Genomic DNA, 81,828 nt, shown 5'->3' on the forward strand with positions numbered 1-81,828 from the left:
TTCGGCGCCCCCAAGAGCTGCGATCCTCCGTCTTCGGTCAGGGCCTTTGCGAAATCGGCGACCGAAACGCCTTCGGCCTGCAAGTCTGCCAGATCGCTGACCTCCGGTGCAAAATTCCCATTGGCGATCACGATCCGGTACCGGTCGAGTTCGCCGTAGCTGTCTTGCACGTTCAAGGCCTGCCGCACGGCTGCGGCTTCGGCCGGAGCGGCCAAAGGTGCAGCCGACTTCATGAAGGCGCGCAGATCGGAATACTTGTATTCCTCCACCCGGCGGTGCGGAAGGCCCTTGTCCTGGATCTGCGCCAAAGATGCCGCACGCAGTGCGCCAACTGACACGGATCCGGCCAAGCTCTCGCGCGCTGTCTCAAACCGCGCGATCAGGTCCGTTTCGCCCTGGGTGTGCTTGATTGGGGTATTGGCATTCATATCGCTCTCCCCTTGGCTCAGGCGGCCGCGTCGATGAAATCGGCGTACCCGTTCTTCTCCAGCTCCAGCGCCAGATCCTTGTCGCCGGTCTTGACGATCTTGCCCTTGGACAGGACGTGAACGACATCCGGGACAATGTGGTCGAGCAGACGCTGGTAGTGCGTGATCACAATCATGGCCCGGTTCGGCGAACGCAGCTTGTTAACGCCATCGGAGACAACCCGGAGCGCATCGATGTCGAGGCCGGAGTCTGTTTCATCCAGAACGCAGAGTTTCGGCTCCAGCAGCGACATTTGCAGGATCTCGGCCCGCTTTTTCTCACCGCCGGAAAAGCCCACGTTCAGCGGCCGCTTGAGCATGTCCATGGACACGTTCAGGTGCGCGGCAGCTTCCTTCACGCGCTTCATGAAGTCCGGAATGGACAGCGCGTCTTCGCCGCGCGCCTTGCGCTGCGCGTTCATGGCCGTCTTCAGGAATTCCATGGTGGCGACACCCGGAATTTCGATCGGGTACTGGAATGCCAGGAAGAGGCCGGCGGCCGCGCGCTCGTCAGGCTCCATGTCGAGCATGTTCTCGCCGTTGAACAGGATCTCGCCTTCGGTGACCTCATAGTCTTCCTTACCCGCGAGAATATAGGAGAGCGTGGACTTTCCGGAGCCGTTCGGGCCCATGATGGCGTGCACTTCACCCGGCTTCACGGTCAGGTCGATGCCGCGCAGGATTTCGGTTTCGTCTTCCGCAATGCGGGCGTGGAGGTTTTTGATCTCAAGCATCAGAGTGTTTCCTGAATTTTATGCGGCGCGTCTTGGCGCCAGAACTGTAAAGAACGGGTGGCAGCCGCTTATCCGACCGAGCCTTCCAGACTGATCGAAATCAGCTTTTGCGATTCAACCGCGAACTCCATTGGCAGTTGCTGGATCACGTCCTTGACGAAACCGTTGACGATGAGGGCCACAGCCTCCTCTTCGTTCATGCCGCGCTGCAGGCAGTAGAACATCTGATCGTCGGAGATCTTCGAGGTGGTCGCCTCGTGTTCGAACTGCGCCGTCGAGTTCTTCGATTCAATGTAGGGCACCGTGTGCGCGCCGCAGTCCTGACCGATCAGCAGCGAGTCGCACTGGGTGAAATTCCGGGCGTTGGTCGCCTTGCGGTGCGCCGACACCAGCCCTCGATAGGTGTTGGACGATTTGCCGGCGGAAATGCCCTTCGAAATGATCCGGCTGGACGTGTTCTTACCCAGGTGAATCATCTTGGTCCCGCTGTCGACCTGCTGATAGCCATTGGATACGGCGATCGAATAGAACTCGCCGCGCGAGTTGTCGCCGCGCAGGATGCAAGACGGGTATTTCCATGTGATCGCCGAGCCGGTCTCGACCTGCGTCCAGGAAATCTTGGAATTCTTGCCCCGGCAATCGCCGCGCTTGGTGACGAAGTTATAGATGCCGCCCTTGCCGTTCTTGTCGCCCGGGAACCAGTTCTGGACCGTGGAATACTTGATCTCGGCATCATCCAGGGCCACCAGCTCGACGACAGCGGCATGCAGCTGGTTTTCATCGCGCTGCGGCGCGGTGCACCCTTCCAGATAGGAGACGTATGCGCCTTTGTCCGCGATGATCAGCGTGCGCTCAAACTGTCCCGTGTTCTGCTCGTTGATGCGGAAATAGGTGGACAGTTCCATCGGGCAGCGCACCCCCTCAGGCACGTAAACGAACGATCCGTCGGAGAACACGGCCGAGTTCAAGGTCGCGTAGTAGTTGTCGGTGACCGGCACGACCGACCCGAGATACTTTTTGACCAGGTCCGGATGCTCTCTCAAGGCCTCGGAGATGGAGCAAAAGATGACACCGGCCTTCCTCAGTTCGTCCTTGAAAGTCGTGACCACGGACACGGAATCGAACACGGCATCGACGGCGACCCGGTTCTTCGGCTCGACACCGGCGAGAATTTCCTGCTCGCGCAGCGGAATGCCAAGCTTTTCATAGGTTGCCAGCAGTTCCGGATCCACCTCGTCCAGGCTCTTCGGCCCCTCCACAGACTTTGGCGCTGCCCAGTAGTAGAGGTCGTCCAGGTCAATCTTCGGGTAGGACACCCGCGCCCAGTTCGGCTCGTCCATTTGCTGAAACCGGCGCAGGGCGTCCAGCCGCCACTCGGTCATCCACTCCGGCTCGTTCTTTTTGGCCGACAAAAAGCGGACGGTCTCCTCGGACAGCCCTTTCGCGCCCTTTTCGGACTCGATGTCGGTCACAAATCCATATTTATACTGGTCAACATCGATCGCTTTGACCTGATCGATTGTCTCCTGCACAGCCGGCATGGTTTCATCTCCATAAGTTCGGGGTTCAAAGCCCCGACCGTGGGTTTAAATGTTCCCAGGCATCGCCAAAAACGAGGCAGTGCCAGGGGCAGTTGGTTCGCCCAAACCGCTCCGCCCTCAGGCGGCCCGGGTTCGGGCCTCGGGTTTCAAGCGGTCGACGATCGCGGGCCAAACCTCGAGAAACCTCTCGACCTCCGCCTCGCCCGAATCCCAGCCGAGGCTGATCCGCAGCGCGCAGCGCGCCAAGGCTTCGTCGACGCCCATCGCGGTAAGGACATGAGACACCGACACCTTGCCCGACGAGCACGCGGATCCGGACGAAACAGATACGCGTTCGAGATCGAAGGCGATCAGTGCGGTTTCGGCCGCAAGGCCCTCAACCGCGAAGCAGAGCGTATTGGGAAGTCTGTGCGCATTGCCGCTGAACACGACCGCATCCGGGCAGATGGCAGTCACGCCCGCCTCCAGCCTGTCCCGCAGCGCGCTCAGACGGTGGGTTGTTTCGAGCTCTGCGAGGGCCGCCTCGGCGGCAGCGCCGAACCCGGCTGCGGCTGCGACATTCTCGGTGCCGGCACGCCGCCAGTTCTCCTGCCCGCCGCCGGTCAGCAAAGGGGCCGGGACCCTCGCGGTCGATCGGACGACCAGCGCGCCGATCCCTTGGGGACCGCCGATCTTGTGGGCGGACAAGGAGACGGCATCGGCCTGCCATTCATCCAGATCAATCGCCATCCGGCCCGCGGCCTGGACGGCATCGACATGGAACACGCCGCCATGACCTTGAACCAGTTTTCCGATCTCGGCGAGCGGTTGAACGACACCGGTTTCATTATTGGCAGCCATGATGGACACAAGCGCCGGACCGCCCTGCCCCAGCAAATGAGCGAGCGCGTCAAGGTCAATCCTGCCTTGCGAATCGACGGCCGCAACAGTCTGATCCTTGACGGCAAAGCGCCCGCCGGACGCGACCGAAGGGTGCTCGGTGGCACCGCGGATGAGCCGGTCGAGATAGAGCGGCGCTCCGTCCGCCTGCCAAACCGGCGTGAGCGCGGTCATGTTGGCTTCCGTGGCCCCGGACACGAACGTCACGGCCCGCGCACGCCGGTTGCACAGCTGCGCGACAGTCTCGCGGGCAAGCTCAAGCCGCGCCCTGGCTGCCCGGCCATGTGTATGGACCGACGAGGCATTCCCGGTTTCGGCCAATGCCGCGATCATCGCCTCGCGCGCGGCGGCACGCAACGGTGCTCCGGCGTTGTGGTCGAGATAGATCGGTGCGGCCTTTGGCATTGTGAGATCAACGTCCCTTTTCAATCCCGGAAACAATCAGGCTTTCGAAGATCGGGCCTCTTCGCCCAAAAATTCCGCCTGTTGCACGGAAAGCTTGAAATTTTCCGCACTGGTGACGATAACGAGGCCCGACCGAGTGATCCGAATGTCGTTGCCCGCCGCCCTGTCACCAGGCCGGGCTTTCGAATTTCGAATAATTCTAAACAAGGTTCTAGAAACTCGGAGCTTCAGAGTCAAGTTTGAAGTCCGGGGTTTCACGTATAAAGGACCGGCCCGCGCCGGGAGCGCCGCTCCAGGCAGGGCGACAAAAGAGGACGTAACCCTTCATGCCCGAGGTGATCTTTAACGGTCCCGCCGGCCGGCTGGAAGGCCGGTTCCACCCCGCCAGAAAGCGCAATGCGCCAATCGCGCTGGTTCTTCATCTGCACCCGCAGTTCGGCGGGACGATGAACAACCAGATCGTTTATCAGATGTACTACATGTTCGCCCGACGCGGCTTCGCCGTGCTGCGGTTCAACTTCCGGGGGGTCGGGCGGTCACAGGGCGCTTTCGATCACGGCCAGGGCGAATTGTCCGATGCCGCCGCCGCGCTCGATTGGGTGCAGACGGTCCACCCCGACGCCCGGGCGTGCTGGATCGCGGGCTTCTCCTTCGGGGCCTGGATCGGCATGCAGCTGTTGATGCGCCGGCCGGAAGTGGAGGGCTTTATTTCCGTGGCGCCGCCGGCCAACCTGCACGACTTCTCGTTCCTGGCGCCCTGCCCGTCTTCCGGCCTGATCATCCACGGCGACAATGACAAGGTCGTGCCGCAAAAGGACGTTCAGACCCTTGTCGACAAGCTGAAGACACAAAAGGGCATCGTCATCGACCATGAGACGATTCCGGGCGCCAACCACTTCTTCGAAAACGACATGGAAGATCTGCTCGAGCGTTGCGGCACCTATGTCGACCGCCGCCTCGGCCTGACGCCGGACGATTACATCCCAATCGACTAGCGCATCGGGCGTTTTGCTTGAAACGCCCAAAGATGCGCGGCCACTCAAGATACGATCAGCTTGGGGCGCGAAACCGGTTCCGGTTAAACGCCCGCTGATCCAGAATTTCGGCCTTGTCCCGTGAAAACCCGCCATGCCGGCGGGTTATTCAGGCGGGTTTATATGGCGGCCAGACCTCACCGCAGCCAGTCCTTGAGCCGCCTGACCGCCTCATGCATGTCTTCATGCGATCCGGCGAACGAGAATCTCGTGAACTCCGCCCCATGCACGGGATCGAAATCGGCGCCCGGCGTCGCGGCGACCCCGGCCTCTTCCAGCATGGCCCGGGTAAAGGTGAGGGAGTCCTGCGAAAAACCGGAGGTGTCGGCGTAGATATAGAACGCCCCATCAACGGGCAGCAAACGGTCAAAACCGATCCCCGGCAGCGCCTCAAGAAGAAAATCCCTGTTCCGGGCATATCCCTGGCGGACGGTTTCCAGTTCCTGCGTGGCGTCCAGGGCCGCCGTGGCGGCAATCTGTGACAGTTCCGGCGGCGAGATGTAAAGGCTTTGCGCGATCCGTTCGGCCGGCCGTACCAGGATTTCGGGAAGGACCATCCATCCGATCCGCCATCCCGTCATGCAATAGTATTTGGAGAAGCTGTTGATCACGATCGCGTTCTGCGAGCTCGAAAGCGCACAGGCCTGTTCCGCGCCATACACCAGCCCATGATAGATCTCGTCGGAAATGAACCAGATCCCTTGATCGTCGCAATAGCCGATCAGATCGGCCAGCGCTTCCGGGGTCATCATCGTGCCGGTGGGATTTGCCGGGCTTGCCACCAGCACGCCCTTGACCGGACCGTCCTTCGCCGCCGTCTCGAGCAGATCCGGGGTCAGGCACCACCGGGTGTCCGCGCCAACCTCGATCTCAACGGGCACGAGCCCGAGAGCCTTGATAATGTTGCGGTAGGCCGGATAACCAGGCGCGGTCAGCGCGATCCGGTCTCCCGGATCAAACGCGGAGAGGAAAGCCAGATTGAACCCGGCGGACGAACCCGTGGTCGCGACGATCCGGCTTTCGGGAACGTCCAGGCCGTAGGCCGCCCGGTAATGGGAGACCAGACGGTGGCGCAAGGCCGCCAGACCGCGCGCTTCCGTATAGCCCAGCCGGCCGTGTTCCAGAGCCGAGCGGGCTGCTTCCAGCGCCGGTTTCGGGGCCGGCGCCGACGGCTGGCCGACTTCCATGTGAATGATGCTCCGGCCGTTCGCCTCCAGCCGGGCAGCGGCGCTTAGAACGTCCATGGCCAGAAACGGCGCGACATTGCTGCGGTTCGAGGGTTTGAAAGATGGAAAGGACACGGACATGGCAAGACCCGGACGGTTGGAATAGGACCCGGGCCTTCTAGCACCCTTGCGCGGAAAATGTCAGCGGGATCAACCATCCACAGGCGGCCCGGGACCGTAACCTTGCCGAAGAAGCGGATCATGCGCCAGCTTGACCGGCCGGCCAGCCAGCCATACGGTCGCCGCAATCATCCAGGCTTTTTGCGCCTGGACCAGAATTGAGAAGGCAGCATCTGTCGTGACAGATCATTTCGGCGTGCGCGCGGCGCGTTTCCTTGGCACCAGGTTGCAGACCGGCTTTCGAAAGGGATTGGCGGTGTCCTGCGCGGCCGCCGTGGCGCTGCCGCTGATTTCAAGTTCGGCCTTGGGCCCCGCCCCGGCCTTCGCCCAGGCTGGACGGAAGGGCCTTTCTCTTGTCCGGGACGCCGAGATCGAGGGCCTTTTGCGCGACTACGCGACGCCGATCTTCCGGGTCGCGAATGTGATGCATTCGGAACCGGAAATCATTCTGGTGAACGACAAGTCATTCAACGCATTCGTCCCTGACAGCCGGCGGATCTTCATCAACATCGGCGTGATCATGCAGGCCGAAACCCCGGGCGAAGTGATCGGCGTTCTGGCCCATGAAACCGGTCACATCGAAGGCCGGCATCTCGTACGCCTGCGGTCGGCGGCCACCAACGCCCAGATCATGAGCGTGATTGGCATGATTCTCGGCGCCGGAGCGGTGGCGGCCGGGGCCGCAAGCGGATCAGGCACAGCCGCGTCCGGCGGGGCAGCCGCTGCGGTCGGGGCGGGCTCGGTCGGCCAACGGACCTTCCTGGCCTATCGCCGGGGCGAAGAGGTCGCCGCCGACAGGGCGGCCCTGAGGTATCTGGAAGCCACCAAGCAAAGCGCGCGCGGCATGCTGGCGACTTTCGATCGCATGGCGGGCCAGGAAATGTTCTCGGCGCGCCTGGTCGACCCCTATGCCGTCTCGCACCCGATGGCGCGCGACCGGTTCCGCGCCTTGGAGACGGAAGCCCGCAAGAGCCCCTATTTCGACAAGCCGGACGATTACATCCTGCAATACCGGCACGACATGGCCAAAGCGAAGCTGCTGGCATTCACCAGCCACCCCAGCGCGGTCACGCGCCGCTATCCCAACTCCGACAAGAGCCTTCCCGCCCAGTATGCCCGGGCCATCGCCGCGCTTCAAAGCCGTTCGCGATCCGCGGTCGGGATGATCGATGCTTTGATCCGGCAACATCCGAACAATCCCTATTTCCATGAAATCAAGGGCCAGGCCCTCATCGAAAGCGGCAATCCGGCCGCCGCCGTGGCGCCTTTCCGCAGAGCGCTCGAGCTGCGGCCGCACGAATCCCAGTTCAAGATCTGGCTCGGGTACGCCCTGGTCGCGTCCAACAATGACGCCGTTCTGCCCGAGGCCGAACGCCTGCTGAGGCAGGCGCTTCAATCGGATCCCAACTCAAGCATCGGCTACAGCCAACTGGCAATTGCCCATTCCCGCCAGGGGGAAGTGGCCGAGGCGGATCTGGCCACCGCCCGCAGCCTGATGGTGCGCGGCGATTTCGAGGCCGCCAAACGATATGCCGCGCGCGCTCAACAGAAATTGAACCGCGGAAGTCCGGCATGGCTTCAAGCCGATGATATTGTGTCCTACACACCGCCCCAGATGGAGCGGCGCTGATAGGCCCGACCGCTGATCGACCGCGGCGCGGTCGGAACCCAATGAGGAGTTGTCCATGATCTCGATCCAGTCCCTGTGTACACCGCTGAAGACGGCGCTCAGCGGTTTCCTTCTGGCCGTCGCAATGCTGCTGCCGGCCCAGGCCACGGCGGACGAATTGACCAAAAGCGATGTGGAAACCATCGTGCGCGAATACCTGATCGCGAACCCGGACATCATTGCCGATGCTCTGACCGAGCTGGATCGCCGCCAGAGGGAGGCCGAGGAAGCCGCCCGGGTACAAGCATTGACCGAGTCGGCGGACATTCTGTTCAATTCGAGCCGTCAGGCGGTATTGGGCAACCCCAACGGCGACATCACCCTTGTCGAGTTTTTCGATTACAATTGCGGCTACTGCAAACGCGCGCATGGCGACATGGTCCGCCTGATCGAGGACATGCCCAATCTACGCGTGGTTCTGAAGGAATTTCCCGTTCTCGGTCAAGGCTCCGTGGAAGCCGCGCAAATCGGCATTGCCGTGAACGCGATTGCCCCGGACCGGTATGGCGAGTTTCATGAAAACCTGATGCTCCAACGGGGTCAGGCCAACCGGGCCAGCGCCATGAAGGTGGCAACGGACATGGGCCTGAGCGAAGCCAGCCTGGCGGAAGCTTTGGCAACCGACGAGGCCGGCCGGACGCTCGAGGAGGTTTATACGCTGGCCAATCGTCTCGGGTTGACCGGGACACCCTCTTACGTCGTCGGCGATGAAGTGATCATGGGCGCGGTTGGCTATGAACAGCTGCAGGCGAAACTGAAGTCGATGGACAGCTGCGGTGAGACATCCTGCTGATACAATCTAACGTTAACGTCATGTGCGGTGAGGTCTTTTCCTCGGCCATCTGACTGCTTATAAGGGCGGGGTCTGGGGTGCCGTTTGGCAATCGCGGACCCCGTTCCTACATCCCGTGTGTTGGCCGTTAGATCCGCCAAGCCGGCACATGGCGCTGTGAAATCGCCCGCGCTGTTTCAAGGCGTGCGGATGGCAAACGCCCGGTGCCCTGCCGCAAGCACCAAGATCAACACGGCATGGTCCAACCGGCCCTGAATGAGCCCGAATACGAAAGCCCAACGAATGTCCAAGGATAATAAGAAATTCGACACGGACCTGATCCGCGACCTTGCCGTTCTTCTTGACGAAACCAACATCTCCGAGATTGAACTGGAGCGGGGCGACGTGCGCATCCGGGTGGCCCGGCAGCTGAACATCGAAGCGCCGGTGTCCATGGCGGCCCAGCCGGCCTATGCCGCGCCGATGGCCGCGCAGCCGCAGGCGGCCGCGCCCGCAGCCCAACCGGCCGACACGGGACCGCATCCGGGCACAGTCGCCTCCCCGATGGTCGGCACGGCCTATCTGGCACCCGAACCGGGCGCCCGGAACTTCATCGAGGTCGGCGACAAGGTGTCGGAAGGCCAGACGATCATGATCGTCGAGGCCATGAAGACCATGAACCACATTCCGGCCCCCAGGGCAGGCACCGTGAAACAAGTGCTTGTCGACGATGCTCAGCCGGTCGAATTCGGCGAGCCGCTCGCGATCATCGAGTGAGGCGGCCCATGTTCTCCAAGATCCTGATTGCCAACCGGGGCGAGATCGCCCTGCGCATCTTGCGGGCGTGCAAGGAACTCGGCATATCGACCGTCGCCGTGCATTCCACGGCGGACGCCGATGCCATGCACGTGCGTCTGGCCGACGAAAGCGTGTGTATCGGCCCTCCGGCCGCGCGCGACAGCTATCTGAACATTCCCAATCTTCTGGCAGCTTGCGAAATCACCGGCGCCGACGCGGTCCATCCAGGATACGGTTTCTTGTCGGAAAATGCCCGCTTCGCCGAGATTCTCGATGCCCACAACATCGAGTTCATTGGCCCCACCGCCGACCACATCCGGATCATGGGCGACAAGATCCAGGCAAAGAAGACGGCAAAGGACCTCGGCATCCCGGTTGTCCCCGGATCCGACGGCGCGGTCCGGCCCGAGGACGACGCGCACGCGATCGCCCGGGACATCGGCTATCCGGTGCTGGTCAAGGCCGCGGCCGGCGGCGGCGGGCGCGGCATGAAAGTCGCCAAGACCGAAGCCGATCTCAGCAGCGCCTTGTCGACCGCGCGCTCGGAGGCCATGGCGGCCTTTGGCGACGACGCCCTCTATATTGAAAAATATCTCGGCAAGCCGCGCCACATCGAAATCCAGGTGCTGGGCGACGGGAAAGGTAATGCGATCCACCTTGGGGAACGTGACTGCTCCTTGCAACGCCGCCACCAGAAAATTCTGGAAGAGGCCCCGTCCCCGGCACTCAACACGGAACAGCGCAACAAGATTGGCGAAGTCGTGGCCTCGGCGATGCGCAAGCTGAAATACCGCGGCGTCGGGACGGTCGAGTTTCTGTATGAGAACGGCGAGTTCTATTTCATCGAGATGAACACGCGGCTTCAGGTGGAGCATCCGGTGACCGAGATGATCACCGGGATCGACCTGGTCAACGAGCAGATCCGGATCGCGGCGGGCGGCTCGCTGGAGATCGAACAGTCCGATATCCGCTTCGAAGGCCATGCGATCGAGTGCCGCATCAACGCGGAGGATCCGCGCACATTCATGCCCTCGCCGGGCACGATCACCTACTATCACACCCCAGGCGGTCTCGGTGTGCGGGTGGATTCGGCGGTCTATCAGGGCTACAAGATCCCGCCGTATTACGACAGCATGATCGGCAAACTCATCGTACACGGGCGAAATCGTGTTGAATGCATGATGCGCTTGCGCCGTTGTCTTGATGAGTTCGTGGTTGACGAAATCAAGTCAACCCTTCCCCTTTTCCGCGATTTGGTAGACAATCAGGACATCGCCAACGGGCAGTATGATATCCACTGGCTGGAAAAGTACCTGTCCGACGCGAAAGACTGAAAGTGTCTTCAGGATCTGGAGAAGCCGGCTAAACATGGCGGGTTACCAGGACGACATCGTGATGGAAATCACGCCGCAGGTGCTGCTTAAAGCCTACGCCTGCGGCTTGTTCCCCATGGCGGAATCGGCGGACGATCCGGGACTGTTCTGGCTGGAGCCGGAACGCAGGGGCATTCTGCCGCTGGACGGATTTCATTTGCCGCGCCGCCTTCGCCGGACCATCCGCAACGATGTTTTCGAAATTCGGGTCAGCACCGATTTCTCCGCCATCATCGAAGGATGCGCTGCCCCCCTTCCGGGCCGGCAGAAAACGTGGATCAATTCGGAAATCAGACGGCTTTACGGCGAACTCTTCGAGATGGGCTACTGCCATACTGTCGAGGCCTGGCAGGATGGCACGCTGGTCGGGGGCCTATATGGCGTAAGCCTGAACGGCGCGTTTTTCGGTGAAAGCATGTTCACAACGGCCACCGACGCCTCGAAAGTGTGCCTTGCCCATCTGGTCGCCCGCATGATTTCCGGCGGCTATTCCCTGCTCGATACGCAATTCGTGACAGAGCATCTCAGCCGCTTCGGAACGGTCGAGATCAATCAAGCGGCCTATAATGACCTGCTGTCGGCCGCGCTGCTGCGCGAGGCCGATTTCTTCGCGTTTCCGACCAACGCCACAGGCGCCGACGTTCTGACCGTGCTCGACAACTGGTCGGATGGCCAGCGGCGGTAGAGAAAAACGGCCCGAACAGGGCCGCCGGCCGATACCGCTTTCACTCTCTCCGTCGCTTATCCGTCTCCGGTCACGGCCGGAAAGGTTTCGGCCGGGGCTGACCGATCACATCTATTCCGTCATCCGGACCGGCAAGCGGATCTCCGCCGGCGGCTTCGACTTCGGCGATCGGCGGGCCTGTATAGTTCTCCGGTGGCGGCACATCGGAGGACATCTTGCAATCCGTCAGCCACACGTCATAGACCGCATGCTCAACGGCATGAAGGCCCGGACTTGCCGCATACATCCAGCCGGAAAAGATCCGCCGAACCTCGTTGTTCAAGGTGATCTCGTCGACCTGCACAAAGCCGGTGGTCAACGGCGTTTCCGTCCGTGGGCGGGTGTGGCAGACGCGCGGCGTGACCTGAAGCGCGCCGAACTGAACAGTTTCGCCGATATAGACATCGAAAGAGATGATGCGGCCCGTGATTTTGTCCAGCCCGGAAAAGACAGCCACGGCGTTCTCGATTTTCTCCGGCTCAACCTGAGCGGCGGCGGACGTGGATCCGCCCACCGCGGCCGCCATGGCCGCACCCGCACAGATAACCCACTTCCCAAATCCTCTGTCTCTCACCAACGCGTCCCTCGGATAGTTTCGCCGTGCCCGGTTAGAACGGCCCCTGGGAAAAATGATTCCCGTCCTCCAATGATACAGGCTCAAAGCCCCTCATTGGTAACCCTAGAGGCAAACCATGGCCCGGACGCGGCTCATCCGGGCCATTTCGGTGGCCATTCGGCTCACGCCATCTCCGAAAGGCGGCTCTGGGCCAGTTTGACCTTGTCCAGCCGCTGCGAGAACTCGGCAACTTTCTCGCGTTCCCCGTCCACGACTTCTTCAGGCGCCTTTTCAACGAACTTCGGATTGCCGAGTTTTTTCTCGATCCGCGAGATTTCGCCCTCCAGCTTGACGATTTCCTTCGCCAAGCGGGCTTTTTCGGCCCCGAGATCAATCACGTCCGCAAGGGGAAGGCACACGGTGGCATCGCCGATCACGATCTGCGCGCAGCCGGATGGGGCCGCATCCTGGAACGCGACGCTTTCGGCCCGGGCAAGCCGCTCGATGGCGGCCCGGTGGCGCTCCGCCCGTTGTTGCGTGGCCGGGCCCGCCCCCACGAGGAGAACCGGCACCTTCGCGCCCGCTGGAACATTCATTTCCGCCCGCACCGACCGGATCTCGCTGATGAGGGACACGAGCCAGTTGATTTCGTCCGCCGCGTCTTCGTCGTGGAATTGGGAAACAGGCCATTCGGTGAGGATCAGGAGCCGGTCGGGCTTGGCCCCCTCGTCGCCAAGGCGCGCCCAGAGTTCCTCGGTCAGGAACGGCATGAACGGATGCAGCATTTTCAGGATTTCGTCGAGTGCCCAGGCCGCCATGGCCCGCGTTTCCGCCTTGGCGGCTTCGTCATCGCCATTGAAGATCGGCTTGGCGAGTTCGAGATACCAATCGCAGAACGTGTTCCAGATGAAGCGGTAGGCGCCGTTGGAGGCATCGTTGAAGCGGTACTCGTCCAGCGCTTTGGTGACTTCGGCAATCGCTTTGGCCGTCTCGGTGGCGATCCAGCGGTTAAGCGTGTGCCGGGTCGAAGACGGCTCGAAGCCTTCCACCCGCCGGCAGCCGTTCATTTCCGCAAACCGGGCCGCGTTCCACAGCTTGGTGGCAAAGCGCTGGCCGCTTTCCGCCGCCTGGTCGGACATGCGCAGCGTGCGGCGGCCCTGAACCTCCTGGCTGGCGAGCGCAAAACGCGTGGCATCGGCCCCGTAGCGATCGATCAGGTCGAGAGGGTCCAGAACGTTGCCCAGAGACTTGGACATTTTCTTCCCGTTTTTATCGACCACGATCGAGTTGATGTAGACCGTGTGGAATGGCACTTCCTTCATGAAGTGAATGCCCTGCATCATCATCCGCGCGACCCAGAAGAAGATGATGTCGAAGCCGGTGATCAGAACGTCGGTCTTGTAGTAGCGTGCAAGTTCGGGCGTCTGATGCGGCCAGCCGAGCGTGGAGAACGGCCACAAGGCCGACGAGAACCAGGTGTCGAGAACGTCTTCGTCGCGGGTCAAGGACTTGCCGCCCGCCATTTGGACGGCTTGTTCCTCGGTTTCAGCGCAATACTCGTTGCCCTCTTGGTCATACCAGACCGGGATCTGATGGCCCCACCAGAGCTGGCGCGAGATGCACCAGGGCTGAATGTCGTTCAGCCAGTTGTAGTAGGTCTTGTCCCAGTTGCCCGGAACGAACCGGGTCTCGCCGTCGTGAACGGCCTTGAGCGCCGGCTGCGCCAGCGTCTTGGCATCGACGAACCACTGATCGGTCAGCATTGGCTCGATCACGACCTTGGAGCGGTCGCCGAACGGTTGCATGATCTTCTTGGCTTCGACCATGGGCAACGCCGCTGGCCCCACTTCATCCTCGCCGGGCTTGCGGATCTTGGCCCTGCCCTGCTCGTCCCACTCCGGTGCCAGCCCCTGCATCCAGGCAACATCCGGATGGTCGCTAGGGACCATGACCGCCAGGCCTTCCGCGGTGATCTGATCGATGACCCGCTTGCGCGCCGCGTAGCGATCGAGCCCCCGCAACTCATCGGGAACGATGTTGATCGCGTCGATCTCGTTGATCGTCATCTGCGCGCCATCGAGGATCGACTGGGCCTTTTTCGCCTCTTGCGAATAGGGCTCCCCGTCGGCCCGCATGGCGCCTTTGGTGTCCATCAAACGGTACATTGGAATCTTGCCGCGCAGCGCGACCTGATAGTCGTTGAAATCATGCGCGCCGGTGATCTTGACGGCGCCGGAACCGAAATCCGGATCCGGGTACTCGTCGGTTATGATCGGGATCAGGCGGCGGTGCTCTTTCGGCCCGACCGGGATCTCGCAGAGCTTGCCGACAATCGGCTTGTAGCGCTCGTCATCGGGGTGAACCGCGACCGCCCCGTCGCCAAGCATGGTTTCCGGCCGGGTCGTGGCGATGGATATGTAATCCCGCGTCTCGCGCAAGGTGACGTTGCCATCCTCGTCCTTCTCGACATACTCATAGGTCTCGCCGCCCGCGAGCGGATACTTGAAGTGCCACATGTGGCCGTCGGTCTCGATGTTTTCGACTTCAAGATCAGAGATCGCCGTCTCGAACTTCGGATCCCAGTTGACGAGACGCTTCGAGCGATAGATCAAACCTTCATTGTAAAGGTCGACAAACACCTTCAAAACGGCCGCAGACAGATTCTCCGACATGGTGAATTCTGTCCGGCTCCAATCACAGGACGCTCCAAGGCGCTTGAGCTGGCCAAGAATCGTGCCTTCCGATTTTTCCTTCTGCTCCCAGACCCGCGCAATGAAGGCTTCCCGGCCCATATCGCGGCGGCCCGGCTGGTTCGCGGCGGCCAGTTCGCGCTCAACCACCATCTGGGTGGCGATACCCGCATGATCGGTGCCCGGCTGCCAAAGCACATCATACCCCTGCATCCGTTTCCAGCGGATCAGAATGTCCTGCAGGGTGTTGTTGAGTGCATGGCCCATATGAAGCGAGCCGGTAACGTTCGGCGGCGGAATTACGATGGTAAAGGCATCGGCACCTTGTTTGGCGCCGGCTCCGGCCTTGAAGGCCCCCGCCTTTTCCCAGGTTTCGTAGATCCGCGGCTCAACGGCTGCCGCATCGTAGGTCTTGTCTAGCATCAGGTGCACTCAAAGTGAGGGATTTTTCGACTTTTTTGGGAATTCACGTGTAAATCGGAAGCCAACGCCCAAGTCAACCGCTGACCCTGGCGAACAGGGAACAAACATCGCGTCCTTCCAAGATCCAGCGCAGCGCATCGGACGTCTTGCCAGAAGCGGCCACAGATGCCCGGCAACTCGAGAAGCGATCAGCCTGAGGTGTTCACGCGGTTCCGCTGCAACACACGCTGATCTGGAATAGGGGCCCCTGATGCCGATACGCCTTCGCGCTCACCACCTGCTGTGCATCCTCACCTTCAAGGGAGAAGGCTATTCACACGGTTTTGTCGCGAACTACCAGAAGATCGTAGACCGGCTGAATGGCGGCGAACCCGTCATCCTCGTGGAGGGGCCGGACGATATTTGTGCGCCGCTGGCGTGCGAGAAGGACGCGCATTGTTTCAACGCCAGTGTCCGGGAGCGGGATATCGCAGCCTTGCGGTGGGTCGAAGACCGGGTCGCAATCCCGCACCAGCCTGGGGCGGCATTCCATCTTGCCCCCGGGACGATCGCAAAACTCCGCCATTCATTCGCAAACGAAACCCACAGGGCCCCTTGCCTCGGGTGCGACTGGTATGACCTATGCAGCCATGTGGCAGCGGATGACTATGAACAGGCGCTGCTGAAGCCTCGAAGCGCGCAAATGAAGCGGACATAAGCGGCCGTCAACGCCGGCGCATCATGCGCTTGATTTCCTTCTGCACCATTTGTTCGACCATGCCGGGAAGATTCTCGTCGAGCCAGGCTTTGAGCATCGGACGCAGCATGTCCTGAATGAGTTCTTCCATGGTCTGGGCGTTGCCGCCGATCAGCATGCCGGACAGGCTGTCCAGAGCCGCGTGCACCTTGTCGCCGGTATGCGCCGAAATGAGCGGTTCGTCTTCGGCGAGACGCTGATACGGCCGGTCCGGCACCGGACGGGTCATCGCAGCCGGAGCGAAGTCCGGTTCATCCTCGGGTTCCGGCGGTTCGACCGCAAGGATTTCCTCAGGTTCTTCTTCCTTGAACCCGATCTCCATGTCCTCATCGGACAGATCCTGCGGCAAACCACCGATCAGATCCATTTCATCGCCGGCGATATCGTCTTCGCTCAGGGCAAGGTCTTCGGTCAGTTCAAGAACGTCATCGTCGCCGCCCACGTCGTCCAGGGCGTCTTCCGCCATGGCGGCCGCCATCTCGTCGGCGTCGTCCTCCAGATCCTCATCCGGCCCGTCCATATCGAAGAGCTTGTCGAGGTCGTCCTGTGACATTTCTTCGGAAGCGCCCATATCGTCCTCGGCTTCAGATTTGGCTATGTCGGGCGATGACACATTCGCGGACCCGGCCGGCTTATCATCGCCATTCGAATCCTTTTGGGCATCCTCGTCGGAGATAATTCGGCGGATCGATGCGAGGATTTCCTCCATCGAAGGCTCTTCAGCCTGTTTCGCCTCAGCCATGACAACCCCCAGACAACTGGCTACGAATCGAATCACTCAGCGAACTCTGAACGATTCGTTAAGGCCGAGTATGGAGATCAATCGCGCAAGGGAAAAGCGAACGGGCTGCCGCTAAAGGCTTTTTCCCCTTTTTAGGTGACCGGGTAAGATTTTACATCGTTTCCCGCATACGGCGAAACCCAAACGGTTGCCGTCGTCACCAGAGACTTAACGCGGAACGCAAGGCAAACGGCATGTGACTGAACGAATAGCCTTTTACCGGCCATCCGGTGTGCGCAGGCCGAACCACTGATCGCGGACCGCCTGATAGTGTTCCACCGGCTTGTAGTGAGCCACATTGAGCTCCAGCGAGCTGACATCCAGCCGCCCGATCGCGGATACGAGCTGATAGGCTCCCACAATCCGGTTTCTCTGGGCGGTGACAAGGTTGACCCGCTGATTGACCAGTTCCCGCTGGGCGTCCAGGACATCCAGCGTGGTGCGCTGCCCGACCCGCTGCTCCTCGATGACGCCTTCGAGCGCGAGCTGCGATGCCTCGACGGCGGCCCGCGCGGCTTCAATCGACCCACCGGCTGCCTGGAAATTGCCCCAAGCGGAAATCACGTTCGCCCGCACCTGATCTCGAATGACGTCCAGCTGCAACTGCGCCCGGCCCAGTTCCTCTTTCGCTTGACGCACCCGGGAAGAAACGCGCCCGGCCTGATAGATCGGAATATTCACACGGCCGAACACTTGGGCGGTCTCGCTGTCATCGACCGTCGATGACGGATTCCATGACCGGGACAGCGAGCCGTCAACCGTCACGGTCGGGAGCAGCTCGCCTTCAATCGCCTTGACATTGAAGATCGCTGAATCGACCTGGTGCTGAGACTGCCGGATCAACGGCTGCGCCGTTTCACTGATCTTCAGGGCCGTTTCCATCGATTGCGGCACGAGCCGGTCGATTGTGGCATCGGCCGACAGATTTCGCGCCTCCATTCCCACGATCTGGCGGTACACAGCGCGGCTGGCGTTGAGATTGGCCAGACTGGTATTTAGGTTGGCGCGCGCCTCGGCCACACGGGCTTCGGCCTGCGAGACATCGGTGCGGGTCCCCTCGCCGACCTCGAAGCGGTCGCGGGCCGCACGCACCTGCTCATTCAGAAAGTCGAGGTCGCTGCGGGCCAGCGACACGAGCGCGGTATCGCGGATCACGTCGACATAGGCCTGCGCGGCCGCAAGCAAAACATCCTGTTCGGTCGCGTTCAGGCTTTCCCGCTGCGCGCGCACCAGGGCCTCGGCCTGACGGGTCGAATTGACAGTCCGAAACCCGCGAAACAAGGTCTGACTGACGGACAGGGAGATGGACGAGTTGGTTCTGTAGCTCTCGAACCCGTCGAAATCGGAGCGGATCCGGCCGATCTCGGCCGCCGCACTGACCGTCGGGCGCCAGCCCGCCAGCGCCTGCGGCACATTCTCATCGACCGCCCGCAATTGCGCGCGCGCCGAATTCAACGTCGGATTGTTGGCATAGGTCAGCGCAAGGGCTTCCATGATGGTTTCGGCCGACGCGGACGATCCCGGACCACCCAGAGCAGACAACATTGTCGCGGTTCCGGCCATAAGGACGGACGCCAACGCTGTTCTTAATCTTCTACGCATAACCAGAATATGCTCCTCAGGTGGGCGCTCCAACTGAGATGTGAGTAAACGCAGCTGTGCTCCAGCGCAACCGGCACGAACCCAACGAATCGAGTTTTCGGAAAAACTGCGACCTTGGCGCAACAGCCTTAAGATTCAATTAACCCTAATTTCAACGTAAAATCATGCCGTTGCTTACTGTAGATCCCGGTTGGAGATCTGGCGCCCACCGGGAGTCCGGCAGGGCCCTGACTTCAGAATTCGAATTGCGGCTTCTTTGCGAAACCGGGCAACATGGGCGCCGACGCGTTGAAGCCGAAACGGGAGCTGAACTTGCCGTCCGAATTCTGATAAAGCCGCGCGGCGCCGGCCCCGCCCTGCCCCTCGATGACGACAAGACGGCCGTCATTCTTCAACTGGGCCAAAACCGCGTCCGGCAGGACATCGACGGCCCCATTGACGATAATCACGTCATAGGGCCCCTCGCTGGCATAGCCACCTGTCAGCGGCCCGTCGACAATCACGGCGTTTTCGATTTCAAGATCGAGCAGCGCCGCGGTTGCGGCCTCGCCCAGTTCGGGATTTTCTTCAAGGGCGACCACGGATGCCGCGAGTTTGCCGAGAACCGCAGCACTGTAGCCGGTCCCCGCCCCCACAACCAAAACAATGTCCTGCGAATCGACGCGCGCCAGCTGCAGCATCTTTCCAAACACATGCGGCTTGAGCATGTACCGGCCCGATCCCGTGCCCCCGATGGGCAGATCCTCATCGATATAGGCAACGGCGCGTTTGGACGCGGGCAGAAACTTTTCCCTGGGGATGGTTTCCATCGCATCGAGAATGCGCAGATCCGTGACGTCATTCGTCCGCAGCTGATTGTCTACCATGCGTGTGCGGGCTTGGGCATAGTCGGTCATATCGGCCTCGTGTTGATCGCCGGTCAGTCTTGGCAGCGTTCCTTACCGGCCCGCGTGCGCCCTGACAAGCAATTGATCGCGCACACCGCCCCAGAACCTGATTGATGCTCTTTTCCCGCATTTTGTCTCCGCCGAACCGGAAACTGTCCACAACCCTTCCCTCGCCGAGTTCAGACCAAGGCCAGTGTTTTGCCCCTCCGGACCAGAAATTGGCGGCATCGATGTATTTCAGTCTTGATTATGCCGTATAACTGTTTGATAAGGCGCGGCACACCACCTTGGGGCCCTGTGGCGGAGTGGTGACGCAGCGGATTGCAAATCCGTGTACACCGGTTCGATTCCGGTCGGGGCCTCCAGAGTTTTTCGCGCCTGATTTTGTTGGTTATCGGTCCAACCAGTCTCCCGGTATCAGTTCCAGCCGCATAATCTCAGTGCCAGCGAACGAGCGGCACAGAAGCCAACGGCAGTAGGAAATGGGTGCGCGCGCAAAGCCTCCGCTGCTCCCAAGACCGGCCCAGAGCCTGACGTCTGACCTACCTCTGCCAAATGGTCCAGAACTGCCTTTAGGTCAAAATCAAGCGGGCGCCTGCGGCCGGGGAATTAACCAAAGGGTACTCGCACGTAACAGTGCATTGGGTCGAATTTCGCTCTGCCCCGAATTCCGCAACACCCCAGTCAAGCCGATATGAACCACCAAGGTCAGCCCCTCTCCGGTTTTCAGATCATTTTCTGTTCATAGGAATCCAAATCAAAAATCCACTCTCTTGAGAAATCAACCAAACGGAAAGGCGAAACTTGTCCAGATTGATTTGGCGTAAAATCGGATCTTGGAGCAATCCTATGAAAAACCTTACGGCACTTTTTCTTGTATTTGGACTATGCACTTTCCCAGCGGCAGCATTGGAATTTCGCGTCGGTGTAGAGCGTGGTGAAGACACGATCTTCAGATACGAAATCGGGGTCATCAAGCTTGCCCTTGAAAAAGCCGGGGGCGAGCACACCCTTGTGGTGACGGATGCGGGTGACGCCAACCAGACCCGGATGGTTGAACAATTGGCCGCCGGCACCGCCGACTTCGATGTCATGTTCACCGGCATCAATCAGGAGCGCTTCGACAAGCTGCTCACCGTTCCGATTCCAATGCAACGTGGGCTGCTTGGCCACCGGATCATGATCGTCAGCGACGAAAGTGCCGGGAAGATGGCTAGCATCAAGACCATCGAGGACCTGAAAGGGATCAAGATCGGGTCCGGAACGGGCTGGCCCGACACCGACATTCTCCGTCAGGCTGGTTTGACCGTTGAAGACTCCAAATACGACAACCTTTTCAAAATGGTTGCGGCTGGACGCATCGACGGTTTCGCGCGCGGCGCTGCAGAACCATTCCTCGAAGTAGGAAGCCGGAAAGAGGAGTTTCCCAATCTCGCGGTCGATAGCGAAGTCCTGATCGTCTATCCGTTCGACATGTTTCTCTTTTTGAACAAGAACGACACTGAACGCCACGACATCTTGTTGAGCGGACTTCAAAAGGCCTACGAAGACGGCAGCTTCATGGCCTATTTTGAGAACCATCCCCAAATCAAAGAGGTTTTCGAGCAAGCGGGCCTGGACGACAGGGTCCGCTTTGAGATCGATAATCCCCTTCTCCCAGCCGAGATCGCGGCAATTCCGGATCAATACTGGCACGGCCGGTGAAACGGTCTCTTGATCATCCTGCGTCCCCCCGGGAAGAAGCGAACCGGGGGGCACCTCTTAAACCCGCTTTTGTGATAGTCTTTCGGAACTGCACCTGGATTTCCGGAATTGAGTTCGATGCGCGAGTTTCTGCACAGAATTCTGATGATGATCACAGCGCTGTGGCTCGGAGCAACTCCAACGTCAGCCCTCGACTTTCTGATCGGATCTGAGCGGGGCGGAATCGATGGAGAAAACTTCGGTGCCTACAGCCTCGGCCTCCTCAAACTCGCCCTTGAAAAGGCGGACGGGGATCACACCATTGCCTTTGTCGATACGGCCTATGCCAATCAGGAGCGGCTGCTCAACTTGTTGGCCTCCGGCAATGCTGATTTTCACCTTATGATCTCCGGGATCGACCAACATCGTCACGACATGCTCGCAACCGTGCCAGTCCCTCTGCAGCGCGGGTTGCTCGGACATCGCATCCTGATCGTGAGCGAGGACAGCAAGGCGAAGGTTGCCAACGTGACGTCGATGGAAGATCTCAAAAGGCTGTCGATCGGGTCCGGAACCTCATGGCCGGATACCAAGATCATGGCCGCAGCAGGCCTGAATGTGCAGGACGCCCCCTACGAAAGCCTGTTTAAGATGGTGGCTCTTGGAAGACTGGACGGCTTTGCCCGCGGCGCCGCAGAAGCGTTTCCCGAGGTCGCGGCACGCGAAGACACCATGCCCAACCTTTCCGTCGATCCGAATGTCATGATCGTCTATCCGTTCGATGACTTTATTTTTTTGAACAAGGACGACATCGAACGCTATGACATTATTCTGCAAGGCCTGAAACGGGCCTACGAGGATGGGAGCTTCATGGCCTACTTTAACAGCCATCCCCAAATCAGAGAGGTTTTCGAGCAAGCGGGCCTGGACGAGAGGATCCGGTTTGAAATCGACAACCCGCTTCTTCCGCCCGAGATTGCGGCCATCCCGGATCAATACTGGCACGGCCGGTAGACAAAACGCGGAGGACGCCGTGCGAAAGACTGTGGTCTCATTCAATAACCCGAAGTGCGCCCCGCGTCATGACATTCTCAGGCCTGACGGGCCTTCCGGTTTGCATAGCGCCGGTCCCGTTCGGCTTTCCGTGCCGCTTCGTCCTGCAAGACGCGTTCGATACGGTTCTTGTTGGCCAACTCACGCGCTTCGGTTTCAGCTCTGGCCGCTGCGGCAATGGCGGCATCTCGCGCTGCGGCTTCAGCGGCAACGCGATTTCGCTCTTCAAGCTTTACCTGCTCGCGCTCGGCGCGGCGCTTCTCACGAGCTTCTGCAATCGACCGCCGTTCCGTCTGACGGGCTTCCCAGGTCGGGTCGGAAGCATCCTTGGCGGCGCGAAATGCCAAAACAAGCGCTGCCTTGGCGTCCTCTGCGGAACGGCGGCGGTCTGAATGCTCATTGTTTTTAATATTCTTCAAATCTCAATTCCACTTGATGAGTTACGCTGAGCGCTTTGTGGGCTTTTTCGAACGTTTCACAGCCGGCTTTTCTGCTGTGGCCATGCTGTCTTGCAGCTCTTTGGCAAGCCGCGCCTCCCGCAACCTCTGGGTCTTTTCGTTCCGGGCGATGACAATCGAGTTGAGGTCTTCAATCGCACGTTGACGTTCAAAGAGTTGCGACTGGGTTTTACCAAAGGCGACTTCTGCCTGTTGGCGGTGTTTACTGTGATTTTCGGTCATGGCTTTCCTCGCGAAGGCCGCTCACCTGTGAGCTGTAACGAAAAAGGCCAGGCAACTTGCCTGGCCCTGCTTGGTCACTTGCTTTCGACAATGCCAGTACATCCGTGGTCAAGGGAAAGCAGATCCCGGATTATCAGGCAGCCTGGAGATTGCAGGCCGACATTTTGCCCGACTTGGCGTCGCGCTCCATGTCGTAGCCGATTTTCTGGCCTTCAACAATTTCGCGCATGCCAGCGCGCTCGACAGCGGAAATGTGGACGAACGCGTCCGGGCCGCCGTTGTCAGGCTGGATAAAGCCGAAGCCTTTGGTGGAATTAAACCATTTTACTGTGCCAGTGGTCATGATGAACCCTTTCATAGCGTACAGAGAGAAACCGACAAGCCAAGAGCTCGCGGTCGGTGATAACGATGCTTTAAAGGGAGGGTTCGTTCAGGACGCTGTGCCAATCGCGTCGCAACCAAATCTCGGCAAGAAAATATCGATAATTGTGTATATGAGTTTGGAGCGAGAAAGTCAACTTATAGTTTTGATGTTGAGTTGGGGACGTCCACATTGTTTGCTGCCTTTATCGCGCAACACGTCCGCAAACGGCTTCAGCGTCGCTTTTTACGGCCAGCCAACATCAACTCGTCCAATCTTCTTTATTCGCCTGGATTCATCTCGATAAGAATATCGAATTCTGAAGTTTTACCGGAATCGCAAGTCTGATCTGCGACTTGAATCACTCAATAAACCTCACAGGACGCCTTCACCGCTCCATAGATTTTCCCTGAGACCCGATTCCCTTCTGCCGTCCCTTCCCCCGCCCGAGATTGCGGCAATGCCGGACCGATACTGGCACGGTCGTTGACTACAATGCGGAAGACGCCGAAAGCGGTCGCATCCTCCGGCAGCACCGGTTTTCCCTGTCCCTTGTCGCAAACAGGGCAGAGAGCGCCGCGGCCTGTCTGTACTTGGGCGCGACACTTGCCTAAACACAACAATGACACCCTCCACTGGACCCACCTTCTTCCACCACTCGGCAACTTGGGACATGACTGTAATGCTTCACGGCGGCGATCTTCCGGCAGCCTGCGAAACATATGGCGGCATACCAGCCGGTTGGCTGGATCTGTCGACCGGGATCAACCCCCATGCCTATCCGCTGCCAGACAATTTGCCCGCCGAGGCCTGGACACGCCTGCCGTCGCAAGACGCCCTCGACCGTTTGCTGAGCGCGGCCCGCGCCGCATACCGGGTCCCGCCCCATCTGGGGCTCGCCGCCGCGCCGGGCACCCAGGCGTTGATCACCTTGTTGCCGGAGCTCCTTCCCGATGGTGAAGTCGCGCTTGCCGCGCCAACCTATGGCACGCACAAGATGGTTTGGGAGAGGGCCGGCCGCTGTCCGGTCGAAGTCTCCAGCGTCTACGCCTTGCCCGCCACGGCGCGCATTGTCGTCCTGGTCAATCCGAACAATCCCGACGGCCGGTTGGTGGACGGCCGGAGCCTCCTCGACATCGCGCAGACACTCAAAACGCGAAACGGTACGCTGATCATCGATGAGGCGTTCGCGGATGTGATGCCGGGGGCAAGCTTGCTGCCCAACCTCAAGGACGAACCGGTGGTCGTGCTGCGGTCCTTTGGCAAGTTCTTCGGCCTGGCCGGCCTGCGCCTTGGGTTCATGGCCGGCCCCTCCGATCTGGTCCGCGAGGCCGCGGTCCGTCTGGAAAGCTGGGCCGTCTCCGGACCGGCTCTGGACATCGGACGAACAGCCCTCGCCGATCTCGACTGGCAAAGCCGCATTGCACGGCAACTGAGCGAGGAAATAGGAGATCTCCAGATCGTGCTCATGGAAAACGGTCTTGGCGTGGTCGGCGGCACGCCGCTGTTCGCTTTGGCATCCCTTCGCCAGGCCCGCGCGTTGCATCAGGCTCTTGCCCGGCGCCATGTCTGGACCCGTGTTTTCGACTATGCCCCCACCTGGATCCGCATCGGCCTGCCCGGATCAAAAGACAATCTCGACCGGTTTGCCGACGCACTTGCGGAGGCGATGAAAGAGATCTAAGCAGCCTTCCATGCTGCTTTCCGACACCGCGCTCTGGCTCCTTCTGGCCGCGCTCCTCCTTGATGCCGTGATCGGTGATCCCGATTGGCTGTGGCGCCGTCTACCACATCCTGTGGTCCTGTTCGGGCGTGTCATCACCATGCTCGACACGCGCTTGAACCGGAGCGACCGGACACGGGCGCAGCGCCGGGCGCGCGGTCTGGTGACCTTGTGCTTGCTGGTAGCGGGCGCCGGCCTGCTGGGCATGGGCCTGCACCTTCTGTTCTCCGCTCTTCCCTTCGGCGATGTCCTCACGGTTGCCGTGACCGCGGTCTTTCTCGCCCAAAACAGTCTCTACACCCATGTCCGGGCTGTGGAAAAAGGTCTGTCCAGCGGAGGCATTGAGGGCGGACGCAAGGCGGTCTCGATGATCGTGGGCCGCGACCCGGCCCGTCTCGACGAGGCCGGCGTGTCCCGGGCGGCGATAGAAAGCTGCGCGGAAAACTTCTCAGACGGGGTGGTGGCGCCAGCCTTCTGGTTCGCGCTTGCCGGACTGCCGGGGCTGCTGATCTACAAGGCGGTGAATACAGCTGACAGCATGATCGGTCACAAGACTGAAAAATATCAGGACTTTGGCTGGGCCTCCGCGCGGTTCGACGATCTGATCAACCTCCCCGCCTCCCGTCTGTCCGGACTGTTCATTGCACTGGCCGCCCCGCTTGCGCGCGGCTCGATCCTTGCGGCGGTGAAGACCATAGCGGCGGATGCGAACAAGCATCGATCGCCCAATGCGGGCTGGCCGGAAGCGGCGATGGCGGGCGCGCTCGATCTGTGCCTGGCAGGCCCCCGCGTCTATCCCGGCTATACGGTGCAGGACCCGTACATGAATCCGTCGGCCCGCCGGGACGCGACCGGGCGCGATATCGCCCGCTCCCTCCGGTTGCTGATCGGGGCCTGGGCTGTCATGACCGTGACCGTCACCGGGCTGGCCCTGGCCAACATCGTTTGAGCGCGAATTCGAAGGACCCTGTCATGCGCCCTTTCAACACTGCCGCCGACCGGAACAAGGATGCCATTCTTCCGCACCTGCGAACCACGTTCGCCAATTGCCGGCGGATCCTGGAGATCGGCAGCGGAACCGGACAGCATGCGGTGCATTTCGCCGCGGCGCTCCCGCACTTGAGTTGGCAGCCGAGCGACATCGCGGACAAACTGGACGGCATGGAGCTTTGGTTGTCCGAAGCCTCTTTGCCGAATGTCCTGCCGCCCCTGACCCTCGATGTCACAAGGCCGCTTCCGCCTTTGCCGGGATATCGAGACGACGGCGCCTTTGACGGTATCTATACCGCGAACACGCTGCACATTGTGCCCGAGACCACGGTCCAGGCCTTCTTTCAACGGGTTGGCGAGGTTCTGGCACCGGGCGGGCGATGCGTCGTCTATGGACCCTTCAAGTATGGCGGACGCTTCACCACGCCAAGCAACGAAGCGTTCCACGCGCAGCTGCGGGCGTGGAACCCGATGAACGGCATCCGCGACTTTGAATGGGTGGATGAACTGGCGCGGGCCCAGGACCTTCGGCTCATCGACGACCACGCCATGCCGGCCAACAATCAGCTTCTGGTCTGGGAGCGCGGCGCTGTCCCATCCGGATAAGGGTCAGTGCCGCCGCTTGATCTGCCGTGCCGTCGCCAGCCTCTTTTGCTGTTGCCATTCCCGGAAAAACACCAGCAGCCCGCCGCCCAGAATAAGCGCCATGCCAAATGTGCCCGTGAGGTCAGGCAGCTCACCCCAAATGACAAATCCCCAGAACACGGCGAACGGCAGCCCCACATATTCGAAGGGTGCGATCAGCCCGGCATCGGCCGACCGGTAAGCCTGGGCGAGGCAATAACCGACAACCGCCGAGCACAAGCCGAGGATTCCGAACAGGAAAATATCGTTGCCCTGAGGCCAGGTCCAGGCCCGCAGCAAAAACAGAAGGCTCGGGTTTTCCAGCCCTTCAGCAAAGCGTCCGTCACCGGCGACGAGGTAAAACCCGCTGGAAACCATCAGGAAAATTCCCTGAATATAGACGGCCATGGCGGATGCCTTTGTCGTGCCGCCGAGCTTGCGGGTCAAAACCTGCATGACGGCATAGCCGAGCGCCCCAAGCACCGGCAGGGCCAGGATCCAGCGTCCGCCCTCGATCGGAACACTGTCCCAGGGCCGCATCATGACAATGACCCCGGCAAATCCGGTCAACACGGCGCCCATCCGCCAAAGACCGACCTTCTCTCCCAGGATCGGGATGGACAAAAGGGTGATCAGCAGCGGAGCGACGAAGAACAGCGCGGTCGCCTCAGCCAGGGGCACCACGGCCAGCGCCAGAAAGAAAGCCATATTGGCGACGACCACGCACAGGCCGCGGACGATGTGAAGGAACGGCGTTTTGGTCTTCAAGATGGAGAACCCGCCCTCCAGTTGCACGAAGACGAGCGAGAAGGCCATGCCGATGGCCGAGCGAATGAAGACGCTTTGGTGCAGAGGATACCCGCCCGACAACGCCTTGATGAGCATGTCATTGACGGAAATCGCGGCCATGCCCATCAGAATGAAGGCGATACCGACAGCGGGACGGGACAAGGGGGACATGGAAGCGGAGACGGTCATGTCTCTGGCCTACACCTTTTTCGCAAAGCCGCCTAGATCCGCCAGAAACAAGCCTGAGAACAGCCTGAGCAGCCGGAAACGGTTGTCGCCCAAAGCTTGCTGGACAAGTCTCTCGCCATCGCGGGGGCAGTTGCAGCGCCGTCAACGGCTGCGGGCGATCTCAAGCAGAAGATCCGTGTTCAGCACCGCGTCCAGATGGTCGCCGAGACCATCCAGCACCGCATCGATACTGGCACCATAAGACAGGTCCGACGCGGCACCGAAACCGGCCAGGTAGGCCTTGCGGAAGGCGTCATGGGTGAACAAGCCATGGAGATAGGTGCCTGCCACCAATCCATCGGCCGAGATCGCGCCGTCGTTCCGAGCTTCCGGCCCCTGCCCGAGCCGCATGACCGGGCGCGCGCAATCCGCGCCAGCCGTGCGGCCAATATGAATCTCGTAGCCCGCGACGGGCGCGCCTGTTTCAAGATGCCGGCCCTGCGCCTCAACCAGGGATTTGTCGGGCGTCAGTTCGGTCTCGACAGCGAGATATCCCAAACCTGACACCGTGCCGGGGCGTCCCTCGATCCCCTCCGGGTCCGAAATCCGTGTCCCCAGCATCTGGTAGCCGCCACACACGCCCAGAATGCGCCCGCCGCGCCGGTGATGCGCGGCAAGATCGATGTCCCAACCCTGTTCGCGGAAGAACGCAAGATCGCCGATCGTGGACTTCGACCCGGGCAGCAACACCAGATCGGCATCTCCAGGCAAGGGAGAACCCGGCGCGATCAATTCCAGCGTGACAGCAGGTTCGAGGCGCAAGGGGTCGAGATCGTCGAAATTGGCGATCCGGGAGATGACGGGGACCGCGATCTTCACTGCGCCGGTCCCCTGGCCCCGTGCCAGGTCGAGCGCGTCTTCTGCCGGCAGTTTTCGGGCATCGGCAAACCACGGCACGACACCGAGACCCTTCCACCCTGTGCGCGTCTCGATTTCCCGCATGCCGTCGTCAAACAGCGAGACATCCCCCCGGAACCGGTTGATGAAAAAGGCCTTGATGCGCTCTTTTTCGCAGGGCTCCAGCACGGCATGCGTTCCCACAACCGAAGCGATCACCCCGCCCCGGTCGATGTCGCCGCACAAGATCACGGGCAGATCGGCAGCCTCGGCAAACCCCATATTGGCAATGTCCCCCGCGCGCAGATTGATCTCCGCAGGACTGCCCGCGCCTTCGACGAGGATCAGATCCGCCTCGGATTCAATTTTCGAAAAGCTCTCCAGAACCTTCGGAAGCAATTGCGCTTTTTGCCGGCCGTATTCGCGCGCGCGCATCGTGCCGAACCGCTTGCCCTGCACGATGACTTGCGCGCCGGTATCCGTTTCGGGTTTCAACAGCACCGGGTTCATATGAACCGTCCGCGGCACCCGGCAGCCCATCGCCTGAAGCGCCTGCGCCCGGCCGATCTCGCCCCCATCGGCGGTGACGGCCGCATTGTTGGACATGTTTTGCGGCTTGAACGGACGGACGCGCAGTCCCTTGTTTGCAAAAAGGCGGCACAGACCGGCAACGATCACGCTCTTGCCCACGTTGGAGCCCGTTCCCTGCACCATCAGCGCGGGCGTGCGCCCGGAGCGGCTCATGCGCGGCCGTCCTGTTCCTGCATTTGCGCGCCATAGGGCCGGAACTCATCCGGCACCGGCAGGCGCGTCAGGTGCAGCTCCAGAAGCAGGCGGATGGTCGGGCGGACCGCGAACAGGACCGACCCGATCAGGAACAGCCATGTTCCGGCAAAAAGCAGGCTCTCGTAAAAGAAAAAGATGCTGCCAACCACGAAGAACATGGCCGCCAGAAATTCCACAATGGTGCGGTAAAGCTCGTACTTGCGGACCACGTCCGTGTGACGCGGGGATGCATGGCGCACGGCGCCGTCAAACAGCTTGCTCATGCTGCCTCCCTGTCTGTCGCGCTTCCTGGCAATACGAGATCAAAACTCGATGCCCTCCTGGGGCTTCACGCCAGACCGGAAGGGGTGCTTGACCTGCGTCATGTCGGTCACAAGATCCGCCACCTCGATCAATTCGTCCTTGGCGTTCCGGCCGGTGATCACAACATGGACATCCTCCGGCTTGTCGTTTTTCAGGAAATCGACCACTTCCGCGATGTCCAGATAGTCGTAGCGCAGCACGATATTCAGTTCATCACACAGCACCATGCGATAGTCGCCGGAGGTGATCATCTCTTTCGCCGCCTCCCAGGCCTGCCGGGCGGCGGCGATGTCGCGCTGCCGGTCCTGGGTTTCCCAGGTAAAGCCCTCTCCCATCCGCTTGATGGTGACGAGATCGTGAAACCGCTGCAAAGCGAGGCGCTCGCCGGTGTCGATCCGGCCCTTGACGAATTGCACCACACCAACCCTGTGGCCATGCCCGAGCGACCGGAAGATAATGCCGAAGCCCGCCGTTGACTTTCCCTTTCCCTTGCCGGTGTTGACGATCACCAGCCCCTTCTCGATGGTCTTGGTCGCCATGATCTTGTCGCGCGCCGCCTTCTTTTTGCGCATCTTGTCGGCGTGGCGGGCGTTGAGTTCTTCTTCGCTCAATGTGTCGGTCGTTTTATCCGTCATGCGTGCGGGTTCCTGGACTGCGGTTCCTGTTCAAGAGCATTTTTCAGCTCTTCGATGCGGTTACGGGTCGAGTTCCGGCGTGGCGTCCAGAGGTTGCGCACAAGCGCCTCCTCGAACCGAACCACGATCTCCCGATAGGCGGCCGGATTGACGTCCTCAAGAAACGCTCTCACGTCCGCGTTGTCCAGATAGGCGTCATAAAGCTGATCAAAATGATGATCTCCAACCGCGCTTGTGGTTGCCGAGAATGCGAACAAGTAATCCAGCGTGGCCGCGATCTCGAACGCGCCTTTGTAGCCGTGACGCATGACACCCGCGATCCACTTCGGATTGGCCGCGCGGCCGCGCACCACGCGGCCGATCTCCTCGGACAGGGACCGCACCACCGGACGCTCGGGCCGGGAATGATCATTGTGATAGACTTTTGGGGCCGCGCCTTTCAGCGTCTCGACTGTCGCCGCCAGCCCGCCCTCGAACTGGTAATAGTCGTCACTGTCGAGAAGATCGTGCTCCCGGTTGTCCTGATTGTGAAGAACCGCATCCACGGCGCTCAAACGTTCAGCCAGATCGGCCCGCGCGCGTTCGCCGGCCGCGCCGCCGCCATAGGCATACCCTCCCCAATCGAGAAATGCCTCGGCGAAATCGGCGCGTTCTGACCAGATACCCTCGTCGATCAGGGCCTGAAGCCCGGCACCGTAGGCACCCGGCTTGGAGCCAAAAACACGGAACCCCGCCCGGCGGACTGACTCTTCGGCATCAAGCCCTTCAGCCTCGAACTTGACCCGGTCCTTGAGAAACCGTGCCGCGATCGGGTTCGCCGCTTCAGGTTCCTGCAACTTCGCAATAGCCCGCACCGCGCTGTCAAAGAGATCGATCTGATGGGGAAAGGCATCGCGGAAAAAACCGGACACGCGCAAGGTCACGTCGATCCGCGGACGCTTCAAATCGGACAGACTCAGGATCTCGAATCCGGTCACGCGCCCCGATCCCGGCTCCCAAACCGGTCTGGCACCGATCAGGGCCAACGCCTGGGCGATATCGTCGCCGCCCGTTCGCATGTTCGCCGTGCCCCAGCAGGTCAGCACGAGCGCCGTCGGCCACGCCCCCTCTTCCTGAAAATACCGCTCGGCCACAAGATCCGCCGACTTTTGCCCCAGCCGCCAGGCGGTCTCTGTCGGCAGGGCACGCACATCGACCGAATAGAAGTTCTTGCCGGTGGGCAACACATCCGGGCGGCCACGGGTTGGGGCGCCCGAGGGTCCCGGCTGGACGAAGCCCCCGCCGAGCGCGGTCAGAACGGCCGCCGTTTCCGCCTCTCCCGATGCGGTCACGGCAGGCGCCAGTCGGCTGCAGATCTCGTCCAGAACGAGCTGCGTGGTGGCAAAGCCCTCCGGCGCGCGCCCCGCCGCGACAAGTTGCAAAGCCAGGAGTTCGAGCCGCTCGACCGTATCTCCGTTCGAGCGCCAGGGCGCCTGGGAAACGGCCTGAAGAACATCCGGACTTGGTCCTTCCCAGGCGGCTGAAAAGTCGCAATCAAGCGGATCGAACCGGTCTTCTTGCCCGGCGGCTCCAGCCTCCGCATGTTCCGCGGGGACTAACAGATCCCGCGCCAAGGCACGCAGAAGGCTTTCATCGCCGGCCTTCCCCCCTCGGGGAACCCGCGCGAGAGCGACGAGCAGGTTGGTCAGGAGGTGTCCATCCGGACTTTGCCCCAAGATGTGCAAGCCGTCGCGGATCTGCAGTTCCTTCAGGTCGCAAAGATGCGCGTCCAGCCGGGCCAGCCGTGTGTCCTCGTCCATTTCGGCCGACAGCCCGATATCCTTGTCGAGACCGTGCTGGCTGGCGAGGGCCAGGATATCCCTGGCCAAGGCCCGCAGCCGGCGTGGATCGACGCCGCTGGCCAGATAGTATTCGTCCAGAAGCGTCTCGAGTTCCCCCGCGACCCCGTGGCTTTCCGCTCGGGTAAGCGGGGGGGTCAGGTGATCGACGATGACGGCGCTCGTGCGGCGCTTGGCCTGGGCGCCTTCGCCCGGATCATTGACGATGAAGGGGTAGATATTCGGAACCGGCCCAAGCACCGCCTCGGGAAAACAGGTTTCCGAGAGGGCCAGCGCCTTGCCCGGCAGCCACTCGAGATTGCCGTGCTTTCCCAGATGGATGACGGCATGGACGCCGAATACGTCGCGGAGCCAGATGTAAAAGGCGAAATAATGATGCGGCGGTACAAGGGCGGGATCGTGATACGTTTCCTTGGGGTCGATATTATAGCCGCGGGCCGGCTGAATTCCGACCACCTGGTTCCCGAACCGGTGCAGGGCAAGGCGGAACGCTGCGTCCACCACATGCGGATCGTCTTCCGGTCGTCCCCAACGCGCCTCGACGTCCGCACGGACCTGCGGCGGCAACTTGTTGAAACCGGCTTTGTAGGTTTCAAGCGGAAGCGCTTGAAACGACTCCCGGTTTGCCCGGCCATCCAGCGCATTGGTGACCCCGGCACCAAGAACCTTCATCAAGTCGCTTTCGGAACCGGGCGCATGGCCGGTGTCATAGCCAGCCTTTGCCATGGCGTTCAGCAGGTTGACCGCAGACGCCGGCGTGTCGAGACCAACGCCGTTCCCCAGCCGCCCGTCCTTGTTCGGATAGTTCGCAAGAATCAGTGCGGCCCGTTTGTCCCGTGCCCTGACATGCCCGAGCCGAGCCCAGTTGGCCGCCAGACCGGCAACGAAAGCGATCCGGTCGGGCACTGGCACGAAACGGACCGGGGTCGATTGCGTGGCCTCGTCGAATTGGCCTTCTTGCTTGAAGGACACCGCCCGCGTCAGCACCCGCCCGTCGATTTCCGGCAGCACCACGTGCATCGCGAGATCGCGGACAGACAACCCCTGATCGCTCTCCGCCCACCCCTCACGGGAGGACGAGGAAAACACCACCTGCAGCACCGGCTTGCCCGGCGCATCGAGCGGGGTCGTTGTGTGCGGCGCCCCGGCCTTGGAGACGGCAAATGCGGTGGCGTTGATCACGACATGGGGAGTGCCAGCCGCGAACAGGCTGGCAAGAACATCCGTCGATTCCCCATCCTTGAGGCTGGACACATAGACCGGCAGCGCGTTGACACCCGCATCGTCCAACGCGTCGATCAAGGCATCGACCGGTGGAGTCTGGGCCGATTGCACAAGGGCACGGTAGAAAACGATCGCGGCAACCGGACGGTAGGGATCGGCCCAAATCCCTTTCAGGCCATCCAGATCCGGCCGGGCCTGACCCGGCCAGTAGATGCCTGCGCGCGGCAGGGGCACAGCCTGCGCAGGCTCTTCGCCCTTGCCGATGAGAAAGGCGCAGCGCCTCAGAAAATTGCTGTAGTTCGCCGTTCCACCTTCGACGAGATACCGCCAGAGACGATGAACCTGATCGGCGGGAAGCGTTGAGCGCCCCGCCAGTTCCTGATCCCACTTGTCGTCGCCCGGCATGACCGCGAAAGACAGGCCTGCGCCCCGCACGGCTTCTTCCAGCCGCTCCAGCCCGTAGCGCCAGTATTCAACCCCGCCCAAGAGCCGCAAAACCACGAGCTTCGATCCGCTCACGGTCTGATCGGCATAAAGATCGGCCGAATAGGGGTGCTGCAACGCCATGATCGAGGCAAGGCGCAGGCTGGCCCTGCCCTCGTCCAGGCCCGAATGGGCGGAGGCCAGACTGCCAAGTTCGGTATCGGCGGCCGACAGGAAGATGACGTCCGCCGGATCCTGTCCCAGGTCGACGGCGTCTCCCCCGTCCTCTATGCGGCGTGTCTGGCTGGCGAGTATGTGCATGGGGCTGTTTTCGACTGCTTGTTTCGGTGACCGGATCCGCAGGCGGACCGCGGCTTTGAACGGCATCGCGCACGGGCAAGGTGCGGTTTTGTGGCCCGAGGCAAGATGCCGGCCGGCCGGACCTCCCGATCCCGGGGCCCGGCGAAGGGCGTCCGGGAGTATAGAAACCCTGGCCTACTCCGCGGCTTGCGCGGCGAGCCCGAGCGTTTCGGACACGGCGCGCAGATCGAGCCCTTTCAACCCGATCACGACGAGACGGCCCGATGCCTGCGTTCCGGCGGCGAACCAGGCTTCCACGCGGGGGCCGACGGCCTGAACCATGGCGGGCGCGGCCTTACCTTGGATCTGTGCTGCTCCCTTGATGCGCAGCACGCCCCTTTGGCGCATTGCCGCGAGCACCTTGTCCTCCAGATCCTGCAAACTGGCGAAGGCCGGCACGCTCAACACGTGGCTCTCGAAGTCATCGTGGTGATGGTGATCATGGTGATCATGGTCGTGATCGTGATCGTGATCATCATCGCGGTCGTGGTGATGATGGTGATGCTCGTGGCGATGGGCCATATCGTCTTCGGCGGACGCTTCCCGCCCAAGAAGCACGGAAATCGGCAAGGACCCTTTCTCGCAGGCGACGATATGCACCGCCTCGCGCACATCCTTGCGGATCCGCTCCTCCACAGCGCTCAGCGCATCGGCGGAGACCAGATCAGCCTTGTTCAGCACGATCAGATCGCCGCAGCGGAGCTGATCGTGAAACAACTCCTCGATGGGGCTTTCATGATCGAGCGCGTCATCGGCGGCCCGCTGGGCCTCAAGAGCGGCTTCGTCCAGCGCGATCCGCCCCTCGGCAAGAGCGGCGGCGTCCAGCACCGTCACCACGCCATCGACCGTCACCTTGGTCTTCACCGTCGGCCAGGAAAAGGCGCGCACGAGCGGCTGCGGGAGAGCAAGTCCGGAGGTCTCGATCACGATATGCTCCGGCGGATTGTCGCGCTCCAGCAGCATCTCCATCGTGGGCAGAAAGTCATCGGCAACGGTGCAGCAGATGCAGCCATTCGTCAGTTCCACCACCTCTTCCGCCGCGCAGCCCGGATCGGCGCAGCCATTGACCAGGGATCCGTCGAACCCCATGTCGCCGAATTCGTTCACAATCAGCGCGATCCGCTTTCCGCCGGCATTTACGAGCAGGTTCCGGATCAAGGTTGTCTTGCCGGCGCCAAGAAAGCCGGTGACGATTGTTGCGGGAATTTTTTTGCCCATGCTCATAGGGTTATCTCCGGGTCCTGACGGGGTTTGAGAAGGATTGGCTGGCCCGCGGCCACGAACACCGCCTGGGTGCAGACATCGGCCATGGCCTGATTGAGCCGGCCCTGGGCATCGCGGAACGTCCGGGCCAGACGGTTGTCCGGCACTATGCCAAGGCCGGTTTCATTGGAAACGAAGACGCACGGGCCGGCCACGGCGCGCGCAGCGGAGACAAGCTGCTCCGTTTCGGCGTGCAGATCGCATTCGGCCAGCAGGAGGTTGGTCAACCACAAGGTCAGGCAATCGACCAGAACCACCCGATCAGGCGCGGTTTCACGGGACAGGACGCCGGTCAGATCGGTCTGCTCCTCGATGGTCGTCCACCCCGTGCCTCGCTGCTGCTGGTGGAGGCCGATGCGCTCGCGCATTTCCTCGTCCCATGCCGCCCCTGTCGCGACATAGACGCGCTTCAGGCCGGAGCGGAGACACAAGCGTTCCGCCAAACGGCTCTTGCCCGAGCGTGCGCCACCTAGAATGAAAGTTGTTGAAGGCTCACTCATGCGCGGCTCGATCGGATCGTAATCGATGCCCGGCCGCGAAAGCCCGGATTTGCCATGTTCTGTCCACCTTCGCCGTCCCACCGACAGCGCCGTTGTGTTTCGCCAGACGGTGGCCGGTCTCCTGGCTCGCGGTGTCGGGCGGTCCTGCGCCTTCCCGGCGCCGCCGCGCCAGTGGCAATTGCAGGTCCGCAATCCGCTTACAGTTGCGGGGGCAGCTCCGGCATAGACAGCGACCCGCCATCGCACCGGATTCCCGTTTCGGCTTCAGCCCGAAAGACCGAAGCACCATCGTCTGGACTATCTGTAGCTTGAGATCCGCGCGCTCTCAAGCGTTCCAGGCCAAAGAACGGACCTTCCTGCTCCCAAGTCCTGACCTTAAGCTGGAAAATCGGGGACCGCCCTGCCGGCTGTGACCGTATCCAGACAGCCGCCTCACTCTTAAGCGTCTGTATTTCAATAGTTTTCCACAAACAACGTGGTATTTGCAGCCAGCGAAGAAAAAAACGCAAACAGGGCTTGGCAAACCGGCAAGGCGTTTGATATACGCATGCTCACCGACGGGGCGAGAGACTTTCTTGCCGTATCTGATCCCTGATAGCTCAGTTGGTAGAGCAAGCGACTGTTAATCGCTGGGTCGTAGGTTCGAGTCCTACTCAGGGAGCCACTTTCTCAAAATATTTAAGATTTATCATCTACTTAACATCCGGCGCAGTGCAGAACCGCGCGGCTGCCGGCGGCCCGTAACAGGTCCGGCCGATACCCCGGCAACCTACACCGGCGTAATCCGATAGACACACCGGCGATCCCCCGACAGCAGGTGTTCCTCGCGCTGGACCCAAACATCCTCGCCCATAACGGCTTGAAACAACCGCCATTCCGAGCGGCAGAAATCTCGGCAGGCCGTCGCCGCGGCGCAAATCGAGCAATGGTTTTCGATCAGCAGAAAGCCGCCGTCGCACGACTCGACCTCCGCCATGTAACCTTCCTGATCCCGCAGCAGGGCAAGCCTCTCCACTTTGGAGCGCGGGTCGGAGCATTCCCGCAACGCCGCCCGGTAAGCCAGTTCCATCTGCCGCTCGCGGTGCTTGATCACAGCCTCCAATCCGCCCGGCCCGTAAAGCGCCGTCAATCCGCCCAAGACACCAACAATCAGGTTCGCGTGGGAATCGGGGAACTGGCCATGACCCTCCCCGGTGAGCGACCAAACCCGTTTCGGCCGCCCGACCGATCCCTTCAGATCCTCGAACCGGACCAGCCTGTCCGCCAGCAAACCATCCAGATGCTGGCGGGTCGCGACGGGCGTCACGTCCAGCCGCCGGGCAAGCTCGGCAGCGGTCAGGGGGCCCGATGATTTGAGCGCATTGAGAAGACGGGAGCGGGTACGGTCGGCCATAACCGAACATAGCACGCGGCGGAGTTTAAAAAAATATTTTCATTGCTTTATCCAAGCAGAGCCATTGAGCCTTCCGGGGAAAGATGACCTGCGGCTTCGGGGGACCGGGTGTTGAACCGCCCCGCCGGATCGGGTACCGCTGGCTGCAGGACCTTGCGAGCGAACCGGATCAAGATGGCAGGCACCAAACGGCAACGGGACATCAAGAAGGCGCTTCGCGAGTTGTTTCCCCGGATCACGATGGCCGATGCCGAGGACATCCTGGACCTGGCATCGGCCGGCCACTTGCGCCATTTGCCGCCCGGCATCGCCGTGTGGCAGGCGGCGATATCGCATGTGCGGCACGCGCATACCCATTACGACAGCTTGCTGGAAGACGGGTATGACCGCGAGGCCGCCCGCTATTTCGTCATCGAGGACATGAACGACACGCTCCAAGACTGGGGCTGCAATCGCGCGCTCGACCCGAATGACACCGATGTTTCCATGGATCGGAAATAGAAAATCCGGTCTCCGGCTGCTCAATCCGGCCGGTAGATCCACTGTTCGGGAATATGGGCGGTCACCGTCTCACCGGCCGCGATGGCGCCGGGTTTCTCGACATAGCCGACTACGCCTCGCAGACGGTGCGCGACCTTGGGAAACAGAAGATCTATGTCCTCGCGCCCGGGAACATGACGCGCGATTGCGCTGCCGGCGATCCGGCACGGCGCGTTGTCTCCATCGACCCGGATGACGGCCCCGCCCTCGAACACCAGCCGGGTTCGCGGCGGCATAAGGCTCAGGCTTGGCAAACCCGACAAGCACACATTGGCACCGATCCAGCCAGGCTCCAGAGCGCCGATCTCCATGCGCCGCGCGATCAGCCGCAACTCTTCGCTCGAGACCACCGAGATCTGGCGTTCGTTGCACATTTGCGTGCCACGCGTATACCAGGGTTCGCGTCCGCCGGATAAGCGCGTGAAACCGAAATGGCGGTCGCCAGCGATCCCTTCAAAGCCAAGTTCCAGCCGGTCCAGCTCACGGGTTTGAAAGTCGTCGGCCGAGCGCGATTTCAAGACGCTCTCCACTTTGCCGGACAGCTTGCGCCCGCGCACATAGTGATCGGGTTCGATCTCGGTCTCTCCAAACAAATCGGTCGGCAAATCGGTCTCCACCCTTGTGATGTCGGCACCGATTTCGGATATCCCGATTCAGCCTGCAAATCCATCCCTGGAAAACGGACCGCACCCGCTGCCTGATTGCGGCCGCGATACCGTCGCCTCCTTCGCCCGGCTTTCAGGAAAGACCGAGCACGAGCCGCAGCAGTTCAAACACGATTGCCGCGATGGTGGCGGAAATCGGCACAGTCACCATCCAGGCGGTCATGATGGTCAGCAGATAGGTCCGCCGTACCAGGAGCCTGCTGTTGTGGGCTTCCCGGTTGCGGATGCTCCGGTTAAACAGGCGGCTCGCCCCCTCGCCCTGCCGGCGGCGCCAGGACCATTCCCGGAAGAACCCGACACCGAAGACCGCCCCGACGGCGATGTAGGTCGAGCTGACGGGCAGGCCGAGCCCGGACGCAATCAACACGGTGATCGCAGCCGCCAGGGAAACGCAAAACGCGCGGACCGGATTGAGCTTGGTGATGCGCTGCCCGACAACCCGGATCAAGCGCGGTCCAAACAGCATCAGTCCGAGCGAGATGCCGAACGCGCCGATGGCACTGACCCACAAGGGCACCGTCGTGACTGGTTCGGTCTCCATCGCCTGGGCGACCGTGTCCGTGTGGGCCAGCTGGACATTGACGATGGCGGCCACCGGCCCTACCGCGTTTGCCACATCGTTCGCCCCATGGGCGAAGGACAAGAGCGCGGCCGCAACCATGAGCGGTCCGGTGAACAGCCCGCGGATAGACTGACGCCGATTGTCGAACCCGGCCGATTGCCGCGCAATCAGGGGGATGGTGAAGAGCCAGGCCGCGCCGCCAAGCAGTGGGGCCGTCACAAAAACGAACCCGTGAGGCACGGCCAGCAGGCGGTCGAGCCCCTTGATTGTGAGATAGGCGGTGAATGCACCGACCAGCAGGCCGATCAAGACCGGCAGCCAGAAGCGCGCGGCCTGAAGGCGGTCCTCGCGGTCCAGGATCATGTACCTGATGAAGGCCAGAAAGCTGGCCGCCACGAGAGCTCCGAGAACGGGAGACGCCACCCAGCTTGCGGCAATCGCTGCCATCGTCGACCAATTGACTGCGCCCCAGCCGCCTGCCGCGATGCCCGCACCGACCACCCCGCCGATCACCGAATGGGTGGTTGAAACCGGCGCACCGATCAAGGTCGCCATGTTGATCCACAACGCTGCGGCCACAAGCGCGGCGATCATTGCCGTCGTGAACACGGCCGAGTTGACCTGATGAGCGGGCAGGATAATGCCGCTCGAAACGGTTTCCAGAACATCGTCGCCAACCAGCAAGGCCCCCGCGCTTTCGAAAAAGGCGGCCAGGATGAGCGCCGTGGTGAGCGTTATCGCGCGCGCGCCAACGGCGGGCCCAACATTGTTGGCCACGTCGTTCGCGCCGATATTCATGGCCATATAGGCCCCAACGGCGGCAGCGGCAGCAAGCACAAGCGTGTCACTCAACGACCAGGCCGGCACATGAAACGCCGCGACCACGGCGCAAAGCGCCATGAAGACCACGCCAAGACCCGGCCCGATCAGGCGCCGGCCAAGGCTTTCCGCCGCCCCTTCCACAAACGAGATCTTGTCGAGATCCTTGTCGAGGGCGGGACCTTTGTAGCGCTTTTGATGGTTTGACTGCGGGTTCTGCACGCGCGTTCGTCTCTCCGCAAACCGCAACCTGAAGCGGCCTGCATGTGATATCATCAAAATTCGGTGACAGGCATCTGACGGTTGAAGCTCAGAACACCGGACCGGCGAAAAACCGGAGACGGAACATCAGCCTGTTTGAGGCCGTGACGAAACAGGTGTTTTCTTCCGTTTGGCAAACCGGCGCAAAAGAGCGCGAGCGCCCGGCTCGTCCGCCATTTCGATGGCACGGGCCACAGGCATCCAGGCACGCTGGCGCTGCCCCTTTTCGGGAAAGTCCTCCAGTAGCCGATCCACCTCAATCGGAAAGACCAGAACCTTTGTCCGCAGTTCAAGACCGTTGGACAGTCCCTTGTGAGACCGGAAGCTGCCAAAAGCGCGGCGGTCGGGGCGGCCACGGGCTCCGGCTTCCTCAAAGGCTTCCGTTACGGCCGTTTCAAAGGCTTCCTGATCCAGTTCAGGCCATCCCTTGGGAAGGATCCAGCGCCCCTTCTCCCGCGACGTGACAAGCAGCACCTCAAGTTCGCCATCCTTCCACCGGTAACAGAGCGCAGCAATCTGCAGGCGCGCGGGCTTGTATAAAAGCCCCGCGAGCGTCCGCAGCCAGCCAAGCGCTGGCGCTGTATATGCTTCTGTTATCGCCATTATGGGTATTTATGCCAATGAAAGGATCCGTTCTAACCCTACATATAGGGGAGTCGGGTGCAGTATCCAAGAAAAATGCGCACAAAGTGCACCCAAATACATATTTGTCTAGATCAGTCGCCTAGGATGCGGGTGCCACCGAGATGTGGTCGGCCGACCATGCACCCGGCCAGACCTCCGCGTCACCTCCACGTAAGGCGCGCACCGTCTGCACCGGCACATCGGCGATGACCTGAATATCCGCGCCATCATCCCCGCCAACAGGCGCGACGGACACCGCGACACCGTCATGTCCAAGTTCCGCCTCGCAGGGCACGAAAAGAGACGCTCCGGACCAATTCGTGAGGTTCTGGGTGGTTCCCTTCGCGGCGCCGATCACACCGCAAACCGCGACACAGGTCATCAATTCGACGGCACGCGCCTTCGCGCACCCATAGACCCGGTGGTATCCGGCAAGCCGCTCCGTCATGGACGGCACCAGAACAAGGTCCGGCTGTTGATGTGCAAGCAGGCACGAGAGCGCGGGCATTTCGATATCAAGACAGATCAGGATGACCATCTTGAGACCATCCAGTTCGAACGGCACCAGTGTGGTGCCGGGCGTCAGCCGCCAACTATCCTCGTCCTGCTCACCGGGCGTCAGACACAACTTGTCCTGCCGGATATCCCGGCCGTCGGGTGTCAACAAAATCGCCGTGTTCGTGAACCCACCCCGCCCATTGCCGACCGGCATGGATCCAAGCAGGATTGAAACGCCATGGGCGGCGGGCAGGTGTTTCGCGGCTTCAACCAGCCGGACCCCGCAGTCCGCCAGAAACGCCATTTCCCCGGTCGGGGGCAATCCGGCCGGTTTGAACGCCAGACAGGCTTCGATCGCGTATTCGGGGAACAGGATCAGCCTCGCGCCCGCGGCCGACGCCGACTGAGCGGCACGCTCCAAATGGCTGGCAAGAGCCTCAACCGATGGTGGCGCGAAGCTCAAGTTCAAGGTGTGCAAGGCGATACGATAGGTCATGCGAGCTCCGGCTCCGGGATTCAGATGCCTGCTCTTGCGCATTTTTTCACCCAAGAGGCAAGGCTACCCGCGGTCAAAACGGCCGTGTTCCGGAACCAAGATCCAGTCAATCCCGTGAAAAAAGCCAAGGTTTCCGGAGCATAAACCGGCGCTGCCGGCAAGCGCGCCTCGATTTTCGCCGCTGATTTAGTCGATCACGAGTGCGAACATCAGCATCAGCGCCAGGACGTATGACCATTCAAACGTCTTGGAGGACAAGGGAAGCGGTGCGGGAAAGATCCGGGCCGCCCTCGCGCGCTTGACCTGTTGAATATTGTGAAGAGCGCGCGTGGTATGCGCGTCTATGTCCCGGAATTGTCTACGAAGCTCTTTCTGAGCCATGCCATGCCTCCGCCGATTCCTTCAGCTGGCGAAAGTCTACAGGCCCTGATTTTACCAAAAGGTTAAGACGCGTTAACGGGAAGCCTTCTGCGGATCAGCGACATCAATGATCCGCAGTTGCGGACGCGGCGTCCCCTGCCATGTGTCCACCGACAGACTGCCCGCGACATGCACCGTTTGACCGCGCTTTTTGAGCAGTTCCTGACCGAACGGCTTGTCCTCGGCCTTGAACGCGATCGCCTTCAGGCTCGTGCCGTCGGAGGCTGACAGACTGGCCCGGACATGCCCATTGCCGACGACATCGGCGAAGGTCACCCGGTGCGCCGGGAAGGCGAACACGGGTTCGGGATGCCCGGCCCCGAACGGCCCCGCACTGTCCAATTGCTCCAGAAGCGGTAAGCTCGCGCCGGTTGCGGTCAGCGCGCCATCAATCTTGAGATCGCGCGCGGCGCTGGCCGCTTCCACATCCGCTTTCAGTTGATCATCGAAAAATGCGGCAAGATCGTCCATTTTTTCCTTGCGCAAGGTCATACCGGCCGCCATCGCATGCCCGCCGCCTTTCTCCAGAAGTCCTTCCGCGACAGCGGCGCGCACGACCCGTCCCAGATCAACCCCCGGGATCGACCGGCCAGACCCGGTGCCCTTTCCCGTTTCATCATAGGCAATGGCGAAGGACGGCCGGCGGTGCGCCTCCTTCAAGCGCGAGGCGATCAGACCCACAATACCCGGGTGCCACTCCGGTGACCCGGTGATCAGGACCGCGGGATCGGTGTCCCGAATTGCGATCGCCGCCTGCGCTCCGGCCTCCTCCAGCATCACCGCTTCCATCGCTTGTCGCTCGGTGTTGAGTTCATTCAACCGCGCGGCTATTTCGCGGGCCTCCACGTGATCGTCGCAGGTCAGCAGCCGGGCGCCAAGAGCCGCATCCCCGATCCGCCCCCCGGCGTTGATCCGCGGTCCCAGCAAAAACCCCAGATGGTACGGCGTTGCCTTGCCGGCCACCCGGGCGGCGTCCGCCAGAAAGGCAAGGCCCGGATTGCGGCGCTGATGCATGACCGACAGGCCGCGCAGCACATACGCCCGGTTCAACCCCTGAAGGGGGACGACATCGCAGACCGTTCCAAGAGCCACCAGGTCCAGCAGCGCCATCAGATCGGGTTGAGGGCGCCTGTCAAACAACCCCCGGCGGCGCAATTCGCGGTTGAGACCTACGAGAAAAAGAAAGGTCACCCCGACCGCAGCCAAATGCCCCTGACCGGACAGATCGTCCTGACGGTTCGGATTCACAAGCGCTATGACCGGTGGAAGGTCCTCGCCAACCTGGTGGTGATCGAAAACAACCACATCGAGCCCGAGGCGGTTTGCTGCCTCGAAGGCTTCGAAGGATGTGCTTCCGCAATCGACGGCAATCAGAAGGTCGGCTCCGCCAGCCTTGAGGGCTTCGAGTGCGGGCACATTCGGACCATAGCCTTCAATGATCCGGTCCGGGATATGAATGACCGGATCAAGCCCGAGCCATCGCAGGTACCGGCACAACACGGCAGACGAGGTGGCCCCGTCGACGTCGTAGTCTCCGAAAATGGCGATTGACAAACCCGCCTGAACCGCGTCAGCCACCCGTGCTACCGCGGCATCCATGTCCGTCAGGGTAGACGGATCCGGCATCAAGGCCTTCAGGCTGGGCGCGAGAAACGCTTCGGCCGTTTCCGGCAACACGCCACGGGCTGCGATCACGCGGGCCAGGACATCGGGGATGCCCAGTTGCTGCGCGATCGCCATGGCGTGGCGGGTTCCGGTTTCGTCGAGGCGCTCGCGCCACGCATAGCCGCCGGCGGACCGCTCCACGCCCAGAACCAGCCTATGGGGCTGACCTGACAAGCCAGCACCGGTCATCCGACCCATTCCGTCCGTGCGAACGTTCCGGCCAGCATCCATCAATCCAGATGGAACTTCTCGAGATCCCGGTGCTGCGCCTTGATGTAGCGCACGGTTCCGGTCGACGAGCGCATCACAACGGTGTGCGTGATGATGCTGTCACGGCCGAAACGGACCCCTTGCAGGAAGTTCCCGTCAGTGACACCGGTTGCAGCGAACAACACGTCCGGTCCCGCCATTTCCTCCAGGGTGTATTTGCGCTTCACGTCCTCGATGCCCATACGGTGGGCCCGCTCGACCTGTTCGTCCCGGGTGATCACCAGGCGGCTTTGCATCTGGCCACCGATGGATCGCAGCGCCGCCGCCGCCAGAACGCCTTCGGGCGCACCGCCGATACCGGCATAAAGATCGATGCCCGTCTCCTCCGGATCGGTGGTATGGATGATCCCGGCAACATCGCCGTCGCCGATCAGGCGGATGGCAGCGCCGGTCGCCCTGATTTCCTCAATCAAACGCGCGTGCCGCGGCCGGTCCAGGACGCAGGCCGTGACTTCGTTGATCTTGACGTTCTTTTCCCGTGCAACGGCTTGCAGATTGTCCGCGATGGGCGCATCCAGATCGATCAGGTTCGCCGGGTAGCCAGGACCGATGGCGATCTTGTCCATATAGCTGTCCGGGGCGTTCAAGAGATCCCCCTTCGGAGCCAGAGCGATGACGGCAAGGGAGTTGGGAAGGTTCTTGGCGCAGATCGTGGTCCCCTCGAGCGGGTCGAGCGCAATATCGACCTGCGGCCCGTGGCCGGTGCCGACATTCTCGCCGATATACAGCATCGGCGCTTCGTCCCGCTCTCCCTCACCGATCACCACGGTGCCGTTGATCGGCAGACGGTTCAACTCCCGGCGCATCGCGTCAACGGCGGCCTGGTCGGCGGCCATCTCATCGCCGCGTCCACGCAGTCTCGCAGCGGCCACAGCGGCACGCTCACTCACGCGCGCCAGCTCCAGCGTCAGAATACGATCCAAGCCGCTGTCAGCAGCGCCTTCGGTCTGTGCCATTTGGTTCTCCACCTTGTCTTCCCCGGATCCGCCAGACCGGCGGGCAGCCCGGCTCCTTTTAAGTCAATTTCTCGATGCGGATCATCTGCGGCGCGGCCGCGACAACGCCCTTCGACTGGATCACGTCCAGTGCCTTCTTCACCGCTTCCTCGGTCGTTTCGTAGGTAATGAGAATGACCGGTTGTGGTTCGGCGCGTTCGATGCTGGCGGCAGATCCGTTGCGCCGCTGAACGATCGATTCCAAGGAGATATCGGCGTCTGCCATGCAGTTCGCGATTTCCGCGAAGGCGCCGGGCCTATCATAGACTGCCAGGCGAATATAATATCCGCCCGCATGCTTGCGCATGCCGGCACGAACATAGTCGTCAAGCTCGGCCGCCGGCGTTCCAAGGACGGGGGTCTCGTCGCCCCGCGCGATATCGGCAATGTCGGCCACAACAGAGGACGCGGTCGCCTTTCCGCCTGCCCCGGGTCCGACGAGGATCACCTCGCCCACGAAATCGCCATCGACCGCCACGGCATTCAACACCCCGTCAATCCGGGCGATGGCAGAGGATTTCGGCACCATGGTCGGATGCACCCTTTGCTCGATCCCGGACTCCGTGCGTTGCGCCACTCCCAAGAGCTTGATCCGGTAGCCCAACTCGCTGGCGGCATGGATATCCGCGGTCGTGATGGACGTGATGCCCTCGACGTAGATCGTGTCGCTGGAGATTTTGGTTCCGAACGCCAGACTGGTCAAAATGGCCAGCTTGTGCGCCGTGTCGAACCCTTCGATGTCGAAAGTCGGATCGGCCTCGGCATAGCCAAGGCGCTGCGCGTCGGCAAGGCATGCCTCGAAGCTGAGGCCTTCGTCTTCCATGCGCGTCAGAATGTAATTGCAGGTGCCGTTCAAGATCCCGTAGACGCGCGACACGGCATTGCCGGACAGCGACTCGCGCATGGTCTTGACGATGGGAATACCGCCGGCGACCGCGGCCTCGTAGTTCAGGCAGGCGTTGTGCTGCTCCGCCAGCAAGGCAAGGTCCACGCCATGCTTGGCGAGAAGCGCCTTGTTCGCGGTAACGACATGCAGCCCGCGTTGCAGGGCCGCCCGCACACTGTCTTCGGCGGCGCCGCTCTCGCCGCCCACGAGTTCCACGAAGATGTCGATATCGGCCGAACGCGCCATGGCAACCGGATCGTCGAACCAGGCCATGGACGACAGATCCACCCCCCGGTCCCGGCCACGGTCGCGCGCGCTGACCGCGCTCACCCGAACCGGACGCCCGGATTTTCGGGCGAGCTGATCGCCATGCTCCTGCAGCAGGCGAACCACGGATGCCCCAACGGTTCCAAGGCCCGCAACGCCTATTCTCAACGCATCTGACATATTCTGTGAAATCCAGTTCGATCCGACTTAGCCCGAAGCCCCGAGCGGGACCACGTTGTGCAATGTTTCGTGTCCCGTTTCAAGGAAGCGGCGAATGTTCCGCGCGGCTTGCCGGAGCCGCTGTTCGTTCTCCACAAGACCAATCCGGACGAAATCGTCCCCATGCTCGCCAAAACCGATACCCGGTGCGACCGCTACATTCGCCTTTTCGAGCAGCAGCTTCGAGAATTCGAGACTGCCCAGCGCGCGGTACCGCTCGGGGATCGGTGCCCAGCAGAACATGCTGGCTTCCGGTGCAGGAATGGGCCAGCCGGCCCGCCCGAACGATTCGACCACCACGTCCCGGCGGTTCTTGTAGACGGCCCGCGTCTCGAGGATGCAATCATCCGGACCATTGAGGGCCGACGTCGCGGCCACCTGGATCGGCGTGAACGCTCCATAATCCAGATAGGATTTGACCCGCGCAAGAGCGCCGATCAGCCGTTCATTGCCCACGGCGAATCCCATGCGCCAGCCTGGCATGGAAAAGGTTTTGGACAAGGAGGTAAATTCGGCGGTCACACTGATGGCGCCCGGAACCTGGAGAACGGACGGCGGCGGCGTGTCGCCGAAGTAGATTTCCGAATAGGCAAGGTCCGATAGGATGAAAATACTGTGCTTTCGCGCAAAGGCGACGACTTCCTTGTAAAAATCCAGATCGGCGCAATAGGCGGTCGGGTTGGCCGGATAACACAGGATGATGGCGATCGGTTTGGGCACCGAGTGAATGACGGCCCGTTCCAACGCCAAGAAGAAGTCGGGGCCCGGTTCCGCGGGGATCGCACGGATTGAGGCACCAGCCATCAAAAACCCGAAGGCATGGATGGGATAGCTCGGATTGGGGCTCAGGATCACATCGCCCGGCGCGGTGATCGCCTGCGCCATGTTTGCGAAGCCCTCCTTGGAGCCAAGGGTGGCAACCACTTGGGTTTCCGGATCGAGCTTCACACCGAAGCGGCGCTCGTAATAGCCGACCTGCGCCCTGCGCAGACCCTGGATACCCTTGGACGCGGAATAGCGGTGCGAGCGGGGGTCCTGGACCACCTCAGTCAGTTTATCGACGATATGCCTTGGCGTCGGCAGATCGGGATTGCCCATGCCCAGATCGATGATATCCGCGCCCGCCGCGCGCGCCTTTGCCTTGAGCCGGTTGACCTGCTCGAACACATAGGGCGGGAGACGCTTGGTCTTGTGGAAGTCCTCCATGGGGCGGATCCTTGGATATCGAATGAGGTTGGACGGTTACAGGGTTGCGGACCGGCCGAAAACCGGACCGGCACCGCATTTGAGCGCCCTTTTACCAGCCTCTTCGGAAAGGTGCACCCGTCTTTCAAGCCGTAGACAGCTAAATTTGCGCCAATTCCCGCAAGCACGCCGCATCGGCCATTGCCGGAAAAGGCCTGCCAAGAGCCGGGACACCGGACACACCGGAAAGGTTCTATTCGGAGGTTTGCGTCCGGATGGCCGCTGTGCCTCTGATATCGTCCAGTGCGGCCTGACCGTGGGTGTCCCGCGCCTTAATGAGGCTGTCTTTGCCGGCGGTGCCGCGCACCTGCGTATTCGCCTTGGCACCGGAGGCCAGGCTGCGCAGCGTTTCATGGGTCCGCGCCCGCTGATCCGGATCGATCAGACCGCCAGGTGCGTCGGGTTGCCCGGGAGAAACCGCAGGGGCTTGCGGCAAGGTTTCGGCCGGAACAGGCCGCCCCAACGCACCCGCCAGTGTCTCTTCGGGATCCCCGGCACAACCGGCCGCCGGAAGGCAAACCAGTCCGGCACACAGCGCTTGTCTTAATAGTGTCACGGATAACCTGCTTTCACCTGAAGACCCCGGTTTGCCATCGATGATGCGAACGGCCGTTCAGCATACGTAAGGTTTCGGAGTTTTTAATTCATATTCGACGGGCTTGCGAAACGTGTGCAATAAATATCGTGGTTTGCCGGAGGTTGACGTGACAATTGCGGCGTCACATCCAATAAACGCATGGCTCCAGCGCAAGGGACCACCGGTCCATGGGCGCGCCATGCAAAACGATGTTCGGAGGGGAACACGCATCCATGGCTGACGAGCGCCAGCATCCCATGCTGCAATACATCATCAATAACCCGGAAGCATTCGCCCAGAACCTCGCCAAGACAATGGAAAACGCCGGAAAGGCCTTGGCGGCCTATCTGGAGCCACGGGAGTCCGGCGAAGTACGCGATGGCACGGACGAACTGACCAATGTCGTCAAAACCCTCGCCCAGGTCAGCGAATACTGGGCCTCCGATCCTCAGCGCGCTGTCGAGGCCCAGACACGGCTTTGGTCCGGCTATATCGATTTGTGGAACTCCTCCTTGAAGCGGATGATGGGTGAACCGTCGGAACCGGCCGTCAATCCGCCAAAGACGGACAAGCGCTTCACAGATCCGGATTGGTCGGAGAACCAGTTTTTCGATTTCGTGAAACAGCTCTATCTGATCACCAGCAGCTGGGCTGAAACGATGGTCCATGAGGCCCACGGACTGGATGACCACACCCGCCACAAGGCCGGCTTCTACGTCGAGCAGATCTCCAACGCCCTTTCACCCTCGAATTTTCTGCTGACCAATCCCGAATTGTTGCGCCTCACTATGGAAAGCAATGGTGAGAACCTCGTCAAGGGCATGCAGCATCTGGTGGAGGATATCCGGGCCGGTCATGGCGATGTGCGGATCCGCCAAACCGATCCGAGCAAGTTTGCCGTCGGACAGAACCTGGCCACCACCCCGGGCAAGGTGATCGCCGAAAACGACGTTTGCCAGGTTCTGCAATATGAGCCCACAACGGACCAGGCCTTGAAACGGCCGTTGCTGATCGTGCCTCCCTGGATCAACAAGTTCTACATCCTCGACCTCAACGCCGAGAAATCCTTCATCCGATGGGCCGTCGACCAAGGCCACACGGTGTTCGTGATCTCCTGGGTCAATCCGGACGCGCGGCAGGCCGAAAAGAGTTTCGAGCACTACATGAAGGAGGGCATCCTCAACACGCTCGACGTTATCAAGCGTGCGACGCGGCAGGAAGAGGTGAATGCCATCGGCTATTGTGTCGGCGGCACGCTGCTTGCCGTCACCCTCGCCTACATGGCGGCCACGGGCGACAAGCGGATCGGGAGCTGCACTTTCTTCACCACCCAGGTCGACTTCACCCACGCGGGCGATTTGAAGGTTTTCGTGGATGAGGAACAGATTGAAATGCTCGAACGGCGGATGGCCGAACAGGGCTATCTGGATGGCAGCAAGATGGCTTCGGCATTCAACATGCTGCGGTCCAATGACCTCATATGGTCGTACGTGGTCAACAACTACCTCAAGGGCAAGGAACCTTTTCCGTTCGACCTTCTCTACTGGAATTCGGATTCCACGCGCATGCCCGCGGCCAACCATTCCTTCTATCTGCGCAATTGCTACCTGGAAAATCGTCTGGCCAAGGGTGAGATGGTCATCGACAATGTGACCCTGGACCTCAAGAAGGTCACCATCCCGATCTACAATCTCGCGACCCGCGAGGATCACATCGCCCCGGCCCGCTCCGTTTTTGTCGGCTCTTCGTGTTTCGGTGGCCCGGTGGACTATGTCCTGTCAGGTTCCGGGCATATCGCGGGCGTCGTCAACCCGCCGCACAAGAACAAGTATCAATACTGGACCAACGGCGCCCCGGTCGGGCAGATCGAGGACTGGATAGCCAACGCCGAGGAACATCCCGGGTCCTGGTGGCCGCACTGGGATGCGTGGATCCGCGAGAAGGATGCCACCCTGGTCAAAGCCCGAAAGCCCGGGGCCTATCGAATGAAGATCCTTGGCGATGCGCCGGGCTCATACGTGATGGAGCGGATCTGATCTCCGTCAAAGGCCGATCGGATAGCGAGGCAGACGACGCGCGGGGCACTGTCGTCGGCTCGCGGCCCTCGTCAGCCCGCATGTACGGCCTTTCCCGGCGCGACCGCCGCCGGGCACATAAGCATCTGTGCGATAGACTCGGCCGGCATGGGCCGCCCCAAATGATATCCCTGGGCTTCATCGCAGCCGAAGGACTTTAACAGCTCCAGCTGTTCGGCGGTCTCAACCCCTTCCGCAATCACGGACAGTCCCATGTCATGCCCGAGCGAGACGATCGCCCGCGCGATGAAGCGCTGCTGCGTTTGCGTGTCCATCATCGAAATGAAGGTGCGGTCGATCTTGAGCTTCGTCAGCGGAAACGAGCCCAGCGCGCTCAAACTGGAGTAACCGGTTCCGAAATCGTCGATGGCCAGCTTCACGCCCAGCGAGCGTAACTCCTGCATGACCGGAACCGCATGAGACTTGTTCTGGATGATTAGGCTTTCTGTGATTTCGAGTTCCAGATTTGCCGGATTGAGTCCGGTCATCTTCAAAGCTTCACGGACCTGGTCGATGAAGTTTTCCTCCCGGAACTGACGGGCCGAGACATTCACGCCTACCCTGACGGGCGGCAACCCTGCTTCGGCCCATTCCTTGTTCTGGCGGCAGGCTTCCCACATCACCCATTGTCCCAGGTTGGTGATGAGGCCGGAGTCCTCGGCCAACGGAATGAAGGCGCCCGGCATCAAGGTGCCCAGTTCCGGGTGGTCCCAGCGCACAAGCGCTTCCACACCCGTAATCCGGCCGGTTTCCAGGTCGATCTGCGGTTGATAGTCGAGCCTGAATTCGCCGCGCTCCAATCCAACCCGCATGTCTTCAAGCAGGGTCAGGCGCTGCGGTTCGGCCTCGCGCATGCATGGCGTGTAGAACTGAAAGCGGTCGCGGCCCGATTCCTTGGCCCGGTACATCGCGCTGTCGGCGTGCAATAGGAGGGTTTCCCCGTCCACGCCATCGTCCGGATAGCGGGCCACCCCCATGCTGCAAGTGACATGGAAGGTCTTGTTCGCAAGCAGGATCGGTTCGGCGACCTTGCGCCGGATATCGCTCATGAGTTGAACCAGTTTGAGGCGGTCGGCGCGCTTGTCCTTGATCACGATGATGAACTCATCACCGCCAAAGCGGACCATCAGATCCTCTTCCCTGACCAGAAGGCGGATCCGCTCGGCAACGATCCGGAGCACCTCATCGCCAATGGAGTGGCCAAAGCTGTCATTGACGGACTTGAATTGATCGAGGTCGAAAAACACGACCGCGACCTTCTGGGAGAGCGGTTCAACCTCGTGGATCAAACGGTCAAGCTCCCGCTTGAGATCGTGCCGGTTCCGCAGGCCCGTCAAGGTGTCGTGGTGGGCCAGAAAGCTGATCTGCTGATCGGCTTTCGCCCGTTCGATGGCAATGGCAGCGAGCCGCGTGGTTTCTTCGGTAAGCCGTTGCTCGAACTGGGTCGGCTTCCGGACTGACTTGGAATAAAGGGCGAAGGTTCCCAAGACACTTCCATCGCGCGCGAACACAGGCGCGGACCAGCAGGATTTATATCCGAACGGCAAGATGAGACCCCGGTACTCCTCCCAGAGCGGGTCGGTCTCGATATCCGCGACGATCACCTTCTCGCCACGCCAGGCCGCGGTTCCGCAGGATCCGACCCTTGGCCCAATCTTCACGCCGCTTACCGCTTTGCAATAGGCCTCTGGCAGAGACGGAGCTGCCCCATGCAGCAGATGCTCTCCGCTATCATCCAGAAGCAGAATGGAGCCAAAAACGTCATCCAGCTGATCCTGGATCAGCAGAACCAGGCTGTCCAGCACATCCGGCAGGGACGCGCCGGTTGCCAGGAGTTCGAGCACGCGGGCTTGCCCGATCCTTAGGGCCTCAGCTCTTTTCCGCTCCGAAATGTCGCGGGACACGCCAAACAGGCCGACGACCTCGCCCTCGGAATTCCGAACCGGAAATTTCGAACTCGAGAACCATCGGCGGCTGCCATCGGGCAGATCAACATAGTCCTCATAGTCGAGCTTCGGCTGGCCGGATTCCAGCACCCACTTTTCATCTTTGGAAAACTTCTCGGCCAGATCCGGTGCGTGCAATTCCCGGTCGCTGCGTCCGATCAAATACGAGGGATCATCAAGGCCCAAGTCCTTGGCGACGGCCGCATTGGCCAACAGGAAGCGGCCGTCCCGGTCCTTGAGATACAGGTAGTCGGAGACGCTGTCCAAGACGGTCAAGAGCAAGTCTTTCCCGCCCGACCAATCCTGCGGAATACCAAAGCGGGACCGGGCTTCATCGACCGTCTTGTCCGGTGCGCCCGGGGCACCGTCACCAGGCTTGCCCGCCCTTCGGTGCGCAAGGTGCTTTCGCATTGGTTTCCTGCCCTAGCTTGTTTTAAGAATTGAGCCTAGTCTTGCCATCTAAAGAAAGACTGAAGAGCCACAATTAAACCCGCACAAAACTGCCACGCAGGCCTTGAATCGAGCAAGCCGGTCAAATCTACGCATGCTCGAACGATGTCCGCCCTTCGAACGCCCCGAGGCCGCCACGCCTGTTCCCGGCGACGACCCAACAGGGGTTTGCCTGGAAACGCTTGCGGGCGTATAGTCCGGCGAAATCAAGTCTCGTTCCACACCGGACACATGACAGGCTCTTACGCGCATTCCCGGCAAACAAGATCGACGCCAGCTCCAAAACCGGCGAACCCGCGCATGCCGCCTGTGCTTGTCGCACGGCTTTGGCGGCGCAGCGCATCCGCGGCGGGCCTGGCGACAAGATTGATGGCGCCCATTTGTTTCGCCGCCGCACTATGGTCGAACGCCTCTTTGGGCCCCTGGCTGGCCATTGGCTTCGCCATCGCCGTGCTTGTGGTTTTGAGTGGCCTCTCCAGCCTGCTGCCACCGGCCCGGAGATCGGAATCCTGGGCGGCCCGCGCCACCTACGGGGAACGGATCTGGATGAACCGGCTGGCAGTCCCCGTTTGCCAGGCGGACGCTCGGCCAGTCTCCATGCTGTCCTTGGCTGGCATCACGGGGATGGCCGTGATGGCGGGCGGCGCATGGCTTAACGATCCCGTGATCCTTGGCGGCGGACTGGCCGTCTATCTGGCCGCGCGGTTTGTGTTTTTCGACAGGCTTGGCGCCCTTTACGTGAAGATGAAGGGCGCGCATCCGCTCTATCGCTTCTGGGCCATGCGGCCGGACAACGACAATTCCGTGCGCCGCCGCGCGGCCAGCCATTGACGCACCCAGGTCCCCGGTCGCACAGCTTGGGCGCCGGGAACGCCCGGCTGCCTCAGCGCCGCTTTTCGGCGATCAATCCGATATAGGTCAACGCCACGCTGGCCCCGGCGATGGAGGTGATATCGGCATGGTCATAAGCCGGCGCGACCTCGACAATATCGCCCCCGACAAAATCGACCTCGCCTAAACGGCGCAAGATCATCAGGGCTTCGCGGGAGGTGAGCCCGCCCGCGACGGGCGTGCCCGTCCCTGGCGCGAAGGCGGGATCCAGGCAGTCGATATCGAAGGTCATGTAGGCCTTGACGTCGCCGACACGGTCGGTGACCATTTCCAGCACGCCATTGATCCCGAGCATTTCGACATCTTCTCCGGTCAGGATTTCGATCCCGCATGTCTCGGGTGCATGCGTGCGGATACCGATCTGGATCGACCGGTCGGGATCGATCAACCCCTCCCGCACGGCACGGCCGACAAACGTGCCATGGTCGATCCGGTTGCCCTTGTCGTCCCAGGTGTCCTGATGGGCATCGAACTGGACAAGGGCCAGTGGCCCGTGCTGCGCCACATGCGCCTTCAGGAGCGGATAGGTGACGAAGTGGTCTCCCCCGATGGAAAACAGATGCGTGCCGGTCACCAGAATAGCCTTGGCCTGACGCTCGATATGGCCGGGAATGTCGGATTGAACGCCGTAGTCGAAAACACAGTCGCCATAGTCCACGGCGGCAAGGCGCTCGAACGGATCGAACCCGAACGGATATTGCGGATCGCCGTCGAATATCGCCGAAGCCCGGCGCACGCCCTGCGGGCCGAACCGCGCGCCCGGACGATTAGAGACCGAAGCATCGAAAGGAATGCCCCAGATCGCCAGATCGACGCCGTTCAGGTCGCGGCTGTAACGGCGGCGCATGAAACTCAAGGCCCCCGCATAGGTGGGTTCATGGGAGCCGCCTTTCAGCGAATGGCCCAGAAAGGCATTGTCGGTCGGGCGGGGAAGGTCGTCGGTCATGCGGGTCACTCGGGCAATGTTTGACTGGCCTGTTGCTTTCACGAAAGGCCCGCCAGGTCAATTGCCCACGGCAAGCGCTTCGCATCACGGGCTGCGAAGCGCTTGCCAGCGTGCACTGCCAACCCTACAAGGCAACGGTTTGGCCGGGTTCGGCTGGAAAAGAGCAATCCCGTGTCAAAGGGGGCAACCGTCTTGGCGACTTCGAACGCAACGCTGCTGCGCGGCCGCATCTTGTCCTTTCACCGCGCTCCGCAGGGCCCGGACGATCACACAGCGTATCTTTATGAGGAAGACGGCGCCGTCCTGATCGAGAACGGGCGTATCGCAGCGGCCGGAGCCTATGCCGAGGTGGCGGAGCGGGCCCCGGCGGATGCGCGGTTGACGGATCACCGGCCCCACCTTCTTCTGCCCGGTTTCATCGACCCCCACATCCATTTCCCGCAGGCCCAGGTGATCGCCTCGTGGGCCGACCAGTTGCTCGACTGGCTGAACGACCACACGTTTCCGGCCGAAATGAAATTCGCCGATCTCGCCCATGGCCAGCGCATCGCCACCGCTTTCTATGACGCGCTGATCGCCCATGGAACCACGACGGCCGTGGCCTATTGCTCCAGCCACCCCAATTCGGTGCGTGCCTATTTCGCCGAAGCCGAAGCGCGGGGCATGCGCATGCTGGGCGGCAAGACGATGATGGACCGCAATGCCCCCCCTGCCCTCTGCGACACGGCGCAGTCCGCCTATGACGACAGCAAGGCGCTGATCGCCGAATGGCATGGCCGGGGCCGCGCCAGCTACGTCATCACACCGCGCTTTGCCATCACCTCGACACCGGCCCAACTGGAGGCCGCGGGAGCCCTCCTCGCCGAGCATCCAGACTGCCATTTGCAGACCCATATCAACGAGAACCACAACGAGATCGCCTACACGCTGGACCTTTATCCCGGCCATGCGGACTATCTCGCCGTCTATGAGCACTACGGCTTGCTGGGGCGCAAGACCCTGCTCGGCCACTGCATCCACATGAACGACCGCGAGCTTGGCGTGATGCGCGAGACCGGATCGGTTGCCGTGTTCTGCCCCACTTCCAATCTTTTTCTGGGCAGCGGGCTGTTCGACAAGGCGCGGCTGGAGACCGCGGGCGTCCGCACCGCCATCGCCACGGATGTGGGCGGCGGCACCTCTTATTCGCTCCTGCGCACCCTGGACGAGGGCTACAAGATCCTCCAGTTGCAGCGCCAGCGCCTGCACCCCTTCGAGACCTTCTACTGGGCGACGCGCGGCAACGCGGAGGCCCTGTCCCTGTCCGAAAAAATCGGCACCCTGGACGCGGATACCGAGGCCGACATCATCGTCCTCAACCCCGCCGCCACCCCAGAAATGGCCCTGCGCCACGAGACCGCCCGCTCGCTGGCCGACGAGCTGTTCATCCTGCAAACGCTGGGGGATGACCGGGCGGTGATGGAAACCTATGTGGCGGGCAAGGCCATGAAGGCCGGCCGGAGGATCTGACGCCGGTCCGGCTGTTCCGGTCAGGAGCCGGCCTGTTCACGCCATCGTTTTCTTCGGTATGCGGGGCTGCGGCGGTGGGACAACAGCAGCATCAAAGCGGCCAAGCCGAAATACCGGGCGCCCCGCGACAAAACGGTCGCAAGGAGAAACAGCGGAAAAAACATGCCGGTAACCCCGGCCAGAAGCATCGCCGTCTGAAAGGGGATTGGCACGATGCCAATCACAAGCACCGCCCAGAATCCGTAGGCCTGGATCCAGGCCTGCGCTTTCTCGAACTCGCCGCCCCAGTTGAACGTGTCCAGCAACCATGGACCGGCCGTTTCGAAAAACAGCCAACCAACCGCGTAGCCGACGGCCGCGGCGCAGATGCACCCGGCCGTGGCCATGGCGGCCAGGCTCCAGACCCGGTCACGGTTCAGCAACATGAGAGGGGCGAGGATTGCCTCCAGGGGCACCGGCACCACAGTTGCTTCCGCGAAACTGGCCACAGCGACGCCAAGGTTCCCGGATCGCGAGCGCGCAAGGCGTTTCAGCCACCGGAAGACGCGGCGCCGTTTTCGACCGGAGCTACTCAATCGTAACGCCGTTCAATCGTGACGGTTTGCCCGTTGGCCCGCCTTATTTCCCTGGCATAAATCTCGATGAAGATGCCATCGTCCACAAAGCCCTCGACGGTGATCTGTTCGCCGACATCGACAGGGACCCAATTCGGTCCGACATAGATCTCAACGGATCCGGTTGCGTCGCGCAGGACGAATTCGTCTTCGTCCGGGATCCGGTCGACCACACCCTGGACCGTCACCATTGTTCCGCGCTGAAGCCCGTCAATCGGCGTTATGTTGGAGGCGTTCGCGACCGAGGCCGGCAACAGGAAGAGGCTCACCAGAGCCATCGCAAGGGACTTCATCCGTATTGTCTCTAAAACAGTCTCAATCGGCCGGTATGCCGGTCATATCGGCAAACCCTGAGATGGTGGGCGTCCGGCCAGGATCAAGCCCCTCACCGTAAAACCCGCATTCCCCCGTCGGGCCCAAAAAGAAAGGCGCGGTTTGCAAACCGCGCCTTACCGGACTGACGTCCAAAAGTTCGTCCAATAACGGGTCAGCGCTTGGAGAACTGGAAGGACCGGCGGGCCTTTGCCCGGCCGAACTTCTTGCGTTCGACCACGCGGCTGTCGCGGGTCAGGAAGCCGTTCTTTTTCAAGATGGCGCGCAGTTCCGGCTCGTAATAGGTCAGAGCCTTGGAAATACCATGGCGCACGGCGCCGGCCTGACCAGACAGGCCACCACCGGTGACGGTGACCATGATGTCGTACTGGCCGGCCCGCTGGGTCAGCATGATCGGCTGTTGCAGGATCATCTGAAGAACGGGACGGGCGAAATACGCCGCGTAGTCTTTCTTGTTCACGACGATCTTGCCGGTGCCCGGCTTCACCCAGACACGGGCGACCGCGTCCTTCCGCTTGCCCGTTGCATAGGCGCGGCCCTGGGAATCCAGCTTCTGGACATGAACCGGAGCTTCCGGGGCAGCGGTGCCGACAGCGCCGCCGAGATCTTCCAAAGATTGCAGCTCAGCCATGATCAAGCCCTCCTGCCGTCATTCTTAGCGTTGAGGCCCTTCACGTCGACGAGTACCGGCGTTTGAGCTTCGTGCGGATGGGATGGGCCAGCATAAACCTTGAGGTTCTTGAGCTGCTTGTTGGACAGCGGGCCGCCCGGCATCATGCGTTGAACGGCCTTTTGCAGGACCCGCTCGGGGAACCGGCCCTCGAGGATCTTGCGCGCGGAACGCTCCTTGATGCCGCCGGGATGACCGGTGTGCCAGTAGTAGGTCTTGTCGGTGTATTTCTTGCCGGTGAAAACCACCTTGTCGGCATTGATGACGATGACATTGTCACCGCAGTCGACATGGGGCGTGTAGGTCGGCAGATGCTTGCCGCGCAGATGGTTGGCGATGTAGGCGGCGAGACGCCCGACGACCATGCCTTCCGCGTCGATCAAGATCCACTTTTTTTCGACCTCGGCCGGCTTGGCAGAGAAGGTCTTCATGGGTGTGATCCGTGTCTGATCGGTTAAAGAAAAGGGCCCGGCCAGCGCCAGCGCGCTCGCGAACGGGCCACAAATTCGTTCGAGCCGGTGTATACGCGCATGCCAGAAGACCGTCAAGCGCATTGATTGGACAATCGCCTTAATTAATAAAGCAAAATCAATCGGTTAAAAAAACGGTATCATTATACCACAAAATCCGACCATCCCTCAGCCTCTTTTCCGCCGCCGTTTTCGCGTCTAGCGATTTCTTAAGCGGATTTTGCTACCGCTTGGCCCGATCTGGCAAAGGACAGGAACACTGTGCTGCATGTCTTGAATACCGTATGGTCCCGTGTCGGTTGGCTCTGCCTTTGCGTGACAATCGTGTCCGGTCTTGGTGTCGCCGGGCTTTGGAAGGCGGTGGACACGCTGCTGGACCATGAGATCGAGACAGCGATCCAGGAACACGCATCGGCCCGTGCCTATACCTGGTCCCGGCAGTTTTTCCGCACAGTCACGAACAGCGCCGAGATCTTTCGAACCCGCACGGTTGCCCAGGACGAGATCCAGCGTTTCCAAGATTCGCTGTCCATTTCCGAGGTGGTGCGCTTTCGGCTCTACACGCCCGAGGGCGAGACGGTACATCTATTTGGCGACGCCATCTTCGCCCATGACATGATGGATCCCGAACTGGCGAAAGCCGTTTTCCTCAGCGGTGAGCACATTACCCGGATCCACAGGAACACGGGCGTGACCGCCCTGCCCGCTCTCCCCGCCACCTATGTGCGCACCATGATCCCGGCAACGACGCTGGGCGGCGAACGGATCGGCGCAATCGAGGCCTATATCGACACAACGGCTCTCGAGGCCACGCTGGAGAAGGCTTTTGCGCGCGCCACTGCCTATCTGATTGCCGGCACAGTGATAGTCATGGCGCTGCCGGGCGCCGCGTTTTTCTGGCGCAACACACAGACGATGAAAAAGGACCGCGAACTCCTGGAGTTGAGCCGATATGACCAATTGACCGGGGTCTTGAACCGCAACAGCGTCTCCGAACGGCTCGACCTCCTGTTCTCGCAAGGGCACGCCCGCAAGAGGCTCGGGCTCCTGTTCGTCGACCTCGACTACTTCAAGCAGGTGAACGACAGCCACGGGCACCATGTCGGCGATCTTCTGCTCGCTCACGTCGCGGATATCCTGAAGGCCCATATCCGATCCAAGGATGACATCGTCGCCCGGTATGGCGGCGACGAATTCCTGGTTCTGCTGCCCGGGATCGACGCAGCGGAACTGATGGCGGTCAGCCACCGCATCTTGCGGGCCGCGAACGCGCCAGTGCGGCTTGATGGCGTACAGCTCACCCCCAGCCTGTCGATTGGCGCCTATGTGGCCGGCGCCAGCGACACGCAGCGCGCCGCGCTGCACCGCGCGGATCTGGCGGTCTACGCGGCCAAGGCAAACGGGCGGGATCAGGTTGTCGCCTATGGCCCGGATCTTGAGCACAAACGCAAGATGGCCGACGCCGTTTGAGGCATGGCATGCCATTCACCGCGGCGGGATGGAATAGGTCGATGTGGCGTGGGCGACCAGATCGTCGGCCCCCTCGCCGGCAATGCCGCAATCCACCACCGCCAAGCGCTTTCCCAGCTTCAAAAGGCGCGCGGTGGCCAGAAGGTCGCCCGGTTCGGGCTTGCGCAGGAAGTTGATATTCAAGTTGGTAGTGACGGCCAGCGCAACGGGACCGATATGCGCCAGAATCACGACATAGGCGGCAAAATCGGCCATGGCCATCATGGTCGGCCCCGAAACGGTGCCGCCCGGCCGCAAGTGGCGTTCCGTCGCACGCAGCCGGATCACCGCCTCACCTGCGGACACCCGCTCCACTGAATAGGCTCGGCCGTCGGCGTGGATCTGCGGAAACTCGGCATCGAGAAAAGCCATCACCTCTTCGGCGCGCATCGCTGGCTGCATGGTTCCTCCCAATTCTCTGTCCTTGCTCAATTTTCCATATGAATCTTACGTAAAGGTCAAAGGGTCGGAAACGCAAGGCCGGCAAGATGCGAAGATGTCCCCCTCGCGCCCGCAGGCCAGCTTCGGTATACAGGGGCAAAGAGGATCTCAGGAAGGAGACACCCATGGCTGAAACTGCCGCCATCCACGACATGAACAAGCCAATGTTGGGAACGCTGCTCCATCAGGGCGTCCTTCGCATCGTCATGCAGCGCCCCGAGCGCATGAATTCCCTGTCGAGCGAGATGATGGCGGCGCTGTCGGCCGAATTGACCCAGGCCGCCGAAAACCCGGAGGTTCGGGTCATTCTGCTGGGGGCGGAGGGCAAGGTGTTCTGCGCCGGCCATGACCTCAAGGAACTAACCGCGGCCCGGGCCGAAGCCGACCGGGGACGGGCCACCTACACGCGGATCATGCGGCAGTGCTCGGATCTCATGCAGCAGATCGTTCGCCATCCCAAGCCCGTGATCGCGGTCGTCACCGGCGTCGCAACGGCGGCCGGATGCCAGCTTGTGGCCTCCTGCGATCTGGCGCTGGCCACGGACACGGCCACCTTCTGCACACCGGGCGTCAATATCGGCCTGTTCTGCTCGACCCCCATGGTCGCGCTGTCGCGCAATGTTGCCCCGAAACATGCCATGGAAATGCTCTTGACCGGCGAAAGCATCGACGCTTCGACCGCGAAGGAGTTCGGCCTGATCAACCGGATCATCCCGCGCGATTATCTCGACCAGGTCGTCCAGAAATACGCCGAAACGATTGCCTCCAAATCGTCCCAAACCCTCAAGGTCGGCAAGGAAGCGTTCTACAGGCAGCTCGAAATGCCCCTGTCGGACGCCTATGACCACGCGGCCAACGTGATGGTGGAAAACATGCTCGCGCGGGATGCGGAAGAAGGCATCAACGCCTTCTTGCAAAAACGCAAACCGGAATGGACGGATGGGTGAGCCGGAATAGCACATGACCCACGACACCTACCCCGACACCTATATCCGGAAGATTCTGGATGAGACCAAGACCATCGCCATGGTCGGGGCGAGCGCCAACACGGTTCGCCCGTCCTACTTCGTCCTGAAATACATGCTGGCCAAGGGCTATGACGTTTGGCCGGTCAATCCGGGCCAGGCCGGAAACGAGATTTTGGGGCAGACCGTGTACGCCTCGCTCGATGATCTGCCCGCCGTTCCGGACATGGTTGACATCTTCCGCAATTCAGACGCGGCGGGCCAGGTCGTGGACGGCATTATTGCCTTCGGACGCCTTCCGAAAGTCATCTGGATGCAGCTTTCGGTGCGCAATGACGAAGCGGCCAAGCGCGCGGAAGACGCCGGGGTCAAGGTGGTTATGGACCGGTGCCCGAAGATCGAGTACGGGCGCCTTTCAGGCGAGATTGGCTGGGCCGGGGTCAATTCGCGGACCCTGTCCTCCAAGCGCCCGGTGCTCAAGGCCGGCTTCCAGCACCGCGGCATCGGCCGGAACCGGAAACCGGGCAACTGAGCGCGGGCCGGGGTCAGCCTGGCGCAAGCACCTGGCTTCACCGTAACCCTCCGTTAAGCGGCAGGGCGCTAGCCTTGGGCCCAAGGTGGGCAAGCGGGAGGCTTCAACCATGGAAAGCTTTGCAACGGTTTTCACCCCCTTCGAGTGGGCCCTTATCGTGATGGCAGGGGCCACGACCATCGGCCTGGTCTTCTTCGTCAGATGCTCAGGGCGTGGGCCCGGCTACACCGTTTCGGGCGAAGGCCGATTCTTCGGTTTCACCTTCGGCCGCGACAATGATGGCGACGGCGGCTGCTCCGGCGATGGCGGCGACTAAGGGGAACGCATACGCGGTTTCGACCCGGGATTTCGAAATTCATTTCCACTGACCGGACCAGACCGGAACAGTGCTCCTTTGACCTTGCGCACCGGTTCGGCCAAGATGCCGCCCAATCACGGGCCTGGCGAACAAGGCCTGGTAAAAGCGGAGGTTTTTCATGAGCGACGGTGTTCCAGGTTTTTCCACTTTGGCGATCCATGCGGGCGCGCAACCCGATCCGGCCACCGGCGCGCGGGCCACGCCGATCTACCAGACCACATCCTTTGTGTTCGACGATGTGGATCACGCCGCGTCCTTGTTCGGTCTGCAGGCCTTCGGCAACATCTACACCCGCATCACGAACCCAACGACAGCCGTTCTGGAAGAGCGGGTCGCGGCGCTGGAAGGCGGCACCGCGGCGCTGGCGGTCGCATCCGGACACGCCGCCCAGCTTCTGTGCTTCCACACGATGATGACGCCGGGCGACAATATCGTGGCCGCGAACAAGCTGTATGGCGGGTCCATCAACCAGCTCAATCATTCCTTCAAAAATTTCGGCTGGAACGTGAAATGGGCCGATCCCTACGATCTCAGCACCTTTGAAGCGGCCATCGACGCGAACACAAAGGCGATCTTCATCGAAAGCCTTGCCAATCCCGGCGGCATCATCACGGATATGGCGGCGATCGCCGAGATCGCCAAGGCGCACAAGATCCCGCTTGTCGTCGACAACACCATGGCGACGCCCTACCTCTGCCGGCCAATCGAGCACGGCGCGGACATTGTCCTGCATTCGCTGACAAAGTTCATGGGCGGCCACGGCAACTCCATGGGCGGCGTGATCGTCGACGGCGGCTCCTTCGACTGGTCGGCTGACGACCGGTATCCGATGCTGTCCAAGCCGCGACCGGAATATGACGGTCTGGTCATCCATGAAACCTTCGGCAATTTCGCGTTCGCCATCGCCTGCCGCGTATTGGGTCTGCGCGACCTTGGCCCGGCGATTTCGCCGTTCAACGCCTTCATGCTCCTCACCGGTATCGAGACCCTGCCGCTGCGCATGCAGCGCCATTCCGACAACGCCAAGAAGGTTGCCCTGCATCTGGCCGGGCATGACAAGGTGAGCTGGGTTTCCTATGCTGGTCTGCCGGAAGACAAGCACCACCCATTGCAGCAAAAATACATGCCCAAAGGCGCCGGTGCCGTGTTCACATTCGGTGTCGAGGGCGGTTATGACGCGGGCGTGAAACTGGTCTCCGACACGGAGCTGTTTTCGCATCTCGCCAATATCGGCGACACCCGCAGCCTGATCATCCATCCGGCTTCCACAACCCACCGCCAATTGTCGGAAGAGCAAAAGACGGCCGCCGGGGCTGGCCCGGATGTCGTGCGCGTGTCCATCGGGCTCGAGGATGTCGACGACATCATCGCCGATCTGGATCAGGCGCTCTCGTCCTGACAAGCAAGGCCCGCCGTCCCCGGCGGGCTTTTTCAATGCGGTTTCAGCCGTACCAGCCTCAAGCCCCGGCGGCGTCCGGCAGGGCGTAATGGCCTTTCAGCGCGACCAGATACTCAATGCTCGCGGCAAGGACGAAGACCGCGAACCCCTGGTGAACCAAGGCCACGCCCAGCTGATGCATCGACAATGTCCCCGTGTAGTTGCCGAAGCCGAGCAAGGTCGCAATACCGAACACCATCTGGATGAAGATAAAGGCGGCGAAAACGGCCGCCGGCCATCGCACCGCCCGGCTTGGCGTGCGCCGGTAGGTCACCCAGACCAGATAAAGCGCGCCCGCGCCCAGAAGGTAGGCGGTCATGCGATGCTGGAACTGGACAGTCATGGCGTTTTCGAAAAAGTTAAGCCAGGCAGGCGACATCTTCAGGAGGCCGGAGGGGATGATTTGACCATCCATGAGCGGCCATGTGTTGAAGCTGAAGCCGGCATTGAGGCCCGCCACCAGGCCGCCCAGGAACAATTGCAGGAACACAAGGCCAAGGATCGCCCACCCGACCGGGACGAGAGCCCTGTGCACCTCCCCCGCCGCGCCAGCATGCGGGGCCAGCCGCCGTGCAATCCAGAACAGATAGCCGAATATGATGAAGGCAAGGGTCAAATGGGTGGCGAGCCTGTACTGGCTCACATCCGTCCGCTCGGTCAGGCCCGACGCAACCATCCACCAGCCGACCGCCCCTTGCAGCCCCCCCAGAAAGAGCCCGAGAACCAGCCAGGGTTTGAGCCAGTTTTCAAGCCGGCCTTGCGCCCAGAAGACCACAAGCGGCACAAAGAACGCCACACCAATCACCCGCCCGAGGAGCCTGTGACCCCACTCCCACCAGAAGATGAACTGAAACTCCGCCATGCTCATCCCCTTGTTGATGAGCTGGTATTCCGGGATCTGCCGGTACTTTTCGAGTTCCTCTTCCCACTGGGCCTCGGTCAGAGGCGGTATAACACCGTGGATGGGCTTCCACTCGGTGATGGACAGGCCCGATTCCGTGAGCCTGGTGGCTCCGCCCACAACGACCATGATGAGGATCAAGGTGCAAACGCCATAAAGCCACCAGCGCACCAGTGCGCGGTTTTTCCAGACCACCGTTTCATCGAGGGCCATGGTGGGGATGGTGTGCGGCGTATCGGTCGTGACTGTCATCTGCGCTTCCGGGTTTGACCTTTCGGTAGGTGAGATATAGGTGAAACCCCAGATCGGCAAGGCGCAGGTGGAACTTGCGACACTTGACCACCCTCGATACCTGGATCTCGCGAAGGATAGCTCCAGTGCCCTCTTTTCGGAAATTTATCGGCATGGTGACGCTGGTCACCTTCGTCATTGTCTACGCATTCGTGGCGATGGTGATTGGCGACTTGAAGTTGCAGAACGCTGGCGGTTGGGCGATCTTCGCCTATTACGCGATCGCAGGTCTTGCCTGGGTCATTCCGGCGGGTGCGATCATCTGGTGGATGGAGCGGGGCGGGAAACCCGGGACCTGATCCCGAACCCGGACGCCACCCAGCGCGCCGCGCCGAACAAGGCGAACGGAACACCGGTCAGATACTGCTCGAAATACTCGGCGGTTTGGAACTGACCGTTGATCGACACGCGCGGCAGCCGCATCAGGTCCCGCGCACAGGCCGATGTCAAAACGCCTGGGCTCGTCGTCACGGCCGAGGCGAACCCGATGGAGGCTAGAAACGCGGCGTCGCGGTCCGAAACCGCGTCTTCTTTTCCATAAGGATAGGCGAAATGCCGCGGGCGGGCGCCCAGCTCCGTTTCAAGACGCTCCATGCCGCGCGTGATATCGGCTTTCGCCCGCTCCTCGGACAGACGGGCAAGCGCCAGATGGTCATGCGTGTGCGCGCCGATGGTGACAAGCGGCTCGCGCGAAAGCGCCCGCAGTTCATCCCACGTCATCATCAACTGATCGGCCAGCGCGTCCAGATCAACGCCATATCTTTCGCACAGGAGACGGATGATGCCACGCTGATCTTCCTCCGGGATTTCCAGCGTCAGCCGGTTTACCAGCCCGAGAAAACACGCCTGCTTTTCCGCCAGGCTGCGGCAAGGGAAATCCATCCGGATGCCGGCATGCGAGAAGGTCAGCGTCTGCGCCCCATCGATCACCTGTTCCAGGGCCGCCCACCAAAGCTCGCTGGTCCGGTCGATCAGTCCGCTTGTCGCAAAAACGGTGAATGGGGCATCCATCCGCCGCAGCATCGGATAGACGATTTCAAGATTGTCCCGATAGCCATCGTCAAATGTCAGGACCGCATATCTCTTGCGCGCGTGGCCCGCCTTCAACAGATCGATCGCTTCATCCAGATGAACGATATCGTAGCCTTTTTCGCGGGTTCTCTTGACCACGAATTCGAGAAAGTCGGGCGTGATCTCCAAATGGGCATTGGGTTGGAAGCCCCGCGTCCGCGCAGGGCGGACGTGATGAAACATGAGGATGGCGCCGCACCCACGGGTCAATGGCGACAACGCGCGTCCGACGCCAGACGCGCTCAAAAATCTCAGACCGTTCTCAAAGACCGTTTGCCGCACTCTTGTTCCATCTTGTCGTGAAAAGCATCCAACGCATAACGGCACGCCCATAGGCCTGCCAATCGCCTCAAGCTACACCACCCCGAGCGCAAAAACCCATGGTTTATTCACTTCTCCGTGCTAACCAGAAGGACACTAAACGGACGCTTGGCCTTTTGACTTTTCCGCATCGCATTTCGGCACCAAGTGACAGATTGACCCATTAAACGCAAGCCACTGCCAGTTATCTTCACCGTCGAGCCACATGCCAAACATCCATTTGGATATCCACCCGAATTTCAACACTGCCCAGGCCGACTGGGAACGTGTCCAGGCGGCTGGCGCTGGCGCGCCATACCAGTCCTACAAATGGGTCCGAACGTGGTTCGAGGCAAATGGGCCAGCGGGTGCTCAACCAGTCATCGCCATCGGAAAAAATGGGGGAACCCCCGCGTTCGTTCTTCCCTTCCAGTTTGAAGGGGTTGGACCGGTCAAACGGCTCACCTTTCTCGGGGCGCTCAATTCCAATCAGAATACCGGGCTCTGGAACTGGTCCGCCTGTGACGGGATCGACAGCGCGGTGATGACAGTGCTGCTTCGGGAAATCTGCCGCCGCACAAACGCCGATATCCTGCACCTTTCCAACGTGCCGGCCACAATCCAGAGCCGAACTGCGCCTCTTCTGACTGGAAAAGAACCACCAAGCCCGAGCCCCCTGTTTCAAGGGCCGGTCAACCTGCATTATCCGGAATTTCTGAAACACACCAGAAGCCGGTCCACGGTGGCGAAGCTGCGAAAAAAGCATCGGCGCCTGACGGAAGCGGGCCCCTTCCGGATTATTCGCGCAAAGGGCGGGACCGACTTTGACCGCGTGCTCGAAGCCTTTTTTGCGCAGCGGACGGCCCGCGCGGTTGACGCGGGTGTGCCAAACGCGTTTGGCGAGCCGGACATCCAGAATTTTATCCGAAACCTGGCGGATCACCGATCGGTCTGGCCAGGCGGACCGTCACTTTGTCTCTGGGGTCTTGAAGTCGGCGGCATCATCCGGGCGACTTTCATCTGCCTGGAACAGGATACGACCTGGGCGGCCTATGCCAACAGCTTCGCCAATGACGAGTTGGCGGTCCACAGCCCGGCAATCATCTTGCTGATGGCCATTCTTGAAGCCGCCTGCGATGACCCGGCGATTGAGGTTTTCGATTTCGGGTTGGGCGACGAGCCCTACAAACATGGGTGGACCGCTCCCGTGCAGCTCTATGATCGCCTGCTCCCGGTCTCCGCGAAAGGGCGGGCTTTGGCGGGTCTCCTGTCGGCCAAGCAGACCTTGAAGTCAAGAATCCGGGGATCGGCGCGGGCCTGGGCCGCGGTTCGGGCCATCAGAAGATTTGCGGCCCGTTGGACGGCCCTCCATTAAGTCTGGCCTCAAGCCGCGCGGCCCGAACCGTTGGGATAATGGCGCGGCGGCGCGGCATCGGCGGACAGAATGTCGATCCTGGCGCCCGTATGCTCGGCCAGGGTTTGCGCAGCCGCCAACAAATCCCCGCGATCCGTTTCAGGTCCGGCAACCAAAACAACAAGATCCGCGAAATCGAGGACTTTCGAAGCGACGAGGCTCTCGTCCAAGCCACCAAGATCCACGATCACCACTTCATGGGTCGTGACCATGGCATCGAGTGCCCGCTCGAAGCGCACATCGTCGGCCCGGTGATCGGGTATAGCCAACCGTCCGGCCTCGATGATCCGGGCGGTGGACTCGGCATCCCGGTAGATCACCTGTGCAAAATTCGCCCTGCCAGCGACGAGATCCGAAAACCCTTCAGCGGCCTCCGGATCGGATTGGGCGGGAAAGATCTCGACCAGGAGGACCGATCCCCCCGCACGCGTGGTGGAACGGGCCTGGGCGAATGCGATGTTGTGGGAGAATTCGGGGGACCCGATACTGACAACCGCTACACAGCCTTCGAACGCGGTCAGATCGGGAAGACTGGTCCCGATTTCCGGCTCGGCGGTTTCTTGTGGCACCAACTCCTCTTCGGAAGGGACAACGGTGGGGTCATCCGTTTTGTCGGTTGGCCTCGCAGTATCGCCCGGCTCATCGCGTGAAACGGGGGGGGCGGCTGCATCCGCCATGTCCGCCACATAGTTGGCCATACGGGCGGTTCGAACCGAATCCGCGCCGCCAAACCCGGCACTGTAACTCCCGAAGGACTGCAAGCTATACCCGCTCGATGTCGGGATCCCGCCCTGCCCGCCCCAGGCCCCCATGGCCGGCGGATCGGAGACCCTGGGATCGGTCAGTGGTGGCTCTTCAGCCGGCGCGTGGCGTTGGGAAGACTGCCAAGAACTGGCCGGGACACGTTGCAAGGCTTCACCGGACAGGAACGCCCGCATCAATACGACTGCGCAACCAAGCAGGAACGTAACAAGCATCACGACAACTGTGATGCCGATCACTTTCGGGGCGTAGGGCTCGACCGGGACGCTTGCGCTGGACACGATCCGGGCATCAGCCGGGATAACCTCGGCTCTCAAGCGCGTGTCGGCTTCGCGAAGGCGCGCCAAAACGGCGTCGAGCTGTTGGGCCTTGGCATTGGCGTTGCGCTCAAGCTCCGCCAGCCGGACCTGGTCAGCACCAGAGCGGGCGGCGGCCTGCTTCAACTCTGAGAGCCGCGTTTCCAGTGCCCTGGCCCGCTCATTCGCAACCCTTGCATCATTCTCGAGGCCTTGGAGAACTTTCCGGGCTTCCGACAGGATCTGGCGATTATAATCGGCAAGCTGGGACTGGAGTGCCCGCAATTGCGGATGGTTTGGCAAAAGCGTGATCGACAGCTCGGCGATATTGGATTGGATCGCCACCTGCTGTTCCCGCAAACGCTGGATCAGCGGAGATTGCAAGACATCCGATGCCGTTTCCAGCGACCCGCCCGAGTTCAACAATTCTCGGATCAGGTCCGCCTTGGCCTGGGCCTCGGCCTTGTCAGCCTGCGCAGCGGAAACCTCGCTGCTAATCTCGGCCAATTGTCGCTGATTGAGGGTAATGTTGTCCGTGCCCACAAGCAGGTCCGCCCGGGCTCTGAAGTCTTCAACAGCCTTGCGCGCGGCCTGGACCTCACCTTGCAGGCGCGCCACTTCCGGGGCGAGGGCCGAGGCGGCAACCTGCGTGCTTTCCCGCTTGGCAGCCGATTGGAGAGCCAGATACTCATCGACGATGGCATTGGCCACATTTGCTGCAAGATCGGCGTCCTGCGCCGAATAATCGACCGCAATGACCCGCGAGCGGTCAAGCCGGTAGACATCCAGATTTTCAAAGAAGTGTTTGAGAACGCGCTCTTCCTGGGAGGAGGCGCCGGAGAACGGAGCCAGGCCGATCATGTTCAGAACATCGCCGAGGATGGAGCCTTCCCGGTCCGCGTCGAATTCCGCAATGGCGGCAAGGTCGAGCCGTTTGGCGACCCGCCGCGCCAGATCGGCGGACACAAGAAGCTGCACCTGGCTGGCAACGCCCTCGTTGTCGAGCAAAGCGCGCTCTTCCTCAACGCCCCTTGCTGTTCCGGGTAGCTCCGCGTCCTTCGTTTCAATGAGGATCCGCGCCTCGCCCTTGTATTTCGCGGGGACGAACTGCAAGGCGAACAGGGTCGCCCCCCCGGCAATGAGCACGAGAGGCAAAAGCCATTTGAAGGAGCGGGCCAAAGCCCTCAGCAATCCTCCAAGATCAAGCGCCAACTCCTCAGAGGACACTGCGTCACGCATGCCGGTCATCATCATTCTCCACCATAGTGCCGGACAATGACGAATTAGGGTAAGCGTTTGGTTAAGCCGGAAATTTACGGCAACCGGGAGCCATTAATTTTTTCATCGGCAGATTTATACAGTCCGCGCATCCATGGGGTCAGTCTTCACCCGGCATTAACCATAGACTGCAAAATTGGTCCCAGCAGAATGGAGACTCGCCAATGCTGGCCCGTGTGTTCTGGGCGTTTGCCCTGTGTACCATATTGACGGCGTGTAGTGGATACAGACAACCACCCACGGCGTTTCATGAGGTATTGACCCAGCCCTATCGTCTCGACTCCAGCGACCGCCTGCGGATTCTCGTGTTTGGACAGGACGATCTGTCAAACACCTATACCATTGATCAGGCAGGATATATTTCGTTTCCGCTGATCGGGAACGTTGCCGCGCGCGGCAAGACGCAGCAAGAACTGGCACACGAAATCGCCCGCAAACTCCGTCAGGGATTCTTGCGGGCGCCGGATGTTTCCGTGGAAGTGAACACCTACCGCCCGATCTTCGTGATGGGTGAGGTGCAAAATGCAGGCCAGTACAATTATGTGCCGGGCATGACAGTTCAGAACGCAATCGCGACAGCCGGCGGATTTTCAAGCCGGGCGCAACAGGCCGACGTCGATATCACCCGCCAGATCAACGGCGAAATCCTCAACGGACGTGTGCCTATTTCGGACCCATTGCGGCCCGGCGATACAATTTACGTCCGCGAACGCTTCTTCTGACCCTGGGGCCAGTTAACCGCGGACTCACTCCTATCGGGTATGGTGCTTCCCGTTGGTTTCACGTCTCCGCCAGAGAGACGGGAACCGAAACAGGGAAACTGCACTATGACATGGGCACCACTGCGGATCATTCATTGTGTCCGCTCCCCGATTGGCGGGATTTTCAGGCATATTTGCGATCTTGCGGCCGCTCAGTCCGATGCCGGGCACGCGGTCGGCATTGTGTTCGACAGTTCAACCGGCGGCCGTTTTGACCTTGCCAGGCTGGATAGCCTTTCTGACAAACTGACGCTCGGGATCGGCCGCTTCCCCATGCGCCGTCATCTTGGAATTCAAGATGCAAAGGCTGCCGGGGCATTGTACCGTCATGTCCGGAACATCAACCCGGACATTCTTCATGGGCATGGGGCAAAAGGCGGCGCCTATGCCCGCACTATTGGAACCCTGCTGCGCATGAAAGGACGTAATGTAACCCGCGTCTACACTCCTCATGGCGGCAGCCTGCATTATGACCCGCACCGCCTGGAAGGCTACGTCTATCACAGGCTTGAGCGGATTCTCGAGCGGATGAGCGATGCGATCGTTTTCGTTTCGGACTACGAAGCAGCAGCTTACCAATCGAAAGTCGGAACGCCGAACATCGCCTACCGGGTCGTCTATAACGGTCTGCGGCCCGAAGAATTCAGCCCGCTCGGCGATGTTGAGGACGCTGCGGACTTTGTCTTTGTCGGCATGCTACGCGATCTCAAAGGCCCAGACTTGTTTATTGAGGGGCTGTACAACACCAAGCTCAAGACGGGACGGACACCCACCGCCCGGATCTTTGGCGAGGGCCCGGACGAGGCACGCTATCGCGCGCTTGTCGAGACCTACGGACTATCGGACAAGGTGACATTCATGGGGGCGAGCCCAGCCCGGACGGCGATGGCAGCGGGCCGAACCCTGGTTGTCCCCTCCCGCGCCGAGGCCATGCCCTACATCGTTCTGGAGGCGGTAGCCGCCGAACGTCCTCTCATTGCGACCCGGGTTGGCGGTATTCCGGAAATTTTTGGCAAGCATGCGCGCCGGCTGATCGATCCCGGTAATGTGGCGCAACTGACCGCTGCCATGGTCGCGGCGCTGGACAATCCGGCGCGCATGGCGGACGAGGCGCGCACGCTTCGCAAGTGCTTGTCAGAAACATACACGGTCGATTTGATGCACGACCGGATCACGTCGCTTTACCGCACCGTACGCGGGGAACAGGCCGCTGACCCCTTGGCACCAGGCAATATGGCCTCGATCCGGCAGGCGGAAGCTGCTCGACCAGCATATGTGGGATCGGGCCAAAAAGAATGACAGAGCTTGCGCCCGAACGGAAAGGCAAGGCGAGAAAGGTCAAGACGGCCCGCAGCCAAAAGCTGGGGCAGCCGGTTCGCTCGGGGTCGATGTACCGGGAACGTCGTGACGTTCTGCCCCAAACCTTGACAAACGCCTCTCAAGAACGAGACACACAAACACCGGTCGAACCGGGCGGCAGACCGCAATTGTCACCCGAAGCCCTCGAGATCGCGGAAACTCTCCGGGACGACGGGATCTCTATCCCGGTCGTCACAGGCACAGTGCGCCTGGCGGACCTCATTCTCGTCACAGGCGCGGCGTTGCTGACCCATGCCTACTTCACCGGATCGATCGCCATGGATCTGGTGAGCGGCGGCCTCTTGGCTGCCGCGCTCTTGTTCGCACTGCTGTTCTTTCAGGCTGCCGACGCCTATCAGATCTCGACCCTGCGCCAGGGCCTCGCCCAACTGGGCCGGGTCGCGGCTGGACTGACTCTGGTGTTCGGCGTATTCGCCATCTTCCGGGCGACCACCGGGATTGGCACCGCCGGGTCGGAAGTCTGGCTGGGCAGTTGGTATGCCGCATCGCTTGCCGCGCTGATGATCTGGCGCTTGGCCGTTTATGCGAGCGTGCGCCATTGGATGAGAGCGGGCCGCCTGGAACGGCGGGCTGTGATCGTGGGCGGCGGGACGACCGCAGGCGAACTGATCCATGACCTGGAAACACAGCCGGACAACGACATCCGGATTTGTGGGATTTTCGACGACCGCGGCAATGATCGCTCGCCGCCCAATGTCGCCGGTTATCCCAAGCTTGGCAACATCGATGCCCTGGTCGCCTTCGCCCGTCTGGCACACATCGACATGCTGATTGTCTCGATCCCCTTGCGGGCCGAAAAACGTGTGCTTGAACTGCTGAAAACGCTCTGGGTGCTGCCCGTGGACATCCGGCTTTCCGCCCACACGGACAAGGTGCGCTTCCGGAACCGGGGAACGAGTTACATCGGGGCCGTGCCGTTCGTCGATGTGGTCGAAAAACCGATCACGGACTGGGACCTGGTGGCCAAGCGTGTGTTCGACCTCGTTTTCGCGAGCACGGCTCTTGTCGTCTTTCTTCCGGTGATGATCGTGACGGCCATCGCCATCAAGCTGGACAGCAAGGGACCTGTTCTGTTCCGGCAGAAGCGCTACGGCTTCAACAACGAGATTATCGACGTCTGGAAGTTCCGGTCGATGTATGCCGACCAGACCGACCATCTCGCCAAAACCGCCGTGACCCGCAAGGATCCGCGTGTGACCCGGGTCGGCCGCTTCATCCGAAAGAGCTCGATCGACGAATTGCCGCAACTCTTCAATGTCTTGCGCGGCAGCCTGTCGCTCGTCGGCCCGAGGCCCCACGCCGTGAACGCCCATACGAACAATGCGACCTGGGACGAGGTCGTGGACGGATATTTCGCCCGCCACAAAGTCAAGCCCGGCGTGACCGGATGGGCGCAGATCAACGGCTGGCGCGGTGAAGTGGACACGCCCGAAAAGATCCAAAAACGAGTAGAGCACGATGTCTACTACATCGAAAACTGGTCGATCCTGTTCGACCTGAAGATCCTCTTCCTGACGCCGTTCAGCCTCCTGAACACGGAGAATGCCTATTGACCCTGACGGCCGGACATTGCGGCCAGGCAGCGCCGGCACCGCCCCAGCCATTGATCCCGGCCCGGCAGATCGGCAATGGCGCGCTGTGGCTCGCGGTGTTCCTGTCCGGTTTCGTGATCCGCGAACCCGCCCCTTATGAAGTCTACATGCTCGGCCTGCTCGCCGTGTGGATGGCCTGCGGCCTGAAGCTGCGCCGGGAGTTCGCACCGCTGATCATCGCCCTGCTGCTTTACATCGCCGGCGGCCTGGCCTCCACGCCAATGACGCCCGATATCGGAGACGCGGTCTTCTATATCGCGATCACCGCGTTTCTGGCCTTGACGGCGATTTTCTATGCGGCCGTGATCGCCGAGGATCCGGACCGGTGCCGGATTATCCGCAAGGCCTATATCACCAGCGCGGTCTTGGTCTCCTCCATCGGCATTGCCGGCTATTTCGAGCTTTTCCCGGGCGCGGGCTACTTCACCTTGTACGACCGGGCACGGGGAACCTTTCAGGATCCGAACGTCTTTGGTCCCTTCCTGGTGTTGCCCGCCCTGTTCCTGGTTCAGGATATCCTGCGCGCGCCCTTGCGGCGGACCCTTCCGGGCCTGCTGGCCCTCATCCTCATCGTGGGTGGCATTTTTCTCAGTTTTTCCCGTGGCGCGTGGGGGGGGCTGGCCCTCAGCGGCCTCATTCTCTATCTGATTACACTGATCCATGTCCGCTCCCCCCTCGCCCGGCTGCGCCTGATCGGCCTTGGCGCATTGGGATGCTTGGGAGTGATCGGGCTGCTCGGCGTGGCGCTGTCCTTTGACACGGTCTTCGACATGTTTCAGCAGCGCGCCCGGCTGGTCCAGGAATACGATGCGGCCCGGCTGGGCCGCTTCGCCCGCCACGCGCTGGGGTTCGAAATGGTCCTGGAAAAACCCTTTGGCATCGGGCCGCAGCAATTCAACACCTATTTTCCCGAGGACGAACACAACGTCTATCTGAAGGCCTTCACCACCCATGGCTGGCTGGGCGGAGTCACCTATCTCATTCTGGCAGTCTGGACCTTGCTGGCCATGGTCCCGCTGTTGTTCCAGAACCGCCCGTGGACACCGTTCCTGCACTGCATTTTCGCCGCTTTCGCGGCCCACATGATCCTCGGCGCGGTGATCGACACCGACCGCTGGCGGCATATGTGGATGCTCTTTGGCCTGGCCTGGGGGCTGATCGCCGCCAGCAGACTGGACGGCGCCCCGTTGGGGCAATTCCCGGTCCATCTGAGGCGGCACGCTCCAGTCTGAGCGGGAAAACCTGCGCGCACCTCTGACCCGTTGGAGTGTTTTTCCCCGATCCGAACGATCGCCGCGCGAACAACCCGCTTGCACCAGCCCCGCGAACCGGTTAGGTAGGTCGCGTTCGGGCAGTAGCGCAGCCTGGTAGCGCACTTCACTGGGGGTGAAGGGGTCGTCGGTTCAAATCCGGCCTGCCCGACCATTTAAGTAATTGATATAACGATATTAATTACCGCGTCACCATCATAAAAAGCCAAACGAAACAACCTGTAGCTGTTGTAGCGCGCAAAAACGGATGGTGTAGCGCGCAAAAACGGATGGCCCAACGCGCAGGAACGGATGGCACCGGTTTTGTAGCGCGCAAAAACGGATGGCCCAACGCGCAAGAACGGATGGCACCCGTTTCAAACCCGGTTTGACAGCCCGTTAAACCATGGGCTTCAGCTAATCATCCTTCAAAAGCAGCCTTGAGAGTTCGGAACGCATACGCCGCCGCCAGAGGGACCACTCCGTTACCGGCTGCCGTGTATCGCTCCATCCGATCGGCCACCCCATGATCCAGTCCGAAAAGTTCGGGTTGAAGGTCCATTCGCCGGGCGAGAACCGCGTCCCAGGCCGCAAGGTCGCATGGAGCGGGCGCGAACAGGGGTAAACCAGCGTCCCGGCCGGCTTCAGGCCAAACGCCTTCACCAGGCTGAAGAACAGCGTCCAGATCCGTGCGGTCTGACCCAACGCATGCTGGCTCCCGGTCTGGTCCACTGCTGGCAGGAAAGCGAGCCGGTTGTCCTTCAGGCGGATGTCCGCCCGGTTGCCGTAAAGCGTGGTCGTGGGCGTGGGCCAGAAGGAAGAGCCGGTTCCGGATGTGGGACGCGCCGACCTCAGCCGCCGAGAACAGGCCCGCTTTGACGCCAAAGCCCAGGCCCGATAGCTCTCCGGCAACTTCCTCAAATCCACGGTCCAGATGTCCCTCGACGTTTTCGCAGAAGACCCATTCGGGCCTGCATTCGCGGATGATCCGGGCGACATCCGGCCAGAGGTGCCGGGGATCGTCCCGTCCCCGGCGCAACCCGCTCGAGGAGAACGGCTGGCAGGGATATCCGGCAGAGACGATATGAACCTTGCCACGCCACGGGCGGCCGTCGAAGGACCTGACATCGTCCCACACAGGCGCGTGATCCAGGGCCTGGTCTTCCATCCGGGCCACGAGGGTCGCCGCCGCACAGCTTTCCCGCTCGACATAACACACAGTTCGATACCCGGGTTCCGCGACATGGAGACCGAGCTCCAGTCCGCCAACGCCGGTGCACAGGGAAAGGCCGTTGAACCGGCCGCAGTCAGGTTCGGAATGTAGAGCCACAAGAGCGTTCTCCGTTTCAGGGACGCTCCAGGCGGTCTTGTGCGGGCTTCACGGGCACAGCGGCCGCGGGCCTCAAACAGTTCATGGTGCCGCAACGCGGGCACTTGATGTCGATGGCGCCGAGTATCGCCCTGGCGGCCGCCTTCATCAAGAGCTTTCGGCAACCTCCGCATCTGATTTCCTCCATGACAACCTCAAAGAGAATCGCCGACACTCCTTTCGCCCGCGCGGGCAGCGGGTGCGGCGGTTGTTCTTCTTGGCTGCCGGGCGGGCTCTGTGTTTGGCGACCATGGCCCGCCGTCCGGATTTCTTTTGGGTCCGGACCGCCCGTGTCCTCAGATCCTCATGAGCCCGGCACCACGGGCAGGAAGTAATGCAGCACCACCTTCACGGCGCCGCCGGTAAAGGCCCCGCCATTGGCCGTCAGCTGGACAGGCGTGTCGGCATAAAAGGCCTGCGGGCCGATCACCCCGGCATTGGTGGCGCCCGCCGCGATGCCGAGCGAGCCGCCGAACTTCGAGGCCTCCCCGGCGATCCCGCAGTCATAGGAAGCAGCCCCGGTGATCGCGGTGGTCGTGCGGGTGGAAACGCCGAAGACGATCGCCCGGTCGGGGATGACGATCGAGGTGAGCGCAGTTGCCCCCGACAGCGTCACCTCCTCTTCCACGGTACAGATCCGGCTCTCAGCCCCCGACGGGCTTTGCGAGACGGTCGCGACCTCAGACAGGAGCGCGCCATAATCGCGCCACCCCGCGGCCGTGAAGACCGCCAGTGTACCCTCGTCGGCGATGAAGGCCAGCAGGCCGGTGACCGGCGCATGGAAGGTCCAGAAGCCGTCGGCAAAGGAGGCGATCGCCCCGTCCTGCCCCGTCCAGCCGCCGGTCGCGCTTGGGGCGACCAGATAGGTGTCGCCATCGGCCGGGCTGGCCGGTGGCGCGGAAAGATCCCGGTCCAGAAAGACCAGATGCGCCAGCGCATCCAGCCGGGCGAGCGCCTCGTTGTGGGTGACCTCCTTCTGGGCCTGGCTGGCCGCGATCAGCGGCAGGTTTAGCCGCGGGGTTGTGCTCATAAGATCGCCTCCGTTGGAACACCCCGGCCCACCAGGCCCGAGATCTGGACAACGCGCAGGGTGATTGAGGGTTGCGGGACGCCGAAGTCCGCCGTCTGGTCGCTGGCCGCATAGGTCCAGGCCGGGCTGGTCAGCCCGCGGACCGTGCGGATCACGTTGCCCGCATTCAAGACGTCGATCTCGTAAAGCTCGCGCTCCTCGCCGAGCGGCACGTCCGTGCCGTCCGCCCAGGTGGCGTTGACCCGCCCCTGCCGGATCCAGGTGACATTGAGATCCCCGGCCCCGTTGCGCGCGCCCCGCACATGCACCGGCGCGAAGGGCTTCAAGGCCACCGCTTCAAGGCGCATTGAAAGCGTCTTGAAGGCCGGATCGCTCGAGGGCAGCGGCGCCGGGCCATAGGCCCAGGTCCTTGGGATTCCCCGGTCGGTGAGCGGCACATCCGCCTGGACCAGCGCCCCGTCCAGAAGCACCACCCGCGCGCCCGCCGCCACGGGACCGCGCATGGCATGGGCCGTCCCGCGCCGGCCGCGCAACAGGCCCGAGAGCTGCCATGTCATCTGGCCAACCAGCTCGGCGGTGGCAAACTGCAGGATCTCCCAGGCATTCTCCCCGTTCCAGACCGCCAGCACATTCACCGCCCGCTCCAGAAGCTCCTCTTCCGGCACGGAGGAAAGAGCGCCATAGGCGAGCTTCACCATCAGCCGGTTCGCCCGGTCGAAGCGACAGGCGGTGCCCGCAAAAAGATCGGTTTGCGTCCGGCCCATCGTCGCCTGACCCGGCACGCTGGCGGTGATCCGCGATCCCTCCTGCACCCGCACCCCGCCCCAGGGCGCGGCAAAGGCCGCGCACCAGGGCTGGTGGTCCCCTTGCGTGTCCGAGATCACCGGCAGGTCCAGCACCTCCAGCACCGCCGCCCCGAAGCTTTGCACCGGCCGTGCGGGCGGGGCCGGGGCCTCTGCCCGGCGCAGGCTGTAGACCCCGGGCTCCACCGCCACCGCCTCGCACAGCCGCGCGCCCGCCTCCACGATCCTTGTCAGCCGGACCGCGCGCTGCCGCCCGCCCGCCTCCAGCACGATGCCGTCACCCGGATCGAAGGCAAGCTTTGAGGGCGGCAGGGCAAAGCTCGCCCGCTCGCGCTCGGCCCACCGCTCCATCAGCCAGGCCTCGATCCGCCCCTGCCCCTCGCCCGGATCCATCACCAGCGGCGCCGTCAGGCTTTCGGTGCGCGCGCTGGAGGTCACAAGCCGCCCGGCCGCAACGCTCGTCTGCCGGTAATCATGGCCCGCGTCCCAGAACCCCAGATGCGCCCGCACGGGCAAGTCCGTCTCCTGTGCCCGGGTCAGCGTCCAGTCCGGTTTTTGGCGGTCCGGGGCGGCCAGCTCCGCCTCGGCCAGGGTGCCTGAGGGCGGACGCCCGCGCGGGCGGCAGACGATCCGCTCCCCCGTCTCCACCATGTCGAAGCGGTAGACCTGCGCCAATTGTTCCAGCTGCTCGCGCGGGCTGACGATCCCCGCGCGCAGCCAGCCCGCCACCGGATCGGAAAGCGCTCCGGCCTCGATCGCCTCAAAGCCCACGGACTTGCAGATATGGCTGACCAGCGCGCCCAGGGTCACCGCGCCGAGCTTGCCCTGCACCCAGTGGCCAAATTGCCAGTTCGCCGCATCGCCCCACACGTCCGACCGGTTCGGAAAGGCCGGAAAGGGCCGCGCATCCCATGTCCAGAGAAACGAGCGGGAGAGGTCCAGCATCGGCCCGCCATAAACGGGGGACACCGGATTGCGGCCCTCGCCCGGATCCCAATAGGTCAAAAGCGCCTCGATGCCGCGCCGCTGGATCAGATCGTCCCGCCCGCCATTGGAAAAGTGCGGAAACGCGCTTTCCGAGGACTTCGGGTCGACAAAGACATTGGGCTGGTTGGTCGCCTTGTCCACGGAAGGAAAGCCGTATTCGGTGAACCAGATGGGCTTGGATTGCGGCACCCAGCCGGTCGGGGACCCGCTCTCCACCCCGCCCGGCCGGTCATGATGGGCGTTCAGCCACCAATTGCGGATATCCTTGGCCCGGAACACCCAGGGCTTGCCATAGGCCCCGTCGGTGATGGGCGTGCGGATCTGGGCCGCCCGGTCGGCCGCGCTCTGATACGACCAGTCATAGTCCTCCCCGCCCTCCACATTGGCGTGGAGATAATTGAGATCGGTGATCGCGCCGGCCCCCGCCAGCGCGTCCAGATGCCCGTCCCCGTCCCGCCAGTCGGACAGCGTCATGTAAGTGTCGATCCCCACCGCATCGATGGCGCTGGAACTCCACAAGGGATCGAGATGGAAGAAAAAATCCCCGGACCCGTCCGCCGGGTCATGGCCGCGGTATTCCGACCAGTCGGCAGCATAGGTGAGCTTGACGGAAGCCCCCAGGATCGCCCGGCAGTCCGCGGCAAGCTGAACAAGCTGGCTCACGGCCGGATAGCTGCCTGGCCCATCGCGCACGAAGGTCAGCCCGCGCAGCTCCGAGCCGATCAGGAAGCAGGTGACCGCGCCCGGTTCGATCGCGTTCACCGCCGCGCAGAGCCTGGCATAGTGCAGCACCATGCGCCGCCAGCCCCAGTCCGAAGGGCCGGAATAGCTGGTCGTGACGGCATGCGAGGCTGGGTCGATCGTTACGGCGATGTCGGAGGGGGCCGCGCCGCCAAAAAAACTGCTCACCTGCGCCCCCGCCGCCGCGGTTCTGTCCACGCTGCCCGGTTGTCCGGCCGCCGGATGGCAGGTGATGCGCCCGCGCCAGGGAAAGGCCGGCTGCTCCGCCCGCCCGTAAGGATCGGCAAGCCCGTTGCCGGGCGCAATGTCCATCAACAAAAACGGGCAGAAGGTGGTGGAGATCCCGCGCCGCTTCAGGTCCCGGAGCGCGTCCACCACGGTGCTGTCGGCGGGCGTGCCGCCATAGGCCGGGCGCTCGGGATCCTCCACGGAGCGCGCCAGCAGCCGCGCCCCGTCCCGGCCGAGCCCGTGCACCTGCCAGCTCCTCGGCGCCGTCGTCTTTTCCGGGCCGAACTCCACGCCGGGCCGCACCTCGCACGCCCCGCATCTGAGGTCACTGCCGAACCAGGAGACGACCAGCAGCACCGAGGCGGCATTGGGAAAATCGCGCTGCAGGCTGTCCACCGCCACCGCCCAGTCCGGCCCGCCCACCTGGTTGTTGACGTTTTCCGCCGCGCTGGTCCCCTCGCGGTCCGGGTCGAGGCGGCGGATCTCCTCGCCCGCATAGACCCATTCCCCGGCGCCCGGGATCATCACCATGCCCTGAACCTGCTCCTCGATGCCGGGCAGCTTCCGGATCACCTCGAATTCCAGCTGCGGGATCCGGTTGCCGAAGTCCCCTAAAAACAGGTCCTCGAACACCACAAGGGCCGTGCCGCGATAGGCGGGCGCGGCGCCCTCCTTGGCGCTGATCAGCGGATCGGGCAGCTGGTCCGCCGTGCCCGCATGCACCCGGTGTGTGATCCTGGAAAGATCCAGGATCTTGCCATCGGCCCAGACCCGGCCGATCCCGGCGATCGGTCCCTCGCACAGGCCGACCGCGAAATTGGCGAAGTAGCTGTAGGTCGTGGTGGTCACCGTCTGGCGCCCGCCGCCGCCCTTGCCCCCCACCTTCTCGCTCGAGGTGTTCACCTCCATCCGCAGGCGCGTCGCCCAGATCACCTGGCCCGCCAGCCGCACCCGGCCCACCGCGTCGGCGACCGGCGCCCCTTCCGTGGAGGTCTGCAGGCGCAAGTCGCCAATGCGCGGGCCTTCGGTGGACATCCGCCGCGCCGGGGTCAGGGCGCCGGCGATCAAGCCGTCGGCATACGCCCCCGCCACCCCGGCCGCGCCGCTGATCAGGGCCGAGACCAGCGGGCTTGCCCCGATCGAGCCGGAAAAGGCCGTCGCCGCTGCGCCCAGAACGAGGGTTGCCATCAGTTTCTCCTCACGGGCGCACCGCCCTGCGGGCTGCCCTCCGGAGGGGGCGCGCCATCAGGCGCGGCGCGCAGTCGCGCTTGCGGCGCAGATTGCGCCGACACCACCCCCGGGAACTTGAAGGCGAAGCGGATCCGTGCCCGCCAGGCCGGGATCAGGGGCACCTCGCAGACGGGAAGATGCTCATGGGCATGGAGGATCCGGGGCTCCGGTGCATCGATGGCAGTGGTCAGCAGCGCGCAGTGCTTGGCCGGCAGCCGGTCGCGGAACGCAAACAGGAGCACGTCCCCGGCATCCGCGTCCCCGGGATCGATCCCGATCAGATGCCGGGCGGCCGCATCCCGCAAGGTCTCGGTCCGGCTGCGCTCCGCCCAGTCCGGCGTATAGGGCGGCGGGGTCTCGGGCTCACAGCCCATCACCTCGCGCCAGACCCCGCGCACAAGACCGAGGCAGTCGCAGCCCGCATGTTTGCGCGCGGCCTGGTGGACATAGGGCGTTCCAAGCCAGCTCCGCGCAGCCGCCACGATGGCGGATCGGGTGAGCGGGGGCCGGGTCACAGACCCTGTGCCTTGGGCGCTCACCGGAACAGGCTCCCGCCATCGTTGAGGTCGTCCTTGTCCGCATAGGCGATGATCCGGTCATTGCCGGGCATGTGCGGAAAGCCGCCGAAGTTCGTGAGGTTCGCGAACCGGTCGCGGCAGGTGGCCATCGCCTTGTCGCAGCCCGCCCGCACCATAAACCCGTCCCCCGGCGCAATCGGGTCGGCCATGGGCAGCACCAGTTCCAGCGTGACCGTGCCGCCCGGGGCCGCGTGCCGCTTCACCTCGATCGCCTGGCCCGCATTCGCCCCGGACGTCCAGGTCAGGAGCCCGGCCGCAAGCACGCCGGGCGCGGCCGCCTCCAGCCCGGTGGCCGTGAAC

74 protein-coding genes, 3 tRNA genes and 1 riboswitch (1 of these 78 cut by a window edge) are annotated in these 81,828 nt (G+C 61.9%); of the genes, 30 read left to right on the plus strand and 47 right to left on the minus strand.

Annotated features, from left to right (window positions below):
* The 4 genes from sufD to F0184_RS15335 all read right to left on the minus strand — a co-directional run.
* Positions 1-428, minus strand: the 5' end (the start) of a protein-coding gene (gene sufD, locus F0184_RS15320) for a Fe-S cluster assembly protein SufD (protein ID WP_150497072.1). Its footprint begins 889 nt before the window's first position; the window shows 428 of its 1,317 coding nt (coding positions 1-428); its start codon is at positions 426-428; the stop codon falls past the left edge of the window.
* 17 nt (positions 429-445) lie between these two features.
* Positions 446-1,201 carry a Fe-S cluster assembly ATPase SufC gene (gene sufC, locus F0184_RS15325; RefSeq protein WP_150497073.1) on the minus strand — a complete coding sequence of 252 codons (756 nt, stop codon included), beginning with the start codon at positions 1,199-1,201 and terminating at the stop codon, positions 446-448.
* A gap of 68 nt (positions 1,202-1,269) precedes the next feature.
* Positions 1,270-2,742: a Fe-S cluster assembly protein SufB gene (gene sufB, locus F0184_RS15330; protein WP_150497074.1), complete on the minus strand. Its 1,473-nt coding sequence runs from the start codon at positions 2,740-2,742 to the stop codon at positions 1,270-1,272.
* 117 nt (positions 2,743-2,859) lie between these two features.
* On the minus strand, positions 2,860-4,026 hold the full coding sequence (locus F0184_RS15335) for a cysteine desulfurase family protein (protein ID WP_150497075.1): 1,167 nt from the start codon (positions 4,024-4,026) through the stop codon (positions 2,860-2,862).
* 326 nt (positions 4,027-4,352) lie between these two features.
* Here F0184_RS15335 and F0184_RS15340 point away from each other — a divergent pair, with 326 nt between their 5' ends.
* Positions 4,353-5,021: an alpha/beta hydrolase gene (locus tag F0184_RS15340; protein ID WP_150497076.1), complete on the plus strand. Its 669-nt coding sequence runs from the start codon at positions 4,353-4,355 to the stop codon at positions 5,019-5,021.
* A gap of 176 nt (positions 5,022-5,197) precedes the next feature.
* Here the strand turns inward: F0184_RS15340 and F0184_RS15345 are convergent, their stop codons facing one another.
* Positions 5,198-6,367 carry a pyridoxal phosphate-dependent aminotransferase gene (locus F0184_RS15345; RefSeq protein ID WP_150497077.1) on the minus strand — a complete coding sequence of 390 codons (1,170 nt, stop codon included), beginning with the start codon at positions 6,365-6,367 and terminating at the stop codon, positions 5,198-5,200.
* A gap of 235 nt (positions 6,368-6,602) precedes the next feature.
* On the opposite strand from F0184_RS15345, the gene F0184_RS15350 reads away from it, so the two are divergent.
* The 5 genes from F0184_RS15350 to aat all read left to right on the plus strand — a co-directional run bounded on the left by F0184_RS15350 (position 6,603) and on the right by aat (position 11,703).
* Positions 6,603-8,036, plus strand: a complete 1,434-nt coding sequence (locus tag F0184_RS15350) for a M48 family metalloprotease (protein ID WP_172972131.1) — start codon at positions 6,603-6,605, stop codon at positions 8,034-8,036.
* A 55-nt stretch (positions 8,037-8,091) separates the two neighbouring features.
* The gene (locus F0184_RS15355) at positions 8,092-8,868 is read left to right on the plus strand and encodes a DsbA family protein (protein ID WP_172972128.1); all 777 of its coding nucleotides are present in this window, start codon (positions 8,092-8,094) and stop codon (positions 8,866-8,868) included.
* Positions 8,869-9,150: 282 nt separating this feature from the next.
* The gene (gene accB, locus F0184_RS15360; RefSeq protein ID WP_150497079.1) at positions 9,151-9,624 is read left to right on the plus strand and encodes an acetyl-CoA carboxylase biotin carboxyl carrier protein; all 474 of its coding nucleotides are present in this window, start codon (positions 9,151-9,153) and stop codon (positions 9,622-9,624) included.
* 8 nt (positions 9,625-9,632) lie between these two features.
* Complete coding sequence (gene accC / locus F0184_RS15365; protein WP_150497080.1) at positions 9,633-10,979, plus strand: acetyl-CoA carboxylase biotin carboxylase subunit; 1,347 nt, start codon at positions 9,633-9,635, stop codon at positions 10,977-10,979.
* Between the two features lie 34 nt (positions 10,980-11,013).
* The gene (gene aat, locus F0184_RS15370; RefSeq protein WP_150497081.1) at positions 11,014-11,703 is read left to right on the plus strand and encodes a leucyl/phenylalanyl-tRNA--protein transferase; all 690 of its coding nucleotides are present in this window, start codon (positions 11,014-11,016) and stop codon (positions 11,701-11,703) included.
* A gap of 70 nt (positions 11,704-11,773) precedes the next feature.
* On the opposite strand, the gene F0184_RS15375 is transcribed toward aat, so the two are convergent.
* Together F0184_RS15375 and F0184_RS15380 are read right to left on the minus strand one after the other, a co-directional pair.
* Complete coding sequence (locus tag F0184_RS15375; protein WP_150497082.1) at positions 11,774-12,268, minus strand: DUF2155 domain-containing protein; 495 nt, start codon at positions 12,266-12,268, stop codon at positions 11,774-11,776.
* Positions 12,269-12,480: 212 nt separating this feature from the next.
* On the minus strand, positions 12,481-15,411 hold the full coding sequence (locus F0184_RS15380; RefSeq protein ID WP_150497083.1) for a valine--tRNA ligase: 2,931 nt from the start codon (positions 15,409-15,411) through the stop codon (positions 12,481-12,483).
* 250 nt (positions 15,412-15,661) lie between these two features.
* Between F0184_RS15380 and F0184_RS15385 the strand changes: the two genes are divergently transcribed.
* A complete protein-coding gene (locus F0184_RS15385; RefSeq protein ID WP_150497084.1) occupies positions 15,662-16,108 on the plus strand; it encodes a DUF1284 domain-containing protein in 447 nt (148 codons plus the stop codon).
* Between the two features lie 7 nt (positions 16,109-16,115).
* Here the strand turns inward: F0184_RS15385 and F0184_RS15390 are convergent, their stop codons facing one another.
* From F0184_RS15390 to F0184_RS15400, 3 genes are all read right to left on the minus strand, one after another.
* On the minus strand, positions 16,116-16,889 hold the full coding sequence (locus tag F0184_RS15390; protein ID WP_150497085.1) for a PopZ family protein: 774 nt from the start codon (positions 16,887-16,889) through the stop codon (positions 16,116-16,118).
* Between the two features lie 255 nt (positions 16,890-17,144).
* On the minus strand, positions 17,145-18,473 hold the full coding sequence (locus F0184_RS15395) for a TolC family outer membrane protein (RefSeq protein ID WP_208998506.1): 1,329 nt from the start codon (positions 18,471-18,473) through the stop codon (positions 17,145-17,147).
* Positions 18,474-18,763: 290 nt separating this feature from the next.
* Entirely contained in the window at positions 18,764-19,426 is a 663-nt protein-coding gene (locus tag F0184_RS15400) for a protein-L-isoaspartate O-methyltransferase family protein (protein WP_150497087.1), read from the minus strand.
* Between the two features lie 282 nt (positions 19,427-19,708).
* Between F0184_RS15400 and F0184_RS15405 the strand changes: the two genes are divergently transcribed.
* From F0184_RS15405 to F0184_RS15415, 3 genes are all read left to right on the plus strand, one after another.
* Positions 19,709-19,782 (plus strand) — tRNA-Cys (locus F0184_RS15405).
* A gap of 484 nt (positions 19,783-20,266) precedes the next feature.
* Positions 20,267-21,121: a substrate-binding periplasmic protein gene (locus F0184_RS15410; protein WP_150497088.1), complete on the plus strand. Its 855-nt coding sequence runs from the start codon at positions 20,267-20,269 to the stop codon at positions 21,119-21,121.
* Positions 21,122-21,238: 117 nt separating this feature from the next.
* A complete protein-coding gene (locus F0184_RS15415; protein ID WP_150497089.1) occupies positions 21,239-22,114 on the plus strand; it encodes a type 2 periplasmic-binding domain-containing protein in 876 nt (291 codons plus the stop codon).
* A 77-nt stretch (positions 22,115-22,191) separates the two neighbouring features.
* Here the strand turns inward: F0184_RS15415 and F0184_RS15420 are convergent, their stop codons facing one another.
* The 3 genes from F0184_RS15420 to F0184_RS15430 all read right to left on the minus strand — a co-directional run bounded on the left by F0184_RS15420 (position 22,192) and on the right by F0184_RS15430 (position 23,176).
* Positions 22,192-22,572 carry a DUF6481 family protein gene (locus F0184_RS15420; RefSeq protein ID WP_150497090.1) on the minus strand — a complete coding sequence of 127 codons (381 nt, stop codon included), beginning with the start codon at positions 22,570-22,572 and terminating at the stop codon, positions 22,192-22,194.
* Positions 22,573-22,593: 21 nt separating this feature from the next.
* A complete protein-coding gene (locus tag F0184_RS15425) occupies positions 22,594-22,833 on the minus strand; it encodes a hypothetical protein (RefSeq protein WP_150497091.1) in 240 nt (79 codons plus the stop codon).
* A gap of 133 nt (positions 22,834-22,966) precedes the next feature.
* Entirely contained in the window at positions 22,967-23,176 is a 210-nt protein-coding gene (locus F0184_RS15430) for a cold-shock protein (protein WP_150497092.1), read from the minus strand.
* Positions 23,177-23,867: 691 nt separating this feature from the next.
* Here F0184_RS15430 and cobD point away from each other — a divergent pair.
* From cobD to F0184_RS15445, 3 genes are read left to right on the plus strand one after another with little or no spacing between them, the layout of a single operon-like run.
* Complete coding sequence (cobD, locus tag F0184_RS15435; protein WP_308809957.1) at positions 23,868-24,878, plus strand: threonine-phosphate decarboxylase CobD; 1,011 nt, start codon at positions 23,868-23,870, stop codon at positions 24,876-24,878.
* Positions 24,879-24,888: 10 nt separating this feature from the next.
* A complete protein-coding gene (gene cbiB / locus F0184_RS15440) occupies positions 24,889-25,866 on the plus strand; it encodes an adenosylcobinamide-phosphate synthase CbiB (RefSeq protein ID WP_150497093.1) in 978 nt (325 codons plus the stop codon).
* A gap of 23 nt (positions 25,867-25,889) precedes the next feature.
* Positions 25,890-26,513, plus strand: a complete 624-nt coding sequence (locus F0184_RS15445) for a DUF938 domain-containing protein (RefSeq protein WP_150497094.1) — start codon at positions 25,890-25,892, stop codon at positions 26,511-26,513.
* 3 nt (positions 26,514-26,516) lie between these two features.
* On the opposite strand, the gene F0184_RS15450 is transcribed toward F0184_RS15445, so the two are convergent.
* The 7 genes from F0184_RS15450 to cobU all read right to left on the minus strand — a co-directional run bounded on the left by F0184_RS15450 (position 26,517) and on the right by cobU (position 35,717).
* Positions 26,517-27,509: a DMT family transporter gene (locus tag F0184_RS15450; RefSeq protein ID WP_150497095.1), complete on the minus strand. Its 993-nt coding sequence runs from the start codon at positions 27,507-27,509 to the stop codon at positions 26,517-26,519.
* Positions 27,510-27,650: 141 nt separating this feature from the next.
* Positions 27,651-29,129, minus strand: a complete 1,479-nt coding sequence (locus tag F0184_RS15455; protein ID WP_150497096.1) for a cobyric acid synthase — start codon at positions 29,127-29,129, stop codon at positions 27,651-27,653.
* Entirely contained in the window at positions 29,126-29,434 is a 309-nt protein-coding gene (locus F0184_RS15460) for a YrhK family protein (RefSeq protein WP_150497097.1), read from the minus strand. The genes F0184_RS15455 and F0184_RS15460 overlap by 4 nt, the downstream gene beginning before the upstream one ends.
* Positions 29,435-29,473: 39 nt before the next feature.
* The gene (gene cobO, locus F0184_RS15465; protein WP_150497098.1) at positions 29,474-30,109 is read right to left on the minus strand and encodes a cob(I)yrinic acid a,c-diamide adenosyltransferase; all 636 of its coding nucleotides are present in this window, start codon (positions 30,107-30,109) and stop codon (positions 29,474-29,476) included.
* Complete coding sequence (cobN, locus tag F0184_RS15470; protein ID WP_150497099.1) at positions 30,106-33,915, minus strand: cobaltochelatase subunit CobN; 3,810 nt, start codon at positions 33,913-33,915, stop codon at positions 30,106-30,108. Before cobN ends, cobO begins: the two co-directional genes overlap by 4 nt.
* A gap of 174 nt (positions 33,916-34,089) precedes the next feature.
* Positions 34,090-35,178 (minus strand): cobalamin biosynthesis protein CobW, encoded by a 1,089-nt coding sequence (gene cobW / locus F0184_RS15475; RefSeq protein WP_150497100.1) that lies wholly within the window; start codon positions 35,176-35,178, stop codon positions 34,090-34,092.
* Positions 35,175-35,717: a bifunctional adenosylcobinamide kinase/adenosylcobinamide-phosphate guanylyltransferase gene (cobU, locus tag F0184_RS15480; RefSeq protein WP_150497101.1), complete on the minus strand. Its 543-nt coding sequence runs from the start codon at positions 35,715-35,717 to the stop codon at positions 35,175-35,177. Before cobU ends, cobW begins: the two co-directional genes overlap by 4 nt.
* 94 nt (positions 35,718-35,811) lie before the next feature.
* Positions 35,812-36,022, minus strand: a riboswitch (cobalamin riboswitch).
* 283 nt (positions 36,023-36,305) lie between these two features.
* On the opposite strand from cobU, the gene F0184_RS15485 reads away from it, so the two are divergent.
* Positions 36,306-36,381: transfer RNA gene (locus F0184_RS15485), tRNA-Asn, on the plus strand.
* Positions 36,382-36,486: 105 nt separating this feature from the next.
* On the opposite strand, the gene F0184_RS15490 is transcribed toward F0184_RS15485, so the two are convergent.
* Positions 36,487-37,110, minus strand: a complete 624-nt coding sequence (locus F0184_RS15490; RefSeq protein WP_150497102.1) for a helix-turn-helix transcriptional regulator — start codon at positions 37,108-37,110, stop codon at positions 36,487-36,489.
* 174 nt (positions 37,111-37,284) lie between these two features.
* Between F0184_RS15490 and F0184_RS15495 the strand changes: the two genes are divergently transcribed.
* Positions 37,285-37,611 (plus strand): DUF2293 domain-containing protein, encoded by a 327-nt coding sequence (locus F0184_RS15495; RefSeq protein WP_150497103.1) that lies wholly within the window; start codon positions 37,285-37,287, stop codon positions 37,609-37,611.
* Positions 37,612-37,631: 20 nt separating this feature from the next.
* Here the strand turns inward: F0184_RS15495 and F0184_RS15500 are convergent, their stop codons facing one another.
* The 10 genes from F0184_RS15500 to F0184_RS15545 form a co-directional block, all read right to left on the minus strand.
* Positions 37,632-38,255, minus strand: coding sequence for an MOSC domain-containing protein (locus tag F0184_RS15500; RefSeq protein ID WP_150497104.1), 624 nt, complete (start codon positions 38,253-38,255; stop codon positions 37,632-37,634).
* Between the two features lie 133 nt (positions 38,256-38,388).
* Positions 38,389-39,918 (minus strand): inorganic phosphate transporter, encoded by a 1,530-nt coding sequence (locus F0184_RS15505; RefSeq protein WP_244299220.1) that lies wholly within the window; start codon positions 39,916-39,918, stop codon positions 38,389-38,391.
* Positions 39,919-40,044: 126 nt separating this feature from the next.
* Positions 40,045-40,560, minus strand: a complete 516-nt coding sequence (locus F0184_RS15510; RefSeq protein WP_150497106.1) for an NUDIX hydrolase — start codon at positions 40,558-40,560, stop codon at positions 40,045-40,047.
* A gap of 121 nt (positions 40,561-40,681) precedes the next feature.
* Positions 40,682-41,575, minus strand: coding sequence for a nitrilase-related carbon-nitrogen hydrolase (locus F0184_RS15515; protein WP_150497107.1), 894 nt, complete (start codon positions 41,573-41,575; stop codon positions 40,682-40,684).
* A gap of 186 nt (positions 41,576-41,761) precedes the next feature.
* Complete coding sequence (locus F0184_RS15520) at positions 41,762-41,956, minus strand: hypothetical protein (RefSeq protein WP_150497108.1); 195 nt, start codon at positions 41,954-41,956, stop codon at positions 41,762-41,764.
* A gap of 72 nt (positions 41,957-42,028) precedes the next feature.
* On the minus strand, positions 42,029-43,849 hold the full coding sequence (gene recJ / locus F0184_RS15525) for a single-stranded-DNA-specific exonuclease RecJ (protein WP_150497109.1): 1,821 nt from the start codon (positions 43,847-43,849) through the stop codon (positions 42,029-42,031).
* A gap of 41 nt (positions 43,850-43,890) precedes the next feature.
* A complete protein-coding gene (gene glpX / locus F0184_RS15530) occupies positions 43,891-44,886 on the minus strand; it encodes a class II fructose-bisphosphatase (RefSeq protein WP_150497110.1) in 996 nt (331 codons plus the stop codon).
* A 58-nt stretch (positions 44,887-44,944) separates the two neighbouring features.
* Positions 44,945-46,258, minus strand: coding sequence for a homoserine dehydrogenase (locus F0184_RS15535; protein WP_150497111.1), 1,314 nt, complete (start codon positions 46,256-46,258; stop codon positions 44,945-44,947).
* A gap of 27 nt (positions 46,259-46,285) precedes the next feature.
* Positions 46,286-47,503 carry an LL-diaminopimelate aminotransferase gene (locus tag F0184_RS15540; RefSeq protein WP_150497112.1) on the minus strand — a complete coding sequence of 406 codons (1,218 nt, stop codon included), beginning with the start codon at positions 47,501-47,503 and terminating at the stop codon, positions 46,286-46,288.
* A 232-nt stretch (positions 47,504-47,735) separates the two neighbouring features.
* Complete coding sequence (locus F0184_RS15545) at positions 47,736-48,098, minus strand: hypothetical protein (protein WP_150497113.1); 363 nt, start codon at positions 48,096-48,098, stop codon at positions 47,736-47,738.
* A gap of 254 nt (positions 48,099-48,352) precedes the next feature.
* Between F0184_RS15545 and F0184_RS15550 the strand changes: the two genes are divergently transcribed.
* Positions 48,353-50,155: a PHA/PHB synthase family protein gene (locus tag F0184_RS15550; protein ID WP_150497114.1), complete on the plus strand. Its 1,803-nt coding sequence runs from the start codon at positions 48,353-48,355 to the stop codon at positions 50,153-50,155.
* Between the two features lie 71 nt (positions 50,156-50,226).
* On the opposite strand, the gene F0184_RS15555 is transcribed toward F0184_RS15550, so the two are convergent.
* On the minus strand, positions 50,227-52,551 hold the full coding sequence (locus F0184_RS15555; RefSeq protein ID WP_150497115.1) for a sensor domain-containing protein: 2,325 nt from the start codon (positions 52,549-52,551) through the stop codon (positions 50,227-50,229).
* Positions 52,552-52,890: 339 nt separating this feature from the next.
* Here F0184_RS15555 and F0184_RS15560 point away from each other — a divergent pair, with 339 nt between their 5' ends.
* The gene (locus tag F0184_RS15560) at positions 52,891-53,421 is read left to right on the plus strand and encodes a DUF6653 family protein (protein WP_308809958.1); all 531 of its coding nucleotides are present in this window, start codon (positions 52,891-52,893) and stop codon (positions 53,419-53,421) included.
* A gap of 52 nt (positions 53,422-53,473) precedes the next feature.
* On the opposite strand, the gene speB is transcribed toward F0184_RS15560, so the two are convergent.
* Positions 53,474-54,427: an agmatinase gene (speB, locus tag F0184_RS15565; RefSeq protein ID WP_150497117.1), complete on the minus strand. Its 954-nt coding sequence runs from the start codon at positions 54,425-54,427 to the stop codon at positions 53,474-53,476.
* A 192-nt stretch (positions 54,428-54,619) separates the two neighbouring features.
* On the opposite strand from speB, the gene guaD reads away from it, so the two are divergent.
* A complete protein-coding gene (gene guaD / locus F0184_RS15570; RefSeq protein WP_150497118.1) occupies positions 54,620-55,936 on the plus strand; it encodes a guanine deaminase in 1,317 nt (438 codons plus the stop codon).
* 20 nt (positions 55,937-55,956) lie between these two features.
* On the opposite strand, the gene F0184_RS15575 is transcribed toward guaD, so the two are convergent.
* From F0184_RS15575 to rplM, 4 genes are all read right to left on the minus strand, one after another.
* Positions 55,957-56,397 (minus strand): YqaA family protein, encoded by a 441-nt coding sequence (locus tag F0184_RS15575; RefSeq protein WP_150497119.1) that lies wholly within the window; start codon positions 56,395-56,397, stop codon positions 55,957-55,959.
* Positions 56,398-56,507: 110 nt separating this feature from the next.
* Entirely contained in the window at positions 56,508-56,843 is a 336-nt protein-coding gene (locus tag F0184_RS15580; protein ID WP_150497120.1) for a hypothetical protein, read from the minus strand.
* 194 nt (positions 56,844-57,037) lie between these two features.
* Complete coding sequence (rpsI, locus tag F0184_RS15585) at positions 57,038-57,514, minus strand: 30S ribosomal protein S9 (protein WP_150497121.1); 477 nt, start codon at positions 57,512-57,514, stop codon at positions 57,038-57,040.
* 2 nt (positions 57,515-57,516) lie between these two features.
* Positions 57,517-57,984: a 50S ribosomal protein L13 gene (rplM, locus tag F0184_RS15590; protein WP_150497122.1), complete on the minus strand. Its 468-nt coding sequence runs from the start codon at positions 57,982-57,984 to the stop codon at positions 57,517-57,519.
* Positions 57,985-58,284: 300 nt separating this feature from the next.
* Between rplM and F0184_RS15595 the strand changes: the two genes are divergently transcribed.
* Complete coding sequence (locus tag F0184_RS15595; protein ID WP_150497123.1) at positions 58,285-59,493, plus strand: GGDEF domain-containing protein; 1,209 nt, start codon at positions 58,285-58,287, stop codon at positions 59,491-59,493.
* 15 nt (positions 59,494-59,508) lie between these two features.
* Here F0184_RS15595 and F0184_RS15600 read toward each other — a convergent pair whose 3' ends face one another.
* Complete coding sequence (locus F0184_RS15600; protein WP_150497124.1) at positions 59,509-59,934, minus strand: PaaI family thioesterase; 426 nt, start codon at positions 59,932-59,934, stop codon at positions 59,509-59,511.
* A 164-nt stretch (positions 59,935-60,098) separates the two neighbouring features.
* Here F0184_RS15600 and F0184_RS15605 point away from each other — a divergent pair, with 164 nt between their 5' ends.
* The 4 genes from F0184_RS15605 to F0184_RS15620 all read left to right on the plus strand — a co-directional run bounded on the left by F0184_RS15605 (position 60,099) and on the right by F0184_RS15620 (position 63,227).
* Positions 60,099-60,920, plus strand: coding sequence for an enoyl-CoA hydratase (locus tag F0184_RS15605; protein WP_150497125.1), 822 nt, complete (start codon positions 60,099-60,101; stop codon positions 60,918-60,920).
* A gap of 13 nt (positions 60,921-60,933) precedes the next feature.
* Entirely contained in the window at positions 60,934-61,470 is a 537-nt protein-coding gene (locus F0184_RS15610) for a CoA-binding protein (protein WP_150497126.1), read from the plus strand.
* Positions 61,471-61,579: 109 nt separating this feature from the next.
* Complete coding sequence (locus F0184_RS15615; protein ID WP_150497127.1) at positions 61,580-61,786, plus strand: hypothetical protein; 207 nt, start codon at positions 61,580-61,582, stop codon at positions 61,784-61,786.
* A gap of 160 nt (positions 61,787-61,946) precedes the next feature.
* The gene (locus tag F0184_RS15620) at positions 61,947-63,227 is read left to right on the plus strand and encodes an O-acetylhomoserine aminocarboxypropyltransferase (protein WP_150497128.1); all 1,281 of its coding nucleotides are present in this window, start codon (positions 61,947-61,949) and stop codon (positions 63,225-63,227) included.
* 58 nt (positions 63,228-63,285) lie between these two features.
* On the opposite strand, the gene F0184_RS15625 is transcribed toward F0184_RS15620, so the two are convergent.
* A complete protein-coding gene (locus F0184_RS15625; protein ID WP_150497129.1) occupies positions 63,286-64,419 on the minus strand; it encodes a COX15/CtaA family protein in 1,134 nt (377 codons plus the stop codon).
* Positions 64,420-64,544: 125 nt separating this feature from the next.
* On the opposite strand from F0184_RS15625, the gene F0184_RS15630 reads away from it, so the two are divergent.
* Complete coding sequence (locus F0184_RS15630) at positions 64,545-64,757, plus strand: DUF2842 domain-containing protein (RefSeq protein WP_371871140.1); 213 nt, start codon at positions 64,545-64,547, stop codon at positions 64,755-64,757.
* On the opposite strand, the gene F0184_RS15635 is transcribed toward F0184_RS15630, so the two are convergent.
* Positions 64,717-65,712 carry a polysaccharide deacetylase family protein gene (locus tag F0184_RS15635; RefSeq protein ID WP_208998507.1) on the minus strand — a complete coding sequence of 332 codons (996 nt, stop codon included), beginning with the start codon at positions 65,710-65,712 and terminating at the stop codon, positions 64,717-64,719. The two genes, F0184_RS15630 and F0184_RS15635, sit on opposite strands and share 41 nt — an antisense overlap.
* 343 nt (positions 65,713-66,055) lie before the next feature.
* Here F0184_RS15635 and F0184_RS15640 point away from each other — a divergent pair, with 343 nt between their 5' ends.
* Complete coding sequence (locus F0184_RS15640; protein WP_150497131.1) at positions 66,056-67,204, plus strand: GNAT family N-acetyltransferase; 1,149 nt, start codon at positions 66,056-66,058, stop codon at positions 67,202-67,204.
* A gap of 8 nt (positions 67,205-67,212) precedes the next feature.
* Here the strand turns inward: F0184_RS15640 and F0184_RS15645 are convergent, their stop codons facing one another.
* Positions 67,213-69,540: a GumC family protein gene (locus F0184_RS15645; RefSeq protein ID WP_208998508.1), complete on the minus strand. Its 2,328-nt coding sequence runs from the start codon at positions 69,538-69,540 to the stop codon at positions 67,213-67,215.
* Between the two features lie 203 nt (positions 69,541-69,743).
* Between F0184_RS15645 and F0184_RS15650 the strand changes: the two genes are divergently transcribed.
* The 5 genes from F0184_RS15650 (at position 69,744) to F0184_RS15670 (ending at position 74,737) form a co-directional block, all read left to right on the plus strand.
* Positions 69,744-70,301, plus strand: a complete 558-nt coding sequence (locus F0184_RS15650) for a polysaccharide biosynthesis/export family protein (RefSeq protein WP_150497133.1) — start codon at positions 69,744-69,746, stop codon at positions 70,299-70,301.
* A gap of 105 nt (positions 70,302-70,406) precedes the next feature.
* On the plus strand, positions 70,407-71,639 hold the full coding sequence (locus F0184_RS15655; RefSeq protein WP_150497134.1) for a glycosyltransferase family 4 protein: 1,233 nt from the start codon (positions 70,407-70,409) through the stop codon (positions 71,637-71,639).
* 89 nt (positions 71,640-71,728) lie between these two features.
* Positions 71,729-73,273, plus strand: a complete 1,545-nt coding sequence (locus F0184_RS15660) for an undecaprenyl-phosphate glucose phosphotransferase (protein WP_150497157.1) — start codon at positions 71,729-71,731, stop codon at positions 73,271-73,273.
* Complete coding sequence (locus tag F0184_RS15665) at positions 73,270-74,544, plus strand: O-antigen ligase family protein (protein ID WP_150497135.1); 1,275 nt, start codon at positions 73,270-73,272, stop codon at positions 74,542-74,544. Before F0184_RS15660 ends, F0184_RS15665 begins: the two co-directional genes overlap by 4 nt.
* Positions 74,545-74,660: 116 nt before the next feature.
* Positions 74,661-74,737 (plus strand) — tRNA-Pro (locus tag F0184_RS15670).
* Positions 74,738-74,983: 246 nt separating this feature from the next.
* Here F0184_RS15670 and F0184_RS15675 read toward each other — a convergent pair.
* The 6 genes from F0184_RS15675 to F0184_RS15700 all read right to left on the minus strand — a co-directional run.
* Complete coding sequence (locus F0184_RS15675) at positions 74,984-75,892, minus strand: DNA cytosine methyltransferase (RefSeq protein WP_150497136.1); 909 nt, start codon at positions 75,890-75,892, stop codon at positions 74,984-74,986.
* 16 nt (positions 75,893-75,908) lie between these two features.
* Complete coding sequence (locus F0184_RS21130; protein WP_150497158.1) at positions 75,909-76,079, minus strand: zinc finger domain-containing protein; 171 nt, start codon at positions 76,077-76,079, stop codon at positions 75,909-75,911.
* A gap of 156 nt (positions 76,080-76,235) precedes the next feature.
* A complete protein-coding gene (locus tag F0184_RS15685) occupies positions 76,236-76,961 on the minus strand; it encodes a DUF2793 domain-containing protein (protein ID WP_150497137.1) in 726 nt (241 codons plus the stop codon).
* Complete coding sequence (locus F0184_RS15690; RefSeq protein ID WP_150497138.1) at positions 76,958-80,908, minus strand: baseplate multidomain protein megatron; 3,951 nt, start codon at positions 80,906-80,908, stop codon at positions 76,958-76,960. The genes F0184_RS15685 and F0184_RS15690 overlap by 4 nt, the downstream gene beginning before the upstream one ends.
* Entirely contained in the window at positions 80,908-81,489 is a 582-nt protein-coding gene (locus F0184_RS15695; protein WP_308809959.1) for a C40 family peptidase, read from the minus strand. The genes F0184_RS15690 and F0184_RS15695 overlap by 1 nt, the downstream gene beginning before the upstream one ends.
* A partial coding sequence (locus F0184_RS15700) for a phage BR0599 family protein (RefSeq protein ID WP_172972129.1) occupies positions 81,486-81,828 on the minus strand: 343 nt, incomplete at its 5' end. The genes F0184_RS15700 and F0184_RS15695, both read right to left, overlap by 4 nt.

The sequence above is a fragment of the Roseibium aquae genome (genome assembly GCF_008711285.1).
Classification (GTDB): Bacteria; Pseudomonadota; Alphaproteobacteria; order Rhizobiales; family Stappiaceae; genus Roseibium; species Roseibium aquae.

What these genes read in the sequence shown, in the direction of transcription:
- F0184_RS15645 (WP_208998508.1), bottom strand. Translation starts at nt 69,540, where the DNA reads ATGCGTGACGCAGTGTCCTCTGAGGAGTTGGCGCTTGATCTTGGAGGA.
- F0184_RS15450 (WP_150497095.1), bottom strand. Translation starts at nt 27,509, where the DNA reads ATGACCGTCTCCGCTTCCATGTCCCCCTTGTCCCGTCCCGCTGTCGGT.
- F0184_RS15490 (WP_150497102.1), bottom strand. Translation starts at nt 37,110, where the DNA reads ATGGCCGACCGTACCCGCTCCCGTCTTCTCAATGCGCTCAAATCATCG.
- cobW (WP_150497100.1), bottom strand. Translation starts at nt 35,178, where the DNA reads ATGAGCATGGGCAAAAAAATTCCCGCAACAATCGTCACCGGCTTTCTT.
- F0184_RS15635 (WP_208998507.1), bottom strand. Translation starts at nt 65,712, where the DNA reads ATGTTTCATCACGTCCGCCCTGCGCGGACGCGGGGCTTCCAACCCAAT.
- cobU (WP_150497101.1), bottom strand. Translation starts at nt 35,717, where the DNA reads ATGAGTGAGCCTTCAACAACTTTCATTCTAGGTGGCGCACGCTCGGGC.
- F0184_RS15410 (WP_150497088.1), top strand. Translation starts at nt 20,267, where the DNA reads ATGAAAAACCTTACGGCACTTTTTCTTGTATTTGGACTATGCACTTTC.
- aat (WP_150497081.1), top strand. Translation starts at nt 11,014, where the DNA reads ATGGCGGGTTACCAGGACGACATCGTGATGGAAATCACGCCGCAGGTG.
- F0184_RS15625 (WP_150497129.1), bottom strand. Translation starts at nt 64,419, where the DNA reads ATGACAGTCACGACCGATACGCCGCACACCATCCCCACCATGGCCCTC.
- cobN (WP_150497099.1), bottom strand. Translation starts at nt 33,915, where the DNA reads ATGCACATACTCGCCAGCCAGACACGCCGCATAGAGGACGGGGGAGAC.
- rpsI (WP_150497121.1), bottom strand. Translation starts at nt 57,514, where the DNA reads ATGGCTGAGCTGCAATCTTTGGAAGATCTCGGCGGCGCTGTCGGCACC.
- F0184_RS15620 (WP_150497128.1), top strand. Translation starts at nt 61,947, where the DNA reads ATGAGCGACGGTGTTCCAGGTTTTTCCACTTTGGCGATCCATGCGGGC.
- F0184_RS15605 (WP_150497125.1), top strand. Translation starts at nt 60,099, where the DNA reads ATGGCTGAAACTGCCGCCATCCACGACATGAACAAGCCAATGTTGGGA.
- F0184_RS15640 (WP_150497131.1), top strand. Translation starts at nt 66,056, where the DNA reads ATGCCAAACATCCATTTGGATATCCACCCGAATTTCAACACTGCCCAG.
- F0184_RS15550 (WP_150497114.1), top strand. Translation starts at nt 48,353, where the DNA reads ATGGCTGACGAGCGCCAGCATCCCATGCTGCAATACATCATCAATAAC.
- F0184_RS15555 (WP_150497115.1), bottom strand. Translation starts at nt 52,551, where the DNA reads ATGCGAAAGCACCTTGCGCACCGAAGGGCGGGCAAGCCTGGTGACGGT.
- F0184_RS15600 (WP_150497124.1), bottom strand. Translation starts at nt 59,934, where the DNA reads ATGCAGCCAGCGATGCGCGCCGAAGAGGTGATGGCTTTTCTCGATGCC.
- F0184_RS15495 (WP_150497103.1), top strand. Translation starts at nt 37,285, where the DNA reads ATGGCAGGCACCAAACGGCAACGGGACATCAAGAAGGCGCTTCGCGAG.
- F0184_RS21130 (WP_150497158.1), bottom strand. Translation starts at nt 76,079, where the DNA reads ATGGAGGAAATCAGATGCGGAGGTTGCCGAAAGCTCTTGATGAAGGCG.
- accC (WP_150497080.1), top strand. Translation starts at nt 9,633, where the DNA reads ATGTTCTCCAAGATCCTGATTGCCAACCGGGGCGAGATCGCCCTGCGC.
- sufC (WP_150497073.1), bottom strand. Translation starts at nt 1,201, where the DNA reads ATGCTTGAGATCAAAAACCTCCACGCCCGCATTGCGGAAGACGAAACC.
- F0184_RS15425 (WP_150497091.1), bottom strand. Translation starts at nt 22,833, where the DNA reads ATGACCGAAAATCACAGTAAACACCGCCAACAGGCAGAAGTCGCCTTT.
- F0184_RS15385 (WP_150497084.1), top strand. Translation starts at nt 15,662, where the DNA reads ATGCCGATACGCCTTCGCGCTCACCACCTGCTGTGCATCCTCACCTTC.
- cobO (WP_150497098.1), bottom strand. Translation starts at nt 30,109, where the DNA reads ATGACGGATAAAACGACCGACACATTGAGCGAAGAAGAACTCAACGCC.
- F0184_RS15380 (WP_150497083.1), bottom strand. Translation starts at nt 15,411, where the DNA reads ATGCTAGACAAGACCTACGATGCGGCAGCCGTTGAGCCGCGGATCTAC.
- F0184_RS15520 (WP_150497108.1), bottom strand. Translation starts at nt 41,956, where the DNA reads ATGGCTCAGAAAGAGCTTCGTAGACAATTCCGGGACATAGACGCGCAT.
- recJ (WP_150497109.1), bottom strand. Translation starts at nt 43,849, where the DNA reads ATGACCGGTGCTGGCTTGTCAGGTCAGCCCCATAGGCTGGTTCTGGGC.
- F0184_RS15535 (WP_150497111.1), bottom strand. Translation starts at nt 46,258, where the DNA reads ATGTCAGATGCGTTGAGAATAGGCGTTGCGGGCCTTGGAACCGTTGGG.
- F0184_RS15690 (WP_150497138.1), bottom strand. Translation starts at nt 80,908, where the DNA reads ATGGCAACCCTCGTTCTGGGCGCAGCGGCGACGGCCTTTTCCGGCTCG.
- F0184_RS15335 (WP_150497075.1), bottom strand. Translation starts at nt 4,026, where the DNA reads ATGCCAAAGGCCGCACCGATCTATCTCGACCACAACGCCGGAGCACCG.
- F0184_RS15460 (WP_150497097.1), bottom strand. Translation starts at nt 29,434, where the DNA reads ATGAGCAAGCTGTTTGACGGCGCCGTGCGCCATGCATCCCCGCGTCAC.
- F0184_RS15430 (WP_150497092.1), bottom strand. Translation starts at nt 23,176, where the DNA reads ATGACCACTGGCACAGTAAAATGGTTTAATTCCACCAAAGGCTTCGGC.
- F0184_RS15400 (WP_150497087.1), bottom strand. Translation starts at nt 19,426, where the DNA reads ATGACCGACTATGCCCAAGCCCGCACACGCATGGTAGACAATCAGCTG.
- F0184_RS15560 (WP_308809958.1), top strand. Translation starts at nt 52,891, where the DNA reads ATGCCGCCTGTGCTTGTCGCACGGCTTTGGCGGCGCAGCGCATCCGCG.
- F0184_RS15355 (WP_172972128.1), top strand. Translation starts at nt 8,092, where the DNA reads ATGATCTCGATCCAGTCCCTGTGTACACCGCTGAAGACGGCGCTCAGC.
- F0184_RS15375 (WP_150497082.1), bottom strand. Translation starts at nt 12,268, where the DNA reads ATGGCGGCCGCGGTGGGCGGATCCACGTCCGCCGCCGCTCAGGTTGAG.
- F0184_RS15685 (WP_150497137.1), bottom strand. Translation starts at nt 76,961, where the DNA reads ATGAGCACAACCCCGCGGCTAAACCTGCCGCTGATCGCGGCCAGCCAG.
- F0184_RS15540 (WP_150497112.1), bottom strand. Translation starts at nt 47,503, where the DNA reads ATGGAGGACTTCCACAAGACCAAGCGTCTCCCGCCCTATGTGTTCGAG.
- cbiB (WP_150497093.1), top strand. Translation starts at nt 24,889, where the DNA reads ATGCTGCTTTCCGACACCGCGCTCTGGCTCCTTCTGGCCGCGCTCCTC.
- F0184_RS15515 (WP_150497107.1), bottom strand. Translation starts at nt 41,575, where the DNA reads ATGACCTATCGTATCGCCTTGCACACCTTGAACTTGAGCTTCGCGCCA.
- F0184_RS15610 (WP_150497126.1), top strand. Translation starts at nt 60,934, where the DNA reads ATGACCCACGACACCTACCCCGACACCTATATCCGGAAGATTCTGGAT.
- glpX (WP_150497110.1), bottom strand. Translation starts at nt 44,886, where the DNA reads ATGGCACAGACCGAAGGCGCTGCTGACAGCGGCTTGGATCGTATTCTG.
- F0184_RS15445 (WP_150497094.1), top strand. Translation starts at nt 25,890, where the DNA reads ATGCGCCCTTTCAACACTGCCGCCGACCGGAACAAGGATGCCATTCTT.
- F0184_RS15615 (WP_150497127.1), top strand. Translation starts at nt 61,580, where the DNA reads ATGGAAAGCTTTGCAACGGTTTTCACCCCCTTCGAGTGGGCCCTTATC.
- F0184_RS15415 (WP_150497089.1), top strand. Translation starts at nt 21,239, where the DNA reads ATGCGCGAGTTTCTGCACAGAATTCTGATGATGATCACAGCGCTGTGG.
- rplM (WP_150497122.1), bottom strand. Translation starts at nt 57,984, where the DNA reads ATGAAGACCTTCTCTGCCAAGCCGGCCGAGGTCGAAAAAAAGTGGATC.
- F0184_RS15660 (WP_150497157.1), top strand. Translation starts at nt 71,729, where the DNA reads ATGTACCGGGAACGTCGTGACGTTCTGCCCCAAACCTTGACAAACGCC.
- accB (WP_150497079.1), top strand. Translation starts at nt 9,151, where the DNA reads ATGTCCAAGGATAATAAGAAATTCGACACGGACCTGATCCGCGACCTT.
- F0184_RS15655 (WP_150497134.1), top strand. Translation starts at nt 70,407, where the DNA reads ATGACATGGGCACCACTGCGGATCATTCATTGTGTCCGCTCCCCGATT.
- F0184_RS15510 (WP_150497106.1), bottom strand. Translation starts at nt 40,560, where the DNA reads ATGGCGATAACAGAAGCATATACAGCGCCAGCGCTTGGCTGGCTGCGG.
- cobD (WP_308809957.1), top strand. Translation starts at nt 23,868, where the DNA reads ATGACTGTAATGCTTCACGGCGGCGATCTTCCGGCAGCCTGCGAAACA.
- F0184_RS15650 (WP_150497133.1), top strand. Translation starts at nt 69,744, where the DNA reads ATGCTGGCCCGTGTGTTCTGGGCGTTTGCCCTGTGTACCATATTGACG.
- F0184_RS15340 (WP_150497076.1), top strand. Translation starts at nt 4,353, where the DNA reads ATGCCCGAGGTGATCTTTAACGGTCCCGCCGGCCGGCTGGAAGGCCGG.
- sufB (WP_150497074.1), bottom strand. Translation starts at nt 2,742, where the DNA reads ATGCCGGCTGTGCAGGAGACAATCGATCAGGTCAAAGCGATCGATGTT.
- F0184_RS15345 (WP_150497077.1), bottom strand. Translation starts at nt 6,367, where the DNA reads ATGTCCGTGTCCTTTCCATCTTTCAAACCCTCGAACCGCAGCAATGTC.
- F0184_RS15395 (WP_208998506.1), bottom strand. Translation starts at nt 18,473, where the DNA reads ATGTTGTCTGCTCTGGGTGGTCCGGGATCGTCCGCGTCGGCCGAAACC.
- speB (WP_150497117.1), bottom strand. Translation starts at nt 54,427, where the DNA reads ATGACCGACGACCTTCCCCGCCCGACCGACAATGCCTTTCTGGGCCAT.
- F0184_RS15390 (WP_150497085.1), bottom strand. Translation starts at nt 16,889, where the DNA reads ATGGCTGAGGCGAAACAGGCTGAAGAGCCTTCGATGGAGGAAATCCTC.
- F0184_RS15455 (WP_150497096.1), bottom strand. Translation starts at nt 29,129, where the DNA reads ATGAGCCGCTCCGGGCGCACGCCCGCGCTGATGGTGCAGGGAACGGGC.
- F0184_RS15580 (WP_150497120.1), bottom strand. Translation starts at nt 56,843, where the DNA reads ATGAAGTCCCTTGCGATGGCTCTGGTGAGCCTCTTCCTGTTGCCGGCC.